This window comes from Pectobacterium atrosepticum (assembly GCA_019056595.1).
In the GTDB taxonomy this organism is placed as follows: Bacteria; Pseudomonadota; Gammaproteobacteria; order Enterobacterales; family Enterobacteriaceae; genus Pectobacterium; species Pectobacterium atrosepticum.
The window spans coordinates 3287277-3402619 of record CP036163.1; the positions used below are offsets into that span (position 1 = coordinate 3287277).

The 115343-nt window shown below is 52.1% G+C and carries 92 protein-coding genes, 1 tRNA gene, 1 other RNA gene and 3 pseudogenes (2 of these 97 cut by a window edge); 55 read left to right on the forward strand and 42 right to left on the reverse strand.

The window, feature by feature from the left end; all coding sequences use genetic code 11:
• Positions 1-36, forward strand: the 3' end of a protein-coding gene (locus DCX48_15615; GenBank protein QXE15827.1) for a hypothetical protein. 339 nt of this gene lie to the left of the window's left edge; the window shows 36 of its 375 coding nt (coding positions 340-375); its start codon lies off the left edge, out of view; it ends in the stop codon at positions 34-36.
• Positions 37-121: 85 nt separating this feature from the next.
• On the opposite strand, the gene DCX48_15620 is transcribed toward DCX48_15615, so the two are convergent.
• Positions 122-220 (reverse strand): type I addiction module toxin, SymE family, encoded by a 99-nt coding sequence (locus DCX48_15620; protein ID QXE17267.1) that lies wholly within the window; start codon positions 218-220, stop codon positions 122-124.
• Positions 221-317: 97 nt separating this feature from the next.
• Here DCX48_15620 and DCX48_15625 point away from each other — a divergent pair.
• A pseudogene (locus DCX48_15625) lies at positions 318-700 on the forward strand (hypothetical protein).
• A gap of 45 nt (positions 701-745) precedes the next feature.
• Here DCX48_15625 and DCX48_15630 read toward each other — a convergent pair.
• Positions 746-883, reverse strand: a complete 138-nt coding sequence (locus tag DCX48_15630) for a type I toxin-antitoxin system SymE family toxin (protein ID QXE17268.1) — start codon at positions 881-883, stop codon at positions 746-748.
• Between the two features lie 246 nt (positions 884-1129).
• Here DCX48_15630 and DCX48_15635 point away from each other — a divergent pair.
• Positions 1130-1417, forward strand: a pseudogene (locus tag DCX48_15635) (hypothetical protein).
• The gene (locus tag DCX48_15640) at positions 1414-1650 is read left to right on the forward strand and encodes an immunity protein (protein QXE15828.1); all 237 of its coding nucleotides are present in this window, start codon (positions 1414-1416) and stop codon (positions 1648-1650) included. Before DCX48_15635 ends, DCX48_15640 begins: the two are co-directional and overlap by 4 nt.
• 258 nt (positions 1651-1908) lie before the next feature.
• Here DCX48_15640 and DCX48_15645 read toward each other — a convergent pair whose 3' ends face one another.
• The 4 genes from DCX48_15645 to pepA form a co-directional block, all read right to left on the reverse strand.
• Complete coding sequence (locus DCX48_15645; GenBank protein QXE15829.1) at positions 1909-2559, reverse strand: DUF421 domain-containing protein; 651 nt, start codon at positions 2557-2559, stop codon at positions 1909-1911.
• 193 nt (positions 2560-2752) lie between these two features.
• A complete protein-coding gene (locus tag DCX48_15650; GenBank protein QXE15830.1) occupies positions 2753-5608 on the reverse strand; it encodes a valine--tRNA ligase in 2856 nt (951 codons plus the stop codon).
• 12 nt (positions 5609-5620) lie between these two features.
• Complete coding sequence (locus DCX48_15655; GenBank protein ID QXE15831.1) at positions 5621-6070, reverse strand: DNA polymerase III subunit chi; 450 nt, start codon at positions 6068-6070, stop codon at positions 5621-5623.
• Positions 6071-6434: 364 nt separating this feature from the next.
• The gene (pepA, locus tag DCX48_15660; protein QXE15832.1) at positions 6435-7946 is read right to left on the reverse strand and encodes a leucyl aminopeptidase; all 1512 of its coding nucleotides are present in this window, start codon (positions 7944-7946) and stop codon (positions 6435-6437) included.
• 282 nt (positions 7947-8228) lie between these two features.
• On the opposite strand from pepA, the gene lptF reads away from it, so the two are divergent.
• The 5 genes from lptF (at position 8229) to DCX48_15685 (ending at position 13737) form a co-directional block, all read left to right on the forward strand.
• Positions 8229-9344 (forward strand): lipopolysaccharide ABC transporter permease LptF, encoded by a 1116-nt coding sequence (gene lptF / locus DCX48_15665; protein QXE15833.1) that lies wholly within the window; start codon positions 8229-8231, stop codon positions 9342-9344.
• A complete protein-coding gene (gene lptG / locus DCX48_15670; GenBank protein ID QXE15834.1) occupies positions 9344-10420 on the forward strand; it encodes a lipopolysaccharide ABC transporter permease LptG in 1077 nt (358 codons plus the stop codon). Before lptF ends, lptG begins: the two co-directional genes overlap by 1 nt.
• A 217-nt stretch (positions 10421-10637) precedes the next feature.
• A tRNA-Leu gene (locus DCX48_15675) sits at positions 10638-10722 on the forward strand.
• Positions 10723-11188: 466 nt separating this feature from the next.
• Positions 11189-12310, forward strand: coding sequence for a cupin domain-containing protein (locus DCX48_15680; protein ID QXE15835.1), 1122 nt, complete (start codon positions 11189-11191; stop codon positions 12308-12310).
• A 296-nt stretch (positions 12311-12606) separates the two neighbouring features.
• A complete protein-coding gene (locus tag DCX48_15685; GenBank protein ID QXE15836.1) occupies positions 12607-13737 on the forward strand; it encodes an alpha/beta hydrolase in 1131 nt (376 codons plus the stop codon).
• Between the two features lie 54 nt (positions 13738-13791).
• On the opposite strand, the gene DCX48_15690 is transcribed toward DCX48_15685, so the two are convergent.
• From DCX48_15690 to DCX48_15715, 6 genes are all read right to left on the reverse strand, one after another.
• Positions 13792-14982, reverse strand: a complete 1191-nt coding sequence (locus tag DCX48_15690) for an ABC transporter permease (GenBank protein ID QXE15837.1) — start codon at positions 14980-14982, stop codon at positions 13792-13794.
• Complete coding sequence (locus DCX48_15695; protein QXE15838.1) at positions 14976-16094, reverse strand: ABC transporter permease; 1119 nt, start codon at positions 16092-16094, stop codon at positions 14976-14978. Before DCX48_15695 ends, DCX48_15690 begins: the two co-directional genes overlap by 7 nt.
• Positions 16094-17092, reverse strand: coding sequence for an HlyD family efflux transporter periplasmic adaptor subunit (locus DCX48_15700; GenBank protein ID QXE15839.1), 999 nt, complete (start codon positions 17090-17092; stop codon positions 16094-16096). Before DCX48_15700 ends, DCX48_15695 begins: the two co-directional genes overlap by 1 nt.
• The gene (locus DCX48_15705) at positions 17089-18510 is read right to left on the reverse strand and encodes a TolC family protein (GenBank protein QXE15840.1); all 1422 of its coding nucleotides are present in this window, start codon (positions 18508-18510) and stop codon (positions 17089-17091) included. Before DCX48_15705 ends, DCX48_15700 begins: the two co-directional genes overlap by 4 nt.
• Before the next feature lie 369 nt (positions 18511-18879).
• Positions 18880-20319: an aspartate ammonia-lyase gene (gene aspA / locus DCX48_15710; protein ID QXE15841.1), complete on the reverse strand. Its 1440-nt coding sequence runs from the start codon at positions 20317-20319 to the stop codon at positions 18880-18882.
• A gap of 237 nt (positions 20320-20556) precedes the next feature.
• A complete protein-coding gene (locus DCX48_15715) occupies positions 20557-21552 on the reverse strand; it encodes a LysR family transcriptional regulator (protein ID QXE15842.1) in 996 nt (331 codons plus the stop codon).
• A 728-nt stretch (positions 21553-22280) separates the two neighbouring features.
• On the opposite strand from DCX48_15715, the gene DCX48_15720 reads away from it, so the two are divergent.
• From DCX48_15720 to DCX48_15735, 4 genes are all read left to right on the forward strand, one after another.
• The gene (locus tag DCX48_15720) at positions 22281-23798 is read left to right on the forward strand and encodes an OmpA family protein (protein QXE15843.1); all 1518 of its coding nucleotides are present in this window, start codon (positions 22281-22283) and stop codon (positions 23796-23798) included.
• Between the two features lie 17 nt (positions 23799-23815).
• Entirely contained in the window at positions 23816-25462 is a 1647-nt protein-coding gene (locus DCX48_15725) for a hypothetical protein (protein ID QXE15844.1), read from the forward strand.
• Complete coding sequence (locus tag DCX48_15730; protein ID QXE15845.1) at positions 25459-26289, forward strand: hypothetical protein; 831 nt, start codon at positions 25459-25461, stop codon at positions 26287-26289. Before DCX48_15725 ends, DCX48_15730 begins: the two co-directional genes overlap by 4 nt.
• A 459-nt stretch (positions 26290-26748) precedes the next feature.
• Entirely contained in the window at positions 26749-28095 is a 1347-nt protein-coding gene (locus DCX48_15735) for a HEAT repeat domain-containing protein (GenBank protein QXE15846.1), read from the forward strand.
• An 11-nt stretch (positions 28096-28106) separates the two neighbouring features.
• Here DCX48_15735 and DCX48_15740 read toward each other — a convergent pair whose 3' ends face one another.
• Positions 28107-28898 (reverse strand): HNH endonuclease, encoded by a 792-nt coding sequence (locus DCX48_15740; protein ID QXE15847.1) that lies wholly within the window; start codon positions 28896-28898, stop codon positions 28107-28109.
• Positions 28899-29050: 152 nt separating this feature from the next.
• Between DCX48_15740 and DCX48_15745 the strand changes: the two genes are divergently transcribed.
• Positions 29051-30148: a DUF1615 domain-containing protein gene (locus tag DCX48_15745; GenBank protein QXE15848.1), complete on the forward strand. Its 1098-nt coding sequence runs from the start codon at positions 29051-29053 to the stop codon at positions 30146-30148.
• A gap of 154 nt (positions 30149-30302) precedes the next feature.
• Here the strand turns inward: DCX48_15745 and DCX48_15750 are convergent, their stop codons facing one another.
• The 7 genes from DCX48_15750 to DCX48_15780 form a co-directional block, all read right to left on the reverse strand.
• Positions 30303-32252: a methyl-accepting chemotaxis protein gene (locus DCX48_15750; protein ID QXE15849.1), complete on the reverse strand. Its 1950-nt coding sequence runs from the start codon at positions 32250-32252 to the stop codon at positions 30303-30305.
• A 462-nt stretch (positions 32253-32714) separates the two neighbouring features.
• On the reverse strand, positions 32715-35426 hold the full coding sequence (mgtA, locus tag DCX48_15755; GenBank protein QXE15850.1) for a magnesium-translocating P-type ATPase: 2712 nt from the start codon (positions 35424-35426) through the stop codon (positions 32715-32717).
• Positions 35427-35880: 454 nt separating this feature from the next.
• A complete protein-coding gene (locus DCX48_15760) occupies positions 35881-37458 on the reverse strand; it encodes a methyl-accepting chemotaxis protein (GenBank protein ID QXE15851.1) in 1578 nt (525 codons plus the stop codon).
• Positions 37459-37896: 438 nt separating this feature from the next.
• The gene (gene rhaM / locus DCX48_15765) at positions 37897-38211 is read right to left on the reverse strand and encodes an L-rhamnose mutarotase (GenBank protein ID QXE15852.1); all 315 of its coding nucleotides are present in this window, start codon (positions 38209-38211) and stop codon (positions 37897-37899) included.
• A 143-nt stretch (positions 38212-38354) separates the two neighbouring features.
• Positions 38355-39179: a rhamnulose-1-phosphate aldolase gene (locus DCX48_15770; protein ID QXE17269.1), complete on the reverse strand. Its 825-nt coding sequence runs from the start codon at positions 39177-39179 to the stop codon at positions 38355-38357.
• Positions 39180-39183: 4 nt separating this feature from the next.
• Positions 39184-40446 (reverse strand): L-rhamnose isomerase, encoded by a 1263-nt coding sequence (locus DCX48_15775; protein QXE15853.1) that lies wholly within the window; start codon positions 40444-40446, stop codon positions 39184-39186.
• On the reverse strand, positions 40443-41933 hold the full coding sequence (locus DCX48_15780) for a rhamnulokinase (GenBank protein QXE15854.1): 1491 nt from the start codon (positions 41931-41933) through the stop codon (positions 40443-40445). The genes DCX48_15775 and DCX48_15780 overlap by 4 nt, the downstream gene beginning before the upstream one ends.
• Before the next feature lie 316 nt (positions 41934-42249).
• Here DCX48_15780 and rhaS point away from each other — a divergent pair, with 316 nt between their 5' ends.
• The gene (gene rhaS, locus DCX48_15785; GenBank protein ID QXE15855.1) at positions 42250-43089 is read left to right on the forward strand and encodes an HTH-type transcriptional activator RhaS; all 840 of its coding nucleotides are present in this window, start codon (positions 42250-42252) and stop codon (positions 43087-43089) included.
• Positions 43090-43113: 24 nt separating this feature from the next.
• Positions 43114-43968, forward strand: a complete 855-nt coding sequence (locus DCX48_15790; GenBank protein QXE15856.1) for a helix-turn-helix domain-containing protein — start codon at positions 43114-43116, stop codon at positions 43966-43968.
• A 41-nt stretch (positions 43969-44009) separates the two neighbouring features.
• On the opposite strand, the gene DCX48_15795 is transcribed toward DCX48_15790, so the two are convergent.
• The 6 genes from DCX48_15795 to DCX48_15820 form a co-directional block, all read right to left on the reverse strand.
• Entirely contained in the window at positions 44010-44264 is a 255-nt protein-coding gene (locus DCX48_15795; protein QXE15857.1) for a Txe/YoeB family addiction module toxin, read from the reverse strand.
• Positions 44261-44512 carry a YoeB-YefM toxin-antitoxin system antitoxin YefM gene (locus tag DCX48_15800; GenBank protein QXE15858.1) on the reverse strand — a complete coding sequence of 84 codons (252 nt, stop codon included), beginning with the start codon at positions 44510-44512 and terminating at the stop codon, positions 44261-44263. The genes DCX48_15795 and DCX48_15800 overlap by 4 nt, the downstream gene beginning before the upstream one ends.
• A gap of 74 nt (positions 44513-44586) precedes the next feature.
• Positions 44587-46296, reverse strand: a complete 1710-nt coding sequence (locus DCX48_15805) for an ABC transporter ATP-binding protein (GenBank protein QXE15859.1) — start codon at positions 46294-46296, stop codon at positions 44587-44589.
• On the reverse strand, positions 46293-47159 hold the full coding sequence (locus DCX48_15810; protein ID QXE15860.1) for an ABC transporter permease: 867 nt from the start codon (positions 47157-47159) through the stop codon (positions 46293-46295). The genes DCX48_15805 and DCX48_15810 overlap by 4 nt, the downstream gene beginning before the upstream one ends.
• Positions 47152-48111 carry an ABC transporter permease gene (locus tag DCX48_15815; GenBank protein QXE15861.1) on the reverse strand — a complete coding sequence of 320 codons (960 nt, stop codon included), beginning with the start codon at positions 48109-48111 and terminating at the stop codon, positions 47152-47154. Before DCX48_15815 ends, DCX48_15810 begins: the two co-directional genes overlap by 8 nt.
• Positions 48089-49702, reverse strand: coding sequence for an ABC transporter substrate-binding protein (locus tag DCX48_15820; protein ID QXE15862.1), 1614 nt, complete (start codon positions 49700-49702; stop codon positions 48089-48091). The genes DCX48_15815 and DCX48_15820 overlap by 23 nt, the downstream gene beginning before the upstream one ends.
• 149 nt (positions 49703-49851) lie before the next feature.
• Here DCX48_15820 and DCX48_15825 point away from each other — a divergent pair, with 149 nt between their 5' ends.
• Both DCX48_15825 and DCX48_15830 read left to right on the forward strand, forming a co-directional pair.
• Entirely contained in the window at positions 49852-50040 is a 189-nt protein-coding gene (locus DCX48_15825; GenBank protein QXE15863.1) for an MEKHLA domain-containing protein, read from the forward strand.
• A 282-nt stretch (positions 50041-50322) separates the two neighbouring features.
• Positions 50323-50937: a DUF1440 domain-containing protein gene (locus DCX48_15830; GenBank protein QXE15864.1), complete on the forward strand. Its 615-nt coding sequence runs from the start codon at positions 50323-50325 to the stop codon at positions 50935-50937.
• Positions 50938-51236: 299 nt separating this feature from the next.
• Here DCX48_15830 and rhaT read toward each other — a convergent pair whose 3' ends face one another.
• Entirely contained in the window at positions 51237-52271 is a 1035-nt protein-coding gene (rhaT, locus tag DCX48_15835; GenBank protein ID QXE15865.1) for an L-rhamnose/proton symporter RhaT, read from the reverse strand.
• A gap of 325 nt (positions 52272-52596) precedes the next feature.
• Here rhaT and DCX48_15840 point away from each other — a divergent pair, with 325 nt between their 5' ends.
• Together DCX48_15840 and DCX48_15845 are read left to right on the forward strand one after the other, a co-directional pair.
• On the forward strand, positions 52597-53103 hold the full coding sequence (locus tag DCX48_15840) for a TIGR00645 family protein (GenBank protein ID QXE15866.1): 507 nt from the start codon (positions 52597-52599) through the stop codon (positions 53101-53103).
• 94 nt (positions 53104-53197) lie between these two features.
• On the forward strand, positions 53198-54235 hold the full coding sequence (locus tag DCX48_15845; protein QXE15867.1) for an NADP-dependent oxidoreductase: 1038 nt from the start codon (positions 53198-53200) through the stop codon (positions 54233-54235).
• Positions 54236-54266: 31 nt separating this feature from the next.
• On the opposite strand, the pseudogene DCX48_15850 reads toward DCX48_15845, so the two are convergent.
• The 8 genes and pseudogenes from DCX48_15850 to DCX48_15885 form a co-directional block, all read right to left on the reverse strand.
• Positions 54267-54574, reverse strand: a pseudogene (locus DCX48_15850) (DUF2645 family protein).
• A gap of 86 nt (positions 54575-54660) precedes the next feature.
• Positions 54661-54957: a DUF2645 family protein gene (locus DCX48_15855; protein QXE15868.1), complete on the reverse strand. Its 297-nt coding sequence runs from the start codon at positions 54955-54957 to the stop codon at positions 54661-54663.
• A gap of 18 nt (positions 54958-54975) precedes the next feature.
• Positions 54976-55731 carry a hypothetical protein gene (locus DCX48_15860; GenBank protein QXE15869.1) on the reverse strand — a complete coding sequence of 252 codons (756 nt, stop codon included), beginning with the start codon at positions 55729-55731 and terminating at the stop codon, positions 54976-54978.
• Positions 55732-55737: 6 nt separating this feature from the next.
• Positions 55738-56217, reverse strand: a complete 480-nt coding sequence (locus DCX48_15865; GenBank protein ID QXE15870.1) for an Hcp family type VI secretion system effector — start codon at positions 56215-56217, stop codon at positions 55738-55740.
• Positions 56218-56762: 545 nt separating this feature from the next.
• A complete protein-coding gene (locus DCX48_15870) occupies positions 56763-57974 on the reverse strand; it encodes an FAD-dependent 2-octaprenylphenol hydroxylase (protein QXE15871.1) in 1212 nt (403 codons plus the stop codon).
• A gap of 28 nt (positions 57975-58002) precedes the next feature.
• Positions 58003-59181 (reverse strand): 2-octaprenyl-6-methoxyphenyl hydroxylase, encoded by a 1179-nt coding sequence (locus tag DCX48_15875; protein ID QXE15872.1) that lies wholly within the window; start codon positions 59179-59181, stop codon positions 58003-58005.
• 45 nt (positions 59182-59226) lie between these two features.
• Positions 59227-60552 (reverse strand): Xaa-Pro aminopeptidase, encoded by a 1326-nt coding sequence (locus DCX48_15880; protein QXE15873.1) that lies wholly within the window; start codon positions 60550-60552, stop codon positions 59227-59229.
• A gap of 105 nt (positions 60553-60657) precedes the next feature.
• Positions 60658-61245, reverse strand: a complete 588-nt coding sequence (locus tag DCX48_15885; protein ID QXE15874.1) for a YecA family protein — start codon at positions 61243-61245, stop codon at positions 60658-60660.
• A gap of 192 nt (positions 61246-61437) precedes the next feature.
• Between DCX48_15885 and zapA the strand changes: the two genes are divergently transcribed.
• The 3 genes from zapA (at position 61438) to DCX48_15900 (ending at position 62707) form a co-directional block, all read left to right on the forward strand.
• On the forward strand, positions 61438-61767 hold the full coding sequence (gene zapA, locus DCX48_15890; GenBank protein QXE15875.1) for a cell division protein ZapA: 330 nt from the start codon (positions 61438-61440) through the stop codon (positions 61765-61767).
• A 74-nt stretch (positions 61768-61841) separates the two neighbouring features.
• A non-coding RNA gene (gene ssrS, locus DCX48_15895) (6S RNA) lies at positions 61842-62026 on the forward strand.
• Between the two features lie 39 nt (positions 62027-62065).
• Positions 62066-62707, forward strand: a complete 642-nt coding sequence (locus DCX48_15900) for a 5-formyltetrahydrofolate cyclo-ligase (protein ID QXE15876.1) — start codon at positions 62066-62068, stop codon at positions 62705-62707.
• Here the strand turns inward: DCX48_15900 and nadR are convergent.
• The 3 genes from nadR to DCX48_15915 all read right to left on the reverse strand — a co-directional run bounded on the left by nadR (position 62704) and on the right by DCX48_15915 (position 66467).
• Entirely contained in the window at positions 62704-63957 is a 1254-nt protein-coding gene (gene nadR / locus DCX48_15905) for a multifunctional transcriptional regulator/nicotinamide-nucleotide adenylyltransferase/ribosylnicotinamide kinase NadR (protein QXE15877.1), read from the reverse strand. The genes DCX48_15900 and nadR overlap by 4 nt on opposite strands.
• 132 nt (positions 63958-64089) lie before the next feature.
• The gene (gene radA / locus DCX48_15910; GenBank protein QXE15878.1) at positions 64090-65472 is read right to left on the reverse strand and encodes a DNA repair protein RadA; all 1383 of its coding nucleotides are present in this window, start codon (positions 65470-65472) and stop codon (positions 64090-64092) included.
• A gap of 17 nt (positions 65473-65489) precedes the next feature.
• Positions 65490-66467, reverse strand: coding sequence for a phosphoserine phosphatase (locus DCX48_15915; protein QXE15879.1), 978 nt, complete (start codon positions 66465-66467; stop codon positions 65490-65492).
• Positions 66468-66623: 156 nt separating this feature from the next.
• Here DCX48_15915 and DCX48_15920 point away from each other — a divergent pair, with 156 nt between their 5' ends.
• The gene (locus DCX48_15920; GenBank protein ID QXE15880.1) at positions 66624-67319 is read left to right on the forward strand and encodes a YtjB family periplasmic protein; all 696 of its coding nucleotides are present in this window, start codon (positions 66624-66626) and stop codon (positions 67317-67319) included.
• Between the two features lie 53 nt (positions 67320-67372).
• On the opposite strand, the gene DCX48_15925 is transcribed toward DCX48_15920, so the two are convergent.
• Positions 67373-68278, reverse strand: coding sequence for a hypothetical protein (locus DCX48_15925; protein QXE15881.1), 906 nt, complete (start codon positions 68276-68278; stop codon positions 67373-67375).
• Between the two features lie 290 nt (positions 68279-68568).
• On the opposite strand from DCX48_15925, the gene prfC reads away from it, so the two are divergent.
• The 7 genes from prfC (at position 68569) to DCX48_15960 (ending at position 75274) form a co-directional block, all read left to right on the forward strand.
• Complete coding sequence (prfC, locus tag DCX48_15930; protein QXE15882.1) at positions 68569-70158, forward strand: peptide chain release factor 3; 1590 nt, start codon at positions 68569-68571, stop codon at positions 70156-70158.
• A 502-nt stretch (positions 70159-70660) separates the two neighbouring features.
• Entirely contained in the window at positions 70661-71269 is a 609-nt protein-coding gene (gene osmY / locus DCX48_15935; protein QXE15883.1) for a molecular chaperone OsmY, read from the forward strand.
• Between the two features lie 151 nt (positions 71270-71420).
• Positions 71421-71582, forward strand: a complete 162-nt coding sequence (locus DCX48_15940; GenBank protein QXE15884.1) for a DUF1328 domain-containing protein — start codon at positions 71421-71423, stop codon at positions 71580-71582.
• Positions 71583-71730: 148 nt separating this feature from the next.
• Positions 71731-71919, forward strand: coding sequence for a stress-response protein (locus DCX48_15945; protein QXE17270.1), 189 nt, complete (start codon positions 71731-71733; stop codon positions 71917-71919).
• A gap of 119 nt (positions 71920-72038) precedes the next feature.
• Positions 72039-72836 carry a metal-dependent hydrolase gene (locus DCX48_15950; GenBank protein ID QXE15885.1) on the forward strand — a complete coding sequence of 266 codons (798 nt, stop codon included), beginning with the start codon at positions 72039-72041 and terminating at the stop codon, positions 72834-72836.
• A 294-nt stretch (positions 72837-73130) separates the two neighbouring features.
• The gene (locus DCX48_15955) at positions 73131-74408 is read left to right on the forward strand and encodes a NupC/NupG family nucleoside CNT transporter (protein QXE15886.1); all 1278 of its coding nucleotides are present in this window, start codon (positions 73131-73133) and stop codon (positions 74406-74408) included.
• Between the two features lie 149 nt (positions 74409-74557).
• Positions 74558-75274: a 4'-phosphopantetheinyl transferase superfamily protein gene (locus tag DCX48_15960; GenBank protein QXE15887.1), complete on the forward strand. Its 717-nt coding sequence runs from the start codon at positions 74558-74560 to the stop codon at positions 75272-75274.
• 49 nt (positions 75275-75323) lie between these two features.
• On the opposite strand, the gene DCX48_15965 is transcribed toward DCX48_15960, so the two are convergent.
• Positions 75324-77285 carry a TonB-dependent receptor gene (locus DCX48_15965; protein ID QXE15888.1) on the reverse strand — a complete coding sequence of 654 codons (1962 nt, stop codon included), beginning with the start codon at positions 77283-77285 and terminating at the stop codon, positions 75324-75326.
• An 82-nt stretch (positions 77286-77367) separates the two neighbouring features.
• Complete coding sequence (locus DCX48_15970) at positions 77368-78618, reverse strand: MFS transporter (GenBank protein QXE15889.1); 1251 nt, start codon at positions 78616-78618, stop codon at positions 77368-77370.
• 343 nt (positions 78619-78961) lie between these two features.
• Here DCX48_15970 and DCX48_15975 point away from each other — a divergent pair, with 343 nt between their 5' ends.
• Genes DCX48_15975 through DCX48_16005 form a run of 7 tightly spaced genes read left to right on the forward strand, consistent with a single transcriptional unit; the run spans position 78962 to position 95081 of the window.
• The gene (locus tag DCX48_15975; GenBank protein ID QXE15890.1) at positions 78962-80158 is read left to right on the forward strand and encodes an isochorismate synthase; all 1197 of its coding nucleotides are present in this window, start codon (positions 78962-78964) and stop codon (positions 80156-80158) included.
• A complete protein-coding gene (locus DCX48_15980) occupies positions 80155-81780 on the forward strand; it encodes a (2,3-dihydroxybenzoyl)adenylate synthase (protein ID QXE15891.1) in 1626 nt (541 codons plus the stop codon). Before DCX48_15975 ends, DCX48_15980 begins: the two co-directional genes overlap by 4 nt.
• A 10-nt stretch (positions 81781-81790) precedes the next feature.
• A complete protein-coding gene (locus DCX48_15985; protein ID QXE15892.1) occupies positions 81791-82666 on the forward strand; it encodes an isochorismatase in 876 nt (291 codons plus the stop codon).
• Positions 82663-85806 (forward strand): non-ribosomal peptide synthetase, encoded by a 3144-nt coding sequence (locus DCX48_15990; GenBank protein QXE15893.1) that lies wholly within the window; start codon positions 82663-82665, stop codon positions 85804-85806. Before DCX48_15985 ends, DCX48_15990 begins: the two co-directional genes overlap by 4 nt.
• 5 nt (positions 85807-85811) lie before the next feature.
• Entirely contained in the window at positions 85812-86597 is a 786-nt protein-coding gene (dhbA, locus tag DCX48_15995) for a 2,3-dihydro-2,3-dihydroxybenzoate dehydrogenase (GenBank protein QXE15894.1), read from the forward strand.
• A 22-nt stretch (positions 86598-86619) separates the two neighbouring features.
• Entirely contained in the window at positions 86620-92970 is a 6351-nt protein-coding gene (locus DCX48_16000) for a non-ribosomal peptide synthetase (protein ID QXE15895.1), read from the forward strand.
• Complete coding sequence (locus tag DCX48_16005; GenBank protein QXE15896.1) at positions 92967-95081, forward strand: amino acid adenylation domain-containing protein; 2115 nt, start codon at positions 92967-92969, stop codon at positions 95079-95081. The genes DCX48_16000 and DCX48_16005 overlap by 4 nt, the downstream gene beginning before the upstream one ends.
• Before the next feature lie 409 nt (positions 95082-95490).
• Here DCX48_16005 and DCX48_16010 read toward each other — a convergent pair whose 3' ends face one another.
• Positions 95491-97572 carry a DUF4034 domain-containing protein gene (locus DCX48_16010; GenBank protein QXE15897.1) on the reverse strand — a complete coding sequence of 694 codons (2082 nt, stop codon included), beginning with the start codon at positions 97570-97572 and terminating at the stop codon, positions 95491-95493.
• A gap of 787 nt (positions 97573-98359) precedes the next feature.
• On the opposite strand from DCX48_16010, the gene aepX reads away from it, so the two are divergent.
• The 17 genes from aepX to DCX48_16095 all read left to right on the forward strand — a co-directional run.
• Positions 98360-99292 carry a phosphoenolpyruvate mutase gene (aepX, locus tag DCX48_16015; protein ID QXE15898.1) on the forward strand — a complete coding sequence of 311 codons (933 nt, stop codon included), beginning with the start codon at positions 98360-98362 and terminating at the stop codon, positions 99290-99292.
• 179 nt (positions 99293-99471) lie between these two features.
• A complete protein-coding gene (gene aepY, locus DCX48_16020; GenBank protein QXE15899.1) occupies positions 99472-100626 on the forward strand; it encodes a phosphonopyruvate decarboxylase in 1155 nt (384 codons plus the stop codon).
• A 52-nt stretch (positions 100627-100678) separates the two neighbouring features.
• On the forward strand, positions 100679-101572 hold the full coding sequence (locus DCX48_16025) for an NAD(P)-dependent oxidoreductase (GenBank protein ID QXE15900.1): 894 nt from the start codon (positions 100679-100681) through the stop codon (positions 101570-101572).
• A complete protein-coding gene (phnG, locus tag DCX48_16030) occupies positions 101573-102016 on the forward strand; it encodes a phosphonate C-P lyase system protein PhnG (protein QXE15901.1) in 444 nt (147 codons plus the stop codon).
• A 6-nt stretch (positions 102017-102022) separates the two neighbouring features.
• A complete protein-coding gene (phnH, locus tag DCX48_16035; GenBank protein QXE15902.1) occupies positions 102023-102604 on the forward strand; it encodes a phosphonate C-P lyase system protein PhnH in 582 nt (193 codons plus the stop codon).
• Positions 102604-103707 (forward strand): carbon-phosphorus lyase complex subunit PhnI, encoded by a 1104-nt coding sequence (locus DCX48_16040; protein ID QXE15903.1) that lies wholly within the window; start codon positions 102604-102606, stop codon positions 103705-103707. Before phnH ends, DCX48_16040 begins: the two co-directional genes overlap by 1 nt.
• Positions 103707-104612, forward strand: a complete 906-nt coding sequence (locus DCX48_16045) for a carbon-phosphorus lyase (GenBank protein ID QXE15904.1) — start codon at positions 103707-103709, stop codon at positions 104610-104612. The genes DCX48_16040 and DCX48_16045 overlap by 1 nt, the downstream gene beginning before the upstream one ends.
• Entirely contained in the window at positions 104609-105397 is a 789-nt protein-coding gene (gene phnK / locus DCX48_16050) for a phosphonate C-P lyase system protein PhnK (protein QXE15905.1), read from the forward strand. Before DCX48_16045 ends, phnK begins: the two co-directional genes overlap by 4 nt.
• 21 nt (positions 105398-105418) lie before the next feature.
• Positions 105419-106135 carry a phosphonate C-P lyase system protein PhnL gene (phnL, locus tag DCX48_16055; protein QXE15906.1) on the forward strand — a complete coding sequence of 239 codons (717 nt, stop codon included), beginning with the start codon at positions 105419-105421 and terminating at the stop codon, positions 106133-106135.
• Positions 106125-107261, forward strand: coding sequence for an alpha-D-ribose 1-methylphosphonate 5-triphosphate diphosphatase (locus tag DCX48_16060; protein ID QXE15907.1), 1137 nt, complete (start codon positions 106125-106127; stop codon positions 107259-107261). Before phnL ends, DCX48_16060 begins: the two co-directional genes overlap by 11 nt.
• A 2-nt stretch (positions 107262-107263) precedes the next feature.
• Positions 107264-107830, forward strand: a complete 567-nt coding sequence (locus tag DCX48_16065; GenBank protein QXE15908.1) for a ribose 1,5-bisphosphokinase — start codon at positions 107264-107266, stop codon at positions 107828-107830.
• Between the two features lie 53 nt (positions 107831-107883).
• Positions 107884-108657, forward strand: a complete 774-nt coding sequence (gene phnP / locus DCX48_16070; protein ID QXE17271.1) for a phosphonate metabolism protein PhnP — start codon at positions 107884-107886, stop codon at positions 108655-108657.
• A 501-nt stretch (positions 108658-109158) separates the two neighbouring features.
• Entirely contained in the window at positions 109159-110565 is a 1407-nt protein-coding gene (locus DCX48_16075) for an undecaprenyl-phosphate glucose phosphotransferase (GenBank protein ID QXE15909.1), read from the forward strand.
• Positions 110555-111841, forward strand: coding sequence for a capsular biosynthesis protein (locus DCX48_16080; protein QXE15910.1), 1287 nt, complete (start codon positions 110555-110557; stop codon positions 111839-111841). The genes DCX48_16075 and DCX48_16080 overlap by 11 nt, the downstream gene beginning before the upstream one ends.
• Before the next feature lies 1 nt (position 111842).
• A complete protein-coding gene (locus tag DCX48_16085; GenBank protein QXE15911.1) occupies positions 111843-112400 on the forward strand; it encodes a polysaccharide export protein in 558 nt (185 codons plus the stop codon).
• A 2-nt stretch (positions 112401-112402) separates the two neighbouring features.
• A complete protein-coding gene (locus DCX48_16090; GenBank protein ID QXE15912.1) occupies positions 112403-114535 on the forward strand; it encodes a capsular biosynthesis protein in 2133 nt (710 codons plus the stop codon).
• 13 nt (positions 114536-114548) lie between these two features.
• Positions 114549-115343, forward strand: the 5' portion of a protein-coding gene (locus DCX48_16095; GenBank protein QXE15913.1) for a capsular biosynthesis protein. It continues 417 nt past the right edge of the window; 795 of the gene's 1212 nt are visible here — the first part of the coding sequence; its start codon is at positions 114549-114551; its stop codon lies beyond the right edge, outside the window.

Consider the following 115343-nt stretch of genomic DNA (forward strand, 5'->3'; position numbering starts at 1 on the left):
CAAAAAATATCAGAAAAGCAATACGAATTGATATGATTAAGTAGTCAAAGGATCCCAGTCCCTAAAAAGGCCGGGATTTTTTTGCCTGTCACTCAGCCACTGGCCGTATCACCAGTTGACCCTATTCAACGGTGATGACGACCAGTGTATCGGTCGCAAATCCTGCTGCTTCGAGCCAGTCGCCCTTGAGGTGCAGGCTGGTGCTGCGGCGATGGCGGATAAGGCTGGCCTGAAATCTTTAACAATATATGAAGAAACTACAGGCTCCGTTCTTTATTGGCAACCGGGAATGAAATCACTTAAGGCTAGGGATTAAAATGGTACTCAAATTAAGTTGGACCTTAGCGGGTAAAGGTGGAAATAAAAAATATCATCATGGGATGATATTAATCGTTGCTTGTATCTACTTAAAGACGTGGAAGGCACTTTGACTCTGGATGTAATTAACAGCGATGAAAATGAAGCTGAAATGCTGCAACTCAGGACTGAGAAAGGTTTTTACTTTATGACGTTAAGTGGAATACGAGACGATGAGTATGTTGTTAGGACATTCAATGATCTTTCTCAGCCTAATATTGAAATAATGATACTGGGAGATAACTGGCCAGCACAGCAAGTAACAAGGGATTTTAATCTTGCTGTCAGGATCTTTAAAGAGTTCTTCGATACTGGCAACGTATCAACGAATCTTCTGAATTAATACAGCAATCTCGGCCCTTCAAACAAGCCGGGATTTTTTTATCAGTCACTCAGGCGCAGGCCGTATCACCAGTTGCCCCTGCTCAACGGTGATGACGACCGGGATATCTATCTCAAATCCTGCCGCTTCCAGCCAGTGGTCCTGAAGGTGCAGGCTGGGACTTCGGCTGTAATAGCGCGTCATATCGCTGCGGTCGGCGTGACGGCGGCTGACATAGCTGATCAGGTGGAGTAATGCTTGGGATGTGGCGGGTTCTGACTTATCCACGTCGAGAACCGAGCGGAGTTTGAGACCTCGCACAGCTGAGTAACGATGTTGAACATGCAAATCAGACGCTGAGCCCGATTTTTGACAAAGAGAAAGAGCAGAAGCGTCTGCAACAAATGCAGGTGATTGCAGAAATCAGCAGTCAGGTGATAGATATTGCTGGTAACGCAAGGTAGGGGATTCTGGTTTACAGAAGTGGTGAGTGTAGCGGGTGCGTACGCTGGCGCGAAGTTGCAGAACAAAGACCCGTTGACGGCATCTATTGCAGCGGGAGTCGGTACGGCAGTTGGTGCTGGAGGTGGTAAAGTGCTTGAAGTCGGGAATAAATATTTCCCTGTAGTTTCAGATAAAACAGCCAGTATGACAGGTGCTATTGGTGGTGCCTTAGCGAGTGAAGTGGCGGGAAGCAAAGTTCAAGATAAGGCTGGTAATACAGGAGAATCTAAATGAGCTCCCTAAAACTACTATTAACTCTGCTTATAGTTTGTTCTATCACTATGATTATGGTTGTTTTTGCAGCGTGTTTGTGCGCTGCATTTTTAATCTATTTAAAAAATGGAACGTTTATTATTAGCTGGCAGGACGATGTGGTTTTTTCACTAAAAAGAGGAACAGTTGTAGGAATCACAACAGGAGTCGGAATATGGATTATGTCCCGATTCAGGGCTAGTAAAGAGAAATAAATGAGTCTAATGCTCCCGAAGTTAAGCCGGAAGCTTTAGATCTATAACATGGCCTCAATCATCGTTACGACAATAATGATTGTCTGTGCTCTTACCTACTGTTGCGCAGTGAGCAGGACAGCGACGTTTACGACAGTAAACAGCAGAGCATGAGTGCAGGCGTACTGAAGTATAAAATAGAAAAAATTTCCAATAACTGATTCCCGCAGGAATAATAATAGCTATGAGGAACTTCTCGTTAATAGGCGATGAACGCGTCTATTTTACGACGGTACCATCTTTTAATATAAACATGAGATTTCCTTTCCAGAATTCAGCCAGATAAATATTATCTAATTCAATACCGTGTCGTGCAATTTCGGCAGAGAGCCATTCTTCATCTTTTTCTATTTCACATAAATCATATTTCCTGGGTTTTCCATCTTTAATGACAATTACTGACGGCATTTCCATACCCTCACAAATGACGCTTAGTTGTCCGTTGGGTTCAATTTGCGCATAGTTTATCTTTTGGAAGGAATTGATCCCCTGAGCATGGAGCTGTGAAGCAACGTTGATAATATCTATCTTATTTTTCTTTTGCAGAATGTTTTCCATCAGGAATTGGCCTTTCTTAATGATAGGGATCGGGTCGCCAATACTGACAGAGCGGAAAAAATAAATATTCTTACTGATAGAGTTAAGAATAGAAATCAGGCTGACACCAATAAGTAGCACAATTACATATTGGTAAAGTGGAATGCTGTCGCTATAAATAACACCACCGATGATACCGCCTAATATGAAGTTGCCAATAAAGTCGACGGGGGTCATTTGCGAGAGCTGAGTTTTACCCGAAAAATTTAAATGTGTGATGACAATGGTAAAACCGATGATGAATTTTAATAACACATATCCATAATATTCCATTCTTTTCTCCGTTGCTGCCCTGACTATTTTTTCATCTTATTATGGCCTGGTACAGGCGGTGTGGTCGGTACCCGTCTATTGACTATAGCAACACTGTACGGATTGGTGAGCACTATTCACTTGTTCGCCGGATAGGGCAGGAGAAAAAAAGCCCCGGCAAGGTGCCGGGGCTGAGATGAGGAATAAGCAAAAGTTACAGCGCTGCGATGACCGCTTGCTGCTCCAGCAGTTTGGTTTTCGCTACGGCATAGCCGTCCATCTTCTCACGCTCTTTGGCGACGACCGCTTCCGGTGCGCGTGCCACAAAGCCTTCGTTAGACAGCTTACTTTCGATGCGGCCAATCTCTGCTTCGAGTTTCGCCACTTCTTTCGCCAGACGATCCAGTTCTGCCGCTTTATCGATCAGACCAGCCATTGGGATCAACAGCTCGGCACCCTCGATGAGCTTAGTGACGGAAACCGGACCTTTATCGCCCGCAGGCAGCAGCGTAATGCTTTCCAGACGCGCCAGCGTTTGGATAAAGCTGAGGTTTTCTTCCACACGACGCTGTGCTTCAGCAGTGGCATCGCGCAGTAATACTTCCAGCGGTTTGCCCGGCGCGATATTCATTTCTGCACGAATGTTACGCACGGCGATGATCGCCTGTTTGATCCATTCCAGATCGTTCAATGCCAGCGTATCTTCCTGCGCGGCATTGAACTCAGGGAAAGGCTGCAACATGATCGTGTCGTCGTTAATGCCTTTCAGCGCTTTAACGCGTAGCCAGATGGTTTCGGTAATGAACGGAATAATCGGATGTGCCAGACGCAGCAAGGCTTCCAGTACAGTAACCAGCGTGTGGCGTGTACCGCGCAGTTCCGCTTCTGAACCACCGTTCATCACTGGCTTCGTCAACTCCAGATACCAGTCGCAGAACTGGTTCCAGGTGAATTCGTACAGAATGTTGGCAGCAATATCAAAGCGATAGCCGTCCAGTGCATCGCGGTAGGCTTTCACCGTACGGTTAAATTCCGCCAGAATCCAGCGGTCAGCAAGCGATAGCTCCATTTCGCCACCGTTAAAACCGCAATCCTGATCTTCGGTGTTCATCAGCACGAAACGGCTGGCGTTCCACAGTTTGTTACAGAAGTTGCGGTAACCTTCCAGACGCTTCATATCCCAGTTGATGTCGCGGCCAGTGGAGGCTAGCGCCGCCAGCGTGAAGCGCAAAGCATCTGTACCGTGAGGCTCGATGCCGTTCGGGAATTGTTTCTCGGTGCGCTTGCGGATTTTTTCCGCCAACTGCGGCTGCATCATGTTGCCAGTGCGCTTCTCCAGCAGAGCTTCCAACGAGATGCCGTCTACCATATCCAGCGGGTCGATCACGTTCCCTTTGGATTTGGACATCTTCTGGCCTTCTTCATCACGGATCAGGCCGGTCATGTAGACGGTGTTGAATGGCACCTGCGGCTTGCCGTCTTCATCTTTGATGAAGTGCATGGTCAGCATGATCATGCGGGCAATCCAGAAGAAGATGATGTCGAAGCCGCTGACCATCACGCTGCTTGGGTGGAAGGCTTTCAGATCGGGCGTTTGCTCCGGCCAGCCCAGCGTAGAGAACGTCCACAGCCCGGATGAGAACCAGGTATCCAGCACGTCTTCATCCTGATTCAGAACGACATCGTCAGCGAGATTGTTTTCACTGCGAACTTCCGCTTCGGTACGACCGACGTAGACGTTGCCATTGGCATCGTACCAGGCTGGGATACGGTGGCCCCACCACAACTGACGGGAGATACACCAGTCCTGAATGTCACGCATCCAACTGAAGTACATGTTTTCGTACTGCTTTGGTACAAACTGGATACGGCCATCTTCCACGGCTTCCACCGCCGGTTTAGCCAGCACGGCAGCACGCACGTACCACTGGTCGGTCAGCATCGGTTCAATGACAACGCCACCACGGTCGCCGTAGGGAACGGTCAAGTCGTGCGCTTTGATCTCTTCCAGCAGGCCGAGTTCATCGAATGCGGCTACCAGCGCTTTACGTGCGGCAAAACGTTCCAGACCTTGGAAAGCCTCTGGAATTTCGCTGCTGCAAGCGGTGCTGGCTTCGCCATTGGTATCAAAAATTTCAGCGCTCTGGCGGATATCACCGTCGAACGTCAGAATGTTTACCATCGGCAACTGGTGGCGTTTACCGACTTCGTAGTCGTTGAAGTCGTGGGCTGGCGTGATCTTCACGCAGCCAGTGCCTTTTTCCATGTCGGCATGTTCGTCGCCAACGATCGGAATACGGCGGCCAATCAGTGGCAGAATCACTTCCTTGCCGATCAGATCTTTATAACGCGGATCTTCCGGGTTAACGGCAACGCCAGTATCACCCAGCATAGTTTCCGGGCGGGTAGTAGCAACGACCAGATAGTCTTTCCCTTCGGCGGTTTTCACGCCATCAGCCAGCGGATAACGCAGGTGCCACATCGATCCTTTCACGTCGCGGTTTTCTACTTCCAGATCGGAAATCGCAGTGCGCAACTTCGGATCCCAGTTCACCAGACGCTTGCCGCGGTAAATCAGGTCTTCTTTATACAGACGGACGAACACTTCTTTCACCGCGTTGGACAGGCCTTCATCCATGGTGAAGCGCTCGCGCTCCCAATCAACGGAGTTGCCCAGACGGCGCATCTGATTGGTAATATTGCCACCGGATTCGCCTTTCCATTGCCAGATTTTGTCGATAAACGCATCGCGGCCGTAATCGTGGCGAGTTTTGCCTTCTTCTGCTGCGATCTTGCGCTCAACGACCATCTGCGTAGCGATGCCAGCGTGGTCGGTGCCTGCCTGCCACAGAGTATTTTTGCCCTGCATACGCTGATAGCGGATCAACGTATCCATAATGGTTTGCTGGAAAGCATGACCCATATGCAAGCTGCCAGTGACGTTGGGCGGCGGGATCATAATGCTGAAGCTTTCTTTACTCGTGTTGCCGTGCGGCTTGAAGTAGCCTTGCTTTTCCCAGTGTTCGTAGAGCGGCTGCTCGATATCTTGCGGGTTATATTTCGTTTCCATTATGCTCAAAATTCAGTGAGTTGGCGGCGTAGCCGTGGTCAATCGGAAGCCGACGCTGCGATAGGTTTTATAGCGGTCGCGCGCCAACTGTTTCAAGGAGTCTTCGTAAGGGACAAAGTCTATCACTTCATGGAAAGCGGTGGCAAAATCTGCGAACTGCGGCAATAGGCTGATCAACAGGTCCCGTGGCGCATTGCCACGCCGCTGTGGCCATGCCAGTTCGACCGGTGCGCCGTGACGCGGCCCTTCGCCTGCCAGATTATGCGGAACGAATGCGTTGGGGTCTCTTTGCCACAGCGCCTCGTCAAGCCTAATGGCCTGCTGTTCGTCCTCGCAGGCAATCAGCACGCGCTTTCCTGCTCGCCAACGTTCTGCCGCCAGATCGCATGCCAGTGCCTCATGGGCGCTGAGCTCACCGCTTTTGCTGTCGTGTTCGAGAAGATAGAACGTTGCGTTTTTCATTGTTTACACTATTGATAAGGGCCGGAAAACCCGGCCCATTATACTCGTCATACTTCAAGTTGCATGTGCGTTGGCTGCGCTACTCGGCCCACTCGCGTGGACCTCGCCCCGTTGGGGTCGCTGCAAGCAGCGTTCAAATCTGCCTCTGGCAGATTTGTCAGTCACCCGAATCACTTACCTGAGTAAGCTCATCGGGATTCCTTCTCTTGCCGCATTATTCGGCCCTACGGCCTCACCCCTTTGGGGGCAGCGCAAGCGCTGCTCAAAAACGCCTTGCTGTTTTTGTCCTGAAACTCGAATTATTTAGAGTATATAAGAACAAAAGTAATCGCTGGCGCTGGTCATCGTCGTTGACGCGAAAGCCTTATTCTACGTCGTTCTGTCCGGCGCGGTTAAGCAGGAACTGTGATAACAGTGCGACTGGCCGGCCCGTTGCGCCTTTGGCTTTGCCGGAGCGCCAAGCGGTGCCAGCAATATCCAGATGTGCCCAGCTGTACTTGCGCGTAAAGCGCGACAGGAAGCAGCCTGCGGTAATCGCACCGCCTGGACGACCACCAATATTCGCCATATCGGCAAAATTGGACTCCAGTTGTTCCTGGAACTCGTCGGTCAGCGGCAGACGCCATGCGCGGTCGCCAGACTGCTCGGACGCGCTCAACAGCTCGTGTGCCAGTGGATTGTGGTTCGCCATCAGCCCAGTGATGTGGTGCCCCAGCGCAATCACGCACGCGCCAGTTAGCGTCGCGACGTCAATCACCACGTCCGGCTCATAACGCTCAACGTAGGTCAGCGTATCACACAATACCAGACGGCCTTCCGCATCGGTGTTCAGCACTTCTACCGTTTGGCCGGACATCGTGGTCAGCACATCACCCGGACGGTATGCGCGCCCGTCGACCATGTTTTCACAACCTGCCAGTACGCCGATGATATTCAGTGGCAGCGCAAGTTCGGCCGCCATACGCATCACGCCATAGACCGTAGCCGCGCCGCACATGTCGTATTTCATTTCGTCCATGCTGTCGGCAGGTTTGATGGAGATGCCGCCGGAATCGAACGTTAGCCCTTTACCTACCAGCACAATTGGGTGGTTTTCCGGGTTTGGATCGCCTTTATATTCGATCACGGACATCAGCGATTCATTCTGCGAGCCCTGACCGACGGCCAGATAGGCATTCATGCCCAGCTCTTTCATCTGCTCTTCGCCAATCACGCGCGTGATAGTGTTCTGGCTGTAAGTGTCGGCCAACTGACGAGCTTGAGACGCCAGATACGCGGCATTGCAGATATTCGGCGGCATGTTGCCGAGATCTTTTGCGGCTTTGATGCCCGCAGCAATAGCCAGACCGTGCTGGATAGCACGCTCGCCGCTGGTCAGCTCACGGCGCGTCGGCACGTTAAATACCATTTTGCGCAGCGGGCGGCGCAGTTCGACCTTATTGCTCTTCAATTGATCGAAGGTATACAGCGTTTCTTTCGCGGTTTCGACGGCCTGACGCACTTTCCAGTACGTGTTACGACCTTTCACGTGCAGTTCGGTCAGGAAGCAGACCGCTTCCATCGAACCGGTTTCGTTCAAGGCATTGATCGTTTTCTGAATCACCTGTTTGTACTGGCGTTCATCAAGTTCGCGCTCTTTACCGCAACCAATCAGCAGAATGCGCTCGGAAAGAATGTTAGGTACATGGTGCAAGAGCAGTGATTGCCCCACTTTGCCTTCTAATTCACCACGGCGAAGCAACGCGCTGATGTAGCCGTCGCTGATTTTATCGAGTTGTTCGGCAATAGGGGACAGACGACGCGGTTCAAACACGCCGACGACAATGCAGGCGCTGCGTTGTTTTTCTGGGCTACCGCTTTTTACGCTGAACTCCATGTACTCTCCTGAATCTTAAAGACAAAAGCGGGGGCAACGGCTAGTATGTGATACTCCGTAATACTTTCCCGCCGTTGCGTTAACATAACTTGTGTTAATCTTAACGACGTAACGAACCTGTTTTGGTGACTATAAGCAGGTTCTGATACAACAGTTCAAACGCAGTGTGTTGTAATACCGTTTTAGCTATGAGGGCTGCCAAAAATGAGTATAAATGGCGCGTTAGCGAAGAAACTATCGATTTTCCTGCAAAAAGACAAGTTTTCACAGGCGTAATTAAGCGTGATCATCATTCGATATCTGGTACGGGAAACCTTTAAGAGCCAACTGGCCATCCTTTTCATTCTGCTACTGATTTTCTTTTGCCAGAAATTAGTACGGATATTGGGCGCTGCTGTTGATGGTGAAATCCCGACAAATTTGGTTATCTCCCTGTTGGGATTGGGCGTGCCAGAGATGGTGCAGCTCATCCTGCCATTAAGTCTATTTCTTGGCGTATTGATGACGTTTGGCCGTCTCTATGCGGAAAGCGAGATCACCGTCATGCACGCCTGCGGGCTGGGCAAACGTGTGTTGCTGAAAGCCGCGCTGATCTTGGCGATGTTCACTGCTGTCATTGCAACGATTAATGTCATGTGGCTAAGCCCGTGGTCGTCAATGCATCAGGAAGAAGTGCTGGCGGAAGCGAAGGCGAACCCCAGTATGGCGGCCTTGGTAGAAGGGCAGTTTCAGTCCGCACAGGGTGGCAACGCGGTGCTGTTTGTCGGCAATGTCAAAGGATCGGAGTTTCAGCACGTCTTTCTGGCGCAACTGCGTCCCAGCGGTAACGCACGGCCTTCTGTCGTTGTGGCCGATCGTGGGCATATCACGCAAAACGAAGATGGTGCGCAGGTCGTGACCTTGGACAACGGCTCGCGTTACGAAGGCACAGCGCTGCTGCGCGACTTCCGTATTACGGATTTCACTAACTATCAGGCCGTGATTGGTCACCAGACTGTGACGCTAAACAATAGTGATGTGCAGCAAATGGGTATGCAAGCCCTGTGGAGTTCTGATGCGCACGATGCGCGCGCAGAGTTCCATTGGCGATTAACGTTGATTATTTCGGTGCTGATCATGGCGCTGATGGTGGTGCCACTGAGTGTGGTGAACCCACGTCAGGGTAGAGTGCTGAGCATGCTGCCAGCGATGCTGTTGTACCTGATTTTCTTCCTGCTGCAAAGCTCACTGCGTTCTAACGCCAGTAAAGGAAAAATCGATCCGATGGTGTGGATCTGGCTGACCAACCTGATGTATTTCGGTATCGCGGTCATGCTTAACCTATGGGATACCGTGCCGATGCGCAAAATGCGCGCTCGCCTTAAGCCTCGTACGCTTAAAACACAAGGAGCGGCCTGATGTTTGGTGTATTGGACCGCTATATTGGCAAAACGATTTTTACCACCATCATGACGACGTTGTTCATGCTGGTGTCGCTCTCCGGCATCATTAAGTTTGTCGACCAGTTGCGTAAAGTCGGGCAGGGCGAGTATTCGGCGCTGGGTGCGGGGCTATACACGCTGCTCAGCGTGCCAAAAGATATTGAGATTTTCTTTCCGATGGCGGCATTGCTCGGTGCATTACTCGGGCTTGGCCAGCTTGCGACCCGTAGTGAACTGGTGGTGATGCAGGCTTCTGGCTTTACTCGCTTACAGATTGCGACTGCCGTGATGAAAACCGCGATCCCGTTGGTATTGCTGACGATGGCGATTGGCGAGTGGGTCTCACCGCAAGGGGAGCAGATGGCGCGTAACTATCGTTCTCAGATGATCTCCGGTGGGTCGATGATCTCTACGCAGGGTGGACTGTGGGCAAAAGACGGCAATAACTTTATCTTTATCGAACGGGTAACGGGCGATAAAGAACTCTCTGGCGTCAGCATCTACCGCTTCGACGATCAAAATAAGCTATTATCTGTGCGATATGCGGCCTCTGCCGAATTTGAAGATGACAGAAACGTATGGAAACTCTCGCAGGTTGATGAATCCGATTTGAGCGACGGCAAACAAATTGGCGGCAGCCAGACGCTCAGTGGCGAATGGAAAACTAACCTGACGCCGGATAAGCTAGGCGTGGTGGCGCTGGAACCCGATGCACTGTCAATCCGTGGACTACATAATTACGCCAAGTACCTGAAACAAAGCGGACAGGAATCGAACCGCTACCAGCTCAACATGTGGAGCAAAATCTTTGCACCGGTCTCTGTGGCGGTGATGATGCTCATGGCGGTCTCTTTCATCTTTGGCCCGCTGCGCAGTGTGTCGGCGGGTTCACGCATCGTGATAGGTATCAGCTTCGGCTTCCTCTTCTACCTGCTGAATGAGATTTTCCGCCCGCTCAGCTTGGTCTACGGTATCCCACCTATCCTGGGTGCTATCTTGCCTAGTTCGGTATTTTTGTTCATCAGCGTAGCGCTGCTACTGAAACGTCGATAGAACCCAACGAGTCTGAAAAAGCGCCGGATGGATTAATCCTCGGCGCTTTTTTATTGTTCACGACAACGTTCACACCACACGATATTGAAGGCAAAGTGGTCATAACGCGTTGCTAAAGATGATTTTTTCAGCACTTAACCGAGCACTGAGTGGATTAACGTTGCGCGTGAGCCGTCAAACGGTATAATGCCCACGTTTTCCGCATACTACTTTCAGTGCCGAAGTGGCGAAATCGGTAGACGCAGTTGATTCAAAATCAACCATCGAAAGATGTGCCGGTTCGATTCCGGCCTTCGGCACCATAGTATGAAAATTAAGTCACCTTAGGGTGGCTTTTTTTATGTCCAAAATTGTTCAGTAAAGTCCATATCCATCTGTAAAATAACGATTTTAATTTCACCCCCCTCTCTGCGATTTTGTCTATTTTATCCACAGTGGTCTTTTTTCGTCCATTGACATCCAGATGATTTGGGGGGCAAGATAAGGGTCAATTCACTTAGATTATGAGTTGACCCCCAATTATGGCTCTGACCGACGTTGTTGCCTGTACCGCTTTGCAGATGTGCATGGCTGCTGCTTCGGGTGTGCAGTATGAGTTTAAACTGAACGTCAGCTAGCTACTGAAACCATCAATACCTCAATGATCCCCTACCATAGCCACTCTACTTTTCATCTCGCTGAACACCCACCCATTGACCAATGACAAGGTAGTTCAGTCATCACCTTCTTTATAATCATGCCCGTTTCTCTTCTCACTGGTGTGAACGTATGGCTTATCAACTTAATCTTAATTGGCCCGAATTCTTAGAAAAATACTGGCAAAAAAAACCTGTTGTATTGAAGAATGCTTTCCCGAATTTTGTCGATCCGATTACGCCGGATGAGCTGGCTGGTTTGGCGATGGAGGCTGAAGTTGATAGCCGCTTAGTCAGTTATAAAAATGGCCAGTGGCAGGCCAGCAACGGGCCGTTTGAGAATTTTGATAATCTGGGTGAAACCGGCTGGTCGCTGCTGGCTCAGGCGGTGAACCACTGGCATGCGCCGTCTGCTGAACTCGTGAGCCCGTTCCGCGTATTGCCGGACTGGCGTTTAGACGACCTGATGATCTCCTTTTCTGTACCGGGCGGCGGCGTTGGCCCGCATATCGATCAGTACGATGTCTTCATCATTCAGGGGATGGGCAGCCGCCGCTGGCGCGTGGGTGATAAACTGCCGATGCGTCAGTTCTGCCCACATCCTGCACTGCTGCATGTCGATCCTTTCCCGCCGATCATTGATGAAGATCTCGAACCGGGCGACATTCTCTATATTCCGCCTGGTTTCCCGCACGACGGTTTCACTCATGAAACCGCGCTTAACTATTCCGTGGGGTTCCGTGGGCCGAACGGTAGAGACTTAATCAGCAGTTTTGCTGACTACGTGCTGGAAAACGACCTCGGTGGTGAGCACTATAGCGATCCTGATTTGACCTGCCGGGAACATTCAGGGCGGGTTGAAGACTATGAGTTCGACCGCCTGCGCGCGATGATGATCGACGTAATTAATCAGCCGGAAGCGCTTAAAGCGTGGTTCGGTCGTTTTGTGACGACGCCACGCCATGAGCTGGATATCGCTCCGGCGGAACCGCCTTACGAGCAGGATGAGATTGTGGGCGCGCTGATGGACGGTGGTGTGTTGACGCGTCTGAGCGGGCTGCGGGTTCTGGAAGTGGGCGGTAGCTACTTTATCAACAGCGAATGGCTGGACACGGTCGATCCGAAAGCGGCTGATGCCTTGTGTCGTTACACTGTTCTCGGTAAAAAAGAGCTGGGCGAAGCGCTGGAGAATCCAGCATTCGTGGCTGAGTTAACCGGGCTGGTTAATCAGGGTTACTGGTTCTTCGACGAATAAATTCCCTTCTCTTTAGCGGCTTCTACGCACGTATCGCATGACGTGATTTGGGAGCCGCAATATTATCATCCGAATGGTTCTCTGTATAAAAAGCGTATAGGTTCACCCTGTGAATACTCGCAGTCGATCCGGCGTCGGTAACGCCAATGTGAAGATCGTTATGACGTTAACTTTCCTTGACTAAAAATTAGCTAGCTATTGAATTTATTGATAAAAAATCCTTCCTTCACAGAATTTAATCAATAACTGAACTATCTTTAGAGTGATATTCAATTAAATAACTCTGGAGAAATGTCATGTTTCATTTGCCTAAGCTAAAGCAAAAACCCTTAGCGTTACTTCTCACCATCTCTGTCGGTATGATGGCTCCGTTTACTTTCGCAGAGGCGAAAACGCCGGGGACCCTGGTAGAAAAAGCGCCGTTGGATTCGAAAAACGGCCTAATGGAGGCGGGGGAACAATATCGGATCCAGTATTATTCGAAGAGTGGAGTCGATGGCGAAAGCCTACGGGAAGACACCGGGGTGGTTTTCATTCCCAAAGGTGAGGCACCAAAAGAGGGTTGGCCGGTCGTGGTATGGACACATGGGACGATTGGCGTGGGAAAATCCTGCGCACCGTCTCTCAATCCGCGTTCCGCTCGGGATTCGCAGTATCTGAATACCTGGCTGTCGCTGGGGTTTGCCATTGTGGCACCGGATTATGCGGGGCTTGGGTCTGCTGGATTGCATCACTACCTTAATTCGCGCGGTGAGGCATGGAGCGTGTTGGATAGCGTCAAAGCATCACTGACCGCATTTCCGCTGCATAATCAGTTGACTATCGTCGGCCAGTCGCAGGGGGCACACGCGGCCTTTGCGAGTACGGGCTACCAGCCGAGTTATGCACCGAACCTGAATATCGCATCGGCTGTATTGACCGGTACGCCCTATTTTGATGGCAAAACCTCTGCGAAAGAAATTTTTGCTGAGGGAAGCGGAAAAGACGGCGATCCTAAAATCCCTTATGTGATGTATATCTATCTGTCAGCGGCCGATACGAATAAAGGGCTTAATGCCGATGATTATTTCACGCCGAAAGCCGCTGAGCTGGTAAAGAAAGCAGATACAATGTGTATCGGTGAGTTGACGCAAAAAGTGATGGAAGAGGGGCTGAATGCGGAGAATAGTTTGAAGCCTGAGATCTACAAATTATTGGATGATCAAATGGTGCATTTTCGCTACAACACACTAAATGTTACCCCTCCAGTCTTTATCGGGATTGGGACCGAGGACATCAACGTGCCTACCAAGATGCAGCGTCACTTTGCGAAAGATGTCGTTGGCGCAGGGACGTCAGCCGATGTGCATGAATACAAAGGCATGGACCACAGCGAAACGGTTAACGTTTCACTGCGTAATTCAGTTCCTTTCGTGTTGGAAAAATAGTTAGACAATACAGCAAAACCGTAAACCTCTTGTCCCGGTGTATTTGCTGGGACATTAATTTTCCAGCCATCGGCGCGCAGCCTTATTTTCCCGGCGGTATTGTCGCTGCCGGTACCCTAACATGCCCCACGCCAGCAGGCCGTATAGCGCGGCCAGCATCCATAAATGCCACCAAAATGCGGCGATCTGAGTAAAATCAGCGCCCATTTGGTTAAGACGCAATATTCCCTGAATCGCGAAGACGGCGGGCACCCACTGTGCAAGCCAATTCAGAGGCGCAGGAATCATTTCCACAGGCCAAATAAAGCCAGAGAGAAAGATGATAGGGATGGAAGACAGCAGCACCGCCTGACTGGGGAGATCTTTGCGCGTAAAGGCCGCTCCCAGCACCACGCCGAGCCACAGCGTCGAGAGTAGAAAAGGCAGCGTAAACAGCAGCAGTTGGCTCATGCTGGCCTCACGTGCAATGCCGTAGGCATCAAGACAAAAACCGAGCATGTAGAGAAGCGAGAGAAGGTAGGCACCGCCAACGATCAGCGTGCGTGCCAGAAGCAAACGCCACGGTGTTGCGTATTGCCAGTAGCGAACTTCGCCAGATCGCGTACGCTGATTTTGTCCGGCTCCGAGTAGGCCGCATCCCATCAACAAAATCTGGTGCAGTATCAACATGAAAACGCCGGGAACCACGTAATCGACATAGCCCATGGTTGAGTTAAATACCGGCACTGCATTCAGGGATGTCGCCTGCCACTGCGAGCTGGCGGCGGGTATGCCTTCTCCCTGAGCAAGCAGGCGTGAGATTTTGACCTGTGCACCGGCGATGCCCCCGACTGTCGCCAGAGACTGCGCAATAGCGCCGTAGATCAGAAAGTAGCTGGCATCCGCTGAGTAACTTACCGTAACGCTTTTTCCCTGCATGATGTCGCGATAGAAGTGGCGCGGAATGTAGAGGATCCCCTTCGCTTCACCATGTAAAAGTAGCGTTTTTGCTTCATCCAGCGTATTGCGCTGTGCCACCAGATGGACTTCTGGCGTGGCGTCAGCCATAAATGCCAGACGGCGCGAAAGCTGGGTTTTATCTTCATCGACCAGCACCACCGGCAGGTCGCGCGGCGTCTGTGCGAGGTAAGGTCGTGGATAGAGAAAGGAATAGAGAAGAATGCCGCCGAACAGGGTAAGTAGGATCGTCGGATCTCTCAGTAAACTGCGCAGCTCAAACCGGATGATGTCGGCGAAGGTCAGCATGTCGCCTCCTTGTTACCCGGCCGATAGCGCCATAGCGTAAGTGGCAGCAGCAGCCAGAATAGGGCGAGCGCCATCAGCGCGGGTGCGATCTGAGCGATCCCTGCACCATAGCTGGTGATGGCAATCGAGATATCGCCATAGTGGGCGACGGGCAGTAACTGCCGCCAGAATGTGGCAAATGTCTCCATCGCTGCTGCCGGAAAGGTGATTCCCATGAACGCCAGCCCGGGAGCCATTAAGGCCCCTACAATGGAGACGGCGCGTGCCGGGTCGCGAATCAGCGCATAGAAGGCCATGCCCAGTGCGACGCAGGCGCCTGCGGTCAGGCCGATCGAGATAAGTAGCAACAACGGTGAACCATTGAGTGGGTAATTAAGCAGGCTATACAGCCCATAACTCCAGATGCCGCCCCATGCCCAGCCGATCAGCCAGTGCGTCAGGAATTTAGAGCTGATAGCAGTAGTATGGTTCTCAGGTATCCAGCGTGACCCATGACGATCCTCTCGAGCCAATGTATTCAGGCCGTATAGCGCAAGAAGTACCGACCAGATCGAAGGGATAATCGCGTTCAGCAAAAACTGGGCGTAGTTTGCATTCTGGTTAAACAGTGCGGTGATCTGCCCGCCAATCGGCACCGCCAGCCCTTTGGCCTCGGGAACCGCCGCCCCCTGAGACAGAGCCTGCACCACGGCAATTTGTCCATTAAAGGTGCCTGCCACCAGCGATAAAGCACTGTTGATGACTTTGGCAATCAGCACAAACTGCCCGTTATTCCAGGCGGTAATGGTGGGTGACGTTCCCAGGCGGATATCACGCTCAAAGTGGCGTGGAATCACGACCAGCGCGTAGATCTCGCCTCCGCGTAATGACGTTGCGCCTTCGGCCACCGTTGAGAACTGGTGGTTCAGGTTGAAAGAGGATGAGGCATCCAACTCTCGGGCGAACTGGCGTGACATCGTGCTGTTGTCCAGATCGATCAGGCCGATGGGGAGTTCGCGGACAATGGCACCAGATAGCGTCCACCAGGCAATCAACATGGTGAAAAGAGGCAGCCAGAGCGCTAGGGCCATTCCCCAACGATCGCGCCACAGGGCCTTCCATTCACGCATCATCACATCTCTACCAGTGCGCTCATGCCAACGCGCAGCCCGCTGATGGGTTGAACTGGCCGCGCTTCCACTTCGAACGTACGCATATCAAACCCTTGTCGGGTATCCGTTGCTCGCCACGTCGCAAAATCCCCCATGACGGAAACGTAAGACACCTTAAACCGGAATGTCTGGTTGTTTAGCGCCGGGATGCGCGCCTCAAACTCGGTGCCCATCGCAAAACGCTCAAGGAGATCCTCACGCACTGCTAACTGTATCCAGATGTCGCTCATGTCCAGCAGCGTGACCACGGGAAAACCCTGTGGCGCAATTTCGCCGTTGCGTAGCAGCACATTGCTGACTTCACCTGAGTGCGGACTGACGACGCGCGCTTCTGCCAGATAGGCTTCCACTTCGGCCACGGAACCCGCGGCCATGCGGGCTTTTTCCTCTGCGGCAACCAGTGTTTCTTTGCGGGTGCCTTCTAGCGCCATTTGGTATTCCTGCCAGGCCATCCCTTCGGTGTAGCGCGCGGCATCCCACGAGGCTTTGGCTTCATCCCGTTTTTGCAGCGGCAGCACGCCTTCCTGATAGAGATTTTGCACGCGCAGATAGGTTTTATTGCTGAGCTCTGAACCGGCTTTGGCTTTTTGCCACTGATCTTTTGCTGCGGCGATCTGCTGCTCACGTGCGCCTGTTTTAGCCTCTAACGCGACTGCACCTGCCGCGGCTTCACCTGCTTTCGCCTGTTCCAGCTTGGCATCCAGTTCTGGTGTCAGGAGCGTGAAAACGAGATCGCCAACGTCGAGCTGCTGGCCTTTTTCTACTCGCACATCAGCAATACGGCCCGGCACTTTTGAAGAGACTGAATACTGCTGCGCTTCGATTTGCCCTTGTAACCGTATAGGTTCGGGCTGGTAAGCAAGCCAGAAGCGATACGCTATCCAGACCACCACAATCACCAGGATGGCCTGAAGGATCCATTTGCGCGTCGAACGCGAAGAAGAGGGGGACTGTGTCATGGCGTCACCTGTATGGCGTACTGAGTCTGGTAGTCAGAAAAGCGGTTCAACTGGCTGGAGATGGCCATCAATCTGGCGATGGAAACCACGTAACGATAGGCTGCGGAGGCGCGCTGTGTCTTGGCTCCGGCTAACTGATTCAGCGCATCGACCACGTCTAGCGAGGTAGACATTCCCTGCATAAAGGCTTTGTTGCGTAACTGAACATTCTCTTCCGCCAGTTTTTGCGTGGAGGACAGCGAGTTGAATTCCTCCAGCGCCTGTCGAGCGTCTCGCCATGTGGTTTCGACCAAGACCTCAAGGTTTTGCCGCATGTCGGCTTCCAGATAGTTAACCTGCATTTCTGCACTTTTTGCGGCGGCAATATTGTCGGAACGGCCTTCACGGCTGATGAGCGGGACGGAAACGCCGACGCCGACCATCCAGTCTGGCGTCGTTCTGGCTGCTAGCGTGTCCTGTTCGTAAAGCTGATAGTTGCCGAACAGAAACACGTCGGGAGCATATTTGGCGCGTTCGATACGGATAAGATCCTTGGCCTGATCGCGCTTGGCTGAGAGTACTTTTAAACCGGGGTGGGTATTGAGCGTTTGTTTCACCAACGCAGGCAGTTCGGGAAGCGCCTTGTTGATGAACAGCGAAGAAGAGGGCGTTGCGCCTTCCGTCTTGATTAGTTTCGCTAAGACAATTTCGGTCGTCTCCAAACTGCGACGCGCCTTTTGTGTTTCGATTCGCGCCATGTCATAAGCGGACTGTGCGGACAGCACCTCGACTCTGGCAATTTGCCCCTGAGCCTCCAGCTTGCGAGCGTGGTCATAATGCTGCGCCATGCCTTTTTCAATATCCTGACGCGTCTTTATCACCTGATGTGCCATCACCACGCCGTAATAAGCCTGCGCCAGCGCTTCAAACTGCGCCAGCGTGCGGATGATCAGCATTTGTTCTGCCTCATTCACCTGTGCTGCCCGAATCGACTGAGCGGCATCAATCCGACCTCCGGTGAATAGCGGCCAGACGACTTGGACAGAACTGGTTACCACGTTTTGTTCTGTGAAGCGGGTGACGAAGGGATTGCCGCTGATGTTAACAAGCTGGTTTAGTGCGGCGAAGATGTCCCGATGATTTGCCAGCGGATTAAGGTCTCGGGCGTCTAGTTCGACAGGTTTATCGAGACGCGTATAGCTTGCACCGACGTTGATCTGCGGCCAGTAGAGACCTTTAGCCGATTCTCGCAGGGACTGTGCCCGATCGACCCCCGCGTGCTCGGCAGCAATACTGTCATCACTTTGCAGCAAGCGGACCCAGGCCTGATTAAACGTAATAGGCTGTCCAAATGCCGTGGAGGACCAGCACTGTAATAGCAACAGCGCCGCGGGGAAATAAGCCAGAAATCGGTTTTTGCCGTAGGTTAATCGAGGCATGCCAAGTGAAATCATCCTTTTACCCAAGTACAGCCAAGTTGATAAAAATAGGTCCGCTGAAAAAGCGATACCGTTATAGGATAAAGAAACAGGGCTAACGCTGAGGTAAACAAACCGCGTTATCCCCTATTATTTTTCTGAGATGATTTAGTTTTGGTCTAAATCCCCAATTATTCAAATAATATAAGGGATTGAATTGAAAAATTTATTTTTAGGGACGAGAAACAGTGTGGGATACGTGGTGAGTCATTAATGACGCCAGTATTCTTCTAATGAAAATAATATCTGAATATATAATTAGCCAGAAAAGGCTCGGAGTTTCCTCCGAGCCAGTGTGACAATAATCAAGCTAGTGATAAAAAACGATAATTAAACGGCTTCGTTTTCGTCGGTGTAGCGTTTGGCTTTGTAGGCTGGGTGCATCAGGTTCTGGATGGAGAAAATGTCGTCCAGCTGTTCTTCGGTCAGCAGGCCGCGCTCCAGCACGACTTCACGCACGCTCTTGCCGGTTTCGGCACAGATTTTCCCAACGATATCGCCGTTGTGGTGACCGATGAACGGGTTCAGGTAGGTCACGATACCGATAGAGTTGAAGACATAAGCTTCGCACACTTCTTTGTTGGCGGTGATGCCGTTGACACATTTTTCCAGCAGGTTGTAGCAGGCGTTAGACAGAATCTGGATAGATTCGAACATGGCTTGTCCGATAACCGGTTCCATCACGTTCAACTGTAACTGGCCTGCTTCTGCCGCCATGGTCACGCAGGTATCGTTGCCGATGACCTTGAAGCACACCTGATTCACCACTTCCGGTACTACAGGGTTAACTTTGGCTGGCATGATGGACGATCCCGCCTGCAATTCTGGCAGGTTGATTTCGTTCAGGCCAGTGCGTGGGCCGGAAGACAGCAGGCGTAAGTCGTTACAGATCTTCGACATTTTAACCGCTACGCGTTTCAGGGCGCTGTGCATCATTACGTAAGCACCGCAGTCGGAGGTCGCTTCGATCAGGTCTTCAGCCGGTACGCAAGGCAGGCCGCTGATTTTTGCCAAGTGCTGAACAGCCAGCTTCTGGTACTCATCCGGTGTGTTCAGACGGGTACCGATGGCGGTTGCGCCAAGGTTTACTTCCAGCAGCAACTCTGCGGTACGCAGCAGGTTGCGGTTTTCTTCTTTCAGCAGTACGTTGAACGCGTGGAATTCTTGGCCTAGGGTCATCGGCACGGCGTCCTGCAACTGGGTACGACCCATTTTCAGGATGTTTTCGAACTCTTTTGCTTTACGCTCAAAGCCATCGCTCAACTGAGTAATGGCTTCTACCAGCTTCAGGATTGAGGTGTATACCGCAATACGGAAACCAGTCGGGTAAGCATCGTTGGTGGACTGGCATTTGTTCAGGTGGTCGTTCGGGTTCAGGTACTGGTATTCACCTTTCTGATGACCCATCAGTTCCAGACCGATATTCGCCAGCACTTCGTTGGTGTTCATGTTGACTGACGTACCCGCACCACCCTGATACACATCGACAGGGAACTGATCCAGACATTTACCGTTATTCAGCACTTCATCACAGGCTTGCAGAATAGTGTCGGCAATTTTACGCGGGATGGTTTGCAGTTCTTTATTCGCTAGTGCGGCCGCTTTTTTTACCATCACCATGGCACGAACAAATTCTGGAATATCGCTAATAGTGCTATTGCTGATATAAAAGTTCTCAATCGCACGCAGCGTATGGATACCATAATACGCATCAGCGGGGACTTCACGAGTGCCTAACAGGTCTTCTTCAATACGGATATTCGTTGACATGGGGCTTCTTCCTTTTTCTTGTTCGATGTACGTAGCATCGCTTTCAATATTAAGATTATGATTTTTAAGGATTGTTGTTTCCTGTTTTTGCATTTTTAGGTGACAAAAATCCATCACGACTTTGATAAAATCATGACTAAAAAAGAGTTCTCGGGGAGACGAACATGGAATTAGCATCGTTAAATGGCTAGTGGTGGATATATTCCTCCATTATTCTGTCTCCCAATCGTTAATAGGTTATTCCGTATTATCCGGGTTAATCTCAACCAGTTTTTCTATTCCACGGTTCAGCGTTTTCAATTTCGGAAGAAATACGGTTTTAATAATGTCATGTGTGACATCGCACGCTTCTTCAAAGAACGCGCTGTATTCATCACGGTGCCCGACAATATAAAGCGAGCGCTTGATATTCACTGGTTCCGGCATATGCGTTAGCACCTCGCGGGAGTGCGCAACGGATTGCAGGAAACTGAGCGGGGTGGTTACCGCCCAACCGATACCTGCCGCTACCATCGACGTTAAGGTATCCGCATTATCAAATTCGAGCATGTTCGGCACGCGGACATCGATGCGGCGCAGGTAGCGCTCAATCTGCATCCCAATCTGCGAGTTCCGGTTAAAGCGCACCAGCGGCAGCGCTGAGGAAAGCTCACGGATGTCCTCAACCGTTTTGATGCGTTTGCGGTAATCCGGTGGCGTGATAATGAAATAGCCTTCGGAAAACAGCTGATGACGCACCACACTATCGCTGTCGATCAACGGGTCGCTGGTGACGATAAGATCCAGCTCGCGGCGCATTAACGCTTCACCCTGCTGCGGGCTGAGCCCGGTACGAATCAGCAACTGCGATGAACTCTTCATCAAACTCTTGGTAAACACCGAACCGCAGGTGATGGCAAACGAATCTACCAGGCCGATACGCAAGTCGGGTTTGATTCCTTTTCCCGCTTCCAGCACCTGTGCCTTGAGGTTTGCGATCTCCTCCGTCAGGATTTCTCCGCGGTTTTTCAACGCAATGCCGTAGGGCGTCAGGACAAAGGGGCGACGAGCCCGGTTAACCAATTTGACGCCGAAATCTTCTTCCAATAACCGGATCGTTTGCGAAATGGCAGAGGGCGTCAGGCCTAACCGCGTGGCGGCTGCCGTCATGCTTCCTGCTTCCGCCATCGTCACAAAAACATAGACGGCGTACATATCGATCGATTTATTGGCGGACACTGTGCGTTTAACCATGTGAGTTTGCCTACGCTGCAAGGTGAATGTCGTCGAAATATGAAGCGTTAGTCTATCTCATCTCGCTGACTACGACCTCGCTAACTGATGTCAGAATAGTCGGCTAACTTCAGAAAAAATACAGGTCGCGTCACTGATTAATTTTTTCTTATTTCTAGCTTTAGCGGATCTGAAGATATGGCTGATAGGGATTTTACTGCATGAAATTGCATAGAGAAGTGCAGAGGATCCCAACAAAAATGGGGTCGTATTTTTTAGTGGATAGATAATGTTATTGAGAAAAAACGAGTAAGTGAAATGTGATGGGAAACAAAAGCATGTTTTTTTAAGATGACGAAAAATGCGCCTGTATTTCAAGGAGCTAAGTTGGGATGTACCCCTTTAACAGTTTGTTGACACCTTTGTTACGATACGAAATACTCTCTCTCACGGATTTACATCTATAGGCGTGAGTTTCTTAATTTTTTACGCTGATTCAATAAGATAAGTATAAAAACTGATTTCGTACCTTGCCTGCTTTGTTCACATTGAGTGGCGGTTAGGTGTGGAAAAAATAATGCCGAATTAATTAATCGTTCTGATTATTGAGAAAACGTTACGGTGGGATATTTCACTGCGCTTGGCGGGTTTTCTCAGGAAATGACATAAGAATTTGTTAATTAAGGGATAAAAATTTCACTTGCTGGGATTTTTCGCGTTTCGGGATGGTTAAGGATGAGGGGTATGGAGTGAAGCATTATCAAGTCAGAAGAATTAGCCTGCTTACTGCCATTGTAACTCTGACAACGAGCTGTGCGACCTTGCATGATGCTGGCCGCAGCTATGGTACGGCGATTGGCTGTATTGGTGGCGCTGCGTTAGGCGGCGGCATTACCTATCTGGTGACTGGTGATGCCAAGAAAGCCGTGGCGGGAGGGCTGCTAGGCGGTGCTGCTGGTTGTGCATTAGGGAACGTTTGGCAGAACCGCGAGGAAGCGCTGGCAAAAATTGCTCAGGAAGAGAATATCGCGATGACAACGCGTTCTCTGCAATCTCAGGAAAAAAGCGGTACGGCAACCGTAGGGCTAGTGGCTCAGGTCCAGGATAGTGGCATGTTCGATACTAATAGTGCGCAGCTTTCTACGGACGGATTACGACAGGTCAAAAAGATTGCTACAGCGATGAAAGAGGGAGACCAAAGCGGTGTCATTCTGGTTGTGGGGCATACGGATGCCACTGGGAGTGCAGAATGGAACCAGCGTCTTTCAGAACAGCGTGCGCAGAATGTCGGCCGAGTGCTTGAACAGGCTGGCCTGAGCGCACAGAAACTTTACTTCCAGGGGGCGGGTTCCTCGCGCCCGGTTGCCGATAACACTACGGTAACGGGGCGGACTGCCAATCGTCGGGTCGAGATTGTAGGCCTGGCAAATGAAATCCTGTTAAAACAGAGGCTTGAGCAGGAGGGCAGTAACCTTGCTTATCTGCGTTATGGCACGGCTGAGCAGGCTACGTCAACAGCGAGTTCTTCCTCTACACCAAGCCGCAAGGCGAAACCCTCTACATCATCTTCAAATCGTAAAGCCGAACCCGCTCGTAAAACAGAAATGCAGACTGCGGCGGCAACGCCAGCAACGGAATCGAAGCCGTCAGACGCGCCAACGACGAAGAAAGCCGAGCCAGCCAATAGCAAAAATTTTGTTGATTTTGGCGGGCAACCAGTCAGTTCCTCAACACCAGTGTTGGCAGCAAGTCTCAAACCGCGCAGCAGCGGGTTTAGCCTGATTCCAGAAGCGAATGCCAGCAGCATGCTAAAAAGCTGTGTAGTAGATAATGTGCGCGTCAGTGGACAAGCAAAAAATCTGGCTAGCGGGAAAGCGGTTGAAACCCATGAAACCCGAGAATATCTGCCGGGCATGAATGGTCGTGCCTGGGCAGGGTTGGTGAATAATCATCTGGTCACGCTCTCACCTGTTAAGGTTCTGAGTGATAACGCCACGGTGGTGGAAAATCCGAAGGTGTATATCACGCGCGATTATCAGTCCAAAGGTAACCGTAAAGCTGATGCGCCATTAAATGCAGTGGCGAATGCGTGGGAAGGCGAAGAGAGCATTCTGTATCGGGTTTATCTACAAGATGAAACACAACAGTCACTTTCCTGTGTAGATTTGCTGGTGCCGAAAAATGCCAGTAAGGCACAGCAAGGGCAGCTGTTCTACAGCAATCACAGCAAAGAATACATCGCGAGCTACACCCCAACGCGTAGTTAATTAAAAGGTATTGATTCATGGAACTATTTCAAAGCATCGCTGAGGCGATTTCGCTTTATCGCTACATTTTCTGGCCATTATTGGTGCTGATGACGCTGGTACTGGTTTTTATCCGCTGGTGGGATCAGGTCAGCTACTTTTTCCTCAACCTGATGAGTAGTATGCCACTTATCGGTCATGTATCCCGTTTGTCCCGCGCGAATGAACCACGTCGTCAAGGTACGGGAAAGCTGGCCTGGTATCCGGCAGAAGAGGCGATTTGCGCCAAATATTGGCAGTACTATAAAACCTCTAATCTGGATGCCGATTTTTATCTGCGCTGCGTCAACTACCTGAACAAGGTGGATGAGCGGGGGCGTAAGCAGACGGGCGTCATCTTGTGGGGTTGCAGTGTGGTATTAGTCCTGCTCGAAGCCTTTATTTTCGCGTTGGTGCTCTCGCCGTTTATCGCTAGCAACATTTCTGCCAATCAGGCCGAGTTCTCGGCAATTGTCATTTCCGTTCTGATCGGTGTGGTGCTGGTGCCTGCTACTCACCTGATGGGGGCCGAGCTGCATAAAAATACGCTGCTGAAAAAGATCCGTTACTGGTATTCAGAAGCGCGCCATAGCGGCTCTGCGAAAGGGTTGAGCAAGAACCACGAAATCTCTCTGGAAAATACCCGTCTGGATGATAACGATCCAAACTATATCCAGATGTTGAACCGCGTAACGCACAATGTTCACGTTAAACCGCAGTATTGGGCAACGGCGGTGGCATTGGCACTGATTATTTTCTTCTCTGTCGGTGCTTACCTGGTACGTGCTGCGACCATCAATGCGATGGATACGCAGGCAGTGAACGGCTCTCCGTTCTCGCAGGTGGTTCAAACTAGTGAAGCTTCCCCGTTTGACCTGCCGTCGGGCGCGGTAGCGGACAATGCCAAAGCGGACACGCAGGCATCACAAGAGGTCACGGACAATCGTGTATTTGCTTCCAAACTGACGTTCATCATCCTGTCCGTCATTTTTGTTGGCGTACAGCTAATTGGTATTTTGATTGGTATTTATCGTTCATTTGCCGGGATTGAATCCAAAGCTGCGGCGAAATATATCGGTAATTTCAGTGGGTCTGAGGAGTTTGCGTCGTGGCATGCAATGCGGCGTGAGCGTGTGGAGCGTGATGGGCAAGAAAAGCTAACCGCGTTGCAAAATCGTTTGATGATGAAACGCACCAATAGCCAGAGTGAACCGCTTACCACGCTACCGACGTTTGATGATTACATCAGTGGAAAGCTACGTGATAAAGCGCGCTCTAACGCAGAGTTGACTGCGCATTTACAAGCGAAAAACGAACCGGTGCAGCCCGTGCCTGTTTCTCAACCTGTTGCGGTTCAGCACGTTGAGTTTGCACCTGCTGAGGTGGTTAGCCAGCCTGCGGCACACGCACCGACAGCAACGGTCGTTGAACCTGTTCAAGCTGTTCAGCCAGTCACTTCGGCAGTCAATACGCCGGAGAGCGATGACGAGAAACAGCGTATCCATGAACTGGGTGATTTGACGTTGTTCAGCGAGGAAGAACTGCAACTGATTGCTGACGATCAGGAACTATCGTTGGAGTCCTTGAAGAAACGTCAGCGCGTGCAGGCGTTGCTGAATAAGGCGCGTCCGAAGGAGAGCGTATGAGGACGCTACTCTCGCTGATGTTGCTGGGGGTAACCTGTATGTCGCAGGCCGCAGAACGCAATGATATCCCTAGTTGTTACAGTTTTGCCAAGTTGGACCAACATCGCCCGGCTGACAGCGGTCGGGAACTGGTGGTGATTGTCGACCAGACGGTCAAGGTGCCTGTTGATTTGAAAAAATCGGTCTGGAATCAGGTTGTACGTTACGTGCAGCCTGGCGATCATGTCGTGATGTATCAGTTCTCGGCGCTGTTGCAGGATAACTACATGAAGCGCGTGTTTGACGGCAAGCTGGAAATGCCGTTCACCGATCATAAGGTACGCAACAGTTTGGGCATGGACAGTCTGAAATCGCTTGATGGGTGTTTGGTGCAACAACGGCAATTCTTTGCACAAAATATCGGGAAAAAGATGGCAGAAAGCTTCGCCGATCGTGGGGATAATATCGCCAAAAGCGAAATTATGGATAGCCTTAAGCACATTGGTGATGACCTGAAAGAAACGCCCACGAGCAGCAAAACGATCCTATTGGTGTCCGATATGCTGGAAAACAGCGAGTTTGGCAGCTTTTACAGCAACAACAGTATTCGTTTGTTAGAGCCGGAAAAAGAGATGGCGCGTGCCGGAAAGCAAAATTTGGTGGCGGATTTCACTGGCGCGAATGTGTATATCGCGGGAGCAGGGCTGATTGATACGGATTCGAAAAATAACTATCGATCCGGCAAGATCATGCAGCAGTTGGAAATTTTCTGGCGGCAATACTTTGCGGCCTCGAAAGCCACTGTAGTGAGCTTTGGTGCACCCGAGTTGACGGTCGATCTAAAATAGCTTTTATCTGACAGAAAGGCGCTAATGTGTGAACGACATTAGCGCTTTTTTTGTTTTCAATGGACCTGCAATCATCGATCGATTCGGCGGCAATCGCGCCGAGGTCGCAGAGCTGAACGTCATCTAACTGCGTGAAAGACAGGCTGCGGATGTTGCCGCAGCACAGAGACTCTATTCCAACGACGAAAAACGTGAAATAGGGTGGATGGATTTACAGTAGAGTTACAGCGGGTTTTGGAATGAAGCTCGCAGAAGTATGCTTATTTCTTGAAATAATCAGGATTCTTATTTTATTTCAATTGGCTACCGTAAAGAATGTCGCGGTATTTGCGAAAAATAATTACAAAGAGCTGTCTTGAAAAAGTTCGCATTTGTTAACGATGCCGGATGCACTGCTGTATCGGACGGTGATGGCGTAAGGCGTCCGTGGATAAACGGAAAAAGGAGAGGGTAGGGAATATGGCATCGTACGAATTACTACTATATCAGTTGGAAAAGCTGGTGGCTTTGCCAGACAACTATTATCAGCCCTCGCAGTCTGGCTTGATAGATTCGGCGCCACGCCTGATAGCGCTTACGCGTCACTATAACGGGCATATTCGGCAGCGTGCGGTGCTGTGTTTAGGCTTCATGGATGAGGTATCTGCATTACCGGCACTGATTGAACGGGTGAACGATTGGGCTGAGCCGGTACGGCGTGCGGCCAAACAGAGCGTGCGGCTGCTGTTAACGCCGGATAATACCGCGAATTTTGTCGCCAATTTACCTGAGATTTTCTGGCTGCTGCAATGTCAGAGGGAAAATCACCAGCCGCTGGTGGATGAGATTGTCAGCTTTCTGACCGAGGAGGCTCACGCGGCGTCGCTACTGGCGGGGCTGTCTTCTGATGATAAAACCGTCGCTCGATTATCTCTGGATATTCTGGCTGAGCGTGACCTATTTCCGCTAAAGCAGATCTTTGATCAGGCGATGTTACATCGCGATCCGTTAGTGAGGGCTAACGCTGAGCGGTATCTGCTAAGCGCAGATCAGGATATTGATCGTGAGGTGATGGCGATTCTGTTGAAAGATACTTTCGCACCCATCAAGCAGGTGGCGTTGCAGTATGTGATGGATAATGCGTTCCCTGTTCCTGAGCCCCTGTTGGTAGCGCTACTGTTTGATAAAAATGCGCTGGTGCGCCAACGAGCCTCAGCGCTGCTGCGTGAGACAAACAACGATCCGGTTGCTCATTATCTTACGGCATTGGATCGGGCGGCAACCGTGACAGAGCGTAAAATCACGCTGTGGGGGCTGGATGAACATCGTTACGACGGCATTGTGGCGCTGGCGGAACGCAACATTGATGAGCGTTATCCCAGCCTTTATCACAGCGCCTTGCGTATTCTCATTCTGCGTACGGGTGACGATTCTCGCGAACGACTGTTGGCCTCCCTACGCCATCCTTCTATTGCTATTGCGAAGGTTGCGCGGAAGCTGTTTTATCAGCAGAAAATCTATTTGTCGCTGCCTGAACTTCAGCGCTGTCTGGAAGACGCGTCTTCCAGAGAACACATTGAGGTGTACTACTTTTTAGCCCAAAAGTTGAATAAATGGGACTGGCTGGTTTTCCTATTGGATAACGCGCAAGCAGAAAATGCTGCGCTAACGCAGGCTGGCGTGACGTATTGGACGCAGCGATTCAACCGTTCGGGCATCCTGCCGAATACCCGACAGCAGGCGCGTTTGCGGGAGTTGTTAGATAAAAACCCGCACGTTATCTCGCGCAAAAGCCCGTACATCGCTCTGTTTTTGTTTGGTGGCTGATTCGTTGCCTTCTATCCCTGCCCCAAAAAAATATGTTCACGATGGTATGCCATCTGTGACAGATCGGGCGGGTAGGCATCTGGCAGGTGGATTTGCTTGCCTTCGTATTGGGCGAAGTTGACGTCGCTGATGGCGCTTTTCAGCTTTTTGATGCGTGTAGAAAGTAGCATTTCCAGCGAGTCGTTGAAGCTGATCAGACCCATATCAAAGGCTTTGTCGTGCAGGTTGGACAGGCAGAGGCCGTTACTGGGGTTGAGGCGGTGTTCTGCTGCCGTTTTCCAGGGGCGAATGTGGCTGGCGACCAGCAGCGTGGGTTCTTCCAATCCGGTCACACAGCAGCGTTCGCCGTAATTACTGAGCACGCGTTTGCGAAATAGCTGCTGACCAATGCGTGTTTTCACCTGTGCGAAGCGCTCGCCGCCGTGATAATCACGGATGTCGCTCTCGTTGGCTTGGAATGGTGATGGTGCAACTGTCGCTGTCGCCGTTCCTGCTTCGAGCGATATCATCGCCTGCTGACACTGCTGTTCAAATAACTCAGGATTGCCGTCCATCTCCTGCCACAGTGCGCGGTCAGCGTTGGAGGCGCCGCGCAAACCAGTGCGGCCGGAGTCAATAATGAACGGGTCGAGGCTGGCGAGATTCACTAGCTTCATCGCCAGTGCAGAAGGTGTGCGGTTAATTAATGCCGCGTAGCGAATGATGTCGGGGTTACGCGAATGCAGCCTGCCAAACGGCAACTGACTGTACAGGGTGAAGGCGATCAGCAACTGATCCCGCGTCCAATGGTTGGTAGCAGCCATGCGTGTTTCGTCCGTTCGTTAGCGCATTCGGTTAGTGATAGCGCTAACTATGCCAGGTCAGTTCGAAAAATGCATGCGTTTGCCCCTGCTGGATAATTTGCGTGAGCTGCGCTAACGTTCTGGCAGCTTTCCTATCATGATGCCGAGAGACTATGTCCCGTTCTTATTCTCCCTTGTTCCGTCCCTTGTGTGCGTTGGCTCTGCTGGTGCTGGCGGGTTGTGCCAGCAAAACGGCGACGACGCAGGAATCGCGGCCTGCGGATGTCCGTGCGCAGTTGCTCAAGTTGTTGCCTGATAACGTGAAAGATCGTCAGGGTTGGGCAACCGACATCGCGACGGCGTTTACCGCACAAGGGCTCGATCCCAGTAATGAAAACCTGTGTTCGGTACTGGCGGTGACTGAGCAGGAATCGACGTTTAACGCCGATCCACAGGTACCGAATTTGTCGAAAATTGCCTGGCAGGAGATTGACCGCCGTGCGGAGAAAGTTCATGTCCCGGCGTTTCTGGTGCGCACCGCGCTACTCATCAAATCTCCTAACGGAAAAAGCTACAGCGAGCGGCTCGATAAGGTACGCACGGAAAAAGAGCTCAGCGCGATCTTTGATGATTTCATCGAAATGGTGCCGATGGGGCAGCAACTGTTTGGTCGCCTGAACCCGGTACATACTGGCGGGCCGATGCAGGTTAGCATCGCCTTTGCCGACGCTAACGCTAAGGGTTATCCGTATACCGTGGACGGCTCTCTTCGCCGCGAAGTCTTCAGCCGTCGTGGCGGGATGTATTTTGGCATTAAGCACCTATTGGGCTATTCGGCGAATTACCCGCAGTCTATTTATCGGTTCGCGGATTTTAACGCGGGTTGGTATGCCAGCCGAAATGCGGCGTTCCAGCGTGCTGTCAGCCGCTTGACGGGGGTTAAGCTGGCGCTGGACGGTGATTTAATCAACTACAGTTCGGATAAAGCCAGCGCCACAGAGTTGGCGGTGCGTGCGTTAGGGAAACGCCTGGACATGAGCGACAACGCCATTCGGCGTGGGCTGGAGAAGGGCAATAGCCTCGATTTTGAAGACACCAGCCTGTATGACCGAGTCTTTGCGCTGGCGGATAAATCGGGCAGTAAGGCTCCGCGCGCTATCCTGCCGGGGATTATGCTGGAAAGCCCGAAAATCACCCGTAAGCTCACCACCGCATGGTTTGCCCAACGCGTCGATGAGCGTCGGCAGCGCTGTTTGGTAAGAGCCAAATAGGCAACGCCCTCAATGAGGGCGTTAGTATCACAATGCTGGAAGAGCAAACCGGCCATTGGTTGGGCGTGATGCCACGTTCTTCGGCATTTTCGCGGAAATCTTCCAGCATCGTGCGGACATGGGGGATATCTCCGCGCTTCTCTAACGGTAGTCTCTACCTTGATAACAACGCGTGCTGTAAAGGCTGCTGTGGTGCGCTGTCGTCAACCTTGAAGTGGCTGACCAGCGATTCCATTTCAATCGCCTGTTCATCCAGTAATTGGCTGGCGACGGAAGCCTGTGAAACCAGCGTTGCATTCTGCTGCGTGACCATTTCCAACTGGCTGAGCGCTTCGTTAATTTGTGCGATGCCCAGCGACTGTTCATCGGCGGCGACCGCAATCTCATTCACCAGATCGCGCACTTTACGCGTGCCGGTGACGATGTCGTTAATCCCCTGATTAGATTGGTTCACCAGCTTCGTACCTTCATTGACGCTGGCAATGCTGTCGGAGATGAGCGCGCGGATTTTGCCCGCTTCGTCAGCACTACGCTGCGAGAGCTGACGAACTTCCGCCGCGACAACAGAGAACCCGCGACCATGCTGTCCGGCGCGTGCAGCCTCAACCGCGGCGTTCAGCGCCAGCAGGTTGGTCTGAAAGGCAATGGCATCAATGGCGGCAACCACCGCATTCACGCGCTGGCTGGTATCCTGAATTCTTTCCATCGCGTCGCTAGCGGATTCGGTAATGGTGCCGACACGGTGAGCCTGATCGTCCACTTCCGTTGTTAATTGACGTGCCTGTCCGGCAAAGTCCGCAGTTTGTTTTACCGTGACGGTAATCTCTTCCATGCTGCTGGCGGTTTGCACCAGTGAAGCGGATTGCTCTTCGGTACGCTGCGCCAGATCCTGATTGCCGTTAGATATCTCGCTACTGGCACGCCCGATGGTTTGTGAACTGCGCTTAATATTCACCACCATGTCAGCGATGTTTTCCAGTGAGGCGTTATAGGCCTGATTCAGCTGTGAAAGCTCGTCGGTTCCCGGTACGCGCAGGCGACGGGTGAGATCGCCGCCCATCTCACGAATGGTCGTCAGGGTTTGCTGAAGCTGCTCGTTGATACTGCGCATAATCATCGAAGCCAGACCCAGCGCCATCAGGAGAGAAATCAACGCACCAGCCAAATAGCTAATCCAGGATTGACGTGCATCGGCGGCTAAGGCGTTAACCTGTGCCGTCAGATCGTTGGTGGCAAGCTGCTCAACGTTCTTCAGCTCATCGATTTTTACTGTTTGTTGGTTAAACCACTGGTTGGCATCGATGGAGAAATTGCCGCCGGGAGAAGCGATAGCCTTATTGCGCATCTGGAGTGCGTTCTGGGCCGCAGGGTTGTTAAGAGCCTGTTCAAAAGCTTTACGCAGCTCGGCATTGGCGAACATGTTATAGGCGGTGATATACGCCTCTCCCTTACCTACCATCTGGTTCAGACGCTCGAACATCCCGGTAGCAAAACTATTGGCAGAGAAGGTATTAGAAAGCACGGCGCGTTCAAGCCCTGCCTGTTCTTTGACGTTCAGCAGGTTGTAATAGGCTGCCAGACGCTGAGCAATACCGCCGTCGCTGACCAAGTGGGTCATATCTCCGACAATACTCAGCAGATAGCTGACGGAATCGGAATAGTAGCCGAGTGCCTGCGTGACAGAGATCGACATGCTGTCGATATTGCGACGATACTCGTCAAGCTGTTGCATTTTCTGCGTAATTTTACCGATCTCGCCACTCACATCGTTACCGAGTTCACTGTCACTGAGATTCGCAGCCGTTTGTTGAAACTGTTGCTGTGCCCGATCGCTGGCTTGCCGCTGCGTAGTGAGTTCGGCACCAAACTTCTTCCCTTGGCTGCCAAAATAACCTGCGCTCATTCCGCGTTCACGCTGGAGCTGGTGGGCTAACTCGCCTGCGTCACGTGCTAGCGTAATCAGTTTCTCCATACGGATCATCTCATGCTCTGTGCTACGTCGCTCCATCACGCCGGAAAAACTGAACCATAGCAGAGCAAGGATGGGCGGGAGGAGGGCGAGAATGAACTTACTACGGATCGATATGTGATGAAGGGATTTCATAGGTGTGCTCCATATCCTGCAATCCGTCCTTTTCTGACATGTGCAGTTTGCAAAAGTAGACAGGGTTTATTTTAGTTTCGGCACAGGGAAGCAATGATTTAGCATTGATGATGCAACATCCATAAAAACAGTGCGTCTACTCTGGTTGGGCTTCTTTCATAAGAAGATTTCACTATTGAGGTATGGTACTACCCCGTCATCTTTCTTTTTAATAACCAAATGTAGGTATTTTAATTAAGGGTTTATGCCCTAAATAAGATCGTTAACTTATGCTATCGCGAGGGGCGGCTTTTTTTGCCACGGTATCGGTGTTTCTACTGTCTAGATAATAGTGAGCAGCATCGTGACGTTAATCAGTGAAATCAGGGTGAGAAAAAAGATAACGACGAGGAATGTGTGGCGAGAAGGTTTCATATGGGCTCCTAATTCGGCGGGTGAAAAACACCCGCCTTGTTGAAGGGATTAGAACCATTGGCCGAAGCGGCGGATGTAGGCGCGTTTGACCAGTTGTGCGACGGTGCAGTAGCCAATCAACGTGGCGGCTAGCCAAGGGAAATACTCCCACGGCAGCGGCTGTAAACCGACCAGTGGCCCCATCGGAGAGAACGGCAGATAGATGCCCAGCGCCATTACCAGTCCGGTCATCAACATCACCGGCAGCGCTGCGGTACTCTGAATGAATGGGATCTTCTGGGTACGCAGCATGTGCACGACCAGCGTTTGTGACAGTAGCCCTTCAACGAACCAGCCTGACTGAAACAGTGCCTGATGCTCGACGCTATTGGCGGCAAACACGAACCACATCAGCGCGTAGGTGGTGATGTCAAAAATCGATGACGTTGGCCCGATAAACAGCATGAAGCGACCAATATTTTTAGCATCCCATTTGCGGGGCTTGCGTAGGAACTCCTTATCCATTTTGTCCCACGGCAGCGACAGTTGGGAGATGTCGTACATCAGGTTTTGAATCAGCAGGTGGATCGCCAACATCGGCAGGAACGGAATAAAGGCGCTGGCGACCAGCACTGAAAACACGTTACCGAAGTTGGAACTGGCGGTCATGTTCAGGTATTTGATGATATTACCGAACGTCTCGCGACCTTTGATGATGCCTTCTTCCAGCACCATCAGGTTTTTTTCCAGCAGAATAATATCGGCTGACTCTTTGGCGATATCCGTTCCGGTATCGACGGAAATCCCGATATCAGCATCACGCAGGGCAGGGGCATCGTTGATACCGTCGCCTAGAAAGCCGACCGTATGGTCATTACCTTGCAATGCTTTCAGTACGCGGGATTTTTGTAGCGGCGTCAGTCGAGCAAAAATGGTGCGCTGTTCTACCAGCACGCCGAGCTGTTCATCGCTGAGTGCATCAATCTCGTTCCCTTCTAGCACCTCGCCCGGCTCTAGCCCGACATCGCGACAGATCTTACTGGTAATAATCGCGTTGTCGCCGGTCAGAACTTTAACCGTCACGCCGTTTTCATGCAGGGCGCGAATCGCGGCGGAGGCACTTTCTTTGGGTGGATCGAGGAACGTCAGCAGACCGCAGAGGGTCAGATCGCGTTCATCCACGGCGCTGAGCGGCATCGTGCTACCCACCGGGCTCAGCTCTCGTGTGCCAATCATCAGCACGCGGAACCCTTGCTGGTTGTAGCTCTCTGCCAGTTTTTTCAGCGTATTGCGACGTTCGTCGTCCAGTTCATGCCGCTGTCCGTTCTCACTGACATGCGTAGCGACGGCTAGCATCTCTTCTACCGCGCCTTTGCAAATCAAGCGTTGCTGGTTGTGTTCATCGGCAACAATGATGGACAGGCGACGACGAATAAAATCAAACGGCAGTTCATCGATTTTGCGATAGCGACCCAGCGCGGAGATGGCTGGATTATGGCGACCAAAATGCATGATGGCCTGATCCATCAGGTTTTTCATGCCGCTCTGGTGCGCGCTGTTGAGCCAGGCGAGTTGCAACACACTCTCATCGATCTGGCCCTGCGTGTTCAGGTGATGCTCAAGGATGATGCGATCCTGCGTTAGCGTGCCGGTTTTGTCGGTGCACAGTACGTCCATCGCGCCAAAATTCTGAATCGCGTTCAGCCGTTTGACCACCACTTTACGCCGTGCCATGGCAATCGCGCCCTTCGCCAAATTGGATGAGACAATCATCGGCAGCATTTCCGGCGTCAGGCCGACCGCGACCGCCAGCGCAAACAGGCTGGCCTCCATCCAGTCACCTTTGGTGAAGCCGTTGATCAGCAGCACGACAGGCACCATCACGATCATAAAGCGGATCAGCAGCCAGCTTACGCTGTTAACACCACGATCGAAGGCAGTTTGGGAGCGCGTGCCGACGATAGATTTTGCCAGTGAACCGAAATAGGTGTGGCTGCCGGTTGCCACCACGATTGCCGTTGCCGTGCCGCTGGAAATGTTGGTGCCCATCAGGCAGATGTTGGATAGCGCCAGCAGATCGCTCTCGCTGCCGCAGTCAGTGGGCTGACAGCCTTTGGCACTGATATTGCTGAATACATCGTATTTTTCGATTGGCAGCGATTCACCGGTCAGTACCGCCTGGCTGACGAACAGATCGCGGGATTCCACCAGCCTGACATCTGCAGGCACCATGTCGCCTGCGGAGAGGATCAGGATATCGCCGGGCACCAGTTGCTGAAGCGGGATTTCCTGCATGACGGCGGTGGCGCTGGCGTGAGGGCGGCGCAGTACGGTGGCCGTTGTCCGCACCATGGATTTCAGCGCTTCTGCGGCTTTATTGGTACGAAACTCCTGCCAGAAGCGTAGCAGGCCGCTCAGGCTAACCATCACCAGAATAATGATCACGCCAGTGAGTGAAGTCTCTTCGTTATTGCGCTGCGGCAGCCAGTAATCGGTGAAAAAGCTGATAGCGGCCAGCGCCATTAGCACGTAAATAAACGGGTTATTAAACGCGGCGGCTAACTGCACCAGCGCGTGCGGCGCCTTTTCATGGGCGACGCGGTTTTCGCCATAGGTTTGCTGACGCTCAATGACGTCATCATGGCTTAAGCCGTGCAGATGCGTATTTAGGTTCGCCAGTGTTTGATCGAGGCTGTTTTGTGCCTCACGGGCAATCGCAAAGGTGGCCGTGGGTGTCTTACGGGCGCGGCGATGCCCCGTTTGCGTGATCATATCGGTCATGATGCTGCTCTCTTAATGTTGCCTGTCCGCCGCGCACGGGCGCGCATCCCGGATAAAGGGACGTAAAGCGGAAAAAAATGAAGGTATTAAGGGAGGTAAACGGCGCAGACGGAGAGAACAGAGAAGTCGAGGAAGAAGACGGTCCTTATTCTAACGGATGCGGTTTACCGGGCCATCGAGGGTGCTCGTCCATGTTGTCTCCTTATCGCCGTGTGGCGAGATGTAAAATAAAAATAGTCGTCGGCTGACGAAATAGAGCACGTAGTTTAGTGGTGTAACCATAACCCTGTTTGCCTAAACCGGACGTCAACGTTTGTTCATGAATCAAACTGGGTGTGCTGTTGCCAGCGAGAAGGCGTTGCTGCGGCGTATTGCTCTGTGGGGAAAGGTTCTGAAAGGCATTGATTAAAAAGACGTGGTCGCCCCGCCGGATAGCCAGCGGGGCAGGTGAGAATTAATGAATTCTCAGCAAGTGGTCCTGATTCACTTTGAAGAAACGAACTGCATCGCGCAGCTGTTCTCCCTGTTCTGTCATGGCGTGTGCGGCTGTAGCGGATTCTTCAACCAGCGCGGCGTTCTGCTGGGTGACCCGATCCATTTGTTCTACCGCGACGCTGATCTCTTTGATGCCGATATGCTGTTCGTTGGAGGCCTGAGAAATTTCCGCAACGATATCCGTCACTTTTTTCACCGACTGCACAATTTCCGACATCGCCTGGCTGGCTTTGTCTGCTCGCGCGGAGCCGTCGGTAATCTTCTCAACGGTGCCTTCGATCAGCGTTTTGATCTCTTTGGCGGCGTTGGCGCTCTTCTGTGCCAGCGTCCGTACTTCACCAGCCACGACGGCAAAGCCTTTCCCTTCGCTACCCGCTCTGGCTGCTTCTACCGCTGCGTTCAGGGCAAGGATATTGGTCTGGAAGGCAATCCCTTCGATCACGGCGATAATATCGACGATTTTCTGTGAACTGTCGGAGATCTCATGCATGCGCTTGAGCATGTCGTCCACGATAAGCCCACCTTGAGACGCTGTTTCTGAGGTTTGCTGGGCTAACTGGCTGGCTTCTTTGGCGTTATCCGCGTTCTGTCGTACGGTGTGCGTCAGTTGCTGCATATTGGCTGAAGCCTGAATCAGCGAGGCCGCTTGCTCTTCGGTACGCTGCGACAGATCGCTGTTGCCCTGAGCAATTTCGCTGGATGCCAGCGAGATAGATTCGCTGCCGCTCATGATGGTGTGTACGGTATTCACCAACTGCCGGTTCATGTGGTTGATGGACGCCAGCAGGCTGCTGTTATCCCCCTGACGCAGCGTGATTTCTGTTGTCAGGTTGCCGGATGCAATCTCGGTCATGATTTCTTGTGCGTAGTGCGGATCGCCGCCGAGCTGGCGTGAAATATTACGTGAGATGACGGTGGCGATCATGATGGTTGCCAGCAGGGCGAGTAGCAGTAATCCCCAAACATAGTACTGTGATGTCCGGTACGTCGAATCAGCACTGGCGACGATATTTTTTGCCGTCGCCAATTCCATTTCCACCAGTTTCGCCAGATCTTTCATCAACTGGCTACGATACTTGGAAGAGCTTGCGCCGCTGATTTTACTGGCTTCTGCCAGATCGCCGCGATTCACGGTATCAATCAACGTGGCATTGACCGAATTGAAACCAGAGAAATTTTCGCCAATCACCTTAATCAGCGCTTTTTTATCTTCGCTGTTAACAACGGTTTGATAGTTTTTCAACGCGGCAAGGAAGGTATCGGCGTTTTGCAGTAACTCTTTGCGATGGCCTTCGCGTTCCTCAGGGGTTTTGGAGTCAATATACTGTATTTGCTGTAAGCGGGTTTCAGACAAGGAGCCACGCATTTCCAAGCTATATCGTACGCCGGGCAGGCTGCTGCTGCTTAATTCATCAATTCGACTGTTATTAACGCTAAGCTGGAGTAGTGAAACCACACCTAATAGCAACATCATTGCTATCAGGACGGAAAAACCGAGTAACAACTTGGAAAGCACTGTGAGTTGAGAAAATTTCATCGCTATTCTTATTGTTTATATAGAGAAGGTAATAGTGATAACGGCAAATAAAATAAGATCTTTATAATGTGGAATTCGATAAATTGGCTTTAAAGAGTAAATGGAGTTTAATGGCGTGCAGGTGCCATTTGTCGAAACTAAATCCTGATTAATGATTATTATATAATATATTATTTGTAAAAAAGAGAGGTGGCTAGACATTGTCTTAATAGATGTTTTTATTCTTAACGTTGAAGTGGGTCTATTCACAAATAGGGGAAATAAAATGTGATTGCCATCAATAATCAATAAATATTTATGTATTTAAAAATCCTAATGATTATATGTAACGACTTTGATTAATTAAATGACAAATTATTTCTTTTTATATCTTCAACAATAATGATGCAGCGGCAATGTTATTACTGCTGCACGATTATGCGTAGTTCAAAGAATCTCTCAGTCCAGATAGAACACGGGGTCGAGTGCATCGCTGATCGGACTGTTGTCGGGATTCGAGGGCATTACGTCGCCCATGTGTTTCCACCAGCGCTGGCAGACATCTGTTTGCGCAATCGCTTCCCAGCGCGCTTCTGATTCGACTTCCACATAGCCGAACAGCAGATTGCGCTGTTTATCCAGAAAAATACTGTAGTGGTGCGCGCCGTGGTTTTTCAGCACCTCTGCCAGTTCTGGCCAGATAGGATTATGACGGCGCTGATACTCGTCGTGGCTGTCAGGAAAAACTGACATCACAAAAGCCTTACGCAACATGGATGAGTCCCCGTAGTCGTTGGCAGAGCGCCACGGCGGTAATGCCGTGGCGATGTGAGACTGAAAGCAATTTTAGGCCGAAATGAGTTCTATGCTAAAAACCATTCTATGCATGAAAGCCATGCTACGTATGAAAACTCGAGCTATACGCGCAGCGCGGCTTCCAGTGGCGTAACACCGAAACGTTTGCCCAGAGCGATCAGTTCTTCGGTCGAGATCGTCTGCTTTTTACCCCCCATCGATCTGACTTTCACCATGACTTCGGCGGATTTTTCCGCGGTATCGATCAGGCCAAAGGCTTCATCCAGCGTCGGACCCGTGCCGAAGATGCCGTGGAAGGGCCACAATACCAGCGAATGACGCTTCATTTGCTCGGAAGTGGCATCGCCAATGGAATCGGTGCCCGGCACCATCCACGGCACAATCCCCACGCCGTCTGGGAAGACGACCAGACACTCCGTGCTGCCTTCCCACAGCTCACGGGTGAACGTCGCGGTATTCAGCTCCAGCACGTAGCTCAGGGCAATCAGATTGGTCGCGTGGCAGTGCATGATGACGCGGTCGCGCCCATGAGTTACGCCCATACGCACAATGTGTGACTGGAAATGCGAAGCCAATTCAGACGTTGGCAGGCCGCCGTTGGTGAGCCCCCAGAAAATACGATAGCCTTTGCCATCACTATCGACCTGCAACACCACCAGTGAGTCCGCTGGATCCAGTTGAACGTTGCGGAAAAATTTGCCGGAGCCAGTGACGATGAACCAGCAGTCCGCCAGTTCCGGCATCGGCTGTGATAGTGCTTCATGACGTGGCTGCGGAGAGAAATCGCTTTCATAAGGCGTCACATCTTCAGCCGTCAGGCGCAGGCTGACGTTGCCGCCGTTACGTTCGTCCCAGCCTTTGAGCCACATGTCGCTGGTGGCTTTAATCATTCCCTGTACAAACCAGGAAGAGAGAATTGCTTGCATAGTCTTACCCTTGACGTTGAGTGAGGATGGTTTCTTCATACTGACGCACCTGTTGCAGCCATTCGCTGCCTGGGATGACGTCATGACGCTGGCAGTAGTGTTCCCACACGGCCTGCCACGGTAGCGATTTTTGCTCTTCCAGCAGGGCCAGACGCGCGGTGTAATCGCCGTTTTGTTCCAGCTGGCGCAGTGTTTCTGTGGGTTCCAACAGCGCGCGCAGCAGGGCTTTCTTCATATTACGGGTGCCGATGACCCAGGCCGCGATGCGGTTGATCGAGGCATCGAAGAAATCCAGCCCGATGTGCACGCGGTTAAGCAACTGATGACGGATGATTTCGTGGGCGATAGCCTGCGTTTCGTCATCCAGCAGCACGACATGGTCGCTGTCCCAGCGTACTGGGCGGCTGACGTGCAGTAGCAGGCGTGGGACGTACAGAATCGCGCTGGAGATTTTGTCGGAAATGACTTCGGTCGGGTGGAAGTGCCCAGCATCCAGACAGAGCGCGGTGCCGCGGCTGGCGGCGTAGCCGAGACAAAATTCGCTGGAGCCGACGGTAAAACTTTCCGCGCCGATCCCGAACAGCTTGCTTTCCACGGCGTCGATATGGTGTGCCTGATCGAGCGGTTCGGCGATGACCTCATCCAGCGCGCTGAGCAGCCGCTGGCGGAACGCCAGGCGATCGATGGTCAAATCTTTCATGCCGTCCGGTACCCAGATGTTCATTACCGATGGCGTGCCGAGTTCACGACCGAAGTAGGCCGAAATCCGGCGGCTGGCCTGACAGTGTTCAATCCAGAAGCGGCGTACTTTTTCGTCCGGGTGCGACAGGGTAAAACCGTCTGCGCTCAGCGGATGAGAAAAGCAGGTTGGGTTAAAATCCAGCCCGAGCTGGTGGCGCTTGGCCCAGGCAACCCAGTTGCTGAAATGCTCGGGGGCAATTTCGTTGCGGGCGACGGGCTGTGCGGATTCCAGATAGATGGCGTGCAAATTCAGCCGTTTGGGGCCTGGGATTAACGCAAATGCCTGTTCCAGATCGGCACGCAGTTCATCCGGTGTGCTCGCTTTGCCAGGGTAGTTGCCCGTGGCCTGAATGCCGCCGGTTAACGGCCCACCGGTATTCTCAAATCCGGCTACATCGTCACCCTGCCAGCAGTGCATTGACACCGGAATCTGATCGAGCTGTTCCAGCGCTGCCTCTACATCAACATTCAGGCTGGCATAACGCGTTTTTGCCAACTGCCAGGCAGCTTCAATAGGTGTGCTCATTGTGTTGTCTCCTTTTTGCCCTGTGGGGCGGTTTCTGGCTGGCTGAGCGCCTGAAAACGACGCCAGTGCCCGGCAAAATCACTCTCCGCACGCGGGGTATAGCGATGCAGAGGGAAGTTATGAGTCAGCATGTGCCGGAATGCGGCAAGGTCGGTGACGGCGCCTAGTGCCATCAGTTGGCAGCCGATATTGCCAAGCGTAGAGGCTTCGACTGGCCCGGCGAGAACCGGAATCTGGCACACATCGGCGCACAGCTGGTTGAGAAAAGCGTTCTGGCTACCGCCGCCGACAATATGCAATTGGCGGATCGGCGCATGGCGTAGCTCACCCAACTCCAGCACCACCTGACGGTAGAGCAGCGCGAGGCTGTCGAAGATGCAGCGTGCTAATTCGGCATCACTTTGGGGAACGGGCTGGCCATGTTCACGACAATAGTCGCGGATTGCCTGATGCATGCATGGCGGATTGATAAAACGATCGTCATTGGGGTTAATCAGACTGACGAAGGCGGGCAACGTGGTGACGGACTGAATCAGCGCGCCTAAATCCTTGATCTCACGCTCCTGACAAACCCGCTGTAGCAGCCACAGGCCCATGATGTTTTTCAGTACCCGATAGGTGCCATCCACGCCGCCTTCGTTGGTGATATTGGTGGCTAGCGCCTGCGGACTGTTAAACGGCGTGTCGCTCTCGATGCCCATCAGCGACCAAGTGCCGGAGCTAAGGTAGGCGCTGTCGCGGCTCTGCAACGGTGCACCGACCACCGCGCTGGCGGTATCGTGCGTCGCGACGGCGGTGACGGGAATCTGGCGACCACTCGGCGCTGTCCAGTTTCCGACGGCGTGCCCCGGCTGCACCGGATCGCTCAACCAGCGGCGCGGGACGCCCAGATAGTCCAGCAGTTCGCCGTCCCAGGTTTTCTTTTCCAGATTAAGCAGTTGGGTCGTGCTGGCGTTGGTATATTCACAGACCAGACTCCCCGTGAGGCGATAGTGAAAATAGTCGGGGATCATCAGCAGATGTTCCACTTTATCCAAATCGTCAGGAGGAGCGTCGCACAGCGCTTTGAGCTGATACAGCGTATTAAACGGCAGGAACTGAATCCCAGTATGCTGATAGATAGCTTCACAACCCAGTTCGGCAGTAACGGCGGCCATTACGCCGTCAGTGCGGTGATCGCGATAGGAATACGGCAGACCGACACGTTGCCCGCTTTTATCGAGTAACACATAGTCCACGCCCCAGCTGTCGACCCCAATGCTATCGGGAGCGATACCCATGGCATCAATTTGCTGCAATCCGGTGAGGATGTCGCGTTCCAGCGCGACGAGATCCCACTGGTGATGGTTGTCCTGAAAAACCAGTGTATTGCTGAAACGGTGAATTTCTTTCAGCGTCAGATGCTGCGTTGCGGTGTGGAAGGTTGCGAGCATGACCCGACCACTGGATGCCCCTAAATCCACCGCCACGATATTCTTCACCGCCATAGCCGCACTCCTTTTGTTGGATGTGTTGCAGTGTAAAGAGCGGTAACAGAAGCCACCTTCCGATGAGTGCCACCTAAAACAGGTGGTTGGCAAAATGACAAAGCTGACCGTGAAAGGGCTCACAGTCTGGGAAATTATTCAGAAAATAACCCTGTAAAAAACAGGGAAAAGGCGGTGTGATCCTTGCCACAGTTCAATCAATTTGGCGGTGCGATCTTAAAAAAAGAGCAGCCAGACGGCGCGAGGGTGACGGTATTTTAAGGTCGGTTTTGTTGCTTCTGACTACTCTTTTTCAAAGGCTGAATGGAGAACCGAAATGACGTTACTTCGTGGTGATGATTTTTTTACTTCGCGTGCCGTGACGGTCGCGGTAGAGCCTCGTACCCCACAGACGGCCTTTCCTGAGCACTATCATGATTTTTGGGAAATAGTACTGGTGGAGCAGGGCGCAGGCGTCCATGTGTTTAACGATCAACCCTATGCGCTGTGCAGCGGGTCGGTGTTCTTTGTTCGCGATAACGATCGGCATCTGTTTGAAGATGTTGAAGGGCTGTGCCTGACCAACATGCTGTACCGCTCGCCGCGTGGCTTCCGCTTCCTGTCTGATATCGCGGCATTTTTGCCGTATGGACCGAACGGCGAGTGGCAAGGGCAGTGGCAGGTGAATGCGGCGGGGATGCAACAGCTGAAACAGTCGCTGAACAGCCTGGCAGGGCTGGCGCAGAGCGATGCGCCGGAGGCGATTGCCGCGAGCGAAAGCCTATTTCTGCAAATTCTGGTGCAACTGCGTCAACACTGTTTCCAGACGGAGGGTAACGGCTCGGAGCGCCAAGGGGTACAGGCGCTGCTGGGGTGGCTACAAAATAACTACAGCGAAGAAGTTAACTGGGGCGGTTTGGCTGACCAGTTCTCGCTGCCGCTGCGTACGCTACACCGCCAGTTAAAACAACATACGGGTATGACACCACAACGGTATCTGAATCGGTTAAGATTACTGGAGGCTCGTCGGCGGTTGCAGCAGAGTGATGATTCCATCACCACTATTGCTCACGCCTGTGGATTTAGCGACAGCAATCACTTCTCGACGCAATTCCGCAAGGCATTCTCGCAGGCACCTAAGTCACTACGCCATCAGGCGTTTTCTCGTGAAGAGTAGGTAACAGCAACTGCGGGTGAGGGAATGGCGACAGCAATTCGGGGTTTGAAATTACAGACTGAAGACTATTTCCTGACTGACAAGAATGCTGTGATGGTTGCCGAACGCCATCCGCAGCCGGTATTTCCTCTGCATCATCATGATTTCGACGAATTGGTGATCGTCTGGCGGGGCAATGGTCTGCACCTCTGGAACGATGTGCCTTACCGTATTACCCGCGGCGATATGTTTTATGTCTCCGCGCACGATCGCCACAGCTATGAATCCGTCCACGAGCTTGAACTGGACAACATTCTCTATATTCGCAATCGCCTGACGTTATCCGCAGACTGGCAAACCTTACTGCCGGGCGGAGAGCTTCCACAAAGCCAGCGGCACTGGTGTTTAGGCTCCGAAGGCATGGATACCATCCGCGAGAAGGTAGACGCACTGACGCAGGAGTGTATGAAATCGGATGCGCTGTCGCTGCAATTGAGTGAGGCGCTGCTGTTGCAGATTGCGCTGCTGGCGGCGCGCTATCGCCATTCGCCAGATAGTCCGCAGTTGGCGGATGCGCACCAGTTGGATATGTTGATGAATGCGCTACGTGCCAGCATTGCTGCGCCGTTTCGCTTTGAAGCCTTTTGCGAACAGCACCACTTCAGCGCCCGCAGTTTACGCTCGCGTTTTAAAGAACAAACGGGAATGAGCGTGCCGCATTACCTGCGCCAATTGCGGCTGTGCAAGGCGATGGAGCTGTTGCGCTACGATCTACAAACTATCGGCGACGTTGCCGCGCTGTGCGGTTTTGAAGACAGCAATTACTTTTCCGTCGTGTTCCACCAGGCATTCGGCGTCTCGCCCAGCGCCTACCGTCAACGCTTCCTGAATGTGGAGTGACTGAGATTTTTTAGTATCGATAGTGATGAATCAATGGATAGTTAATAGTGGTAGCGGCATGCGGCGATCATCATGGCATCATCTGTGATGGCATACACCAGACGATGTGCTTCGGTGATACGGCGCGACCAGAAACCAGCAAGGTTATGTTTAAGTGGCTCTGGTTTTCCTTTTCCTTCAAAAGGTGTTCTGCGCGTCTCTTTTATTAATTCATTGATCTTTTTGACCGTTCGCTTATCGATGTCCTGCCAGTACAGGTAGTCTTCCCATGCTTCTTCTGACCAGATTAGCTTCACTCAATGATATCTCTTTCTTCGCTATTGCCAGCCTTAAGGCTTTCAATTGAATTCATCAGCCTTTTTGCATTTGCTGGTGAACGCAGTAAATATGCTGTTTCCTCTAGAGAATTATACTCTTCCAGAGACATAAGCACGCAGGCCTCACCATTCTGTCGAGTGATCAGAATGGGAGCACGATCTTCGACGGTTTTCATCATTGTCGCTGATAGATTTTGACGGGCTTCGCTGTAGCTAATTGTACGCATCTGTACCTCCTGTTTGTACTTGTCATTGTACAATGATGTTGCGTTTTTAACCACTCAATCCTTCTTCGACAAAACTATTCCGCCACCGTCGAGAGCAGCAGTCGCGTGTAGGGATGCTGCGGTTGGTTGAAGATCTGTTCGACTGGCCCAGTTTCTACGATATCCCCGTCCTTCATCACCGCGATTCGGTGGCTCATATGCTGCACTACGCCCAAATCGTGTGAAATGAACAGCATCGTCAGCCCCAACTGGCGCTGCAACGCCCCCAGTAAATCCAGCACCTGCGCCTGTGTGGTGACATCCAGTGCCGATACCGGCTCATCACAGATCAGAATTTCAGGATCTGAAGCCAGTGCCTGTGCGATAGAGACGCGCTGACGTTGCCCACCAGATAACGCGGTTGGACGTCGAGTCAGTAGATCCGGTGTTAGCCCGACATACTCCAGCAGCGTCAGAATACGCCGCTGTTTTTCATCGTCGCTCAGATCGCGACGCAAGCGTAGCGGCTGGCGTAGAATCTGGGCGACGGTAAATTGCGGATCGAACGAACTGAGCGGATCCTGCGTGATCGTCTGAATGCGGGCTCGTAGCGGTCGGCGTTCGCGTTCCGTCAGCGCACTCCAGGCATTGCCCGCGAGTCGAACTTCGCCGCTGTCCGGCTTTTGTAGCGCCAGAATGACTTTCCCCAGCGTGGTTTTGCCCGAGCCAGATTCCCCGACGATACCCAGTGTTTCGCCCCGTTTAATCTGGAGTGAAACCTGATTGACGGCCTGCATTCGGCTGCCGTCTGGTCGCTTGAACGACACCGCAATCCGATCTGCCGTTAGTGCAATAGTGTCGTCGGTGCTGGCGTGATTTGCTGCCAGCGATGCGGCTGATGGCGTAATGCCGTTCTGTAACGGATCGACACCAGCCAGCCACTTTCCTCGTGTAGAAGCCGTTGGGATCGCCGCCAGTAGCCTGCGGGTGTAGGGATGTGTCGGTGCTGACAGGAGCTGTCGCGCCTCGCCGCCTTCTACCAACGAGCCTTGTTGCATAACGATGACGCGGTCCGCGATGTCTGCAACAACGGCAAGATCGTGAGTGATCAGCAGGACGCCGTGACCAGCCTGTGCTAATGCGGCGAAGACTTTCAGCACCTGCTTTTGCACCGTGGCATCCAGCGCCGTCGTGGGTTCATCGGCAATCAGTAACTGCGGGCCTGCCGCTAATGCAGAAGCAATAAGCGCACGTTGGCGCAGGCCGCCAGACAGTTCGTGCGGATACTGGGCTGCCCGATTCTCTGGGTCAGGAATCCCTGCTTTTGTCAGGAGTTCGGCGACGCGGGCGGGAATCTGCTCACGGGGTAACAGGCGGTGGGTCAAAATCGGTTCAGCAACTTCCTGCCCGATCTTGCGCAGCGGGTCGAGAGACACCAGCGCATCCTGTAAAACAAAACCGATTTCACGGCCGCGAATCGCCCGCCAGTCGCGATCGGTCAGATAGCGTAAATCACACAGGCTGCCGTCATGGCGCGTGAGCTCAATCGCATTGGCCTGTACGTCAACGTTTTCACCGGATAGGCCAACCAGCGTGCGCGCGGTGACGGATTTCCCTGAACCAGACTCGCCGACCAGTGCCAGAATTTCTCCGGCATTCACCTGAAAAGAGAGGTTTTTAACCGAACGAATAGGGCCGAAGGGGCTGGGAAAGGTGACGCTCAAGCCGTCTACACGTAGCAGCGGCGTCTTCGCCGAGGCGTCTGAAGAGGAATGAGAGGAATGAGAAAGTGGGTTCAGGCTCATCGTGCCTCTCCTTTGGCCAAAATAGTCTGTAAACGACGCCCCAGCAGCGTAATGGAAATCACCGACAGTGCCACAACGCTGGCAGGCAGCAGGCTGACCCAGGGCGCGATATCAAGGAAGTTGCGTCCGTCAGCCAGTAGCGCACCCCATTCGGCGGTCGGTGGAACGACGCCCAACCCCAGAAAACTCAGCGCTGAGGCGGATAGCACCGCATGACCGACGCCAATGGTGGCGACAATCAACAGCGGGCGCAGCGTATTGGGGATGATATGGCGGAAGACGATATACAGCGGGTGTTCGCCCAGCGCAATCGCATGCTCGACATAGCCGGATAGCCTGACTTGCAGCACCTGAGAGCGGATCAAACGCGCATAGCCAGCAATCCCCGCCAGACCAACGGCTAGCATGGTGTTTTCCGGGCCGCGTCCCAGTACAGCGATCACCAGCAGCGCCAACAGCAGGTCGGGAAACGCCAGCATGATGTCCAGCAGACGTACCAGAAGCTGACGAATGCGCAGCGGCGCGAGCACCGACAGCGTACCAAACAGCACGCCGCCGAAGCAGGCGATTAGCATCGCGCCTACGCCAATACCCAGCGACAGCGACGTGCCGTGAACGATGCGGGAAAAAATGTCGCGCCCGAGTTGATCGGTGCCGAACCAATAAGTGGCATTTGGCGACTGAAATACCGCGCCCATATCCATTTCATCTGCGGTGCGGCTGGTAAACAGCGACGGAAAAAAGACCGCCAGCGCCAGCAGGGAAACGATAGCGGCAGGCAGCAGCGTCGCCGTGCTCAGCCACGGGCTGCGATAGGTTTTTCGTGATGGTATTTGCGTGAAGGGCATCGGTTCACTACTCATGGGCGCTCGCCTTCTTGCGTAAGCGGGGATCGATGAGGAGGTACAGCGCATCCACCAGCAGATTGATGACGACGAACAGGAAAGCGGATAGCATCACGACGCCCAGCACCAGCGGCATGTCGCGGTTTTCAATTGCACTTAGCGTGACCTGCCCAATACCGGCGCGGCCAAATACGGTTTCGGTCAGCACGGAGCCACCGAGTACGCTTGCCAGCAACGTGCCAGTCAGCGTTGAGGCTGCCAGCGCCGCGTGGCGTAAACCATGACGAAATCGTAATCGAATTTCGCTGACGCCGCGTGTGCGCACGGTTAACGAGAACGGCTGGGAGAGTGCATCTTCCAGACCGTCGCGCAGTACCTGGCTAAGAATGGCGGCAATTGGCAAGCCGAGGGTGATAACGGGCAACACCAGCGACATAAAACCGTCGTTGCCAGTGACCGGAAACCATTGCAGGCGAAAACTGAACAAGCTTAATAGCACGATACCAATCCAGTAGACCGGTGTGCTAAGCAGCGTCAGTTCGAGCCACGATACGGCGGTACGCAGCGGCCCATAGCGGCCCGCGGTGAGTAACGCGCTGGTAATGGCGAGGAACAAAGCCAGTATCAGGCCACCGATCGCCAGCGGCAGGGTTTCTTGCATGGCATCGCTAATCACGCCGCCGACCGGCAGACGATAGAGATAGCTGACGCCAAAATCGCCCTGTAACGCTTGCCAGCAGTAGCGCAAATATTGCACCCACAGCGGCTGATCCAGCCCGAACTGTTTGATGAGTACGGCGCGATAGGCTTCATCCACCACGTTATCGCCGCCGCTGAGAATAGCAACTGGATCGCCGGGAATAAGTTTGACGGCAATAAACGTCAATGTGGCTGCGCCCCAGAGCACAGCCAGAATAGTGAGTAGACGTTTGCCTAACGCGTACAGATTAACGTTTAATCCAGACATCATAGAAGTTCGGTTTTGCGTTTGTCGCCCAGCTTATACCTTGTACCTGTTTTGACAGGCCGAGTTGATAAGCAGGAACGTACAGAGGAACCACATATGCCTGATCGATAACCTCGTTTTGTATCTCGGTATAGAGCTGTTTACGTTCTGCTTCGCCCGCGCCGATGGCTTTTCTCAGTTTGTCGTCCAGCACGCTGATACGCGTAAAGCCGTTACCGTTCGGTGGCGCATAGGCTGAATCGAACACGGTACGCAGAATATCTGGCTCTGCACGCACGAAGAAGTTAGACGCGATGTCGTATTCGTTAGCGTTGGTGCGCGTGGTGAATTCACCCGCATCGACCGGCGTTAACTGGACGTCAAAGCCTGCCTGCTTCACCTGAAACTGCACGGCCTGGAACAATGCGACGTCTGCTGCTTCCACATTGGTGGTGGCGTAGACGAAGCTGACGCTCAGGCGTTTGCCATCTTTGGTGCGGTAGCCCGCGCTGTCTTTCTGTTTCCAGCCTGCGTTATCCAGCAGTTCGTTAGCCTTTTTCACATCGAAGCCCCAGCGTGACGCGACGCTCGGATCGTAGTACAGCGTGGCTGGGCCGAGGACGTTATCGGCGGCTTTCAGCGTACCGAAGAAGGCGACTTTTACCGCTGCGTTGGTATCTACTGCGCTCTGGAATGCCTTACGCACCGCGACATCTTGGAATGGGCCTTTGGTGGTGTTGAGATAGAGTACGCGGTTAACGCCCGGGTTTTCATAGGTAATGACTTCCAGTTTCGGATTGCGCTTCACCGTCGGGAAATTGGCCGGTGGTACGGCGTCAATCGCCTGAATCTGGCCGCTGCTCAACGCACCAAGGCGGACTGAGGCTTCCGGCAGATATTTGAAGACCAAACCATCCAGATAGGCTGGACCGGTATGTTTGGCATAGCCCGGTCCCCAGTTGTAATCAGGGCGTTTCGTCAGCTTGCTGCCGCTGCCTTTCACAAAGGAATCAAGAATAAACGGCCCGGAACCTACGACGGTGTTGCTGGTGTTTGGCGTTTTCTTCAGGTAAGTCGGTGACTGAATGCCCAGATACGGCAGGCTCAGCCCCTGTAACAGTGGTGCAAACGCCGAGCTGTAGTGGATAACCACCGTATAGGCATCCGGTGTTGAGATCTTGTCGATAGGACCTAACAGTGATTTGGCATAGCTGGAGGTGGTTTTGGGATCGAGAATACGCTCAATATTGTATTTCACCGCTTCTGCATCTAGCTTGGTGCCGTCGCTAAACGTGACATCTTTACGCAGATGGAAGGTGTATTCGGTGTTGTCATCGTTAATTTTCCAGCTTTCCGCCAGCCAAGGCGTAAAGCGGTTATCTTCTGCTTGTCCTACCAGTGAATCCACCACGTTGCGGGAAATCAGTGCCGTTACGCCATAGGCCGTAATGTGCGGGTCAATAATCGGCGTATCGCTACCCAGCCCTACATTTAGAATACCGCCAGAGACTGGTTTTTCACCGCTTTGTGCAGCGTAAGCACCGGGATTGAGTGCGAAAAGCAGCGAAAGTAATCCTGCGGCGAGGGTCGTAACTTGCGGGTGATTTTTTTCCATTCCCTGTGTCCTTTACGATGACATGAGGCCATACACGGCGATCTTTTCGCTACTCTAGAGGGCGGCCTTATGCATGTAAAAGAATAAAAATGGATTTTCAATTCCATAAAAATATATATACAAAAGGTCATTAGCCGTTTCTTGAAAACGTGTCTCAGCAAGGGATTGTCTATGATTACAGCGGAATCCGGGTCAGAAAAAATGGCCAGACGTTTCCGATTTATGACGGCGCAGTGTGGCAATTACGTCATCAGGATGGGGCACTATGGGGGATGGCCGCGCTATTTAGGCGTGAGCAGAATGAGTTGCTAAAGTGTTATGGTTTCACAAAAAAATAACCAAACTATTTTATATCGGCTATTTATTGGCGAATTGTTATTCATTCCTCTCGGAATAAATATACATTTTGTATGATTTATCGAATCTAGTTTTTCAATTTTTTCATAAAAGTTTCACAAAAAACAAATTCATGATTTCTTCTTGTTGTTTTATAAAATTTAAAACCTCATTCCTAATAACGAAGTGTACTAGAGAGATTGTTCGATATGTCAATTAACATCTTTATAAGTACATAATACCTATGTAAGAATATAACCTCTAATGGTTAGATTGGTAAAAAAATGAACTTTTTTGAACAAACACCTCCATCTCGGAGACGCTATGGACTCGCTGCTTTTATTGGTTTGATTGCAGGTATTGTTTCATCTTTTGTAAAGTGGGGCGCAGAAAATCCGCTTCCTCCACGTAGCCCTACCGATATGTTTAGTAGTGCTTGTGTTCCTGAATCACTGATTAGAGCTGCTGAGCAAATTGATTGCTCTCGTAATTTTCTTAACCCTCCCTACATCTTTTTACGCGATTGGCTTGGGGTTGTTGACCCTAATGCGGCTGTTTATACTTTTGCCGGCCACGTATTCAATTGGGTTGGTGTGACTCATATTGTTTTCTCTATTGTTTTTGCTTTAGGTTATTGCGTTGTTGCAGAAGTATTTCCTAAAATAAAATTATGGCAAGGGCTGTTGGCTGGTGCGCTGGCTCAACTGTTTGTCCATATGATTTCATTCCCATTGATGGGCTTGACTCCTTCTCTGTTTGTTCTCCCGATGTATGAACATGTATCAGAAATAGTGGGTCACTTGATTTGGTTTTGGTCTATTGAGATTATTCGTCGTGATTTACGTAATCGTATGACTCACGAGCCTGATCCAGAGATTCCTTTGAATGCTTCACGATAAGTCGTGATTTTATTTTAGAGATATAAAATATTGCGATGCTTATTATTTCTGTATTACGGTAAAAATAAGTTCGCAGTAAAAATTGAAATCTATTCCTGAACGCCTTGAGACCCTCTCAGGGCGTTTTGATTTCCTTGGTCATAAACACATCTGAACCGCCCCAGTTTTCCTAGAGAGCCTGTTGCCTGAGCAATCGGGTTGCTACATTCTGATCATTCAGTGAAACGTAATACGCTTTTTTTGCCTTAGCCATCGCGTTCGATGATCGTCTGGTGGCACCGAACACGATGATGAAACGCTTACACGGCCATTCCCAAGCCGACAATATTCGCTGCCAGAATAATCACCACGCAGCCCAGAACCAGCATGCGTACGGGTTTCTGACCCACGGCCTTCCACTCCTTAAATAGCAAGCCGACGATGCCACCGCACAGCACGTAGAAGCTCATGTGCAGCATCCAACTGATATAGGTGTAGTCTGCCGGAATGTTGGCGTGCCCCCAGGCATAGAAGAAAAACTGCAAGTACCACATAACGCCGCCCAGAATGGCGAAGAGCGCATTGGCAATCAGTAACGGTTTAGCCTGTGCCAGATCGGCTTTTAGTGAAATCCCTTTGCAGGTTGCCAAACGGATGAAACAGAAGCCCAGATTGACGATGGCACCACCGCCCATGATCACCACGTAGCTAGGGAGGGCAACATACAGCGAGTTAATTCCCAGCGCCTGTGCGGCGGTGTGCATTGGTTTGGCGGCGTCCATCGCAAAGGACATGCCAGCGGAGAAGACCCCGCACATCACGGCCAGAATCAGCCCTTTTTTCAGGCTGAATTCTTCGGCACGAATACCGAGTGCGCGTTCTTTCAGCAAGCCAGCGTAGCTGACAATCGCGACGCCGATGACTGCGACCAGCACGCCCAGTAGTGTCATTTTCCCACCTGGCGAGCCAAACAAAACCGAGAACTTACCTTGTAGGACGGGCGTCATCAGCGTACCGATAATCAGCGTCACGCCGATAGCGATACCGATGCCCATTGACATGCCGAGGTAGCGCATCGTCAGGCCATAGTTGATATTGCCGATGCCCCACATGGCGCCGAAGAGAAAGATGGGGAGTAGGGTCGCCATATCGAACGAACCGTAATAGCGCCAAAAATCAGGAAGTAGCCACCAACTGATGCTCCAGGGCAGGATAATCCACGAGAAAAATCCGGCGAGTGACCACATGGTTTCCCACGACCAGTTTTTGACCTGCTTAAACGGTGCATAGAAGCAGGCTGCGCTAGCCGCGCCGATGAAGTGCCAGAAAATACCAAGAAGAATAGGATTGCTCATGCGTAACCCCTTGTTTTTACTTTGTGGTAAGCCTGTATTCGGCTCTGAATGTAGAGTGCGGTGTATGATTGCTGCCAGACTTGCTGGCGCTAAACAGTGTAGGGAGGTGAAAAAATGCGCACCTTCAGATGCGTGCCACAAGGGGGGGAGGAACGGCATCGGTTTGAAGGTTGATATAGGCAGGATCACAAAACACGAATTCATCTCTGAGGAGGCGATAGGGTAGAGCATTCCGTGGATGGTGCATTCTGTTCAAGAATTGATTAACACCACAGCAGGTCTTTTCGCTATTATTTCCCTCTTTTCCTCCTGCATATAGTGAGTTATGGAACGTTTTATTGAGAATTTGATGTACTCATCGCGCTGGCTGCTTGCTCCTGTTTATCTTGGGCTATCGCTGGGCTTACTGGCGCTGGCGATTAAGTTTTTCCAGGAGGTGTTCCACGTCCTGCCCAATATCTTTGATATGGCAGAGGCAGATTTGGTGCTGGTGCTGCTGTCGCTGATCGATATGACGCTGGTTGGCGGACTGCTTGTGATGGTAATGCTGTCCGGTTACGAAAACTTTGTGTCGGCATTAGACATCACCGATGGCAGAGAAAAGTTGAACTGGCTCGGTAAGATGGACTCCGGCTCGCTAAAAAATAAAGTGGCCGCCTCGATTGTCGCTATCTCGTCAATCCACCTGCTGCGCGTGTTCATGGATGCCCGTAATATCCCGGATAACAAGCTGATGTGGTATGTGATTATCCATTTGACGTTTGTGCTGTCTGCGCTCGTCATGGGGTATCTGGATCGCATGTCGCGTTACGAAAAAAGCAAAACAGCATAATCAACGCCGCACGGTTTGCGTAGCCAGAAGAAAGAACAGATCCTATTGTTAACGAAGTGATTTCATCAATGCGCTTTGTCTAATGGAGGATATTATGACGCAAATCGATCGCATCAACCGCCGTGTGGTTTTGGCTCAACGCCCGCACGGGGCGCCTACACAAGATAATTTTCGTCTGGAACAACAGGCTGTACCATCCGTAGATTCGGGGCAAGTGCTGCTGCGTACCGTGTTTCTTTCTCTCGATCCCTACATGCGTGGCCGCATGAGCGACGCGCCTTCTTATGCCAAACCGGTCGAACTGAATGACGTGATGGTCGGTGGAACCATCAGCCGCGTGGTTGAGTCAAAACATCCGGATTATCAGACGGGCGACTGGGTGTTGTCCTACAGCGGCTGGCAGGATTATGCGATTTCTGACGGTAAAGGATTAACCAATCTGGGGCAGTCGCCGACTAATCCTTCCTATGCGCTGGGTATTCTGGGCATGCCGGGCTTCACTGCTTATATGGGGCTGACGGATATCGGCCAACCGAAAGCGGGTGAAACATTGGTAGTGGCTGCTGCGACGGGTCCTGTCGGCGCGACGGTTGGCCAGATCGGGAAACTGAAAGGCTGCCGGGTTGTCGGTGTGGCTGGTGGGGCGGAGAAATGTCGCTACGCGGTTGAGGTTCTTGGGTTTGATGTTTGTCTCGACCACCGGGCTGATGATTTTGCCGAACAACTGAAGCAAGCTTGCCCACAGGGCATCGATATCTACTTTGAAAACGTTGGTGGGAAAGTCTTCGACGCGGTGCTGCCGCTGCTGAATACCTCGGCGCGTATTCCGGTGTGCGGATTAGTCTCTGGCTACAATGCCACAGGGTTACCTGATGGCCCAGACCGTTTACCGCTGCTGGCGGGGACTCTCCTGAAGAAGCGTATTCGCATGCAGGGGTTCATCATTTTTGATGACTATGGTCATCGTTTTGACGAATTCTGGAAAGAGGTTTCGCCGTGGGTTGCGCAAGGCAAGATCAAATATCGGGAAGAGATTGTCGACGGTCTGGAAAATGCCCCGGAAGCTTTTATCGGTCTATTACATGGTCGCAATTTCGGTAAGTTGGTGATCAGAATCGGGCCGGATGCCTGATACGCCGAACTCGCCGCTGCGGCGGCGAGGCTTAACATAGAGTGAAACGGATATGAAAATTCCATGAATAATAAAGTAAAACAATAAGATAAGTAATTATTCTGGCTGTGCTCTTTTTGACAAAAAAGAAGGGATGGATAAAGGAATGATGATGAAGTTTAAAAAAGCATCAGCATCAGCATCAGCATCGGCTCTCGGTACTTCACAGAAATCTGCAACTGAGTCGCCATCTATCATCCATTCATATTCGATGGTAGAAAAAGCATTGATTAAAAAAAAACATAAAGCGGCATAGGTATAAAAATAGACGTTGTAGATATAGCCGGTTTTTCTTAACAATTATCAATCACCCAGCCGTGTTTAGCCGCATATTAATGATGTTTTTTTATAACCCCAGGCTACTATGCGAAGGGGGTATGGTTTTTTTAGCAAAAATTAAATCTAATATAAAAACTCCAAAAATAGTAAAACAATAAAATAATATAAGTAATTGCCCTAGCTAAACTTTTCTTTACAATGAAGAAAGGGATAGATAGCGGGATAATAATAAACGAAAAGAAACCATCGGAGTCGCCTTCAGGTATCTCACAGAGATTTATTATTTCTACCCCATCAACCATCCCTTCGTAATCTCTTATTGACGTGATCAATATAATCAAAGCGCAGAGAGTGGAATAAAAATAAAATAGAATATTGTAAGTTATGTTGCTATAGTTTGGCATGTAAGAGTTCTCGTAATTTTAATTACTGTCACTATTCTGGGGCGGAGTCGTAACCTCATAAAGCAGTTTTGTTATTTTTTCTCGATGGTTTAGCATCGATCTACCGTATGACGTCCAGTCCCTTACTTCTATCAAATCTTTTTCTGCATTTATCGATCGAATCAAATCACTACGACTACGTTGAACACCTCTATTGTAGCGCGCACCCGCTAAGATGAATTGTTCGTCGGTTAGATTCAACGTGTCAGTACCGGGATAGTCATAGTTGATTAACTCGTAAAGATGGCGCGCGACCATTGTCAGGTTAAAATTATCCTTATTTAAGCAGATGGAGATGTATGTTGCTTCAGCATTCCTTAGTGCACTGGGATTCTTGCCGAAAATTTCGGCAACCACCCTAATTTGCATGGCGATAATACCTATTGATGTTTTCTCTGGGGACGGTATGATTTTTTCCTTTCCTGGCCAGCCACTGTAAGAATGCACCACCTGCCTGCCAAATAATGTTGGATACTTGAAATAGTCAACCATTCCTCCGGCTTCTGCATGGGCAACCGATGCGAGAAGAATAGAAGATATTTTATATTGTCGGGCGATCTCTTTTATTTTTTCTCGATGGAAAACGATATAGCCATCTTTGTATTTGTTTAAATAATCATCACCACCAAATGTTTTCCACCAAGCAGCATCAAGCGAAGACCAGCGCGGATAGTTCTTTCCCCAATCGGAAAAACTAAGGTCGCATTCGTCGATAATATCATTGAATTTATTCATGGTTTATCAGTACATATTTTCAGTTAATATGCTGTACCCCGATGTACCTGCAATATTGTGTTGGCAGGTAATGCTTTCATAACGCAGGCTTAGGGTTTCAAACGGTTGCATATCGTTATGCGTCAATGAATTAGGATTTTGATTAGAGAGATTGACAATAGAGGCATCCCTCAATGTTATTGTCATGTAGTTCTCTTGTGTCCCGCTGGCGGAAGTGCGGTAATATCTCAACTCAACTTCTAATAGTTCATTATTGGCGATGCTGGTTAGGACTAGCGGTGTGGATTTATCAACGGCTTTGGTCACGGAAAAGGGGTGATGATTGACGTGTCGATCTCTTGATAGATCGTAATTTGTCGCATAAACAAAAATTTCATCTTCGTGACCAGAAATATGTTTATTTCCTACCGAGTCGATACTTAAACATCCTTCAGAAATTAATCCCTGAATTTTACCCGTTATCTTCATGAAAATAGAATTAGCCATTCGTGTAACTCCCTGTTAAAAAATCCTTGTTGGAGTCGTTATAACGTAAATTTCTTTTAAATAAAAGAGAGGACTGGTTTTTAATCAATATTCGGATTTGGTTTAGGAGGGAATGCTTTCAAAAAATAGTTAATTATTTGTTTTTAATGATAAATTTATGGCGGAGAGAAAATATTTCTTGTTATCATGCTAATTATATTTATATGACTAATTACATCATATAAATGAGCTAATATTAGCTGATTAAATAACACGCTGGCTAATAGTTGATTGCTAATTTAATTAAAAATAAACGTTATTGAGGTAACTCGCCACCTAAGCAGTGAGGTTTATTATCCATTATATACCCGTCATACTTCAAGCTGCATGTACGTTGGCTTCTCTTACTCACCTCAGTCACTTACCTGTGTAAGCTCCTGAGGATTCGTGCAGTTGCCGCGTTACGAGGCCCATACATGTGCCTCGCCCTAAAGGGCCAACGCTTTGCGTTGTTCAAAACGTTAACGTTTTGTCCTGAAAATCGAATTATTGGGGGTATAGATCTATTACTTACCAGCACTAAGCCAGTCTGGCAGATCGTGTAATCCCATTGCCTGACGGACCAGTGTGGGTTTAATTCCGGGTAGTTTGTCCGCCAGTACCAGACCGACATCACGCAGCAGCTTTTTCGCCGGATTGTCGCCGTCAAACAGTTCACGGAATCCCTGCATGCTGGCAAGCATCACGGCGGCGCTGTGCTTGCGGCGGCGTTCATAGCGTCGCAGATAAAGGTGCTGGCCGATATCTTTACCCTGCGTCTGCAAGCGCTTCAGCTCGGCAATCAGTTCGGCGACATCCATGAAGCCCAGATTGACGCCTTGTCCTGCCAGCGGGTGGATGGTGTGTGCTGCGTCGCCGACCAGCACCAGCCGGTGCGCGGCGAAGCTGCGTGCATAACGTCCCATCAGCGGGAAAGTCTGACGCTCGCTTTCCAGTTCACACAGCCCCAACCGCATATCAAACGCCATCGCAACCTGACGGTTGAATTCCTCCACTGGCAAGCTTTGCATCGCCAGTGCCTGCTCCGGCGAAAGTGACCAGACAATCGAACAGAGGTGCGGATCGTCCAGCGGCAGAAACGCCAGAATACCGTCGCCATGGAATGCCTGACGTGCTACGGACTGATGTGGGTGTTCGGTACGAATATTGGCGACTAGCGCGTGGTGGCCGTAATCCCAAAAGGTCAGCGGAATATCCGCATGCTGACGCAGCCATGAATGTGCACCGTCAGCGCCGACCACCAGTCGGGCAGTCAGCATGCTGTCGTCCTGCAGCGTAATAAAGGCTTCGTTCTCACCCCAGGCGACCTGTTTTAATGACGTAGGGGAGAGCAGGGTGATGTCGCTTAGTTGGGAGGCGCGTTGCCACAGTACTTGTTGAATCACTGGGTTTTCAATGATATGCCCAAGATGGGAAAAGCCGAATTCTTCACCGCTAAAGCTGATTTTTCCGAAGCTGTCTTTGTCCCAGACTTGCATATCGTTGTAAGGGCTGACGCGCTGCGCCACGAGATTCTCCCAGACGCCAATATGACGAAGAAGACATTCGCTGGCGGCATTGATAGCAGAGACGCGCAGCGCATGATCTTTCCCGAGAGGCTGAATCTCGGCTGCCTGTTTTTCCAGCACGGCGATGCGCAGGCCGCTACCCTGTAGGCCGCAGGCGAGCGCCAGACCGACCATACCGCCACCGGCAATAACCACGTCGAATGATTGCATTTCCGTATTTTCCTGTTGGCGAGCTTAATTAACGTTCTACCCAGCCGAGTGTGCGACGGGCAAACGCATCGCGCATCAGCGGCAAGTTATTCATGGCGATCAGGCCCAGATTGCGGCCGACCGCCAGCGCGGTATAGCGGTTAGCAAATAGCCTGACCAGCCCATCGGTGATCGCGACGGTGGTGTGTTGATCGGGTTCGCGGCGTTGTTGATAGCGGCTGAGCACACTGTACTGGCCGATATCCTGCTGGTTTTTCGCCGCCTCGACGAGTGTTTCTGCCAGCGACATGACATCGCGAATTCCCAGATTAAAGCCTTGTCCGGCAATCGGATGCAGCGTTTGTGCCGCGTTGCCGACCAGCGCTAGCCGATGGCTGGTGTGCTGGCTGGCGGTTAGCAAGCGTAGCGGATAGCTATGGCGTTCGCCGATGTGGGTGAATTGCCCCAGACGCCAGCCAAAAGCCAACTGTAGCTGTTGGCGAAACTCGGCTTCGCTCCATCCATCGACGTCGTGTTGACGATGTTTATCATGGCACCAGACGAGTGAGCTGCGACCGTTACTCATCGGTAACAGCGCCAGCGGACCGTGCGGGGTAAACCGCTCAAATGCGCGCCCGCGATGGGGTTCGGCGGTGGTCACGTTGGCGATCACCGCGACCTGATCATACTCATGCTGTTGCCAGTGAATCCCGCAGGATTGCGACAGCATAGAATGTGACCCATCGGCGGCAACCAGTAGCTGGCCTGTGAGCGCAGTGCCATTATCCAACGTTAGCGTGGCGTTCTGTTGCGTCCGCGTGACGGCAACCACTTTGGCTGGGCAGTGCAGACGCACGCCCGGTGCCTGTTGCAGCAGGGAAAACAGACGCTGACCGACGTCGTGCAGTTCAACCACATGGCCCAATGCCTGAACGTGATAATCCGCCGCGTGCAGATTCACTACGCTGGCATGCCCGCGTTCGCTGACGTGAATGTCGGTTATCGCCGTTGCATTGCCAGACATCGCTTGCCAGATACCCAGCGCCGCTAGCTGCTGGCGTGTGCCATCAGACAGCGCGAGGGCACGCGCGTCAAAACCCGGGTGTTCCTTGTCGAGTGGTGAATATGCCTCGATAAGGTCAACCGGTATTGTGCCCTGTGAGAGCCGTGATATCGCCAGCGCCAGCGTCGCGCCCGCCATTCCACCACCGACAATCATGACCGCCATGCTGTTGTCCTTTGCAATTATGTCGTTGTCCTCTGAAGGAACTGCTTAGTGCTGCGTGTCATGCCGTTGCGCCATCAGCGCTTCGATGGCATCAGCGTCTTTGATTACGCCCGCTGTCAGGTTTTCATTACCGTTTTCGGTGATCACGATGTTGTCTTCAATGCGCACACCGATACCCCGATACTGTTGTGGCACTTTGGCATCGGGTGCGATGTAAAGACCCGGTTCGATGGTTAGCACCATACCCGGCTCAAGCGGGCGGCCTCGATCGGTGGATCCGTAATTGCCCACATCGTGCACGTCCAGACCCAGCCAGTGGCTGAGGCCGTGCATGAAGAACTGACGATGAGCCTGTTCGGCAATCAGTTCTTCGACTTCACCCTTCATCACGCCGAGCTTGATGAGCCCGCTAACCATGATGCGCACCACGTCTTCGTTGACTTCGCGGATGCTGCGGCCCGGCCCAAACAGCTCCAGTGCGCGCAGCTGTGAGCGCAGCACGATGTCGTAAATAGCACGCTGCGGCGCGGTAAACTTACCGTTGACCGGGAAGGTGCGGGTGATATCGCCAGCATAGCTTTTGTATTCACAGCCAGCGTCAATCAGCACCAGATCGCCGTCGCGCATTTGTGTTTCGTTTTCGGTGTAATGCAGGATGCAGGCGTTGTCACCGCTGCCGACGATAGTGTTGTAAGACGGGTAGCGTGCGCCGTGACGGGTAAATTCGTGGTGAATTTCGCCTTCGAGCTGATATTCATACATGCCTGGGCGGCATTTTTGCATAGCTCGTGTATGAGCTAGCGCCGTAATTTCACAGGCGCGACGCATTATGCTGATTTCCGCAGGCGATTTGAACAGGCGCATTTCATGCACCCAAGGACGCCAGTCGGTCAGCGTGGTAGGCGCGGCAAGCCCCTGACGGGTGCCATTGCGCAGGGTTTCCAGCGCGGAGAAAATCAGCTTGTCGGCGTAATCGTACTGCCCCTGCGCGTGGTACACCACGTCCAGCCCATTCAATAACAGATGCAGCTGTGTGCTGATTTCGCCAAATGGCAGTGCGCGGTCAACGCCGAGTTTGGTGGGTGCCGCTTCCTGACCCAAGCGACGGCCAAACCAGATTTCGGCCGTCAGGTCGCGAACGCGGTTGAAGATTACGCTGTGATGATGTTTGACATCGCTTTTTACCAGCAGCAGAACGGCTTCTGGTTCGTTGAAACCCGTGAAATACCAGAAATCGCTATTTTGACGATAAGGGTAGTCACTGTCGGCATTGCGCTGCGCTTCCGGCGCGGAAAAAATAATCGCTGCGCTGCCTGGTGCCATTTTTTCCAACAGACCCTGACGACGACGAAGAAATTCTTGTGGATTCATCACCTGCTCCTGAAAATTGTCCGTGCGGTTACCTTTCCCTTCCGACCTCAATAAGGCACGCTTTTTATAAAATAGCGTTTTTCATAAGACCGCCTTGCATAAAAATCAATGCAGCGTTGGCTTTTGCAGTTCGGGTGCCGTCACAACGCGTTGGTTGGTAAATTCGGTATGGCACAAAATGGCAGAAACGCGAACATACTCAATTACTTCTTCCATTGATTGCTCCAGCTCTTCCTGATCTTCATCTTCGTCATAGCCAAGCTGTGCGATGTTGCGTAAATCTTCAATAGCTTCTTTCAGCTCGCCTTTAACCTTATTCAACTTCGGCTGAATGACGCCCAGGCCAAGCAGAAAGTGGTTAACCCAGCCTGCCAGCGCATCGGCGCGATCGAAGACGCTCACCTCGTCCAGTGAATCATCTGGCAGGAAAAGCTGAAACATGAAGCCATCATCTTCCAGTGCTTCTCGCGTGGCTTGATACAGGTCCTGAAGCGGCTGAGACAGCGTTTGAGTAAACGCCATACCTTCATTGGTCAGTTCAAAAACCAGCGTTCTCCAACTGTCGTCATGGTTTCCACCACACAGCATACCGCTGATCAAGCCGTGCATTTCTGCTGCGGTCAGCGCGACTTGCTGTTGGTGAAGCAGTTGGTTAAGGCCTTCATAGGCAGGAAACGTATTCTCTATAGACATGCGGATTCGTCATCGTTGGCTGAATTGGTTCGTGCTATGCTACCACCAAGCTCCCTTTGGATTCCAGAAAGGGCTTGTATCTTAGATCTCGGCTATATATAGTTGCGCCCGCTTTAACGAACCCGATGTAACGGGTAATGCTCATGCTATGCGGCACGCGGGCGCAAGAACGAAAAAAGGCAGGAAGGTGGTATGTCTGCACAACCAGTAGATATTCAAATTTTTGGCCGTTCGTTAAGAGTGAATTGTCCGCCAGAACAACAGGAAGCGTTGAATCAGGCAGCGGAAGATCTTAACCAGCGGTTGCAAGATCTTAAAGTTCGCACTAGAGTCACAAACACTGAGCAACTGGTGTTTATTGCTGCGCTAAATGTGTGCCATGAACTGGCGCAGGAGCGGGGTAAGACGCGTGATTATGCATCGAATATGGAACAGCGTATTCGTATGTTGCAGCAGACCATCGAGCAGGCGTTGCTGGAACAGGGCAAGATCACGGACCGTCAGGGTACACAATTTGAATAACGTCGTATTTTGACAAAAGTACGGTGTTTTTACGCGATAAGACGTGCTAAGGTTTATCGCAAGTAACGAATAAAATTTCTCTGAGATGTTTGTCAGCGGGCCAGTCCCCTGAGCCGATATTTTATACCAAACAGAATGTAATGCTCTGCGGTTGGTGCGCAAGCTCGGTTCGTCCGAGAAGCCTTAAGACTGCGACGTTATGTTCACCTTGAACCAAGGGTTCAAGGGTTACAGCCTGCGGCGGCATCTCGGAGATCCCCTTTCTTTTATCACTCTTGACCCGTGGCGAATGCAGCCCATGTCATCTTCTGATACGTCAATTCTTCCCAGCACTTCACCATCCTCTACGGCAGCATCACGTCAGCAGATTCGTCAGGCTGTGCGCCAGCAGCGGCGTTTACTGACGCCGGAACAGCAGAGATTATTTGCACTACAGGCGTGTGAACGCGTCATGGCACACCCAAAAATCATACGGGCAGATAGCGTGGCAGTATTCCTGTCGTTTGATGGCGAGCTGGATACGCACCCGTTGATTCAACAGCTGTGGCAGCAGGGAAAGCGCGTTTACTTGCCAGTCCTGCATCCGTTTCGCGCTGGATATCTGCTGTTTCTGCGCTATGCGCTGGACACCGAGCTGGTGCGCAATCGTCTGAAGATTATGGAACCGCGTCTGGATGTACGTCAGGTTTTGCCGTTACCTCAGTTGGATATTCTTCTGACGCCGCTGGTGGCGTTTGATCATCAGGGGCAGCGCTTGGGCATGGGCGGTGGTTTTTACGACCGTACGCTGCAGTATCGCAACCAGATGTCTCGCGGGCCTTACCCAATTGGACTGGCCCACGATTGTCAGCAGGTTGACGCACTACCAGTCGAAAGTTGGGACATTCCGTTGCCGGAAATTATTACCCCCTCCCGTCATTGGCAGTGGAACACGCGCTAGTTTTTTATCTGTTCGGGCGACCGATCGTGGCCCAACATCTGCTGTACCAATTCCACACAGTGCAGGAAACGCGAATCGTAATCCGGTTCTTTGATGTACACGTATGGGATATTATTTTTAGCCAGCATCGTTTTCAGCAGGTCCTGGAATTCCGAACGAGCGGTGGTACTGCCTAAACTGCGCAGCCCGTCGGCTACCCACGGCGTGTTGTTTTCCAGCAAAATCACCAGATCGAAGCGGTATTCGTCGACTAGTGCCTGAACGAACGGATGTTCACGGCCTTCATATTTTTTGCAGAACGCCTGAGTGGTGACAAAATCGGTGTCGATAAAGGCCACTTTATTGGCATATTTTACCGCAAAATCAATGTACTGTGCCTGACCCAACGCGATTTTGTCGTAGTCGGAATACTGCAAGGCCATCTCGTCGCCACCCAGATGGGAGAACACGTAATCGCGACCATATTCCCAGGCGCTGGTGGTGTTGAAGATATTAGCCAGCTTGTTTACCAGCGTGGATTTACCACTGGATTCCCCGCCAAGAATAGCAACGGTACGCACAAAGAACGGCTTCACTTCGGTTGGGATATAGTCCCAATAACGGAAGGGATCGTGGCGGATCTGGGAGCCGCTGATGTTCATAAAGGACCGCTGCGGGTCGATCAAGACGGCCTCAATGCCCAGATGCTCACGATATTGCAGAGCATCCTGTTCTTCGCTGGTGTAGACGAAGTTGGGTGCGATGCTTTTTTCCTGCATGAACGCCTGAATCCCTTTACTCCACACATCCCAGCCGTGCGGGTAGGGTTCCATCCCTTGCTCATTAAAGGCGTGAATATGAATATTTTTCTGATATTTAAAGGTCTGCAACAGCCAGCGCAGACGGTCGCTGACGGTAGGTTGCTGTGACATTGAGCTGTTCTCAAACAGCAGACGGTCGCGCGGCTCGTCGTAACCTAAAATCACATGCAGTTCATCGACCTGGCTGCATGCGCGTTGAATCAGATAAATGTGGCCGGTGTGTAGCGGATAGAACTTGCCGAAGACGACGCCAATATTCTTTTCGTAGCGTGGGAATTCCAGCTCAAGAAACCGATGCAGCGCTTCAAGTTTTTGTGCGCTAGGGCTTTTGATTTTGGCATTAAGTAATTGACTGAGATAGCCTTTGGTCATATCGGTTGCGTCGGCAACCTGCTGTAGGGTGCAACCCTTCTGGCGGATAGCGGATTTCAGGTAATCAAATGATGACATGGTGCAACACTCTTGTTTAGCCTACTAAACAAAATACCACAAGATAAGGCAACGTCCGCTACTCTTTCACACCCCTGTTTTAGCTCAAGGTTAACAGGAGGGAAGAGCTGCGGATGGCTTTCTGTCGTTGGTTTAGAGGTCGTCGAGGATCGCCAGCGCGTCGGCCAGTTTTTTCACGCCGAATACCTGCATACTGGCTGGAGCTTTCTTCGGCATATTGGCATGAGGAATGATGGCGCGTTTGAAGCCGTGCTTGGCGGCTTCGGTAATCCGTTCTTGGCCGCTGGGAACCGGACGAATTTCGCCTGCCAGACCGACTTCACCGAAGATGACCAGATCCTGTGGCAGCGGGCGATCGCGGAAGCTGGAAACCAGCGATAGCAGAAGCGCAAGATCGGCGCTGGTTTCGGTCACTTTGACGCCGCCGACGACATTCACGAACACATCCTGATCCGACATTTGTAAGCCACCGTGGCGATGCAGTACCGCCAGCAGAATCGCTAATCGGTTTTGCTCCAGCCCGACCGCAACGCGACGCGGGTTGGCCATCATCGATTGATCTACCAGCGCCTGAATCTCGACCAGCAGCGGACGCGTACCTTCCCATACCACCATGACTGAACTGCCAGACGTCACTTCGTCACCACGGCTGAGGAAAATGGCTGACGGATTGCTGATCTCACGCAGCCCTTGTTCCGTCATGGCGAACACGCCTAGCTCGTTAACGGCACCGAAACGGTTTTTATGGCTGCGCAGCGTGCGAAAGCGCGAGTCTGCATCGCCGTCCAGCAGTACGGAACAGTCGATACAGTGTTCCAATACTTTCGGCCCGGCGAGTGAGCCGTCTTTGGTGACGTGGCCGACCATCACAATGGCGACGCCGCGCGTTTTAGCGAAGCGCGTCAGGTAGGCGGCGGTTTCTCGCACTTGCGCCACGCTGCCGGGAGACGATTGAATGTCGGTGAGATGCATGACCTGAATGGAGTCTATCACCATCAACTTCGGCTGTTCTTGCTCGGCAATCAGGCAAATCTGTTCGATGCTGGTTTCCGACAGCATGTTGAGATTCTGAGTTGGTAGATTGAGGCGGTGCGCTCGCATCGCCACCTGCTGCAATGATTCTTCCCCAGTGACGTACAGGGTTTTCATATGTTCTGACAGCTTGCAGAGCGTTTGCAGTAACAGCGTACTCTTACCCGCGCCGGGGCTACCGCCGATTAGAATGGCGCTGCCTGGAACGACGCCGCCGCCCAGAACGCGATCAAACTCCAGAAAGCCAGTGGAAAAGCGAGGTAACGCTTCAAGGCTGATTTCTGAGAGCTTTTGCACCCGGCTGACACCTGCGCTCTCACCCGCATAACCAGTGAGACGGTCAGATCGTGATACGGACGCCGACGCCAGGCGAACTTCGGTAATGGTGTTCCAGGCGTGGCAAGCACTACACTGCCCTTGCCAGCGCGGATAGTCAGCTCCGCATTCATTACATACAAACGCCCGTTTGATGGCTTTTGCCACGTATCACCTCCTACTGATTAACGCTTTTCGTGTCTCATGCTGCCGCTGAGGATGCAGAGCACACCGGTCAGATCGGCATGACGGATGGTTACCGCAGACTGCTCATTGACCTTGGGTTTGGCGTGATAGGCAATGCCTAAGCTGGCTGTCTTGATCATCGGCAGATCGTTTGCGCCGTCGCCGATAGCAACGGTCTGGTGCATTGGAATCTCCAGCTTTTCCGCTAACTGTTGCAGCGTCGTGGCTTTATATTTTGCATCGACAATCGTGCCGATGACTTCACCGGTCAGTTTGCCATCTTGCATACCTAATTCGTTGGCAACGGCGGCGACCAGACCTAATTCGTCACGCAAATAATCGGAAAAGTAGGTAAACCCGCCCGATGCAATCGCTACGTGCCAACCCGCTTCCTGAAGCTGGCTAACCATATTATTCAAGCCCGGCATCAGCGGCAGCGTTTTGCGTACCGTCTGTAAAATAGTGGCGTCGGCACCTTTTAATGTCCCAACCCGCTGACGCAGGCTGGCGGCGAAATCCAGCTCGCCACGCATCGCGCGTTCAGTGACTTCGGCCACCAGTTCGCCACTGCCTGCCAGCTTGGCGATTTCATCAATGCATTCGATCTGAATCGCAGTGGAATCCATGTCCATGACCAGTAAACCCGGCGAACGCAGCGTTGGCGCGTTGCTCATGGCAGCGACATCGATACCCAATTCGTGAGCCAGCTTGGTTGCACGTGGCGTCAGTGTGCCCGCTAAACGGACAACCTGATAATCGCCCACGTTCCAGGCGCTAACGATAACCATGGCGCTTCCCAGTTTACGCTGGTAGCGAGAAATCAGGTTTTTATCGAGGACGTCGCTATAAATCAGCCAGCCGGTATCGCCAGCGCGGTAGTCAAGCGGCATCACTTCGTCACCGCTCAGTGATAATGGCAGTCCCGGCCAACAGTTGATCTCATTCGGGAGATCACGATAGGTCAGACTATTCGACATGGGGAAAATCCTCTGCTGGCAGTAGTGCGATAAAGTCGTGTGATAAAAAGGGATGTGGCGTCGGCCAAACATATCCCTTCAAAAACTGGGCAACAAGCTATCCTATCGTCGGCGCTTCTGGCAACATGAAAGTATCCAAATCGTGTAAGGATTATCATGGTTCGCGCCCGGGTAAAATTTCGTCTACACCGCACGGCGATTGCGTTGATCTGTCTCGCCCTGCTGGTGATATTAATGCAAGGCGCGTCCTATTTCAGTCTGAGCCACCAGATGGCACGTTCTGAGCAGGTTGAAGATCTGGCACGCACGCTGTCCAGACAAGTGGCTTATAGTCTTTCGCCGCTGATGGGTAACGTGGATGATAACGGCCAAAAGATTACTACCATCCTCAAACAGCTTACCGATAACAGCCGTATTCTGGATGCTGGCGTGTACCAGCAGGATGGTTCGCTGGTGGCGCATATCGGTGAACAGGTGCAACTGCGAGACCGGCTGGCGCTGGACGGCAATCGGGTTGGTAGCTACTTTAACCATCAACTGGTGCAGCCGATTGAGGGAAAAGAGGGGCCTATCGGCTTCCTGCGCATCACGCTGGATACCCATGTATTGGCGACTGAAGCCAGACAGGTGGATAACACCACCAATATTCTGCGTCTGATGATTTTACTTTCACTGGCTATCGGCATCATTCTGACCCGCACGCTGTTGCAGAATCGTCGTACCCGCTGGCAGCAGTCACCTTATCTTCTTACTGCCAGTACGCCAGTGAAAGAAGAAGATGAGACAGAGAGTGAAACGCAGTCTGATGGCAGCGTGGTAGTGAAAAAAGACGGGGAAGAGAAAAGCCTCTGACACGCTGACGGCCACCCCGTACAAACGCCCTGTTTGTACGGAGGACGACGCGGCTATTTCAACTGCTGCTGGAACTGAAGCCAGTGTGTCTGAAATTTGCTGACTACCGAGAGATGATCGCTCTTGGTATAGCGGTCAGCCGTGGTTGCCGAGATATAGCTGCGAAAGCTGTCAAATAAAGAATCCGCACGCGTTGAGGCCGCCAGAGAAAAAATTTGCTGGCGTTGAACCTGCGTGGCTGATGTGCCTTCCGCGTTTCTTTGCAATTCCAGAAAAGTAGAATTTGTCTTATCGGTGTCTCCCGCGTCGACGCTGCGCTGATACTCATCTTGCAGAATGTTTTTTTCCAGATTACTCAGCGCGTCAGACTGGTACGTGATGAAGTCCTGAATATCCTTATCAGCGTTCTGATGAGCGCCGCTATCCACATAGCGGTTTTTCAATTCTTCCAACTTTGCGGCTTTTAGCGTGATTTCGATGCTATCGGTGGTATAGCTCCACGTTGTCACATCGGATGGTTTAGACAGTGCTTGATGAACCAGATCGACAAACTCGTCTTTACTGATGCTGCTGTCAGCTTTGAGGTTATTTGACCACAGCTCAAGGGCCATTTCGTTCTTGCTGATGTAATCAATAGGCAGATTGAGCGTCGAGTGAGTCTCTCTTTGTATCATGAGGTTACGCGTTTTAAGCATCTCTCCCTGCATTACATCTTGCTCTTCTTGGCTTAACGTGGCGGGTGGGGTGTTTGCTCTATTTTCTTTCAAACGAGCCACCGCTTCCGCAGAAATTTTTATATTGTTGGGGAAGGTGACGGTTTTTCCGGTAATAGGAGCGACGATCTGCACGCTGTCGGTTGTGGTGGGTTCTGTTGTTGTTAATTGCGTTGTAGCAGATGGTATCGCGGTGCTCTGGGCCTGAGAATTGCTATGACCCGTATTACTTACAGACAAGCTCATACTCTCTCCTTAAGTGCGATCAAATGGTTAAAAGTTGACCCAGAGATTATCGGCAAAGATAAATGATAACTTTATAAATGATTTACGCCGTAATTATTATAGCGGTATCAGAACGGTGACCGCAGCAGTGATGTCTCCGCGCTGTTTATGCCATCACCGATTGTGTCTGCACGTTAAATCAGGGAAAATGCTCGGCTACAGTTTATTTCCGCTTTGCCTGACGATCTGACATCGGTGTGTTGTTGACTTGATGCTGACGCCGGGTGGCTAACAAAAGAAACCTGAAAATCATGTCTCCAAGTGAATACGCCCGCGAAGTCTCTAAAAGAAGAACGTTCGCTATCATTTCTCACCCCGATGCCGGTAAAACCACGATTACCGAAAAGGTCCTGTTGTTCGGACAGGCGATTCAGACTGCCGGTACGGTAAAAGGGCGTGGTTCGAATCAGCATGCGAAATCCGACTGGATGGAGATGGAAAAGCAGCGTGGTATCTCCATTACTACGTCCGTGATGCAGTTTCCCTATCGTGAATGTCTGGTTAACCTGTTGGATACCCCGGGGCACGAAGACTTCTCCGAAGATACCTATCGTACGCTGACGGCGGTGGACTGCTGCCTGATGGTGATCGACACCGCAAAAGGGGTCGAAGATCGTACGCGTAAGCTGATGGAAGTCACTCGTCTGCGCGACACGCCGATTCTGACGTTTATGAACAAACTTGACCGTGACATCCGCGATCCGATGGAAGTGCTGGATGAAGTTGAGAGCGAGCTTAAAATTGCCTGTGCGCCGATCACTTGGCCGATTGGCTGCGGCAAACTGTTCAAAGGCGTGTACCACCTTTATAAAGACGAAACCTATCTGTATCAGACGGGTAAAGGCCATACGATTCAGGAAGTGCGTATCGTTAAAGGGCTGGATAACCCGGATCTGGATATCGCTGTGGGCGAGGATCTGGCAGCACAACTGCGTGAAGAGTTGGAACTGGTGCAAGGGGCATCGCACGAATTTGAGCTGGAAGCATTTCTTGCTGGTGAACTGACGCCAGTCTTCTTTGGTACCGCGTTGGGTAACTTTGGCGTCGATCACATGCTGGACGGGTTGATCGCTTGGGCACCTACGCCGATGTCGCGTAAAACGGATACCCGCGAAGTTACCGCAGCGGAAGAGAAGTTCACCGGTTTTGTGTTCAAGATTCAGGCCAATATGGATCCGAAACACCGTGACCGCGTGGCATTTATGCGTGTCGTGTCTGGGAAATATGAAAAAAGCATGAAACTGCGTCAGGTTCGTACGGGCAAAGACGTGGTGATTTCAGACGCACTGACCTTTATGGCAGGTGATCGTTCCCACATTGAAGAAGCCTACCCTGGCGATATTATCGGGTTACACAACCACGGCACTATCCAGATTGGCGATACGTTTACGCAGGGTGAAGATATGAAATTCACCGGTATCCCTAACTTTGCGCCAGAACTGTTCCGCCGCATCCGCCTGCGCGATCCGCTCAAGCAGAAACAACTGCTGAAAGGGCTGGTACAGCTTTCCGAAGAAGGTGCCGTGCAGGTATTCCGTCCATTGACCAACAACGACCTTATCGTCGGTGCAGTCGGTGTGCTGCAGTTCGAGGTGGTAGTTGCCCGTCTGAAAACGGAATACAACGTTGAAGCGATTTATGAGTCGGTTAACGTTTCTACCGCGCGTTGGGTGGAGTGCAGCGATGCGAAGAAACTCGAAGAGTTTACGCGTAAGAACGAACTGCATTTAGCGCTGGATGGCGGGAATAATCTAGCTTATGTGGCACCGACGATGGTGAACTTGAATCTGACGCGGGAACGTTACCCTGAAGTCACATTCCACCAAACGCGCGAACATTGATTTGGTAGATAGCGCTACAGTTTCACGAAAAAATGGTGACTGTGCCGTTTAAATAGTGACCATGTTGTTAAAATAATCATCACCCGGTTATATTTGGTTTTAGGCCAAAAATGCCGGGTGTTTTTATTTTTAAATGATTTAAAAATCAATGTCTTAATTTTTAATTTTTCCCTACGTTTTTTCTCACCTCGATGCAACAGACAAATCTGAATTGCTGTACATGTTCCTTCGTTACCCTGTGATTTTCCATTCTGTGGGCTATAGTTAACGGCGTGTTAACTGATTTAGCTCGTTCAACTGTTAACGTAATTTAAGTTGGTTCATTGTTTTGATTTGTTTCGCCTTTGCAATTCAATACTCTAATTTTTTATGCAAGAAGAAGGAATCATCGGAGTGTTGGTAACGTCATTATCACTTTGATTTGCTAATGACTGCACAGGCGTTAACGTGGCTCACACAGACTGTGTCGGGCTTAGAGAAAAGCATAAGAAGGAAGACATCGATGAAAAAGACCACATTGACACAATCGCTGATCGTAGTTGCTCTGGGTTCTATTCTGGCTGGCGGTGCCATGGCTGAAGAAACGTTGGGGCAGAAAGTAGAACGTATCGCGGACACAACTGGTGCAAAAATCGATAACTCCGCCAATAAAGCGTCTGGCTACATGAGTGACAGCGCTGTCACGGCAAAAGTGAAAAGCGCGTTGCTGGAAGACAAATCAATTACCAGCAGCGACATTTCAGTCGAAACATCAAAAGGTGTCGTTACACTGAGCGGCTTTGTCGGCAGTCAGGCACTCAGCTCTCGCGCAGTGGAAATTGCCACGCAGGTTGAGGGTGTCCAATCCGTAAGCGATAAATTACAGGTTAAAGATAATCAATCACAATCGGTTGGCGCGTATGCCGATGATGCCGTGATTACCAGTACGATTAAGGCCAAACTGCTGGCGGATGACATTGTTCCGTCCCGTAAGGTGAAAGTCGAAACTCAGGAAGGCGTTGTGCTACTGAGCGGCGAAGTGGACAACAAAGCGCAGTCCGACCGTGCTGAAAGTATTGTGAAGGCTATTGATGGCGTGAAAAGCGTCAAGAACGACCTGACAGTTAAATAACCGTCGCGATTTCGCACTGGGTTATCCGTAATAGCGGATAACCCGACCTAATCCGCATAATAAAACACCACCTGTGGATACGCAGTCAGGACGCACGAAGCGCGTCAGGATGACCACCACGATTTTTCATTTTGTCTGGTAAGGAGAGCGTATGTTTCGTTGGGGCATTATATTTTTAGTTATCGCACTGATCGCGGCGGCACTCGGTTTCGGCGGATTGGCTGGTACAGCAGCTGGCGCGGCGAAAATCGTCTTTGTAGTCGGTATTATTCTGTTTCTGGTTAGCTTGTTCACGGGTCGGAAACGGCCGTAGCACAGCACAGCGCATTATATCCTCTAAATAATGTCATACAGAGCACACAGCCGCGCCATGCGGCTGTCACATTTTACCGGCACACTACTCTTTTACCGACACTACTCGCGTATTTGCTGCATTTCGACAGTTTATCAGGAGGTTTATGATGAATAGCGATATCGTTGTTGGCAAATGGAAACAGTGGAAAGGGAACTTTCTGGCGCTGTGGGCCGATTGGTTTGACAGTGACTGTGCCTGGTTGGAAGGAAGTAATGATTACCTGTCTGGCGTCCTGCAAGAGGGTTACGGAAAAGCACACGAAGAGGTATCCTCAGAGAAAACCACGTTACACTGAGGCCTCACCGCAACGACAAGTCCGATTCTGCCATGATACTTTGGCAGGATATTACTTGCGCGTAGAGTAGATTGGGTCGCCTCATCTTGACGGGCTTAATCTTAGCGGAGAAAAGCGACGTGCCTTCTGAACGATACCGTTTTATCGATACCCACTGTCATTTCGACTTTCCCCTATTCTATGATGATGCACTGGAAAGCTTGCGTCTGGCGCAAGACTCTGGGGTTGAACGCATCATTATTCCTGCCGTAGCTTCCCAGCATTTTGAACGCGTATTGATGCTCTCTCGCACCTACTCTCCGCTTTACGCCGCACTTGGCCTTCACCCGCTTTATATCGCCGAACATCAAGAGAACGATCTGCTTCGTCTGGAAGAGGAACTGCGCCAATTGCCTGCAGGACTGGTGGCGGTTGGTGAGATTGGATTGGATCTCTATATGCCGGAGCCGCAGTTCGAGCGACAGCTTACCTTTCTTGAGGCTCAGCTTCGGCTGGCGAAAAAATACGATCTCCCAGTGATCCTGCACTCGCGACGCAGCCACGACAGGCTGGCGCAATTACTTCGACGTATTGAGGTGCCGTGTACAGGTGTGGTTCACGGATTTGCGGGCAGTCTGGCACAGGCGCAAGCCTTTATCCGGCTGGGTTATTACATCGGCGTAGGAGGGACAATTACTTATGACAGAGCGAATAAAACGCGTCAGGCGATCGCGCTGCTGCCGTTAGATCGGCTGCTGCTGGAAACTGACGCGCCCGATATGCCGATGAGTGGCTATCAGGGCCAGCCAAACCGGCCTGAACGTATTTCGTGTGCGTTTGAAACGCTGTGTGCGCTGCGAACGGAGCCGCCTGAAGAGATTGCAGAGGCGCTCTTGCAGAATTCGCTCAGGCTATTTGGGCGACGGACTCCAGAGTAACGCCGCTACCCGTACGCCACTATCATTCCCCAATCGCTCTGCTTCTGCTTTTCTCTTATTTCTGTGCCACAACAGACAGAACAGCCATTTCGATTTCATATACCAACCATGTAATTGTGACGAAGATCACTTTTTGGTGTTTTGGACTGTTCGATGTTGTATGTATTTGTGACATAAATTAGCGACCTTCACGGGCCACTCTTTATAATCAGCTCGCCAGCTTGTGCTTACCGTTCTGGCGAAATGATTTTTTATTATGCACTCACTTTTTTCACGCGTTATAGGGAACTGCACATGCAACTCGTTATGAGTCTCATCGGCATGATTGTTTTGATACTGTGCGCGGTTATGTTGTCCAATAACCGTAAAGCTATCAGATTGCGCACCGTAGCCGGTGCTTTCATTCTTCAGATCGGTATCGGCGCGCTGGTGCTGTATGTACCAGTAGGGCGCAAGATTCTGGAGGGTTTGACGGGTGGTGTAGCAAACGTTATCTCCTACGGAAATCAAGGCGTTTCGTTCATGTTTGGCGGTTTGGTCTCCGACAAAATGTTTGAGGTATTTGGCGGTGGCGGGTTTGTTTTCGCGCTCCGCGTATTGCCGATTATCGTCTTTTTCTCTTCCCTTATCGCTGTACTGTATTACATAGGCGTTATGCAATTGGTCATCAAGGTACTTGGTGGTGGATTGCAAAAACTGTTGGGAACGTCCCGTACTGAATCGCTCTCTGCGACGGCCAATATCTTTGTCGGCCAAACTGAAGCACCGCTGGTGGTTCGTCCGTATATTGCCAACATGACGCAATCAGAGCTGTTTGCGGTGATGTGTGGCGGTCTGGCATCGATTGCCGGTGCCGTGATGGCGGGCTATGCCCAGATGGGCGTGCCGTTGGAATACCTGATCGCTGCCTCCTTCATGGCTGCACCGGGCGGGTTACTGTTTGCCAAACTGATGGTGCCAGAAACAGAAAAAACGCACGACCATGATGAAATGGTTGGGTTTGTTGATGAAGACGAGCGTCCGGCTAACGTTATCGATGCGGCGGCAAGCGGTGCAGCTTCTGGTATGCAACTGGCCCTGAATGTGGGTGCGATGCTGCTGGCATTTATCGCCTTGATCGCTGTGTTGAACGGCATTCTGGGCGGCATTGGCGGCTGGTTTGACTATCCGCAACTGTCGCTGGAAATGATTCTGGGTTGGTGCTTTGCACCCGTTGCGTTCCTGATCGGTATTCCCTGGAGTGAAGCGACTGTTGCGGGTTCGTTCATTGGGCAAAAACTGATCGTCAACGAGTTCGTCGCGTACATGAATTTCAGTGAATATCTGAAAGCAGATGACGTGGTGCGGGCCGCTGGTTTGCAGGTTCTGTCTGATCATACCAAAGCTGTGATTTCGTTCGCGCTGTGCGGCTTTGCTAACCTTTCGTCTATTGCTATTCTTATTGGAGGTTTGGGCAGTATGGCGCCAACTCGGCGTCAAGATATTGCCCGCTTTGGTTTGAAAGCGGTTGCGGCAGGTACGCTTTCTAACCTGATGAGCGCCTGCATCGCAGGATTCTTTTTGGCCCTGTAGATGTAACCAGGCATTCTTGCAGTAGCGAGATGATGGGCGGCGAAAGTCGCCCATTGTTCGTTTAAATCCCTGCATTGTTCAGGGTTTAAACGTGGTCTACGCGGTGTTTACCGAGTGCTGGTGCGATATGCTTGCCTGAGTGGAGTGACATGCTTTCTGCTTTTATTGATGATGTTGAATGGATTACTTTTCCACGGGCAACGGACGGTGCCGCCTACCCAGGTATTACTGCTCGCTGCCATTTCCATTTGTCTGCCTATGACGACGCGCTTTTTGCCGAGGCGAATATTCCCTTTTCCGACGCGCTAGAGCGCGCCGTACCGAAACGACGCGCTGAATTTCTGGCTGGGCGTTGCTTGGCCAAGCGCGTATTGAACAAGTTGGATCATCCCGATTTTATTCTGCATAGCGGGGAAGATCGCTCTCCCCAGTGGCCGGTAAATATTGCCGGTTCGCTGAGCCATAACAAAGACAGCGTACTCTGCGCCGCACATCTGCGTAGCGATGAGCTGTCGTGCGTGGGGGTCGATATCGAAGGGTTTATGTCCGACGAGCGTGCGCAATCGCTGTGGCCTGGTATCATCGGTGACGAAGAGTACCAATGGTTTCAGGGGCGAGATGAGTCGTTCTGCTGTTTGCTAACAGTAAGCTTCTCGGCGAAAGAGAGCTTGTTCAAAGCGCTTTACCCGCAGGTCCGGCACTACTTTGATTTTCTGGATGCCAGACTGGTGGCGCTGGATATCATCAAGCGCGAGTTTGAGCTGGAACTGCTGACCGATCTGACACCGACGTTTTACGCCGGACGCCGTTTTAAAGGCGCGTACCTGCTGAGAGAGTACGACGTCACCACCTTCATCTGCTGCTAAAAAAGCCCGCGTTAGCGGGCTCAGAGCCGTTCATTAGAACTTATAGGAATCAGAACTTGTAGCTAACGCCGCCGTACACCGTACGTCCAGACAGGAAGTAGTCGTTGTTGGTCGCGACGTAATCCCGTTTTTCGTTGGTCAGGTTAGTGAGGCCCAGCTTAAGGTCCACATTTTTAACCGGCGTATAGGTGGCACCGATATCCACGGTGTTAAAGCCACGAGTCTTACTGACTTCTTTATCAAACAGATACTGGTTACCGGTGTATTGGTAAGCAATATAAGTCGATAGGTTATCTAACGTCTGCCAGTTCAACTGGGTGTTAACCGTATTTTTCGGTGTTTGTTTCAGTCGCATTTTTGTCGTGCGGTCTTCGGCATCGACAATAGTCCAGTTAGTGGTCCAGTTCAGGTCATCTGTCACATCGACCCAGAATGAGGTTTCAATCCCCTGAATTCGCGCTTTATTCACATTTTCGTAGGTGAGGCGCGTCGCAACTCTGTCCCAGGTCTGAACCTGAATCATGTCTTTAATATCGTTATTAAATAGCGTAACGCCTGCGCCAAAGCGTTCAGCTTCATAAGCGGTGCCGATTTCATAGCTGATTGACGTTTCTGGCTTCAAATCCGGATTACCTACCGTCTGGCAACGGCCACGGCAGGCGGCGATGGCATACGATTCAGATGACTGCGCAATTGAGGGGGCTTTAAACGCTTTACTGACGCCGCCTTTTACCACCCAGTTGTCGGTGAGGCTATAGGTGGCATAAGCGCGCGGGCTGAATTCTGTACCATAAGTCTCATGCTTATCGACACGTCCGCCGAAGGTTAATGCCAGGTCAGATAGCTTGAATTCGTCTTGCAGAAAGAGCGCTCCCTGACTCACGTCAATGGTGCTGTTGGGCAAGTTCATGCTGTGTTTCAATGAGGTTAGGCGATATTCTCCGCCACCGGTCAGTAGATGATCGCCCAGATAGCCGGAGGCCTGTCCGTCAACAGTATGGTTGTCCTGCGTAATGTCCGCTTTGCCATTATTGAGTTGGGAATTATCCATCAATTCCACATTTTCATAGAAATAGCGCAGACGCGTATCGACGTTATCCCAACTGCCGTTGTGCGTTAATCCCAGCCCCAGTCGCTCCATTTTTTGAATGTTGCGTACTGCCGTGCCATAGTTATTCCATCGTACGTCACGGTCGTCTTTGGTATATGTGGCGTCGAAATCCAGGCTCTGTTGGGCATCAATCAACCACGTTAAATTTCCCATCACACTGTAATTATCGCGTTTTTCCAGTGCATCGGTATTCTGATTTACCGATTGTTCAGTTTTCCATGCGTCACGTTTTCCGCCATCGGCCAGCAAGCTCCCCAGCAGCGTGTTTTCTATGAGTGGCCCGCTGATATAACCGTTCAGGCGGTTATGGTCGCCGCCAGATCCTTCTGTTGGCGCTTCAAAGTTATAGCCAATTTCGCCTTTGAGTTCGTTACTCGGTTGGTTCAGGATGACGTTAATGACACCGCCCAGAGCATCGGCACCGTACAGGGAGGACATAGGCCCACGGATCACTTCGACACGTTCGATCGCTGAGATGGGAATCGCACTCAGATCGAAATCATTCCCCATGTTGCCAGCAAGCGCATCGCGGGAATTGACCCGACGGCCGTTGATCAGCAGTAAGGTATAGTCCGCTTTCATACCACGGATCTTGATTTCGTTACGACCATAGCTGGTAGACGGGTTGATGTTAATGCCTGGCAGCTTTTTCACCGCATCGGAAACGTTATTCACCGACATCTTTTCCAGTTCGGCGTGGGTGATGACAGAGACGCTGGCGGGGGCGCTTAGCGTGGTGTGTTTCGTCTGTGTTGCTGTCACGACGATTTTTTCATCTGCCGCGTTTTCTGCCTGTGCCAGCGCAGGCAGTGTCAGTAACCCCGTCACCAGCAGGGCGCGATACACCTTGCTGTGTGGAAAATGATGATGTGAAAAGCGACTTTCCGGTTTTAGCTGCATGTCAAAGACCCCATCAAAGAGTGGAAAAAATATCCCCGTAAGTAACGTGCTGCCGACCCATTCGTTGCATGAATCGATCAGTTTATTGCTCAGTCACCTGTGCCGATTGGCGTGCTGCCATTTTCCGGCCACGTTCAGCCAACTGCGGAATCAAGCGTAGGGTCAGCAGCATGGCTGCCAGCGCAAATACGGTGCTGGCGATGGCGAGCTGTGAGAATCCGTCAATTTTTCCCTCTGCGGAGGTGCTCAGATAAGCGGCAGAGGCGACGCTGGCAAGCCCCGATGCCACGTTGGCCGCAGTTCCCTGATAGGACATGAACGCAGCGCGCTGATGCGGCAGCGGAATACCCGCGGTAATCGCCAGCGTGCTGCTGGAACGGGCCGCGCTGAGCGCCATGAATAGGGTGAACACCAGATACAGGGAAAGCGAAAAGGGCAAAACGAAACCGCAGAGAATGACAACGGCCAGCAGCAGCGTCGTTACCACGACCGTCTGGCTGGCATACCCGCGATCCAACAGGTTACCGCACAGTTGCATGGTCACCATGCTTGCCAGCCCGCCGCAGAGGTAGAGCAGGGAAATGTCATCCCGAGGGAAAGCGAGATTGAACTGAAAATAGTTGGAAAAATGGGGAATCAGCAGGAAATGCCCGAACATTTGTAGCGACATCACCGTCAGTCCCAACACGAAAAGGGGAGAGGCCAGCAGGTCCTGTAATACAGAAGTCGGTGCTTTACTAGGATCAAGCTTTTGCTGAGCCCGGTGCGTCGGCGGCATGGAAGGGAACCGCCACAGCACTAATAAAACCAACAGCAGGCCGCCGAGGCCGAACGTATAAAACGGCGCTTGCCAGTTAATACGGTGAGCCAGTTCCAGCGACAGCGGCATGATGACAATAGCTGCGAGTGAAAAGCTCATGCCGACATAGGCCAGCTGCTTTCCGCGTTCGTTGGCCGGCACAATATCGACAACCGCCGCCATCAACACACCGGATGCCGGCCCGGCAACACAGCCCGCTAGAATGAACAGCAGCAAAAGATCGGTTTGGCTGGTGGAGAACATACAGGCTGCCGTCAGGCCGAAGCGCAGCGTCAGCAGAACGATCAGGGCATGTTTACGGTTAAATCTGTCCAGATAAGGTGCGGCGAGGAAGCCGACGATGGCAGAAGCAAACGTTGCGCCGCCGCTGATGTAGCCGATGTTCTTGGCATCCATGGACAGGGCGCTGACGAAATCGGGTCCTAACGGCATCACCATCATCAGGCTACCGAGGGAAAGCATGTTGATGAGCAACGCCAGATGCACAACGGATCGGGTGTGCGGGCGGTACATGCTTTCATCCATGACAGGCTCACATTTAGACACAGTTAGTAAAATATTTGCGCAGTCTAGCGCAGCTTAATTTCATTGACAATGAATGATAACTATTTTCATTATCAACTGTGATGTGGGTTTTATAATCAATACATTCTTATTGCTAACCATTAACCGTTATGAAAGATGAACAATAAAATTGATTAACATCAATATAACCCCCAATTAATGGGCGTGAATAACCATTTTGTGGAAGGATTGACCGAACACGTTACTTCAGTGTAATTTAACTGCGCTTAATATGAATGATAATGATTTTAATAATCATTGGTATTTAATTTGCGAGCGCAGGAGCTGTCTTGTGGATACACTGATTTCAGAAACTGAAACATTTAGCGGACTAACCTATTCGGAACAGACCGCTTTTTTATATGCATCGGAACACCGAAGCCTTTCTACTTCCGGCTTATTTGAACGTATTTCGTCCCCTGTTTGTGCTCCAGGCTCGCACAATGACGAGCTTAGCCTTGCCATCGCGCAGGCATTCCAACGGGCACGTCAGGCAGGGCAATCGCTGCCTATTGTTGTGGGAGCGATTCCTTTTGATACCACGCAACCATCTTGTCTCTACATCCCTGATAGTTATACCGTTACGACGAAGTCTGAACTCGTCAGCCGTGCTCGTAAGCACACGACTGCGGCACCAAAAGCGTTAACGCTAAACAGTGTCCCAGACGAATGTCAGTTCAAGTCCATTGTGGCAGAGGCCGTTGAGCGCTTCCGTCGTGGTGAACTGAGCAAAGCAGTGCTGTCACGCATTCTGGACATTGAACTGGCGAGCCCTGTTAAGGCGCAAACGATCCTCAACAATCTGATGGTGCAAAACGCCGGTGGATATCACTTCTCACTGCCATTGCCGGATGGCTCTGTATTGCTGGGTGCCAGCCCTGAACTGCTGCTGCGTAAGCAGGGAAACGTGATTGTGTCTAATCCACTGGCGGGATCGGCACGACGGATGAACGATGAACATCTGGACTATCTGAACAGCCAGCGTTTGCTGAATTCAGGCAAAGACAAGCACGAGCATAAGCTGGTGGTGGACGACATTCGTCAACGCCTGATGCCGCTGTGCGCGTCGTTAACCATTCCATCGGCTCCCTCGCTGATGAGTACTGCCTCGATGTGGCACTTGTCCACTGCGATCCGCGGTGAACTGGCGAACCCGGATATGACAGCACTTCAGGTCGCCTGTCAGCTACATCCGACCCCCGCACTATGCGGTTTCCCCACGCAGGAAGCTCGTCAGTTGATCGCCGAACTGGAACCGCACGATCGTGGCGTATTCAGCGGGATCGTCGGCTGGTGTGATGCTAACGGTGATGGCGAATGGGTGATAGTCATTCGCTGCGGCACCATAAAACACAATAAAGTCCGCCTGTTTGCTGGGGCGGGTATTGTTGAGGCATCCGTCCCCGAGGATGAATGGGCTGAAACCGCCGCTAAATTAAACACGATGCTGAATGCGTTTGGGCTTAACTCTGGTGTGGATGGACTATGAGCATTGAATTTACGCCCTGGCCAGAGGAACTGGCACAGCGTTATCGCGACAAGGGATACTGGGTCGGCCTGCCGCTAACGGATGCCTGGGAACGTCATCTGGCGACACAGCCCGATGCGGTTGCGGTCGTGTGCGGCGAACGTCAGTGGAGTTATCGGGAGCTGGATCGACAGTCTTCCGCGCTGGCATCGCGCTTGACGCAAAACGGCCTGCGCTGTGGTGACACCGCGCTGGTGCAGTTGCCGAACGTGGCCGAATTTTACCTGACCTTTTTTGCGTTGCTGAAAATGGGCGTCGCGCCGGTTAACGCGCTGTTCAGCCATAACAAGCTGGAGCTGCTGTCTTACGCCACGCAGATCGAACCGCGCTTGCTGATCGCATCGGCCGAACATCCGCTGTTTGGCAATGGTGAGTTTTTGGATCGGCTACAAACGCAGGTCCCTAGCCTGAAAACAGTGGTGATGCTTGGAGACAGTCCGCTGGGGCACAGTCTGACGGACTGGCTGCAACCGCACGCTTCGGCCAGTAAGTACCAGCCTTCCGCGTCGGGGCAGGTCGCCTTCTTTCAGCTTTCTGGCGGCAGTACCGGCACGCCGAAGCTGATTCCCCGCACCCATGATGATTACTACTACAGCGTGCGCCGCAGCGTGGAAATCTGCGTGCTGACGCCACAAACCCGCTACCTGTGTGCGTTGCCCGCACCGCATAACTTCCCGTTAAGTTCACCCGGTTCACTGGGCGTATTTTACGCCGGTGGACGGGTCGTGTTGGCGTCCGATCCGGGAGCGATGACCTGTTTCCCGCTGATCGAACGTCATCAGATCGATATTACATCACTTGTGCCGCCTGCTGCCGCGCTGTGGATCCAAGCGGCAGAACAGTTTGGTGAAGCGCTGCGTAGCCTGAAGATCTTACAGGTGGGTGGGGCGAAGCTGAGTGAAACCGTCGCACGTCGTATTCCGGCGGTGCTGGGCTGTCAGTTGCAACAGGTGTTGGGGATGGCGGAAGGGCTGGTGAACTATACCCGACTTGACGACAGCGACGAGCACATTTTTACCACGCAGGGCTACCCGATGAGCCCAGACGATGAAGTGAAGGTGTTGGACAGGGACGGTAATCCGCTGCCGAGAGGCGAGGCGGGGCTATTGGCGACGCGTGGCCCGTATACCTTCCGTGGTTATTACCGCAGCCCGGAGCACAATACCCGCGCTTTCGACAGTGACGGTTTCTACCACTCGGGCGATGTGGTGCAGATGACCGAAGAGGGCTACTTGCGTGTGGTCGGGCGGGAAAAAGATCAGATTAACCGCGGTGGTGAAAAGATCGCTGCCGAAGAGATCGAAAATCTGCTGCTTAAACATGACGGCATTCTCCATGCCGCGCTGGTGTCCATGCCCGATCCGGTCATGGGCGAAAAAAGCTGCGCTTTTCTGGTGGTCAGCGATTCTTCGCTGAAAGCCATCACGTTAAGAAAATATCTTCGCAATCAGGGTATTGCCGAATTCAAACTGCCGGACCGCTTCGAGATGATCGACACCTTGCCCGTCACACCAGTCGGTAAGATTGATAAGAAATCACTCCGTCAGCGCATCCAGACCCAACTTAGCATTCAAAATAAATAAGGATTTTGTGATGGCAATCCCTTCTATTGCTTCTTATCCCCTGCCGCGCGCACAGGATTTCCCTGAAAACAACGTTTCCTGGGCGTTTGAACCTGAACGTGCGGTGCTGCTGATTCACGACATGCAGGACTATTTCGTGAATTTCTATGGTGCGGATAGCCCGCTGGCACAACAGCTGATTGAGAACATTTCGGCGCTGCGAACCTACTGTAAAGCGCAGGGGATCCCGGTGGTGTATACCGCGCAGCCTAACACGCAGAGCGCCGCTGACCGTGCGCTGCTGAACGATATGTGGGGCGCAGGGCTGAACAATCATCCAGAGAAACAGCGTGTTGTGAGTGCCCTTGCTCCGGATGAGCATGACACGGTGCTGGTGAAGTGGCGCTACAGCGCATTCCATCGTTCCCCGCTGGAACCGATGATGAAAGAGATGGGTAAAGATCAGCTGATTATCTGCGGCGTTTACGGACATATCGGCTGCATGATTACCGCGACGGATGCCTTCATGCGCGATATCAAGCCCTTCATGGTGGGCGATGCGATTGCGGATTTCTCACTTCAGGAACACCTGATGGCGCTGAAATATGTTGCGACGCGCGCCGGACGGGTGGTTAGCACGGCAGAACTTACGGGAGCAAAAATGGCACAGGCATTGACGAAACAAGGACTGAGAGCGCATCTGCTGAGCTTGATTGATGAAGAAGAAGATCAGTTTGATGAAGATGAAAACCTGATCGACTATGGTCTGGACTCGGTGCGCATGATGGCGCTGCTGACCGAATGGCGCAATCAGGGCGTCACCCTGAGCTTTGTCGATCTGGCGCGTAACCCTAGCCTGAATGCATGGTGGGCGCTGATCGAAAAACAGCAGGGAGCCGCATTATGAAGCCGTTGAGCGTTGCGCAGCGCGGGCTGTGGTTAGGCCATGCCCTGAACGATGATAAAGCGACGTTCAACACGGCGGAGTGCATCGCATTTGATGGCAAAGTCGATATTGACGCCATGCTGAGTGCGATCCGTCAGGCTGTGATGGAATGCGAGTGCCTGTACTGCCAGTTTGTTGAGGTTGCGGGTGAACATGCAGAGCAACCAGAGATCGGTTTTGTAGCTTCGCAACTGCCCGTTCCGATTGGCGTGCTGCCGATTGTAGAACTGTTGCCCGCATCGATGATGGACGAAGAGCAGACGATACGTCAGTGGGCGCGTGACGAAATCTCTCTGCCGCTGGATTTACTGAACGGATTACCCTGCCGCTTTGCGCTGCTGTGCGGTGAAAAACGCGATTTTCTCTACAGTTGTGTTCACCACATTGCGTTGGACGGCTTTGGCACCACGATGCTGTTTCAACGCATCGCCCAGATCTACACCGCGCTGACGACGGGGCAGTCCGCTCCAGTGGCCGAGTTTGGTCCGTTCAGTGAGGTGTTGGAAGAGGAACGGCAGCGCGATGCTAGCGGGCAGACGGCGCAGGCGCGTGATTTCTGGCTAGAGACGTTGAACTCGATGCCGGAACCCGCCAGTTTCAATGAGAAGAAAGCACCGATAGCCGCGCGTTTTTTGCGCCAAAGCTGTGACATGCCAGATGATCTCTGGCAGCCGCTGACCGCGCTGTGTGAAGGCAATAAAATCAGCTGGCCGGATCTGTTTTTGGCGATGCTGGCAACGCACCTGAAACTGGTGTCCGGCAGCGACCGACTGACGTTCGGAATGATGGTGATGAACCGTATCGGCTCCGCCTCGCTGATGGTGCCGAGCATGCAGATGAATATCGTGCCGCTCTGTATTCAGGTGGATGAACAGGCAAATTTTGTGGCGCTGGCGCAACAGGTTGCCCGCACCAAACGCACGCTCCGTCGTCATCAGCACTATCGCTATGAGCATTTACGTCGCGATCTGAATCGCGTCGGCGGCGAACAGCGCCTTTTCGGGCCGCTGATCAATATCATGCCGTTCGATCATCCGCTCAATTACGGATCGCTGTCGTCCAGTACGCTGAATCTTAGCGCCGGGCCGGTAGAAGATCTGACGATCGAGATCCATTTCAAACCGGATGGCACGCCGGTATTGGACTTTGATGCCAATCCAGCCTGTTACAGCGCAGAAGCGCTTGCCAGCCTGCAAGAAACCCTGTTCACGCTGCTTCAGCGCTGGCTGGCGCAGCCGCAGCAAACCAGCGGCGAACTGCTAGGACGCTGGCTGCGTGAAGAACGTGAACTGGCACTGATCACCAGCCGCGAACCTGAACCGTTTGTTGAGCCGGTTCTGACGGCGATTACCAAGCAGGCGCGTAAGAACCCGAGTTATATCGCATTGGCGCAGCGCGATCGACAATACAGTTATCAGCAACTGCTGGATCTGAGCGGTCAGGCCGCTGCGGCGCTACATGAGCGCGGCGTACAGCCCGGTGAACGCATCGGCATTATGCTGAACCGTAGCCCTGAAACCATTATCAGTTTGCTGGCCGTGATGCAGTGCGGCGCGGTTTATGTGCCGCTCGACCCTGAACAGCCGCGTGAACGTCAGCAGCACATCATCCAGATTGCCGGGCTGCGTACGATTGTGACGCAGGCGGATTACCAGCATCGGCTGGCCTCCGTCTTTTCCGGTGAAATCGTTCTGGCGGGGCATCTTTTGTCATCCAGCGCGCAGGCCGTGGCGCTGCCGACTGCGGAATCGAGAGAAGGCCAGATTGCTTATGTCATGTTCACTTCGGGATCGACCGGATTGCCGAAAGGCGTGGAGATCGGTGCCAGCGCGCTGGATCACTTCACGGCGGCGGCACGTCAGCGCTACGGCCTGCGTGCAGAGGATCGCGTGCTGCAATTTGCTCCGTTTAACTTTGATGCCAGCATCGAAGAGGTTTTTGCCACGCTGACCAGTGGTGCGACGCTGGTGCTGCGTACCGATGAAATGCTGGAATCGATTCCCACCTTTGTCGAACAGGTAGACGCACAGGCGATTACGCTGCTCGATCTGCCGACTGCATTCTGGAACGAATGGGTGGTGGGGCTGAAAACTGGCACGCTAACCATGCCTTCTGCACTGCGCGCTATCATCATCGGTGGTGAAGCCGTGTATCCCGAACAGCTGGTGCAGTGGCAACGCCACGCGCCGGACACGTTGCGTTTAATCAACACATATGGCCCCACTGAAACCACGGTGGTGGCGACCAGTTGCGACCTGCAAACCCAGTCTGCTGATGTGGCGCAGCTCCCTATCGGTCTGCCGTTGGCTGGGGTAAACGCACTGGTTCTGGCGGCGGGCGATCGCCCTGCGGCGGAAGGTGAACTGGTGCTGCTGGGGCCAACGCTGGCCGCGGGTTACATCGGTACGGAACACACCGCGTTTACGCAGTTGGCGGTGGGCGATCGACATCTGCCAGCCTACCGCACGGGTGACAGAGTGCGTCTGGAAAAAGGACACCTGTTGTACCTCGGGCGCATGGATAACGAATTTAAAATCAGCGGCTATCGGATTCAGCCAGGGGAAGTAGAATCCCATTTGCTGGCGCAGCCGGATGTCGATGAAGCCTGCGTGCAGGGCATTGTTTACCCCAACGGCGTACGGCGGCTGGTGGCGTTTGTCGCCACGAAAGAGGGCGAGATCGATGCGCGTGCGCTGAAACAACGCCTGAGCAGTGTACTGCCGTCTGCCATGATCCCCACCGATTATCGTGCTTTCCATCAGTTGCCGAAAACCGGGTCCAATAAGGTCGATCGCAAGCGTCTGCTGGCGGAATATCACGATGATGCACCGACGCAGGCGCTAGCCAGCGACACCGAGAATCGGGTCAGCGCCATCTGGCAGCAGATCCTCGGTGTGTCGGGGATTCAATCGCGGGATAACTTCTTCGAACTGGGTGGACAGTCACTGCAAACCATCCAGATCGTAAATCGTCTGGCCGCAGAGTTTTCTGTCAGCATCAAAGTCTCTGATGTGTTCGATCATCCACAGCTCAGCGACTTCTGCCGCTATCTGGACGACAGGCTGTCACAGGATGAAAACAGCGTGGAAATGGTGTGGTAGGGAAAATGATGAACAAGGCACAACCTCTTCAGTTTGATTTCAGCGGCCAGACCGTCTGGGTAACCGGCGCGGCGAGCGGCATTGGCGAAAGCATTGCCCGCCAGTTTGTCGCGCTCGGCGCGAACGTGATCGGATTCGATCGCGCATTCCAACATAACGCTTCCCCGTATAACGATCGCCCGTTTCGCTGCGTGACGCTGGATATCAGCGAGCCGAACAGCGTGGCGGCGGTGTGTCGTCAGCAGTTGGCGGAAACGGGGCTAGACGTTCTGGTCAATGCCGCCGGGATTCTGCGTTTAGGTGATATCGATGCGCTGAGCGTGGACGACTGGCAGCAGTGTATTAACGTCAATGCCTCTGGCGCGTTTTATCTGTTGAACGCGCTGGTGCCGCACTTTAAGCAGCAGCGCCGTGGCGCGATTGTCTGCGTCGGCTCTAATGCCGCACATATTCCTCGCATGCAGATGGCGGCGTACTGTGCTTCGAAAGCGGCGCTCACCAGCCTGTCTCACTGCGCAGGGCTGGAACTGGCGCCTTACGGCGTGCGTTGTAATTTGGTGTCGCCAGGATCGACGGATACGCCGATGCAGCGCGGCATGTGGCACAGCGCCGATGCGGAACAGCGCACTATCGCGGGCTTTCCTGACCAGTACAAGCTGGGGATTCCGCTGGGCAAGATTGCTCAGCCGGAAGAGATCGCCAATACCGTGGTTTTTTTGGCTTCCGATCTGGCCAGCCACATCACCATGCAGGACGTGGTGGTGGATGGCGGGGCAACGCTAACGGCCTGATTTGCTGAGAGAGTGACAAGTCATGAAAGATATCGTAACGCTGTTAAAGCAGCTGGAACGGCAGGGTGTGCGTCTGGCGTTAAATACGCAAGGACAGCTGATTTCGCAGTCCAATAAAGAAGCGATCACGGCAGAAATTGGGCGCACGATTAAGGAAAACAAAGACGCTATCGTGCGCTGCCTGACGGCGCAGCAGGCGTTTGAACGCCCCATCACGCCGCAGAATGCGACGTCTGGCCCGCTGTCGTCATCGCAAAGCGGGCTATGGTTTATCGAACAATACGAAGAGCAATCACACCTCTACAACATGCCGGTCTATTTTCGTCTGACCGGCACGCTGGATGTGGCCGCGCTGGAGTTTGCCTTTGATGCGCTGGCGCAGCGCCATGCCAGCCTGCGCACCCGTTTTGTGGTTAATGAACAGGGCAAGGGTGAGCAGCGTATCGATGCCTATCAACCGTTTGTGATACAGCATGATGACTTCTCTCTGTTACCAGAAGCTGAACGGGAAGGGCGTTTACAGCAGCAGGTGAAAGCGGAAATCAGCCGTCCATTCGATCTCACGGCGGGCGATCTCACCCGCGTGCGGCTGGTGAAGATGAGCGAGCGGACGCACGTTCTGATGATCACCCAGCACCACATCATTTCCGATGGCTGGTCGGTGAAGAATCTGTTTGCTGACTTCAAACCGGCCTTTTTGGCCTGTCAAAACCGCCAGCCTTATCCTGTCGAGACCACTCAGCTTAACTATATCGACTACGCACACTGGTTCAATTCCGACGCATTTCTGGATTACCACAACGAATTCAAACCGTTCTGGGTTGAGCGGCTGACGGGGATTCCGGAAGTGCACAGCCTTCCGCTGGATAAACCGCGTCCGGCGCACCAGAACAGCGGTGGTGAGGTGATCTTCTCCGCGATCAACAACGATCTGTGGGATAAATTCAAGCGCCTGTGTCAGCGCTACAATACGTCTAACTTCATTGGTCTTCATGCTGTGTTCTCCCTGATGCTGGCGCGTATCAGCGGCGAGAAAGACATTGTGATTGGCTCCCCGCTGGCCTATCGCGAGCGGCCGGATATCGAAGATGTTGTCGGCTTCTTCGTTAACACCATCGTGCTACGTACCCAATTGCAGGACAGCCAGAACTTTGTCGATTACCTGCAATACTGCCGCGAACAGGATCTCTCGGCCTTCGATCATCAGCTCTATCGCTTTGAAGCGCTGAGTGAGGCGATCGGGTCCGATCGTACCACGGCGATCAATCCGATCTTCCAGGTGATGCTGGTTTATCAAGCCAAAGTGGATTTCAACGATCTGATCCCTGGCTGTGATGCGGCGGAGGAAACTTCGCCGGTGCTGCCTGCCAAGACGGACATTTCGGTCAAAGTGACGGAACTGATGGGCGAAGTTCGGCTGGACTGGCTGTTTGCCACTGCGCTGTTTGAGCGCCAGACGATCCAGTATTACGCCGACCGCTTTATCCGGCTGATCGAAGCCGTGGTGGAAAATCCGGAAACCGATGTCTGGCATCTGCCGTTGATGGAAACGGATCGATTTGCCGCTGTGCTGGCGGAAACCCAGCAGTTGCCGCGTAGCTATCCGCAGCCACAACTGACGGTAACCGACGTGATTGAAGCCGTGGCACAGCGCGATCCACAGCAGTTGGCGATTGCCTTTGATGGTGAGCAGCGCACCGACACGCTGACGTATGCCGAACTGAACAGGCAGGCTAACCAGCTCGCACACTGGCTGCACCGTCAGGGTCTGGGCGAACAGTCGCTGGTTGGCGTGCTGGCGAAACGCGATCGCTATTTTGTCATTGCGCTACTGGCCATTTGGAAAGCGGGTGCAGCCTATGTGCCGCTGGATCCTGAATATCCGCCAGAGCGACTGCGCCACATCATTACCGATGCCAATCTTGCCGTTATTCTCGGCGGTGATGGGCAACAGCTGGCGCAATGGTCAGCCGAACAGCGTATCGATCTGACCGATCCTGCTGTTGTCGAGCAGTGGCAGGATCTGCCGGGTGATGAACCCCCAGCAATTCCGCGCCACGCACAACAGCTGGCACAGGTGATCTACACCTCGGGATCGACCGGCTTGCCGAAAGGCGTGATGATCGAACACGGTTCGCTGATCAATCTGCTGGACGATCATCGCGATCGCATCGATTTCACGCCACAAAGCACCATGTTCAACTGCATGTCGCTCTCGTTTGACGCCGGTAACATGACGACGCTATTGCCGCTAAGCAGCGGCGGAACGTTAGCGTTTGGTGAGCCCAACGATCGGGCAATTATGCAGGCCGAACAGGCGGGTGCGACACACCTGATCCTGCCGACGGCGCTGATGTCGATTCTCGACCCTAAGCACGTTAACGGTATTCAGGCCATTGGCATGGGCGGTGAAGCCTGCCCGAACACGGTGGTGGAAAACTGGGCAGAGAAAGTGGCGCTGTACAACATGTACGGGCCGACCGAATGTACCGTCACGGCGTTGAGTACCCGTCTGCGTAAAGGCCAGCCCGTCACCATCGGTAAACCGCTCACCCATATTCAGGCGCTGATTCTGGATGCGGCTGGGCAGTTGTGTCCGGTGGGCGTGCCGGGCGAGCTTTGCCTTGCGGGGCTTGGGCTGGCGCGTGGCTACCTCAATCAGCCGCAGATGACCGCCAGCCGCTTCGAGCACATCACGCTAAATGATGTGAACAATGCGGGGCAAGGCGCGGCAACGTTGCGCATTTATCGCACGGGTGACAAGGCCAGACTGCTGAACAACGGTGATTATGAATACTGTGGCCGTATTGATGAGCAGATTAAACTGCGTGGCTACCGCATCGAACCGGGTGAAATCGAGGCACAGCTAGCGGCAGTCTGCCCACCGCTGAAGCAGATTAAAGTCATCGTGGCGCAGGTAGGGAGTCGTCCGGCGCTGGTCGCTTATGCCACGGTGAAAGCTGACAGCAGCACGCCGGAACCTGCCGCCGTGCTGATTGATGTTGCAAAGTACCTACCGGAATACATGGTGCCTTTCCGACTGATGCTGTTAGAAGACATGCCGCTGACGCCGAACGGTAAGCTCGATATGAAGCAACTGCCGCCGGTGCTGGAAGCAAACGAGGGTGACGGTGAGGCTGACAATCCGCTGGAAGCGGACGTGTTGGCGATTTGGCGCAGCGTGCTGAATACGCCGCTGGGCGTTGAGGATGATTTTTTCCGCTTAGGCGGTGACTCTATCCTCAGTATTCAACTCACAACCCGACTGCGCAGCGCAGGCTATGCCTGCACGGTGAAAGACGTTTTCGAAGCGAAAAGTGTACGGCGTTTGTGCCGTGTGCTGGCGCAGAATAATCGCGACACAGGCACTGTCGCGGAGCAGGGCACGCTGGAAGGTGAGTTCGCGCTGCTGCCGATTCAGCGTTGGTTCATGGAGCAGTCGCTGGTACGTCCTGAACACTGGAATCAGGCGGCAATGATCCAACTGCCGGAAGTGGATACCGAACGGCTTGTCACGATGTTGCAGGCGCTGATGGCACAGCACGATGCACTGCGTCTGGGCTGTGATGCCGAAGGACAACGCTATCTGGCGGATGTGCCTTGCCCTGCTTTGCCGACGCTGGATTATCGCCAGCTTGGCGACGATGGCCTGCAACAGGCATTTACCGCATTGCAGAGTGAATTCGATCCTGCGCAGGGAAGAACGATGGCCTGTGCGCTGGTGCGGCACCATCCACAGGCGGACACAGCCTTGTTCCTCGCTTTCCACCATCTGGTGATTGATGCCGTTTCCTGGCGCATTCTGGTTGACGATCTGGAACGGTTGTACCTCGGTGAACCGCTGCTGCCGAAAACGTCAAGCTATCGTCAGTGGGGCGCGGCGCTGCAACACTACGCTACACAACATGCGGAACAGCTGACGTACTGGCAGGCGCAGGAAGACGGCGTAGATCTGACGGCGCTACTGGCGGCTAAAGATCCGCAGGGTCATGCCAGTGCTGCCATTCTGACGCTGGATGCGGCAACTACGGGCCAACTGGTGAGCGAGGCCAATCGTGCCTTTAATACCGACGTCAGCGATTTGCTGCTGGCGGCGCTGACGCGCACGCTAAACGATCTCGGCTGGGGCGATAAAGCACGCATCATGCTGGAAGGGCATGGCCGCGAAGCGATTGATCCGACGTTGGATGTCAGTCGCACCGTCGGGTGGTTTACCAGCACCTATCCGGTGTGCCTGCAAGATAAGCCAGACTGGGCTTCTCTGATTCAATCCAGCAAGGAACAGTTGCGTCAGGTGCCAGACAAAGGCGTCGGGTTTAATCCACTGCGTTATCATCACCCGCAGGGCAATTCGCTGACGCTGTCGCCGATTGTGTTCAACTATCTCGGGCTGTCGGTTCAGGCCGCGGGTACATGGCGTCCGGTGGACGTCGCGCCGGGATGCTGCGTATCACCGGAGAATAAACCGGCAGAGGTTATCAGTCTCCACGGCGGCATTACGGGCGGACAGCTGACGCTGCGTCAGGTTGGTTGCCTCAACCAGCGTGACAGCGAACGCCTGATGACACGGCTGACCGAGAATCTGCGGGCGCTGACGGAAGCCTGTCTGACACAGCTAAGTCACGGAGTCGTCTTTACCCCCAGCGATTTCCCGGCCATCAATCTGAGCCAGACGCAGCTCGACAGCCTGTCACAGCGTTATGACATCGACACACTGTTGCCGCTGTCATCGCTTCAGCAATCAATGCTATACCACCGCCTGCGCTGTCCGCAGGACGACGCTTACCATCTGCAAACGCCGATTCGCTATGCGCAGACGCTGGATGTGGAAGGCTATCGTCAGGCGTGGCAGCGTCAGATTCAGCGTTTCCCAGCCTTGCGTGCCGCGCTAGAAAGCGAGTGTGCCAACGTACAGATGATTGTGAAGCAGGCAGACCTGCCTTTCCACTATCAGGATTTGATGCAGGATGCCGATCCGCACGCGGTCATCGAACGCTATCGCCAGCAGGATTTACGTACCGGATTTAATTTGTCGCAGCCGCCGCTGTTGCGCATTGCCTGCTTCCGTTTGGGCGAGCAGGACTATCGGGTGCTTCTGAGCTGTCATCACAGCGTGATCGACGGTTGGAGCGGGCCACAGCTGCTGGGTGCGGTACATCGTGACTATCAGATGCTGATGCAGGGGCAGGTGTTCATGCACGGCGACGCACCAGCGATTCAGGTGGATCGCGCCTATGTGGATTATGCGCGGCACGCCGTAGCACAGCAGCCTGCCGTCGATGCTTTCTGGCAGCAGCGACAGTCGCTGTTAGCGCAGACTAACGATGTGTCCATGCTGTTTGCGGCAGCAGGGAAACGCGCCGATCTCAGTCAGCATCTGACGCAGATTGAGCCGCAGGTCACCAGCGTGAGCCTGAACGAACAGGATCAGGCGACGCTAACCGCTTTTGCCCGTGAAATAGGCGTCACGCCCAGCATTATCGCACAATATGCCTGGCATCGGCTGCTGGCGCGTTCGACTGGCGATGCGGTCAGTATTGTCGGGAATGTGCTGTCGGGCAGAGAAAGTCCGGTGGAAGACGTGGCGAGCAGCGTGGGTCTGTACATCAACAGTCTGCCGCTGGCGCTGAGCTGGCAGCAGCCCGTGTTGCTGCAACAGCATCTGGTTCAGTTGCAGAACGAGTTGATGGCGATGAATCAGCATGCCACGCAGTCGCTGATTGCGCTTACGGCTGGACGTTCTCGTCTGTTCAACAGCTTGTTTATCTATGAGAACTATCCAGATGCGAAAGCGGAGCAGGGCCAACGCGCTGACGATCCGCATCGGCTATATCCTGAGTTTTCAGCAGCCTATGAAAAGGTAGAGATGCCGCTGAATCTGGTGGTGCGTGAGCAGTCTGGCTGCATGCTACTGCGCTTTGAGTTTGATGCAGATGCGTTGGACAGCGCGCAGGCGCGTCGGGTGCTGATGCGTTGGCATGACGAGGTGGTGGCGCTGATCAATAGCGCGCCGCAGCAGCCAGCCGAGATTATCGGACATGATAAAGCGACAGGCTTGGTGGCGGCACAGAAAATTGTGCCGGATAGCAGTATCAGCCAGCCTGATACGCCGTTTGCCCAAGCGCTGCTGCGCGTATGGGCGCAAACGCTACGTCTCGGTGAACCCGGCCTCGGTGAGTCCGACCTCTGGTCACGGACGTTGTGTGAAAGCGGTGTTGATTCGCTCCAGCGTATTGCGCTGGCACAGGCGCTGAGCCGTACGTTAGCGCAGCCAGTGAGCGTGGCGCTATTGCAGCGCTACCCTTCACCGCAGGCGCTGAGTGGACATCTGGCACAGTCGAGGGTTACCGCCAATGAGGAAACGCTGTCATGACAGGGAGCAATGATGTCATCGAGAATCTGTTGGCCGATATTCAACAACCAACGGCCTTCGGGCAGCGGGCGGGTGCCGCACACGGGGAACAGCGCCACAGCGGTGAGCTATTCCAGCAGTATCCAGCATCGCTGGTGTGCGCGGCGTGGAGCTGGCTGCTGTACAAGTACAGCGGTGAAGAGCAGGTGTGTGCGGCGTTTGTCACGTCCGATCTTCCTGACAACCTGAGGCCGTTGATCGCTCATTTTCAGCAGCGCGATCGTCTTGTCAGCGAGTGGATCGCAGTGGTGGGATCGTCCTGCGATCCACAGCCTGCACCAGCGGTTCTGACAGCTGAAACCCTGCATGCGCTGTTTAGCAGCGTGCTGATCGTCGGGGATATAGCATCACTACCTGTTGTGATGCAGAAGGTGGTGCAAAAGGTGGCGCTGATCGTAGAGGTTCAGAACGATCGGTTAATTCTGACCGCGCCTGATGGGCAACTCGATAATCGGCAGCTTCAGTGCATTGCCCGCCATCTCACCCGGCTACTCGATGGTCTGCTGACACAGCGCTGGGAGCGGCTGGCGCAAATTCGCCTCAGCCCGCTGGTGGCGCCGTTACCCCACAGGCCGCAGGCGCGTGCACTGCATGACGAACTGTTCATGCGTCTTACTCAGGCTGCGCGTCAGGATCATGTCGCGATCCGCTTTCAGGAACGTGTCATTAGCTATCGGGAACTGCTGCAACGTGTGGCGTTAATTCAAGGGATGTTGGCTGCACAGGGTGTTACTGCCGGTCAGCGAGTAGGGCTGCATCTCAGCCGGCAGCCTGATACTGTCGCGGCGCTGCTGGCCTGCCTCTTTTCTCAGGTGACGTTTGTGCCGCTGGAGCCGGATTTCCCTGGGGAACGGCTACAGGCGATTCAGCAGGAAGCGGCGCTGGCCGCGGTCTTGCAGGATGGTTATACCGGTGGATCGCTGACGTTTGACTGCCCAATACTGAACCTCTGTGATTTACCGCATGCAGAGCGTGCCCCTTCAGCGAGCGTACAGTTGGCGCAAGCGGGTGGGCCGGAAACGGCAGCCTATATGATGTTTACCTCCGGTTCGACGGGGAAACCGAAAGGCGTGGTGATTGGTCAGCGGGCGCTGCAAACCTTTATTCATGCCAGCGTAGAGCGGCTGGCCTTAACGGATAACGCTAACTGGCTGCTTATCACTACGCTCGCCTTTGATATCTCGATGCTGGAAGTGTTTGCGCCGCTGTGGGTCGGTGGCGTACTGCACCTGACCACGCATGAGGAGTACAAAGATCCGCAGGCGGTTGCGACGTATTTGCAGGATCGACCGGAAATCAACGTGTTGCAGGCCACGCCCGCCTTCTGGCGCATGATGTTCAAAGCGGGCTGGCAAGGTAAACCTGATTTGGTGGCGCTATGCGGTGGCGAAGCGCTGGATCTGCGGTTGGCACAGCGCTTGGTCAGCCGTTGCAAGACACTGTGGAATTGCTATGGGCCAACCGAAGCGACAATTTGGTCGCAGATGGCGCAAATTGATGGCGCTGCACTGGAGAACCAGCACACGATTGCGCTGGGGAATACGCTGGCGGGCTATCAACATCTGGTGATCGATGACGATCGTCATCCTCTGGCAGAAGGAATGGTGGGTGAACTGTGCATTCTCGGTGAGGCGCTGAGCAGCGGATATTGGCAGCGTGACGATCTGACGCAGGATCGTTTTGTTCAGCAGGTGGAATCCGGGCAGCGAATGTATCGCACGGGTGATAAAGTCCGGCTGCTGGGGGACGATCGCTATCAGTATCTTGGGCGTTTCGACGATCAGGTGAAATTACGGGGATTTCGCATCGAATTAGGGGAGATCGAAGCGCAATTGAAACGGATCGAACAGGTGCAAGATGCGGCCGTCAAACTTCAGGGCGAAGGGGATGACGCGGTGCTGGTTGGCTACGTGGAATATAAACCCGGTTCAGAGATGACCAAGCTGGCGCTGCGTAAACAGCTGCATCAGTTCTTGCCCGCTTACATGGTGCCGGGGCGCATCGTGACGTTGGATAAGCTTCCCAAAACTGGCAGCGGTAAGGTCGATCGTAAACGTCTGACGGACGTCTGACAGTGATAAAGGGCAGCATCGCTGGCCAATGACATGATGCGGTGATTTCTCCGCGATGAGAGGTTTCCGAATACACAAATAATTAGGGAGTGAAATCGGAGTTGGCCGTTATCCGGCGTAAGAAATTATGCTGAGGAGATAGCAGGCTTAGGATGAGCCGCAGGGACGCGGCGAAAGCTTGCGCCACGTCGGGAACGTGTCGCAAGCGGTCCGTTAAGCCTGATGCCGACGAAGGCATCGCGCAGCGACATAATTTAGCCAAAAGCCAGGGTTCACAGGGCGACGGCGCTGAGCCGCCCTGTGTCGGGCGCGTGCTACGAAGTAGCATGAAAATGACGGTATTGTGGCGCACGAAACTGTCTCCGCGTTCGCATAAAATATGACGAAGAGACAGCACGATGGGGAAAGCCTACTGGTGTTCCTGATGGGCGTCATCACCAAACGTGATTGCACGTCCACGCGCATCTATTTTCGCTTTATCGCGGTTGAAGGCCATCTTCGCCCGGACGCCACCCAGCATACCGCCGCGTTGATAGATTTCGTTCGCCCGATCGTGGTTGTATTGGCTATCAGGGCTGATTTCCAGCGCGCGATCGATCCACACTTTCGCCAGATAGCTATTTTGGGCTACGCCCGCACCGTTACGGAAAGCATACGCGTAGTAACCTGCGGCATAGTCGCGGTTGGCATCATCTTCATCGTTCCATAATTCCGGCAGTACGCTATCAACACAGATCACCTGATCTTCAGGGATGTTGCTAAACAACAAGAGTGTGCTCAGCTCTCTTGCCGAGCGTTGCCAGACGGTCCTGCCCAAATTAGGGCTACGCAGTACGCGGAACAACAATGTGCTCGCGCGCTGATATTGTTCCGGCGTCAGCGTGTCATTTTCATTGATCAGATTATAGGCAAGATTGTACATGCTAACGACATGGCCTTTCTCCGCTGACACACTTTTCCAATAGCATGATTTTTCGTGATCTTCATAAGGTGAAGGATCGCGGCCGTGCATGCGTGATAGATGGCCCGAATAGAGGTCACCGAGTGACGCCATTGAAGAGACTTCTCCCCAGCTCGCGGCTTCGTGTAACAGAAAGACGCCTGCTTCTTCGGAAACTGACTCGAACAGGTTAGCGGCGGCTTGGCCAAAATTGACATCGGATTCGAGAGTACTGCAACGCACAAGTAAGGCATCGCTATCGAATTGGCCTTGAGCGATGCCATAGAAACCAAATTTGCTGGCGAGCGCGGCGATAGTGGTTTCATACGCTGAATCTGCCCACGCCTGACAGCGTTCCAGAAATTTTGGCATCAAGTTGAAGCTGTCTTCGATACCGGCAAAATTCAGACAGCTGATTAAGGTGTCGAGCGCGCCCTCATCGGGGTGTGATTCCGGAAGATCAACCTGCCAGGCTTCAACCATCAGGTCATAGGCCTTCTGCATATCAACCTTATTCCAATGAATCTCGTCACCTTCTTCGGTTCGGGCATAGGTGCTGAGGAAGCTGGCATATTGGCGTAGTACCCTAGCCCGAACATCCCCATCGAGTTCAAGTGTCAGCAACCAGTCGAAGGTTTTCCGGCAGTACGCCACGTTTTCGGTGTCCTGAGCATCAGGCAGGAGCACGTTATAGCCAATATAGTCCCAACACTGCGTAACACGCAGGTTGTTACGTTCGGGCTCTGTCAGTGTTTCACACAGTGGCCCATCAATAAATTCTGTTATTACCTCATGACTACCGCCCCAGCGTGGGTACAGGAAGTAAACGCATTCTTTACGAATGGCTAAGTCCTGTGGACGCAAGGCTAATGTAACTCGCAGCCAGTAGTGCATGGGCTCTTCCCATTCGTGCTCCTCTCTGGCTGGCAGCGGAGTAGGCAGAGCAACAGGAAGCTCAACAAGCACTTGCGCACCTTGATTACGCAAGTGCTGTAGACCCGCTTGCCAAAGTTCGGGTTCAACCTGTGCCTGACGCTGTGCGTAGGTCAGTGGCTCACCGCCTTGCAGTAAGACGCCCAGCCACTGCGGTTCACCTAAATAGCAGGTCAAACGAAACAGGCGTGAAAAGGTTAGGGCTGGTCGCTGGTGTAACGCGCTGGCGCGCAGGTAGGCTGCGACACCCAGATCGCGTGCCAGCTCGGCCCCCATCCAGCGGTCGTCTTCTACATATTCTCCACCATTTGAGGTACGAATCCGTGCTGCGGCATTTTCCCAGTACTGCCCGGTGAGATGGTGGGCGTGATAGCTTTCAGGACGTGCGGCAACCCAAGCCTGCAAGTGCGACAGAATGTCAGCATGAGACACTGCTGGGTCAAAGATCGAATTAATGTTCCAGTTATAGGTATAAGGCAGGTTCGGGCCATTCAGCCAAATCTGGTGTTCTTGCTCCAGCAGGCGATCAAGTGCATCGAATTGATGCGTCGCGAACATCTCGCGCAGCTGAGCGCGGCGCTCAATCAATACGGTGAGTGATTCAGAGATTGATGTCATAGAGTAAATTCTTAGGCTGTTGTTGAGTCATAACGCCGACAACATCACGCTTTATCAGCAGCATGTGCAGGCAGGATTTTGGGAGATTGATGTGTTGTATCTATTTGATAATGATTACAGTTATACCAATAAATTGGTGAAGAGACATTGGTTTTCACATAAAAGGCCAGCCGTTGGCTGGACAAATTCGTTCCCGACGAATTTGTCCCTCTCTTACCGTGTTATTCGGCCTTATGGCCTCACCCCTTCGGAGTCAGCGCAAGCGCTGTTCAAAAACGCCTTGCCGTTTTTTTCCTGCAACTCGAATTATTTGGGGTATATACCGCTATTGAGAAATAGAATTGTCATAAAACCATGAGATTTTATCGGTATACATTAGTCTTCCCATTCTAATCATTTACCAGCGAATTATATAATCAATGGTAAATACACATAAGAATAATATGTCCTCTCTTTATCTCCCATCCATAAAAATATTTCTTGAAGTAAAAAACCAAAAACATCTATTTTTTTAGTTTTTTAACATGAATAAAGCTGTGTGTTGTGATTAATATTCTGTTTTAGGAATTTTCTTCTCGTTTAAATCGATTTTATTTCAATAAGGTAGGTGGAATTAGAAAATAAACAAAAATTTTTTAACCCTATTGAAGTGTTGTTTTCAAAGAATAGAATCATCCCGTTGGTATATTTAATTTAAATAAATATAACGTTGCATAGTATTTTGATTGTTGCGCTTGGTTTACTAGGGAAAGTATACCCCCAACTCTATGGTACATAGGAGATAACCATGTCTATCATTTTACCTACCCACACCCCAATGGATTCATATAAGGGGTGTACGCCAGGTTCACGCCGCAGTGCGCTTCGCGAATTATTACAACAGCAAAAAGGCATTCGCGTGATGGAGGCTCACAGCCCACTCTCTGCCTTATTAATAGAACAAGCCGCTTATGAAGATGGCGATATTCATTATCAATTTGATGCATTCTGGTCTAGTTCACTCACTGACTCTACCTTGCGGGGAAAACCCGATACGGAATTGGTAGATATCAGCCATCGTTTCCATGCGATTACGGAAATATTTGATGTTACCACCCGACCATTAATTTTTGATGGCGATACTGGTGGGCAAACTGAACATTTGGCTCACCACATTCGGGCTGCTGAAAATCTGGGCATTTCCGCCATGATTATCGAAGATAAAACTGGCCTGAAGAAGAACTCTTTATTTGGTAACGATGTAAAGCAAACGCAGGCTTCCGTAGCGGATTTTTGCGAAAAAATTACGACGGCTAAAAAAGCACAACTGACGCCCGAGTTTATGCTGATTGCGCGTATTGAGAGCCTGATTCTGGACGTCGGTATGGAAGATGCAATAAACCGCGCCCTGCATTATGCAGATGCTGGTGCCGATGGCATTATGATCCACAGTCGGCATAAGAATCCTTCTGAGATTTTAACGTTCGCCAGACAATTCCGCGATCATTACCCACATTTACCTTTGGTTTGTGTCCCTACCAGTTTTAACGACATTACTTTCGATCAACTTATTGATGGCGGGTTCAATATCGTTATTTATGCAAATCATATGTTACGTGCGGCTTATCCGGCAATGAAATCCATTTTGCCAGAAATCCTCAAGCATGGTCGAACGCTGGAAGTTGAGGATAAATGCATGTCGATAAAAGATATTCTGGACCTTATACCCGGAACGCGCTAACGCAATATATTGGGGTGTCAGTGTGATTATTTTATAACGCTATTATTTGGCGCTATAAGATTGTTGTTCTTCTTGATAAGAAAATATTATGTCACCCCTAATTATCTGTATCACATAATGAAAAAATTAAGGCGCATCATTGCTGTTAAATACAGCACGATGCGAAGGAGCATTTTATTGTGATTGACCCTAATAAACTCATCGAATTTCTTGCTCAGCGCGGCGTACGTTTTTTTAGTGGCGTCCCTGACTCATTATTAAAAGCATTCTGTCTGGCAATTGGAAGTAATAACGGTGGGCTTGCACACCGTATAGCGAGTAATGAAGGTTGCGCGGTGGGTATGGCGATTGGGCATTATCTGTCTACTCGAACGCTGCCCGTGGTCTATATGCAAAATTCGGGGTTAGGCAATGCGATTAACCCCCTCTGTTCTCTGGCTACGCCGGATGTTTATGGTATTCCGCTGTTACTGATTATCGGCTGGCGTGGCGAAGTTGATGACAGCGGTAAGCAGCAGCACGACGAGCCTCAGCATGTTATGCAGGGGCGAGTCACGTTACCTCAGCTCAATGTGCTTGATGTTCCACATATTGTGCTGGATAGCCATAACCGACCCCCGTGGGATGATATTCAGGCTTTGCTCCAGCGTGCGCATGATGAACACCGTCCTGTGGCCCTGGTGGTGAGAAAAAATACCTTTTCCTCGCCAGTAGCACCTGCCAACCCAGCCACTGAGCCAGCGTTGATGCGGCGAGAAGCTATCGTCGCCGCGTGCCTGAACGTGCTGCCATCCACGATCCCCATTGTGAGTACCACGGGCATGTTATCCCGTGAACTCTATGAACTACGCGAACAGCGTGGTGAAGGACATCAGCGGGATTTTCTGACCGTCGGTGGCATGGGCCTCGCCAGCCAAATCGCACTGGGCCTGTGTGACGCGCAGCCGCAGCGGAAAGTTGTCTGTCTGGATGGGGATGGGGCGTTATTGATGCACATGGGCGGGCTGACGAACACCGCTCAGGCCAGCAACCTGATACACATCGTCATCAACAACGGTGCCCATGATTCTGTGGGAGGGCAGCCCACGGCGGCGTCCCGCTTACCGCTGGCACCCATCGCTGCCGCCAGCGGTTATGGAAAAACCTACTACGCCGAGACGGAAGAAGCCTTACAGGCTGCGCTGCAACAGGCTTTGCAGGCGCAAAGTAGTCAATTCATTGAGGTGCAATGCCGCGTAGGTCATCGCAGCGATCTGGGGCGGCCTGCGACGTCTCCTGCCGAAAATCGCGATGCGTTTATGCAGTTTCTTAATACAACCCCTAAGGCCTCTTGATGAGCAGCAATACCCTGAGTATTGCCACCCCTTAGCGACAAGGATTGCCGATATGACTCATTCTGTTTCTTTAGTTGGCGTTGGTGTATTAGGAAAAGCTATCTCGCTCAGACTATTACAGCGTCATTTCTCGCTCAGCGTGTTCAACCGGACTCACAGTAAAACGAACGATGTTGCCGCCGAAGGCGCTCAAGCCGTGCCTGAATTGCACCAGCTGTTCACGCAGGAAAAACAAATTGTGCTTATCTGCCTGAAGGATGCGGAGGCGATACGCGACGTTTTTCAGTCGGAAGACGTGATACACAAGCTGTCCCTCTATCGTCCTTTGTTTCTCAATATCAGTACGATAGGCCCGGAAGAAAGCCGTTGGATGGAGACCTTTTTTCATCAGCACGGCGCACATTATGTGGAGTGCCCCGTTTCGGGTGGGCCAGAGGGCGCGCGACAGGGGCGGCTTGCGGCCTGGGTCGGGCCGTATGCTGACGATTTTGCCAGCGCGGTTAACGACATCGTCAGCTGTCTGTCAGATCACTATGTACTGATGGAGAGTAACCACAGTGCACAGACCATGAAGGTGATTAATAACTATTGTGAAGCGGTGCATCTGCTGGTGGCTGCGGAAGCGCTATTGCTGGCTGAAGCTCACGGCATCGCCCCTGATGTGCTGGCAAACGCGCTGACGTTGGGGCGCGGGCGCTCGACCTACATGGAAGTCATGCTGGATCGCTATCTGAACCCGCGTGAAACCGTTTCTGTTCCTTTATCTATTCGCCTGAAAGATCTCGATCTGGCTAACACGCTTTTCCAGCGCTCCGCGATCCACAGCGAATTCTTCGATACGGCGCGCCAGCTGTATCAAAGCACGGCCGATCTCTCTGCCGATCCTCAGGATCAAACTGCCTGCTTTGCTTATCTCTCACGTACCTTGCCGACGGGGAGAGACTAGATGTCTGAGTTAACACAGCGACAGCGTTGGATGTCCATTCTCGCTCACAGCGCTCCTGCCGAGCTGGAAGAACACTGGAACACGCTGCACTTTCCAGCGCACTACCAGCTATTACGCCCAACGCAGATTGGTTTGATCCAGTTGCAGGGAAGAATGGAGGTCGATGGCCCGCGTTTTATTGTGGGGGATATGACGGTGACCCGTGCTGCGGTGCAACTGGAGGATGGAACGTGCGGCTACAGCTATATCGCCGGCAGAAACAAGCCGCACGCCGAGCTCTGTGCCTGGATCGATGCACTCCTGCAAACCCGATCCTATTTCCATGAAATATGGGAGCGAATCATCACACCGTTAGCAGACCAACAGCTTGCTCACCGGGAACAGCAACAGCATGAAGTTGCTGCCAGTCGAGTGAATTTCTTTACTTTGGTCAGGGGAGAATGATTTGTCATGACAACGATGACGGGCTTCGCCCACCCCGTATTTGGCACACAACTCTGTTTTCGCAAAATCGTCAAGGCAATGAGCGAGCCGGGTTCTCTGGTTACCGTTCCGAATGTCTCTGGTCTGGAGTCGATGTCGTCTGCAACGGCCGCCACGCTGCTTACGCTGACCAGCCACACGACACCGCTGTTTATCGATCCCAAGATCGGTAATCCATTGCTGTTGCGCACGCTTTGCCTGCATACGAACGTGCCGATCACTACGACGTTCCAAGAGGCTGACTTTGTGCTGTTAAGTGGAAACCGTTTTTCTTATGACCTGATGGCGCTCTCCTGCGGCAGCGAAGTCGAACCAGAAAAATCCACCACCGTTATTTTAGAAGTAGAAGGTATGCACGACGGGCCTTGTCTAAAGCTGACGGGGCCGGGCATCAAGACACATCGCATTATTTCTCCCCGCCTGCCCGGTAGTATCAGGCACTACCTGTGCAACCGGCCCCATGCCTTCCCTACAGGGTTGGATTTTCTCTTTACGTCTGGGAAAAAGCTCTTTGCAATCCCCAGAAGTACCCACGTGGAGGAATGCTAATGTATGTTGCCGTCAAAGGTGGGGAAAAGGCCATTGAGGCCGCTCACCAGCTACAATCCTGTCGCCGCCGCGGGTGTACGGATATACCTGAATTAGACTGTTCACAAATAGAACAGCAGCTTAATTTAGCCGTCGATCGCGTCATGACCGAAGGCAATATTTACGACCGCCAACTCGCCGCGCTAGCCATCAAGCAGGCCAGTGGCGATCTGGTAGAAAGTATCTTTCTCTTACGAGCCTACCGTTCCACGCTGCCACGCTGGGGAATCAGTCAGCCGCTTAATACGCCTGATATGCGTCTTGAACGCCGTGTTTCGGCCATTTTCAAAGATTTACCGGGTGGGCAGCTATTGGGCCCGACCTACGACTATACCCATCGCCTGCTGGATTTCTCTCTATTGGCCGACGGTGAGGATCCTGTCGCGCCACAGCCTGACGCTGTTGATGAGGATGAAGGAACTCGTGAACACATTCCTCATGCGTTTCAGTTCCTTGCTCAACAACACTTGGTCCCTGAACGGAATATCAGCGACGACAGCAATCCGTCAGACATCACGATGGAGCCACCGAGTTACCCCGGCACGCGTGCGGCGCGCCTTCAGCAGCTGTTTCGCGGCGACGAAGGGTTTCTCCTGTCGCTCGGGTATTCAACCCAGCGCGGCTATGGCCGCAACCATCCGTTTGTCAGTGAGATCCGCACGGGATATATCACCGTCAGTATTGTTGCCGAAGAGGTGGGCTTTGCCATCGATATCGGGGAAATCCTGCTAACCGAATGCGAAACCGTGAACGGCTTTGTTAAACCCGCCAACGACGCGCCGCATTTTACCCGTGGTTACGGGCTGGCATTCGGCCGTTCGGAGCGTAAGGCCATTACGGTGGCATTAGCCGATCGCGCACTTCAGGCCGCTGACTATCAAGAAGAGGTGCGCGGCCCGGCTCAGGATGAGGAGTTCGTTCTTTCTCATGCTGACAATGTCGAGGCGGCGGGTTTTGTCTCGCATCTGAAGCTCCCGCATTACGTCGATTTCCAGTCAGAGCTGGAGCTATTAAAACGACTACGTGAGGAATACCTCGCTTCTGTGCCAAGGAGTAAAGCGTAATGGGTCAGACAACGTTCTCCCGCCAGAAAGATGACCAGCCAGACACGGCATACCACGATTCAGAAACGACATACAACTATGCCTATCTGGATGAAAGCACGAAGGGAATGATACGGCGTGCGATTCTGAAAGCGATTGCCATTCCCGGCCATCAGGTGCCGTTTGGTAGCCGGGAAATGCCAATGCCCTATGGCTGGGGCACTGGCGGTATTCAAATCACCGCCAGTATCATCGGGCCGGACGATACGCTTAAAGTGATCGATCAGGGTTCCGACGATACGACCAATGCGGTATCGATCCGCGCCTTTTTCCGCAAGGTAACAAACGTGCCTACCACGGAAAAAACCAGCGAAGCGACGCTGATTCAAACGCGACACCGCATTCCTGAAACGCCGCTTAAAGAGGATCAGATCCTGGTTTTTCAGGTTCCGATCCCCGAACCTCTGCGCTTTATTGAGCCGCGTGAAACCGAGACGTGCAAAATGCATGCGCTGGAAGAATACGGTGTGATGCAGGTGAAACTCTATGAAGACATTGCACGCTTTGGGCACATCGCTACGACCTACGCCTACCCGGTGAAGGTGAATCATCGCTATGTCATGGATCCTTCGCCCATCCCGAAATTCGACAACCCGAAGATGGACATGATGCCCGCGCTGCAACTCTTTGGTGCCGGGCGCGAAAAGCGGGTCTATGCCGTTCCACCGTATACCGTGGTGGAAAGTCTCGATTTCGACGATCACCCTTTCACAATACAGCAGTGGGACAAGCCGTGTGAGCTGTGTGGCGCGCGCGATAGCTTCCTTGATGAAGTGGTGATGGATGATGACGGTACACGTATGTTTGTCTGCTCCGACACGGACTATTGTCAGCAGCGCCAGAGTCAGGGAGAAAAAACATCATGACGACAGAACATCATGTATCCGACAGCCCTCTACTCGATGTGCGACACCTCACGCATTTATATGCGCCGGAAAAAGGCTTCCGCGACGTGTCGTTTCAGCTGTGGCCGGGGGAGGTTTTAGGGATTGTCGGCGAATCGGGTTCAGGGAAAACGACGCTGCTGAATGCGATTTCCGCCCGTCTGGCACCGCAGGAAGGTGAGGTTATCTACTGCAACGCCGAGCAGCAGGTGCTCTCGATTTATGACATCAGCGAACGTCAGCGGCGAGCGCTAGTGCGAACCGAATGGGGAATAGTCTGGCAGCACCCGCTGGCAGGATTGCGGCCTACCGTGTCTGCGGGCGGCAATATTGGCGAACGGCTCATGGCAATTGGTCATCGGCACTACGGCGATATTCGTAGCAAGGCAGCGCAGTGGATGGAAAATGTTGAGCTGCCCGAAAACCGTCTGGACGATCTCCCAACCACGTTTTCCGGTGGGATGCAGCAACGCCTTCAGATTGCACGCAATTTGGTCACCGCACCGCGGCTGATATTTATGGATGAACCGACCGGTGGATTAGATGTATCGGTTCAGGCGCGGTTACTCGATCTGCTCAGGACGCTGGTTGTAGAGATGCAGCTTTCTGTCGTGATTGTGACACACGATCTCGGGGTAGCTCGACTGCTATCACACCGTCTGCTGGTGATGCAGCGTGGGCGAGTTGTCGAGCAGGGGTTAACGGACAGGGTGCTTGACGATCCGAGCCACCCCTACACTCAGCTACTTGTTTCTTCCATTTTGTAAATCCAGCCAAAAGGACGCTTGATGGATACGCAATTACGCATTGAGAACGTTGATAAAACGTTCGTATTATATAATCAGCAGGGCACACGGTTGCCTGTTTTCCACGATATCAGCCTGTCCGTGAAATGCGGTGAATGCGTTGCGTTGCATGGGCATTCCGGGACAGGAAAATCCACGCTGCTGCGCTCGCTATACGGCAACTATCGACCTGATGGCGGCCATATCTGGGTACGCCATCGTGAACGTTGGGTCGATATCGTCAACGCGGATGCACGCCATGTACTGGAGATCCGCCGTGAAACGGTGGGCTGGGTAAGCCAGTTTCTGCGCGTCATTCCGCGTATTAGCACATTGAACGTGGTTATCCAGCCGTTACTGGAACGCGGCATGTCGCGTCAGGAAAGCGAGATTCGCGGCGGTGAACTGCTGACGCATCTGAACGTCCCCGAGCGGCTCTGGTCGCTTGCACCCGCCACCTTTTCAGGCGGTGAACAACAGCGCATCAATATTGCTCGCGGATTTATTGGTGATTATCCGATTCTGCTGTTAGACGAACCGACGGCCTCGCTGGATGCCAAAAATCGACTGGCCGTCACGCAGCTTATCGATGATGCAAAAAGCAAAGGGTGTGCTGTCGTCGGCATCTTTCATGATGACGAAGTTCGCCAACACGTCGCCGATCGCCTTTACTCAATGGCAATGATTTCCCGCACTCAGGAGAACGTAAATGATCATTAATAACGTCAATATGGTGCTCTCACAGGAAATCATTCATGGCTCATTGGAAGTGCGCAACGGCGTAATTCACCACATCAACGATAGGCCCAGTCGTCATCCCGGTGCGCTGGATGGTGAACAGGCCTGGCTTCTGCCGGGACTTGTCGAGTTACATACGGATAATCTTGATAAATGTTTTACACCGCGTCCCGGTGTTAACTGGCCTTCTGAGGCGGCGATGCGCAACCACGATGCGTTGATTATCTCCAGTGGGATTACCACCGTTCTGGATGCCGTTGCGGTAGGGGATGTCCGCGAAGGTGGGCATCGGCTTGAGAACCTGCGTCGCATGACGGATGCTGTACTGTTCAGCCAACAACATGGCACCAATCGGGCTGACCACCATTTACATCTGCGCTGTGAGCTGCCGCATCAGGATACGTTTCCCCTCTTTGAACAGCTGGCGGATATTCCACTGGTCGCGCTTGCATCATTAATGGATCACTCTCCGGGGCAGCGGCAATTTTCTTCCCAGGAGAAATATCATCAGTATTACAAAGGCAAGTATCACCTCAATGATGAACAAATGGCCGCGTTTGAGGAGGAGCAACTCGCCGGTTCACGCCGCTGGTCGCAGCCAAACCGTGACGCTATCGTTCGCCTTTGCCATGAAAAAGGCATCACGTTGGCTAGCCATGACGACGCGACGTCTGAACATATCACCGAGTCCCACCAGCATCGTGTCGCCATCGCTGAATTTCCCACCACCGAGATCGCGGCACAGCAGGCACACGGCGTTGGAATGAACGTGTTGATGGGGGCACCGAATGTCATCTGCGGCGGCTCGCATTCTGGCAATGTGTCGGCACATCATCTGGCTACGCTTGGCGTGCTTCACATCCTGTCTTCGGACTATTACCCGGCCAGTTTGCTGGAGGCGGCATTCATGATCGCAGAGGACGATCGCAATGAATACGATCTGCCGCGAGCCATTGCTCTGGTTAGCAGCAACCCCGCTCAGGCTCTGAAATTTGACGATCGCGGCTGCATTGAGGAAGGGCGGCGAGCCGACCTGTTGCTCGTCAAACGGCAAGCGCCGCAAATGAAGCTGATGCGAGTGTGGCGTCAGGGCGTTCGGATATTCTGATCATGACAAAACTCATCTACCTCATTGGCCCTTCCGGCGCAGGCAAAGACAGCCTGCTTCGGGCGATCCGTCAACTGCCGCTGCCACGCCTGCTGGTGGCGCATCGGTACATCACCCGTCCCGCAGAAATTCAAGGAGAGAACCACATAGCGCTTACCCCCGAAGAGTTTGCGATCCGTCAGCAGCTTGGCATTTTCGCACTCGATTGGCAGGCGCATCAGTGCCATTACGGCATCGGGATAGAAATTGATTACTGGTTACAGCGGGGGAGCTACGTCATCGTTAACGGCTCGCGAGCTTATCTGACTCAGGCGCGTGAACGCTATGGCAATACGCTATTTCCGATATGCCTGACTGTTTCTGAATCTGCACTGCGGCAGCGGCTACGCGCCAGAGGGCGGGAAAGTGAACAGCAAATTGCCACACGTTTACAGCGTGCCGAGGACGAGCAAAGCCGCTTGCAAAGCGACTGTATTTTGTTGAACAACGACGGCGATCTGCAACGCACCTTATCCACCTTTCAGTCGCTGCTGCCGTTCGACCGGGCTTGCGCGGCGCACCGCGAATAATAGGTCGGGTGACAAGCGTACCGAATAGCAGGAGAAAACCGATGACAACAAATATAGCAGCAAATAGTGGCGGGATCGTTTTTCACTTTCTGGGAACCGGCGGTGCGCAGCAGGTTCCTGCATTTGGCTGTGAATGTGAGGTTTGCCAGCAGGCGCAACGCAATGAAAGCAAACGGCGTCGTGCCTGCTGTGCGGCAATCACAACAAAAGACCGTATCATCCTGATTGATGCCGGATTACCTGAGCTATCGCCTTATCTGCTCCCCTATCCGCAACGACATATTCTGCTGACCCACTATCATATGGATCACGTTCAGGGATTATTTCCCCTTCGTTGGGGCTACGGTGAGCCCATTCCGGTCTTTGGCCCCCCAGATGAAGCTGGCTGCGACGATCTCTTCAAGCACCCAGGGATTCTGCATTTTCAAAAACCGCTAATGGCTTTCCAGCCCTTCGAACTGGACGGCATCAGGATCACGCCGGTTCCCTTAATCCATTCCAAATTAACCTATGGTTACCTCATCCAGACGCCAACGCATACGCTGGCCTACCTAACCGACACCATCGGGTTGCCGCCCGAAACTACTCAGTTTCTTGCATCACACACGCTGGACTATGCGATTGTCGATTGCAGCCACCCTCCCCAGACGATGCTTCCACGTAATCATAATGACATCACCCGGGCGCTGGAGATTTTTACCCAGCTTAACCCCAAACAACTGTACCTGACCCACATCAGCCATGAACTGGATCGCTGGCTACAAACACAAACGCTGCTGCCCGAAAATGTTCATGCTGCTTATGATGGGCTGGTGTTGGGGTTGTAAGAAGGAAGGCCACATATAACGCTCATAGCTCCACATATCGCGGAGCTAAAATCTGACATGCCGATTAGGTGTTTTTGAGATAACTGAACATCATGACCTAATTTAGTCCCTCTGAACTCTGACTAAAAACGTTGCTCCAGAACTGCCTCAAGCTTACTGAAGCACTTATTGAAAGTGACGCTTCTGCGTTAAGGTTGGCGCGGTGTGACAGATTTGCCTGAACGGCGAAATTTCACTCTTTATCCACTGTATTGAAATAATTATTGAATGAAAATATTCAAAATTAAATAATAATAAAATAAATATTTTCGAGAAAATTACTGATGTGAAAATTTATATTTTATAAATTAATGATTATGGCTGTGGACATTAGCAGTTTGTGCGCTTTGCTAAAAAAATTTGAGATTGATCTGATTGTTATTTTAAATTTTTCTTAAGTGATATATCATCCGGCACGGAAAAACAGCAATAATAAAAAACTTAATGGATTATGATTAAAAAGTGTCTACTAATCAGATAAATATTTCCTATGGGAATGACTTTTTTGTTATTAAATTGATGGACTTTTTATCAATTAATTTAGCATTAATAGTCAGCGCAAGGCTATTTTTGATGGGCGATTTCGATGATGTAATTATAATTAGCCTGCTATTTTCTACCTCTTTTTTACTTATTGGAGAATATACCGGACTATATCACCATAGTCTTAAAAATATGCAGCCTGGTGGGCGGCGAAGACTGTGGGGTTCCGCATTACTGTCGGTCATCTTTGTTGAGGCAGTCAGGAATTATACCGGTACGTTGTACTCGCTGGGTCTATTGCATCAACTCGATAATATATATTTTTCCGCAATGCTGTACTGGTATATTCTTTCGCTATGTAGTCTCTATATCACGCGTTTAATTACGTGTAAATTTACGACTAAAAAGCGGATGCGAATTGCTATTGTGGGATTAACGCCCGGTGGGTTAGCGGCGGAAAAAGCATTGCTTAAAGAGTATGCCAACATGCAATTAGAATTGGCTTTTTACGACGATCGTAGCCCATCCCGTTGTGGCTATCTGTTTAAGAGCCAATTTAAAGGCAAAGTGAGCGAACTGGTTGAAGACGCTAAAGCGGGCAGAGTGGATGAGATTTATATTGCGCTGCCGATGGTTGCACTAAAACGTATTCGTTATTTTCTGTCGATGATGTCCGATACGACGGTAGATACCTACATCATTCCCGATCTTTATTCCTACAGCTCATACGTATCGCAGTTTCGCTCCATCAATAACATTCAGACCATCAGTATTTTCAGATCGCCGTTTGATGGCATTGGTTCGGTGATTAAGCGCGTTGAGGATTTAGTGATTGGCGGCGTTATTACGCTGATGATTTCGCCATTGCTGCTGGTGATTGCTATGGGTATCAAACTGACGTCACGGGGTCCGGTGTTATTCAAGCAGGATCGTTATGGCCTGAGCGGTAATAAAATCAAAGTGTGGAAATTCCGCTCGATGCACGTGATGGAAAACGCCGGCGTCGTGACGCAGGCGACTAAAAACGATCCGCGTGTTACGCGTTTTGGCGCATTTTTACGCCGCACCTCGCTGGATGAACTGCCGCAATTTTTCAATGTATTGCAAGGGACGATGTCGATTATTGGCCCGCGTCCTCATGCCGTCGTGCATAACGAGCAGTATCGCCAGCTAGTCGAAAATTACATGATTCGCCATAAAGTGAAGCCTGGAATTTCAGGCTTGGCGCAGGTTAGTGGTTATCGCGGCGAAGTGGATACCCTCGATAAAATGGAAAAACGGGTTCACTACGATATTGCCTATATTCAGAGCTGGTCCCTTTGGTTGGATATCAAAATTATCTTTAGAACCATTTTCAAAGGTTTTATCGGTGAAAATGCGTACTAAATTGATCATTGCCGCTGGAATGATAATCCCCCACCCCTCTTGGGCCGACCTGATGCCGAAATCGCATATCGGCGTCGCCGGTATTGATTTTCAAAGCCAGGTGGGGCTGGACTATGGGCATGAGAATAACGTGACCTATCAGGCTGATGATCAGGACGCGGTGAGTGCTAATTTTCAGAGCGTCAGGCCAATGATTAAGGCCATTGGCGCGCGTTATCAAGATCAATATCTGTTGATGTATTCCGGTGATTATCGTCGTTACGACAGCGATCCGGCAGATAATTACTCCGACCATTTCTTTCGCTTTAATGGCGCATGGCGCTACGGGTTGAAGCATGGATTAACGCTCAGTCTTGAGGAGACGCTTGGGCACGAAGTGCGTGGGCGCGGTATTACCGAAGGTTTTCGACCACAACAGTTCAGTGATTTCGGTATTCATTCGCCGCTGAGTACCGCGCTTTTCAACAGTGAATTACGTTATAGCTATGGCGCGCTGAAAGGGCGCGGTAAAGCCGACGTCGCGCTGCTGTTTAGAAAACTGCGGTTAGGCCGCACGGAGGATATTAAAAATACCGATATTGATTTTTATCACTATGTTCTTGGGCAGGAATGGCACGAGAATGGTTTGATCGCCGAATTATCTGACCAATACTCGTCGGCAACGCGCTTTCGCTACCGTTTTATTGGTAATCAGCGGCGTTATGAAATCGATTCGCAAAAAGATAATGATGAATATTATCTGGAATACGGCATTAAATCGCAGCTTACGGGAAAAACCGGTATTGATGCCAATGTGTCCTGGCTATACAAGACATTCGATAATAACTCGAACTCCAGGAGTTTTAGCGGGATAAACTGGGATATTCAGACGGAGTGGAAACCACTTAAACAATCCGTTTTTACCGTACATACGTCGAAGCATATCAAAGACCCGTCAGAAATCGGCGGCTATATCCTGGTTTCTCAATACGGCATCTCTTATCAGCATTTTTGGCTCGTCGATCGTTTCTCCACCACGTTTGACTATTCATACCTGACGGACGTTTACAAGAATTACCCGCGAGATCGTAAAGACAGAAACAGGGTGTTCACATTCGCCATGAGTTATAACTTCAGGCCCTCTATTAACGTTGAATTAAAGTATCAACTGAACACGCTACGTTCCAATCAAGATAGCGATTCTTTCTTTATTGGCCCTAACGGCGATCGCCAGGTCGTCAGGATGCTGGGCCGTGATAACTCTCTGATTATGTTTACGGCTAAGGTACAGATCTAACGTGAAAATAATAAAACTGGGCATTTTTCTGTGCTTCAGCGTCTGGCTGGCGGGATGCTCCCTGTCGAGCCAGCGGCAAATGGACAAACCTGAAAGCGAAACCACCGGTTATCAGTTAGATGAAGGCGATGCTGTAAATATTCTGGTGTACGGCGAGCCGGAGATGACGATGAAGTTCATGCTGGATAAAAGCGGCGCGATTACCTTCCCCTACATTGGTCAACTGGTGTTGAAAGGGAAAACACCAGAGCAGGTGGGTGAGGAGTTGGCTAATCGCCTGCGCGGCGACTATCTGCAAAATCCGATGGTGACTGTCAGCATCGCCGAGTTCCGGAAATTCTATATCACCGGTGAAGTCGAGAAACCGAACGGGTATGCCTACGAGCCGGGCTTAACCGTTGAAAAAGCGCTGGCGCTGGCCGGCGGATTTACCGATCGCGCAGACCGCAAGGATGTGGGTATTCGTTTTTCGAATAGCAATCAACTGATTGAAAATGTTGACGTAAGACGCGTCGTTCATCCTGGCGACACCGTGATTGTCGGTATGAGCTTTTTCTGACCATGAGTCTATCTATCGTGGAAAATGGCAGAAAACTGGAAAGCACCATCGATTTCTCCAGATTTGCCCAAGAGATCAAACAGAACGGCTGGAAGATCATGCTGGCTGGCCTGATTGTGGCGGTAGTGGCTTACCCACTGATTAGCATGATCACGCCCAAATATGTGTCGACCGCAACGGTACTGCTTAAAGCGCAACAGGATAACGTTTCGCCTTTGCCGCAGGTCGATGGTTATGATTCCACCCGTAGCGGCTATTACGAAACCCAGTATGCGTTGATGCAGTCGCGTATTGTGCTGGAACAAGCCGTGCGGGACATCAAGCTGGACCAAAACCCGGCGTTTAACGGCGATACAGACAAAAACGCGGATCACCGTGGCGATGAGCAACAGCGGGTCGATCACGCGCTGGATTCGATAGTGAAAAACCTCACTATCACCGGTGTTCGCACCACGCACCTCGCCACTATCTCATACGAATCGGCGTCGCCTGAGCTGGCGGCCGATATCGCTAACGGCGCGGCGCAGGCATTTATTGACTATACGGCCAGGCAAAAGCACCTCAAGACACTGAAAGCCAAAGCGTTGAACCAAAAACAGATGGAAGAGGTGTGGCAGCAAGTCGTCGAGCAACAGGCCGCCATCGACCAGTTTCTGAAGAAAGAAGGACTGCTGACTTTCCGCGGTGTGGATGGCTTCGAAACTGAACAATTGGGGATCGTCACCACCAAGTTAGCGGATGCCACCCAGCGTCGCATCAGGGCGGAAACGAACGACAACAGCGTGCGTTCGAACGCGGGTACGTCGCTGGAAAACATCATTTCTCTGCCTGATATTTCTAATCATGCCCAAATTCAGGATTTGCGCATTGCGCTGATTCAGGCCCGGCGTTCTTTATACGATTTACGGAAACGCTACGGGGTGAAGCATACCAAAATTTTAGAAGCCGAAGCCCAGGTTCAGGCGATTGAAGAGCAGACCCACACCGTGTTACTCGAACTGAAAGCGGGGTTGAATAAGCAGTATCAGGCGGCGTTGAGGGATGAAAAATATTATCAGCAACTGCTGGAGCAACAGAAAGTGGATTTCCAAACGCTGGCGTCTAAACGTGATGAATACAACAACCTGACCACCGCGCTGGATAAAACAAAAGAGCTGTATAAGGCGCTCTATCAGCGCACCAAAGAGCAGACGCTGGCGGGTAACTATTTAGAGCCGGACGCGATACTTTACGACCCAGCCGTGCCGGCTGACCACCCGTCGAAACCCAATAAAGCGATGCTGCTGGTGATGGTTGTCATGCTAACCCTGATTTTCTCGGTGGTTTACTTCATCGTGAGAGCCGCGCTGGATAATTCAATCAACAGTATCAGCCAGATGAAAAAGCGCCTGAATGTGGCTCCGGTGGGTGAAATTCGCACCTTCGCCAGTGGCGTGGAGCGCTCAAAAGTTGTGCGATTGATAACCAAAGCGCCGCTTGACGTCGATATTGTCCACAGCATGCGAACCCACATTTTGTTATCGCATCCATCCTGCCAGGCCATTGCCATCAGCTCGGCAGAGCATGGAGAAGGGCGATCGTTGCTGGCGCATTTGCTGGCGAGATCCTTCAGCGCTGACCAAAAAACGCTGCTTATCGACCTGGACTTCTTTAACGACGGCGGGCTGACGCAAGACCTGGCGAATCCTTCCGCTATTGGTGTGGCGGAACTGCTGCAAGGGCAATCACCGTTGGATGCCGCACTGGTGATAATCAGTGAAAATTTAAGCTTCCTGCCGCGTGGCAATGCCGTGATGTCTTCTTTACTGATGCTGTCGTCCGAACATGTCGTGACGTTGATGGCCGAGCTGAGAACACGCTATCAGCGAATTATCGTTGACGTGGCCGCGGTGAATCAAACGCAGGATAGTCAACTCATTAGCCGGGTAATCGACGGGGTGGTTTTTGTGCTGAAAGCCGGCGAGTGGCGCGCGGGCGATGTGCTTAATGCCATTGATAAAGTTAAACAGCACCGCGCGGTGCTGATTGGCGCGGTAATGAATCGGGTTGCGGATAAAAATCTCGAAACCAAAGAGGGGATACGTTCCCTGAACCATCGGATGAATGCGCTAATCAACAGTACCGGTCACCTGTGAGTTTATTAAAAAGATGAGTTTACTAAAAAGCGTTTCTACCATTGCGGGTTCATCGGTGGTTTCACAACTGATTGGCGCACTATCTATCTGGCTGATTTCGCATAAATACAACATGGCCGAGGTGGGGATCTACGCGCTGAGTTACAGCATCGTGTTGGTGGGGGCGCAGGTCTGTACCTTTGCATCGCAACTGCTGATTCCGAAACAGCAAGACAGTGAACTGGCGCAGAGTGTGGTGTTCAGCACACTGCAAAGTCTGCTTACCGCGGTGCCCTATGCGATGTTGACCGCATGGCTGTTTCAGCGAAATGTGTTCTTTCTCTACCTGCTCACGCTGTCCTATGCGCTGGTGCTGATCTCGGAGAATTTGTCTCTGCGCGAGGGTAACTACCGTTTTCTGGCCTTTCAGCGACTCGCTGTCTCGGTGGTGGTCGTGCTTTCGCTGGTGTTCACTTCACATACCACCGCGTTCTATTGGTCCTGGGCCTGCGCCATGATGGTGCTGATTAGCGGTTGTATTCTGTTCTCGTTCAATATTCACACCATTACATTTGGACATTTTAGTCCGCAACGTAATAGGGCTTTCTTTCATCAGCATGCTCATCATCTTACCCGCGTTGGCAGCGCCGAAGTGTTGGCGATGGTTAATAGTAATTTGCCGGTTATGCTGATTAATTTTTGGTTTTCCGCGTTGACGGCGGGGTATTTCTCGGTAGTGAGCCGTTTTTGTTTGTCTCCGGTGGTGATCATCGGCAATGCGGTGCGTAATTCTATTTTTTCAACTTGGTCTGCCGATTTCAGAAATAAA

What these genes read in the sequence shown, in the direction of transcription:
- DCX48_15715 (QXE15842.1), bottom strand. Translation starts at nt 21,552, where the DNA reads ATGGTTAAACGCACAGTGTCCGCCAATAAATCGATCGATATGTACGCC.
- DCX48_16000 (QXE15895.1), top strand. Translation starts at nt 86,620, where the DNA reads ATGAAAGATATCGTAACGCTGTTAAAGCAGCTGGAACGGCAGGGTGTG.
- DCX48_15885 (QXE15874.1), bottom strand. Translation starts at nt 61,245, where the DNA reads ATGTCTATAGAGAATACGTTTCCTGCCTATGAAGGCCTTAACCAACTG.
- DCX48_15650 (QXE15830.1), bottom strand. Translation starts at nt 5,608, where the DNA reads ATGGAAACGAAATATAACCCGCAAGATATCGAGCAGCCGCTCTACGAA.
- pepA (QXE15832.1), bottom strand. Translation starts at nt 7,946, where the DNA reads ATGGAGTTCAGCGTAAAAAGCGGTAGCCCAGAAAAACAACGCAGCGCC.
- DCX48_15880 (QXE15873.1), bottom strand. Translation starts at nt 60,552, where the DNA reads ATGAATCCACAAGAATTTCTTCGTCGTCGTCAGGGTCTGTTGGAAAAA.
- DCX48_15805 (QXE15859.1), bottom strand. Translation starts at nt 46,296, where the DNA reads ATGAGCCTGAACCCACTTTCTCATTCCTCTCATTCCTCTTCAGACGCC.
- DCX48_16080 (QXE15910.1), top strand. Translation starts at nt 110,555, where the DNA reads ATGCGTACTAAATTGATCATTGCCGCTGGAATGATAATCCCCCACCCC.
- rhaT (QXE15865.1), bottom strand. Translation starts at nt 52,271, where the DNA reads ATGAGCAATCCTATTCTTCTTGGTATTTTCTGGCACTTCATCGGCGCG.
- DCX48_15830 (QXE15864.1), top strand. Translation starts at nt 50,323, where the DNA reads ATGAACTTTTTTGAACAAACACCTCCATCTCGGAGACGCTATGGACTC.
- zapA (QXE15875.1), top strand. Translation starts at nt 61,438, where the DNA reads ATGTCTGCACAACCAGTAGATATTCAAATTTTTGGCCGTTCGTTAAGA.
- DCX48_15955 (QXE15886.1), top strand. Translation starts at nt 73,131, where the DNA reads ATGCAACTCGTTATGAGTCTCATCGGCATGATTGTTTTGATACTGTGC.
- DCX48_16040 (QXE15903.1), top strand. Translation starts at nt 102,604, where the DNA reads ATGTATGTTGCCGTCAAAGGTGGGGAAAAGGCCATTGAGGCCGCTCAC.
- phnL (QXE15906.1), top strand. Translation starts at nt 105,419, where the DNA reads ATGGATACGCAATTACGCATTGAGAACGTTGATAAAACGTTCGTATTA.
- osmY (QXE15883.1), top strand. Translation starts at nt 70,661, where the DNA reads ATGAAAAAGACCACATTGACACAATCGCTGATCGTAGTTGCTCTGGGT.
- DCX48_15700 (QXE15839.1), bottom strand. Translation starts at nt 17,092, where the DNA reads ATGACACAGTCCCCCTCTTCTTCGCGTTCGACGCGCAAATGGATCCTT.
- DCX48_15980 (QXE15891.1), top strand. Translation starts at nt 80,155, where the DNA reads ATGAGCATTGAATTTACGCCCTGGCCAGAGGAACTGGCACAGCGTTAT.
- phnG (QXE15901.1), top strand. Translation starts at nt 101,573, where the DNA reads ATGTCTGAGTTAACACAGCGACAGCGTTGGATGTCCATTCTCGCTCAC.
- DCX48_15640 (QXE15828.1), top strand. Translation starts at nt 1,414, where the DNA reads ATGAGCTCCCTAAAACTACTATTAACTCTGCTTATAGTTTGTTCTATC.
- DCX48_15655 (QXE15831.1), bottom strand. Translation starts at nt 6,070, where the DNA reads ATGAAAAACGCAACGTTCTATCTTCTCGAACACGACAGCAAAAGCGGT.
- DCX48_16045 (QXE15904.1), top strand. Translation starts at nt 103,707, where the DNA reads ATGGGTCAGACAACGTTCTCCCGCCAGAAAGATGACCAGCCAGACACG.
- DCX48_15725 (QXE15844.1), top strand. Translation starts at nt 23,816, where the DNA reads ATGGAACTATTTCAAAGCATCGCTGAGGCGATTTCGCTTTATCGCTAC.
- mgtA (QXE15850.1), bottom strand. Translation starts at nt 35,426, where the DNA reads ATGACCGATATGATCACGCAAACGGGGCATCGCCGCGCCCGTAAGACA.
- DCX48_15900 (QXE15876.1), top strand. Translation starts at nt 62,066, where the DNA reads ATGTCATCTTCTGATACGTCAATTCTTCCCAGCACTTCACCATCCTCT.
- prfC (QXE15882.1), top strand. Translation starts at nt 68,569, where the DNA reads ATGTCTCCAAGTGAATACGCCCGCGAAGTCTCTAAAAGAAGAACGTTC.
- DCX48_15730 (QXE15845.1), top strand. Translation starts at nt 25,459, where the DNA reads ATGAGGACGCTACTCTCGCTGATGTTGCTGGGGGTAACCTGTATGTCG.
- DCX48_15740 (QXE15847.1), bottom strand. Translation starts at nt 28,898, where the DNA reads ATGGCTGCTACCAACCATTGGACGCGGGATCAGTTGCTGATCGCCTTC.
- DCX48_15870 (QXE15871.1), bottom strand. Translation starts at nt 57,974, where the DNA reads ATGCAATCATTCGACGTGGTTATTGCCGGTGGCGGTATGGTCGGTCTG.
- rhaM (QXE15852.1), bottom strand. Translation starts at nt 38,211, where the DNA reads ATGTTGCGTAAGGCTTTTGTGATGTCAGTTTTTCCTGACAGCCACGAC.
- aspA (QXE15841.1), bottom strand. Translation starts at nt 20,319, where the DNA reads ATGTCAACGAATATCCGTATTGAAGAAGACCTGTTAGGCACTCGTGAA.
- DCX48_15965 (QXE15888.1), bottom strand. Translation starts at nt 77,285, where the DNA reads ATGCAGCTAAAACCGGAAAGTCGCTTTTCACATCATCATTTTCCACAC.
- DCX48_15705 (QXE15840.1), bottom strand. Translation starts at nt 18,510, where the DNA reads ATGCCTCGATTAACCTACGGCAAAAACCGATTTCTGGCTTATTTCCCC.
- DCX48_15990 (QXE15893.1), top strand. Translation starts at nt 82,663, where the DNA reads ATGAAGCCGTTGAGCGTTGCGCAGCGCGGGCTGTGGTTAGGCCATGCC.
- aepX (QXE15898.1), top strand. Translation starts at nt 98,360, where the DNA reads ATGTCTATCATTTTACCTACCCACACCCCAATGGATTCATATAAGGGG.
- DCX48_15845 (QXE15867.1), top strand. Translation starts at nt 53,198, where the DNA reads ATGACGCAAATCGATCGCATCAACCGCCGTGTGGTTTTGGCTCAACGC.
- DCX48_15685 (QXE15836.1), top strand. Translation starts at nt 12,607, where the DNA reads ATGTTTCATTTGCCTAAGCTAAAGCAAAAACCCTTAGCGTTACTTCTC.
- DCX48_15780 (QXE15854.1), bottom strand. Translation starts at nt 41,933, where the DNA reads ATGGCGGTGAAGAATATCGTGGCGGTGGATTTAGGGGCATCCAGTGGT.
- DCX48_15865 (QXE15870.1), bottom strand. Translation starts at nt 56,217, where the DNA reads ATGGCTAATTCTATTTTCATGAAGATAACGGGTAAAATTCAGGGATTA.
- DCX48_15750 (QXE15849.1), bottom strand. Translation starts at nt 32,252, where the DNA reads ATGAAATCCCTTCATCACATATCGATCCGTAGTAAGTTCATTCTCGCC.
- dhbA (QXE15894.1), top strand. Translation starts at nt 85,812, where the DNA reads ATGATGAACAAGGCACAACCTCTTCAGTTTGATTTCAGCGGCCAGACC.
- phnH (QXE15902.1), top strand. Translation starts at nt 102,023, where the DNA reads ATGACAACGATGACGGGCTTCGCCCACCCCGTATTTGGCACACAACTC.
- phnK (QXE15905.1), top strand. Translation starts at nt 104,609, where the DNA reads ATGACGACAGAACATCATGTATCCGACAGCCCTCTACTCGATGTGCGA.
- DCX48_15630 (QXE17268.1), bottom strand. Translation starts at nt 883, where the DNA reads ATGACGCGCTATTACAGCCGAAGTCCCAGCCTGCACCTTCAGGACCAC.
- DCX48_15970 (QXE15889.1), bottom strand. Translation starts at nt 78,618, where the DNA reads ATGTACCGCCCGCACACCCGATCCGTTGTGCATCTGGCGTTGCTCATC.
- DCX48_15745 (QXE15848.1), top strand. Translation starts at nt 29,051, where the DNA reads ATGTCCCGTTCTTATTCTCCCTTGTTCCGTCCCTTGTGTGCGTTGGCT.
- DCX48_15875 (QXE15872.1), bottom strand. Translation starts at nt 59,181, where the DNA reads ATGGCGGTCATGATTGTCGGTGGTGGAATGGCGGGCGCGACGCTGGCG.
- DCX48_16060 (QXE15907.1), top strand. Translation starts at nt 106,125, where the DNA reads ATGATCATTAATAACGTCAATATGGTGCTCTCACAGGAAATCATTCAT.
- lptG (QXE15834.1), top strand. Translation starts at nt 9,344, where the DNA reads ATGTTTGGTGTATTGGACCGCTATATTGGCAAAACGATTTTTACCACC.
- DCX48_15800 (QXE15858.1), bottom strand. Translation starts at nt 44,512, where the DNA reads ATGCGTACAATTAGCTACAGCGAAGCCCGTCAAAATCTATCAGCGACA.
- DCX48_15945 (QXE17270.1), top strand. Translation starts at nt 71,731, where the DNA reads ATGAATAGCGATATCGTTGTTGGCAAATGGAAACAGTGGAAAGGGAAC.
- DCX48_15915 (QXE15879.1), bottom strand. Translation starts at nt 66,467, where the DNA reads ATGTCGAATAGTCTGACCTATCGTGATCTCCCGAATGAGATCAACTGT.
- DCX48_15925 (QXE15881.1), bottom strand. Translation starts at nt 68,278, where the DNA reads ATGAGCTTGTCTGTAAGTAATACGGGTCATAGCAATTCTCAGGCCCAG.
- DCX48_15960 (QXE15887.1), top strand. Translation starts at nt 74,558, where the DNA reads ATGCTTTCTGCTTTTATTGATGATGTTGAATGGATTACTTTTCCACGG.
- DCX48_16090 (QXE15912.1), top strand. Translation starts at nt 112,403, where the DNA reads ATGAGTCTATCTATCGTGGAAAATGGCAGAAAACTGGAAAGCACCATC.
- DCX48_15735 (QXE15846.1), top strand. Translation starts at nt 26,749, where the DNA reads ATGGCATCGTACGAATTACTACTATATCAGTTGGAAAAGCTGGTGGCT.
- nadR (QXE15877.1), bottom strand. Translation starts at nt 63,957, where the DNA reads ATGTCATCATTTGATTACCTGAAATCCGCTATCCGCCAGAAGGGTTGC.
- DCX48_15840 (QXE15866.1), top strand. Translation starts at nt 52,597, where the DNA reads ATGGAACGTTTTATTGAGAATTTGATGTACTCATCGCGCTGGCTGCTT.
- DCX48_16025 (QXE15900.1), top strand. Translation starts at nt 100,679, where the DNA reads ATGACTCATTCTGTTTCTTTAGTTGGCGTTGGTGTATTAGGAAAAGCT.
- DCX48_16065 (QXE15908.1), top strand. Translation starts at nt 107,264, where the DNA reads ATGACAAAACTCATCTACCTCATTGGCCCTTCCGGCGCAGGCAAAGAC.
- DCX48_15790 (QXE15856.1), top strand. Translation starts at nt 43,114, where the DNA reads ATGGCGACAGCAATTCGGGGTTTGAAATTACAGACTGAAGACTATTTC.
- DCX48_15775 (QXE15853.1), bottom strand. Translation starts at nt 40,446, where the DNA reads ATGAGCACACCTATTGAAGCTGCCTGGCAGTTGGCAAAAACGCGTTAT.
- DCX48_15985 (QXE15892.1), top strand. Translation starts at nt 81,791, where the DNA reads ATGGCAATCCCTTCTATTGCTTCTTATCCCCTGCCGCGCGCACAGGAT.
- DCX48_15680 (QXE15835.1), top strand. Translation starts at nt 11,189, where the DNA reads ATGGCTTATCAACTTAATCTTAATTGGCCCGAATTCTTAGAAAAATAC.
- DCX48_15820 (QXE15862.1), bottom strand. Translation starts at nt 49,702, where the DNA reads ATGGAAAAAAATCACCCGCAAGTTACGACCCTCGCCGCAGGATTACTT.
- DCX48_15645 (QXE15829.1), bottom strand. Translation starts at nt 2,559, where the DNA reads ATGGAATATTATGGATATGTGTTATTAAAATTCATCATCGGTTTTACC.
- DCX48_15760 (QXE15851.1), bottom strand. Translation starts at nt 37,458, where the DNA reads ATGAAATTTTCTCAACTCACAGTGCTTTCCAAGTTGTTACTCGGTTTT.
- DCX48_15815 (QXE15861.1), bottom strand. Translation starts at nt 48,111, where the DNA reads ATGATGTCTGGATTAAACGTTAATCTGTACGCGTTAGGCAAACGTCTA.
- DCX48_15695 (QXE15838.1), bottom strand. Translation starts at nt 16,094, where the DNA reads ATGATGCGTGAATGGAAGGCCCTGTGGCGCGATCGTTGGGGAATGGCC.
- DCX48_16010 (QXE15897.1), bottom strand. Translation starts at nt 97,572, where the DNA reads ATGACATCAATCTCTGAATCACTCACCGTATTGATTGAGCGCCGCGCT.
- DCX48_15940 (QXE15884.1), top strand. Translation starts at nt 71,421, where the DNA reads ATGTTTCGTTGGGGCATTATATTTTTAGTTATCGCACTGATCGCGGCG.
- DCX48_15920 (QXE15880.1), top strand. Translation starts at nt 66,624, where the DNA reads ATGGTTCGCGCCCGGGTAAAATTTCGTCTACACCGCACGGCGATTGCG.
- rhaS (QXE15855.1), top strand. Translation starts at nt 42,250, where the DNA reads ATGACGTTACTTCGTGGTGATGATTTTTTTACTTCGCGTGCCGTGACG.
- DCX48_15855 (QXE15868.1), bottom strand. Translation starts at nt 54,957, where the DNA reads ATGCCAAACTATAGCAACATAACTTACAATATTCTATTTTATTTTTAT.
- DCX48_15690 (QXE15837.1), bottom strand. Translation starts at nt 14,982, where the DNA reads ATGCTGACCTTCGCCGACATCATCCGGTTTGAGCTGCGCAGTTTACTG.
- DCX48_16005 (QXE15896.1), top strand. Translation starts at nt 92,967, where the DNA reads ATGACAGGGAGCAATGATGTCATCGAGAATCTGTTGGCCGATATTCAA.
- DCX48_15770 (QXE17269.1), bottom strand. Translation starts at nt 39,179, where the DNA reads ATGCAAGCAATTCTCTCTTCCTGGTTTGTACAGGGAATGATTAAAGCC.
- DCX48_15810 (QXE15860.1), bottom strand. Translation starts at nt 47,159, where the DNA reads ATGAGTAGTGAACCGATGCCCTTCACGCAAATACCATCACGAAAAACC.
- DCX48_15860 (QXE15869.1), bottom strand. Translation starts at nt 55,731, where the DNA reads ATGAATAAATTCAATGATATTATCGACGAATGCGACCTTAGTTTTTCC.